Annotated in this window: 113 protein-coding genes, 1 tRNA gene and 6 pseudogenes; 82 read left to right on the top strand and 38 right to left on the bottom strand. The window is 35.0% G+C overall.

From position 1 onward, the window contains the following. Positions 1-148: 148 nt before the first annotated feature. The 3 genes and pseudogenes from ORL93_RS20085 (at position 149) to ORL93_RS20075 (ending at position 1,781) form a co-directional block, all read left to right on the top strand. On the top strand, positions 149-295 hold the full coding sequence (locus ORL93_RS20085) for a BC1881 family protein (protein WP_003199195.1): 147 nt from the start codon (positions 149-151) through the stop codon (positions 293-295). Positions 296-408: 113 nt separating this feature from the next. Next, positions 409-1,164, top strand: a complete 756-nt coding sequence (locus ORL93_RS20080; RefSeq protein ID WP_097793893.1) for a sulfite exporter TauE/SafE family protein — start codon at positions 409-411, stop codon at positions 1,162-1,164. A 26-nt stretch (positions 1,165-1,190) separates the two neighbouring features. Further along, positions 1,191-1,781, top strand: a pseudogene (locus tag ORL93_RS20075) (DUF2238 domain-containing protein). A 305-nt stretch (positions 1,782-2,086) separates the two neighbouring features. On the opposite strand, the gene ORL93_RS20070 reads toward ORL93_RS20075, so the two are convergent. Continuing rightward, positions 2,087-2,287: a DUF3903 domain-containing protein gene (locus ORL93_RS20070; RefSeq protein WP_097793891.1), complete on the bottom strand. Its 201-nt coding sequence runs from the start codon at positions 2,285-2,287 to the stop codon at positions 2,087-2,089. Positions 2,288-2,429: 142 nt separating this feature from the next. Here ORL93_RS20070 and ORL93_RS20065 point away from each other — a divergent pair. The 3 genes and pseudogenes from ORL93_RS20065 to ORL93_RS20055 all read left to right on the top strand — a co-directional run. Next, positions 2,430-2,588 (top strand): annotated as a pseudogene (locus ORL93_RS20065) (NUDIX hydrolase); the annotation flags it as partial. A gap of 113 nt (positions 2,589-2,701) precedes the next feature. Next, positions 2,702-3,448: an IclR family transcriptional regulator gene (locus ORL93_RS20060; protein ID WP_018765299.1), complete on the top strand. Its 747-nt coding sequence runs from the start codon at positions 2,702-2,704 to the stop codon at positions 3,446-3,448. Positions 3,449-3,529: 81 nt separating this feature from the next. Then, positions 3,530-5,170, top strand: a complete 1,641-nt coding sequence (locus ORL93_RS20055; protein WP_097793889.1) for a M20/M25/M40 family metallo-hydrolase — start codon at positions 3,530-3,532, stop codon at positions 5,168-5,170. Positions 5,171-5,315: 145 nt separating this feature from the next. Here the strand turns inward: ORL93_RS20055 and ORL93_RS20050 are convergent, their stop codons facing one another. Further along, positions 5,316-5,993, bottom strand: coding sequence for an LrgB family protein (locus ORL93_RS20050; protein WP_033796326.1), 678 nt, complete (start codon positions 5,991-5,993; stop codon positions 5,316-5,318). After that, the gene (locus tag ORL93_RS20045) at positions 5,990-6,355 is read right to left on the bottom strand and encodes a CidA/LrgA family holin-like protein (protein ID WP_006095612.1); all 366 of its coding nucleotides are present in this window, start codon (positions 6,353-6,355) and stop codon (positions 5,990-5,992) included. The genes ORL93_RS20050 and ORL93_RS20045 overlap by 4 nt, the downstream gene beginning before the upstream one ends. Before the next feature lie 145 nt (positions 6,356-6,500). Here ORL93_RS20045 and alsR point away from each other — a divergent pair, with 145 nt between their 5' ends. Continuing rightward, a complete protein-coding gene (gene alsR / locus ORL93_RS20040) occupies positions 6,501-7,403 on the top strand; it encodes an acetoin biosynthesis transcriptional regulator AlsR (RefSeq protein WP_006095613.1) in 903 nt (300 codons plus the stop codon). Positions 7,404-7,433: 30 nt separating this feature from the next. On the opposite strand, the gene ORL93_RS20035 is transcribed toward alsR, so the two are convergent. Next, on the bottom strand, positions 7,434-8,045 hold the full coding sequence (locus ORL93_RS20035; RefSeq protein WP_098160900.1) for a hypothetical protein: 612 nt from the start codon (positions 8,043-8,045) through the stop codon (positions 7,434-7,436). A 197-nt stretch (positions 8,046-8,242) separates the two neighbouring features. Between ORL93_RS20035 and ORL93_RS20030 the strand changes: the two genes are divergently transcribed. From ORL93_RS20030 to ORL93_RS20020, 3 genes are all read left to right on the top strand, one after another. Beyond that, the gene (locus ORL93_RS20030) at positions 8,243-8,818 is read left to right on the top strand and encodes an FtsX-like permease family protein (RefSeq protein ID WP_098149120.1); all 576 of its coding nucleotides are present in this window, start codon (positions 8,243-8,245) and stop codon (positions 8,816-8,818) included. A 93-nt stretch (positions 8,819-8,911) separates the two neighbouring features. Further along, entirely contained in the window at positions 8,912-9,823 is a 912-nt protein-coding gene (locus ORL93_RS20025; protein ID WP_141556362.1) for an ABC transporter ATP-binding protein, read from the top strand. After that, on the top strand, positions 9,816-10,760 hold the full coding sequence (locus ORL93_RS20020) for an ABC transporter permease (protein WP_098160899.1): 945 nt from the start codon (positions 9,816-9,818) through the stop codon (positions 10,758-10,760). Before ORL93_RS20025 ends, ORL93_RS20020 begins: the two co-directional genes overlap by 8 nt. A gap of 45 nt (positions 10,761-10,805) precedes the next feature. Here the strand turns inward: ORL93_RS20020 and ORL93_RS20015 are convergent, their stop codons facing one another. Together ORL93_RS20015 and ORL93_RS20010 are read right to left on the bottom strand one after the other, a co-directional pair. Next, positions 10,806-11,951 carry a M20 peptidase aminoacylase family protein gene (locus ORL93_RS20015; protein ID WP_006095617.1) on the bottom strand — a complete coding sequence of 382 codons (1,146 nt, stop codon included), beginning with the start codon at positions 11,949-11,951 and terminating at the stop codon, positions 10,806-10,808. A 231-nt stretch (positions 11,952-12,182) separates the two neighbouring features. Continuing rightward, complete coding sequence (locus ORL93_RS20010; protein ID WP_098160898.1) at positions 12,183-13,091, bottom strand: EamA family transporter; 909 nt, start codon at positions 13,089-13,091, stop codon at positions 12,183-12,185. A gap of 666 nt (positions 13,092-13,757) precedes the next feature. Between ORL93_RS20010 and ORL93_RS20005 the strand changes: the two genes are divergently transcribed. Both ORL93_RS20005 and ORL93_RS20000 read left to right on the top strand, forming a co-directional pair. Continuing rightward, positions 13,758-14,465: a cytochrome c biogenesis CcdA family protein gene (locus ORL93_RS20005; RefSeq protein WP_003199170.1), complete on the top strand. Its 708-nt coding sequence runs from the start codon at positions 13,758-13,760 to the stop codon at positions 14,463-14,465. 89 nt (positions 14,466-14,554) lie between these two features. Beyond that, complete coding sequence (locus ORL93_RS20000) at positions 14,555-15,061, top strand: CcdC family protein (protein WP_098160897.1); 507 nt, start codon at positions 14,555-14,557, stop codon at positions 15,059-15,061. 82 nt (positions 15,062-15,143) lie between these two features. Here the strand turns inward: ORL93_RS20000 and ORL93_RS19995 are convergent, their stop codons facing one another. Both ORL93_RS19995 and ORL93_RS19990 read right to left on the bottom strand, forming a co-directional pair. Further along, positions 15,144-15,575, bottom strand: coding sequence for a DUF2621 domain-containing protein (locus tag ORL93_RS19995; RefSeq protein ID WP_006095618.1), 432 nt, complete (start codon positions 15,573-15,575; stop codon positions 15,144-15,146). 103 nt (positions 15,576-15,678) lie between these two features. Then, positions 15,679-15,975 carry a hypothetical protein gene (locus tag ORL93_RS19990; RefSeq protein ID WP_003199164.1) on the bottom strand — a complete coding sequence of 99 codons (297 nt, stop codon included), beginning with the start codon at positions 15,973-15,975 and terminating at the stop codon, positions 15,679-15,681. Between the two features lie 260 nt (positions 15,976-16,235). Between ORL93_RS19990 and ORL93_RS19985 the strand changes: the two genes are divergently transcribed. Continuing rightward, on the top strand, positions 16,236-16,814 hold the full coding sequence (locus tag ORL93_RS19985) for an AAA family ATPase (RefSeq protein ID WP_098160896.1): 579 nt from the start codon (positions 16,236-16,238) through the stop codon (positions 16,812-16,814). A gap of 186 nt (positions 16,815-17,000) precedes the next feature. Here ORL93_RS19985 and ORL93_RS19980 read toward each other — a convergent pair whose 3' ends face one another. Both ORL93_RS19980 and ORL93_RS19975 read right to left on the bottom strand, forming a co-directional pair. Then, complete coding sequence (locus tag ORL93_RS19980) at positions 17,001-17,561, bottom strand: class I SAM-dependent methyltransferase (protein WP_097793884.1); 561 nt, start codon at positions 17,559-17,561, stop codon at positions 17,001-17,003. A 126-nt stretch (positions 17,562-17,687) separates the two neighbouring features. After that, positions 17,688-18,638 (bottom strand): class I SAM-dependent methyltransferase, encoded by a 951-nt coding sequence (locus ORL93_RS19975; RefSeq protein WP_265959395.1) that lies wholly within the window; start codon positions 18,636-18,638, stop codon positions 17,688-17,690. Positions 18,639-18,847: 209 nt separating this feature from the next. On the opposite strand from ORL93_RS19975, the gene hutP reads away from it, so the two are divergent. The 9 genes and pseudogenes from hutP to ORL93_RS19930 all read left to right on the top strand — a co-directional run. Beyond that, a complete protein-coding gene (gene hutP, locus ORL93_RS19970; RefSeq protein ID WP_018781470.1) occupies positions 18,848-19,288 on the top strand; it encodes a histidine utilization transcription antiterminator HutP in 441 nt (146 codons plus the stop codon). A 102-nt stretch (positions 19,289-19,390) separates the two neighbouring features. Next, entirely contained in the window at positions 19,391-20,908 is a 1,518-nt protein-coding gene (hutH, locus tag ORL93_RS19965; protein ID WP_098160895.1) for a histidine ammonia-lyase, read from the top strand. A gap of 23 nt (positions 20,909-20,931) precedes the next feature. Beyond that, complete coding sequence (gene hutU, locus ORL93_RS19960) at positions 20,932-22,590, top strand: urocanate hydratase (protein WP_097793881.1); 1,659 nt, start codon at positions 20,932-20,934, stop codon at positions 22,588-22,590. A 12-nt stretch (positions 22,591-22,602) separates the two neighbouring features. Continuing rightward, positions 22,603-23,874 carry an imidazolonepropionase gene (hutI, locus tag ORL93_RS19955; RefSeq protein WP_006095624.1) on the top strand — a complete coding sequence of 424 codons (1,272 nt, stop codon included), beginning with the start codon at positions 22,603-22,605 and terminating at the stop codon, positions 23,872-23,874. Next, a complete protein-coding gene (gene hutG / locus ORL93_RS19950; RefSeq protein WP_097793880.1) occupies positions 23,853-24,824 on the top strand; it encodes a formimidoylglutamase in 972 nt (323 codons plus the stop codon). Before hutI ends, hutG begins: the two co-directional genes overlap by 22 nt. Positions 24,825-25,489: 665 nt before the next feature. Beyond that, on the top strand, positions 25,490-25,951 hold the full coding sequence (locus tag ORL93_RS19945) for a CarD family transcriptional regulator (RefSeq protein WP_170957047.1): 462 nt from the start codon (positions 25,490-25,492) through the stop codon (positions 25,949-25,951). 682 nt (positions 25,952-26,633) lie between these two features. Then, a complete protein-coding gene (locus ORL93_RS19940; RefSeq protein ID WP_097793879.1) occupies positions 26,634-27,761 on the top strand; it encodes an alkene reductase in 1,128 nt (375 codons plus the stop codon). A gap of 90 nt (positions 27,762-27,851) precedes the next feature. Next, positions 27,852-29,426: an FMN-binding glutamate synthase family protein gene (locus ORL93_RS19935; protein WP_097793878.1), complete on the top strand. Its 1,575-nt coding sequence runs from the start codon at positions 27,852-27,854 to the stop codon at positions 29,424-29,426. Positions 29,427-29,448: 22 nt separating this feature from the next. Next, a pseudogene (locus ORL93_RS19930) lies at positions 29,449-29,616 on the top strand (sodium:proline symporter); the annotation flags it as partial. Positions 29,617-29,687: 71 nt separating this feature from the next. Here ORL93_RS19930 and ORL93_RS19925 read toward each other — a convergent pair. Continuing rightward, positions 29,688-31,229, bottom strand: a complete 1,542-nt coding sequence (locus ORL93_RS19925; RefSeq protein ID WP_003199139.1) for a BA3702 family sensor histidine kinase — start codon at positions 31,227-31,229, stop codon at positions 29,688-29,690. 277 nt (positions 31,230-31,506) lie between these two features. On the opposite strand from ORL93_RS19925, the gene ORL93_RS19920 reads away from it, so the two are divergent. Then, a complete protein-coding gene (locus tag ORL93_RS19920; RefSeq protein ID WP_098160892.1) occupies positions 31,507-31,875 on the top strand; it encodes a VOC family protein in 369 nt (122 codons plus the stop codon). A 28-nt stretch (positions 31,876-31,903) separates the two neighbouring features. Here the strand turns inward: ORL93_RS19920 and ORL93_RS19915 are convergent, their stop codons facing one another. After that, positions 31,904-32,713: a YitT family protein gene (locus tag ORL93_RS19915; RefSeq protein ID WP_098160891.1), complete on the bottom strand. Its 810-nt coding sequence runs from the start codon at positions 32,711-32,713 to the stop codon at positions 31,904-31,906. 149 nt (positions 32,714-32,862) lie between these two features. Here ORL93_RS19915 and ORL93_RS19910 point away from each other — a divergent pair, with 149 nt between their 5' ends. Genes ORL93_RS19910 through ORL93_RS19900 form a run of 3 tightly spaced genes read left to right on the top strand, consistent with a single transcriptional unit; the run spans position 32,863 to position 34,402 of the window. Continuing rightward, complete coding sequence (locus ORL93_RS19910) at positions 32,863-33,666, top strand: protein phosphatase 2C domain-containing protein (protein ID WP_018781477.1); 804 nt, start codon at positions 32,863-32,865, stop codon at positions 33,664-33,666. Positions 33,667-33,679: 13 nt separating this feature from the next. Next, positions 33,680-34,138, top strand: coding sequence for a peptidoglycan recognition protein family protein (locus ORL93_RS19905; protein ID WP_006095633.1), 459 nt, complete (start codon positions 33,680-33,682; stop codon positions 34,136-34,138). Positions 34,139-34,153: 15 nt separating this feature from the next. Beyond that, the gene (locus ORL93_RS19900) at positions 34,154-34,402 is read left to right on the top strand and encodes a DUF2164 domain-containing protein (RefSeq protein ID WP_018765320.1); all 249 of its coding nucleotides are present in this window, start codon (positions 34,154-34,156) and stop codon (positions 34,400-34,402) included. A 23-nt stretch (positions 34,403-34,425) separates the two neighbouring features. On the opposite strand, the gene ORL93_RS31560 is transcribed toward ORL93_RS19900, so the two are convergent. Then, positions 34,426-34,692: a CsbD family protein gene (locus ORL93_RS31560; protein ID WP_371389020.1), complete on the bottom strand. Its 267-nt coding sequence runs from the start codon at positions 34,690-34,692 to the stop codon at positions 34,426-34,428. Between the two features lie 219 nt (positions 34,693-34,911). Here ORL93_RS31560 and ORL93_RS19890 point away from each other — a divergent pair, with 219 nt between their 5' ends. From ORL93_RS19890 to ORL93_RS19875, 4 genes and pseudogenes are all read left to right on the top strand, one after another. Next, positions 34,912-35,115, top strand: coding sequence for a hypothetical protein (locus tag ORL93_RS19890; protein WP_003199126.1), 204 nt, complete (start codon positions 34,912-34,914; stop codon positions 35,113-35,115). Positions 35,116-35,476: 361 nt separating this feature from the next. Then, positions 35,477-37,096: a long-chain fatty acid--CoA ligase gene (locus ORL93_RS19885; protein ID WP_097793875.1), complete on the top strand. Its 1,620-nt coding sequence runs from the start codon at positions 35,477-35,479 to the stop codon at positions 37,094-37,096. A gap of 7 nt (positions 37,097-37,103) precedes the next feature. Then, a pseudogene (locus ORL93_RS19880) lies at positions 37,104-37,406 on the top strand (acetyl-CoA C-acyltransferase); the annotation flags it as partial. A 162-nt stretch (positions 37,407-37,568) separates the two neighbouring features. Then, a pseudogene (locus ORL93_RS19875) lies at positions 37,569-38,011 on the top strand (NUDIX hydrolase). 49 nt (positions 38,012-38,060) lie between these two features. Here ORL93_RS19875 and ORL93_RS19870 read toward each other — a convergent pair. Continuing rightward, positions 38,061-39,281 (bottom strand): alanyl-tRNA editing protein, encoded by a 1,221-nt coding sequence (locus ORL93_RS19870; protein WP_176524681.1) that lies wholly within the window; start codon positions 39,279-39,281, stop codon positions 38,061-38,063. Between the two features lie 119 nt (positions 39,282-39,400). On the opposite strand from ORL93_RS19870, the gene ORL93_RS19865 reads away from it, so the two are divergent. Continuing rightward, positions 39,401-39,793 carry a hypothetical protein gene (locus ORL93_RS19865; protein ID WP_018765327.1) on the top strand — a complete coding sequence of 131 codons (393 nt, stop codon included), beginning with the start codon at positions 39,401-39,403 and terminating at the stop codon, positions 39,791-39,793. 319 nt (positions 39,794-40,112) lie between these two features. Here the strand turns inward: ORL93_RS19865 and ORL93_RS19860 are convergent, their stop codons facing one another. Both ORL93_RS19860 and ORL93_RS19855 read right to left on the bottom strand, forming a co-directional pair. Next, on the bottom strand, positions 40,113-40,493 hold the full coding sequence (locus ORL93_RS19860; protein WP_003199106.1) for an Hsp20 family protein: 381 nt from the start codon (positions 40,491-40,493) through the stop codon (positions 40,113-40,115). 143 nt (positions 40,494-40,636) lie between these two features. Next, positions 40,637-40,780: a small acid-soluble spore protein P gene (locus ORL93_RS19855; RefSeq protein ID WP_000414451.1), complete on the bottom strand. Its 144-nt coding sequence runs from the start codon at positions 40,778-40,780 to the stop codon at positions 40,637-40,639. A gap of 120 nt (positions 40,781-40,900) precedes the next feature. Between ORL93_RS19855 and ORL93_RS19850 the strand changes: the two genes are divergently transcribed. Together ORL93_RS19850 and ORL93_RS19845 are read left to right on the top strand one after the other, a co-directional pair. Continuing rightward, positions 40,901-41,164 (top strand): hypothetical protein, encoded by a 264-nt coding sequence (locus ORL93_RS19850; protein ID WP_006095641.1) that lies wholly within the window; start codon positions 40,901-40,903, stop codon positions 41,162-41,164. A 44-nt stretch (positions 41,165-41,208) separates the two neighbouring features. Next, positions 41,209-41,934 carry a polysaccharide deacetylase family protein gene (locus tag ORL93_RS19845; protein WP_029427146.1) on the top strand — a complete coding sequence of 242 codons (726 nt, stop codon included), beginning with the start codon at positions 41,209-41,211 and terminating at the stop codon, positions 41,932-41,934. A 38-nt stretch (positions 41,935-41,972) separates the two neighbouring features. On the opposite strand, the gene sspO is transcribed toward ORL93_RS19845, so the two are convergent. Next, positions 41,973-42,122 (bottom strand): small acid-soluble spore protein O, encoded by a 150-nt coding sequence (sspO, locus tag ORL93_RS19840; protein WP_006095643.1) that lies wholly within the window; start codon positions 42,120-42,122, stop codon positions 41,973-41,975. A 283-nt stretch (positions 42,123-42,405) separates the two neighbouring features. Here sspO and acnA point away from each other — a divergent pair, with 283 nt between their 5' ends. Continuing rightward, entirely contained in the window at positions 42,406-45,129 is a 2,724-nt protein-coding gene (acnA, locus tag ORL93_RS19835) for an aconitate hydratase AcnA (protein WP_003199100.1), read from the top strand. 252 nt (positions 45,130-45,381) lie between these two features. Here the strand turns inward: acnA and ORL93_RS19830 are convergent, their stop codons facing one another. From ORL93_RS19830 to ORL93_RS19820, 3 genes are all read right to left on the bottom strand, one after another. Further along, on the bottom strand, positions 45,382-45,708 hold the full coding sequence (locus ORL93_RS19830) for a YmzC family protein (protein WP_097793873.1): 327 nt from the start codon (positions 45,706-45,708) through the stop codon (positions 45,382-45,384). 23 nt (positions 45,709-45,731) lie between these two features. Continuing rightward, positions 45,732-45,944 (bottom strand): hypothetical protein, encoded by a 213-nt coding sequence (locus ORL93_RS19825; RefSeq protein WP_097793872.1) that lies wholly within the window; start codon positions 45,942-45,944, stop codon positions 45,732-45,734. 333 nt (positions 45,945-46,277) lie between these two features. Next, positions 46,278-46,868: a YjdJ family protein gene (locus ORL93_RS19820; RefSeq protein WP_098160890.1), complete on the bottom strand. Its 591-nt coding sequence runs from the start codon at positions 46,866-46,868 to the stop codon at positions 46,278-46,280. Between the two features lie 199 nt (positions 46,869-47,067). Here ORL93_RS19820 and ORL93_RS19815 point away from each other — a divergent pair, with 199 nt between their 5' ends. The 5 genes from ORL93_RS19815 (at position 47,068) to tlp (ending at position 49,630) form a co-directional block, all read left to right on the top strand. Then, positions 47,068-47,643: a peroxiredoxin family protein gene (locus tag ORL93_RS19815; RefSeq protein ID WP_097793870.1), complete on the top strand. Its 576-nt coding sequence runs from the start codon at positions 47,068-47,070 to the stop codon at positions 47,641-47,643. Between the two features lie 116 nt (positions 47,644-47,759). Beyond that, positions 47,760-48,707, top strand: a complete 948-nt coding sequence (locus ORL93_RS19810) for a 3'-5' exonuclease (RefSeq protein ID WP_097793869.1) — start codon at positions 47,760-47,762, stop codon at positions 48,705-48,707. Between the two features lie 271 nt (positions 48,708-48,978). Next, a complete protein-coding gene (locus ORL93_RS19805) occupies positions 48,979-49,122 on the top strand; it encodes an FbpB family small basic protein (RefSeq protein WP_003199083.1) in 144 nt (47 codons plus the stop codon). 43 nt (positions 49,123-49,165) lie between these two features. Beyond that, complete coding sequence (gene sspN / locus ORL93_RS19800) at positions 49,166-49,300, top strand: acid-soluble spore protein SspN (protein ID WP_003199081.1); 135 nt, start codon at positions 49,166-49,168, stop codon at positions 49,298-49,300. Between the two features lie 105 nt (positions 49,301-49,405). Then, positions 49,406-49,630: a small acid-soluble spore protein Tlp gene (gene tlp, locus ORL93_RS19795; RefSeq protein ID WP_003199079.1), complete on the top strand. Its 225-nt coding sequence runs from the start codon at positions 49,406-49,408 to the stop codon at positions 49,628-49,630. Positions 49,631-49,646: 16 nt separating this feature from the next. Here tlp and ORL93_RS19790 read toward each other — a convergent pair whose 3' ends face one another. Then, positions 49,647-50,939 (bottom strand): glycoside hydrolase family 18 protein, encoded by a 1,293-nt coding sequence (locus ORL93_RS19790; protein WP_097793868.1) that lies wholly within the window; start codon positions 50,937-50,939, stop codon positions 49,647-49,649. 110 nt (positions 50,940-51,049) lie between these two features. On the opposite strand from ORL93_RS19790, the gene ORL93_RS19785 reads away from it, so the two are divergent. Further along, on the top strand, positions 51,050-51,469 hold the full coding sequence (locus tag ORL93_RS19785; RefSeq protein WP_003199074.1) for an acyl-CoA thioesterase: 420 nt from the start codon (positions 51,050-51,052) through the stop codon (positions 51,467-51,469). A gap of 26 nt (positions 51,470-51,495) precedes the next feature. Here ORL93_RS19785 and ORL93_RS19780 read toward each other — a convergent pair whose 3' ends face one another. Then, the gene (locus tag ORL93_RS19780; protein WP_003207946.1) at positions 51,496-51,786 is read right to left on the bottom strand and encodes a HesB/YadR/YfhF family protein; all 291 of its coding nucleotides are present in this window, start codon (positions 51,784-51,786) and stop codon (positions 51,496-51,498) included. A 108-nt stretch (positions 51,787-51,894) separates the two neighbouring features. Then, positions 51,895-52,491 (bottom strand): glycerol-3-phosphate 1-O-acyltransferase PlsY, encoded by a 597-nt coding sequence (gene plsY / locus ORL93_RS19775; protein ID WP_003199069.1) that lies wholly within the window; start codon positions 52,489-52,491, stop codon positions 51,895-51,897. A gap of 226 nt (positions 52,492-52,717) precedes the next feature. Between plsY and ORL93_RS19770 the strand changes: the two genes are divergently transcribed. The 7 genes from ORL93_RS19770 to parC all read left to right on the top strand — a co-directional run bounded on the left by ORL93_RS19770 (position 52,718) and on the right by parC (position 62,549). Further along, on the top strand, positions 52,718-54,574 hold the full coding sequence (locus ORL93_RS19770; protein ID WP_265959391.1) for an anaerobic ribonucleoside triphosphate reductase: 1,857 nt from the start codon (positions 52,718-52,720) through the stop codon (positions 54,572-54,574). Further along, on the top strand, positions 54,571-55,023 hold the full coding sequence (nrdG, locus tag ORL93_RS19765; protein ID WP_265959390.1) for an anaerobic ribonucleoside-triphosphate reductase activating protein: 453 nt from the start codon (positions 54,571-54,573) through the stop codon (positions 55,021-55,023). The genes ORL93_RS19770 and nrdG overlap by 4 nt, the downstream gene beginning before the upstream one ends. 18 nt (positions 55,024-55,041) lie before the next feature. After that, positions 55,042-55,719, top strand: coding sequence for a response regulator transcription factor (locus ORL93_RS19760; protein WP_098160889.1), 678 nt, complete (start codon positions 55,042-55,044; stop codon positions 55,717-55,719). Positions 55,720-56,072: 353 nt separating this feature from the next. Beyond that, on the top strand, positions 56,073-57,302 hold the full coding sequence (locus ORL93_RS19755) for a S1C family serine protease (RefSeq protein ID WP_006095653.1): 1,230 nt from the start codon (positions 56,073-56,075) through the stop codon (positions 57,300-57,302). Between the two features lie 72 nt (positions 57,303-57,374). Next, positions 57,375-57,788, top strand: coding sequence for a CoA-binding protein (locus ORL93_RS19750; RefSeq protein ID WP_003207948.1), 414 nt, complete (start codon positions 57,375-57,377; stop codon positions 57,786-57,788). Between the two features lie 374 nt (positions 57,789-58,162). Further along, the gene (parE, locus tag ORL93_RS19745; protein ID WP_003199055.1) at positions 58,163-60,127 is read left to right on the top strand and encodes a DNA topoisomerase IV subunit B; all 1,965 of its coding nucleotides are present in this window, start codon (positions 58,163-58,165) and stop codon (positions 60,125-60,127) included. 1 nt (position 60,128) lies between these two features. Beyond that, positions 60,129-62,549 (top strand): DNA topoisomerase IV subunit A, encoded by a 2,421-nt coding sequence (gene parC, locus ORL93_RS19740; protein ID WP_098160888.1) that lies wholly within the window; start codon positions 60,129-60,131, stop codon positions 62,547-62,549. 360 nt (positions 62,550-62,909) lie between these two features. Here the strand turns inward: parC and ORL93_RS19735 are convergent, their stop codons facing one another. From ORL93_RS19735 to ORL93_RS19725, 3 genes are all read right to left on the bottom strand, one after another. After that, the gene (locus ORL93_RS19735; protein ID WP_255262456.1) at positions 62,910-64,061 is read right to left on the bottom strand and encodes a cysteine desulfurase family protein; all 1,152 of its coding nucleotides are present in this window, start codon (positions 64,059-64,061) and stop codon (positions 62,910-62,912) included. An 18-nt stretch (positions 64,062-64,079) separates the two neighbouring features. Continuing rightward, positions 64,080-64,973: an LPD16 domain-containing protein gene (locus tag ORL93_RS19730; protein ID WP_018781490.1), complete on the bottom strand. Its 894-nt coding sequence runs from the start codon at positions 64,971-64,973 to the stop codon at positions 64,080-64,082. A 21-nt stretch (positions 64,974-64,994) separates the two neighbouring features. Then, positions 64,995-65,068, bottom strand: a tRNA-Cys gene (locus tag ORL93_RS19725). A gap of 550 nt (positions 65,069-65,618) precedes the next feature. Between ORL93_RS19725 and ORL93_RS19720 the strand changes: the two genes are divergently transcribed. Further along, positions 65,619-66,551: a DMT family transporter gene (locus ORL93_RS19720; RefSeq protein ID WP_097793865.1), complete on the top strand. Its 933-nt coding sequence runs from the start codon at positions 65,619-65,621 to the stop codon at positions 66,549-66,551. Positions 66,552-66,691: 140 nt separating this feature from the next. Next, complete coding sequence (locus tag ORL93_RS19715; protein ID WP_003199047.1) at positions 66,692-67,342, top strand: hypothetical protein; 651 nt, start codon at positions 66,692-66,694, stop codon at positions 67,340-67,342. Positions 67,343-67,385: 43 nt separating this feature from the next. Here the strand turns inward: ORL93_RS19715 and ORL93_RS19710 are convergent, their stop codons facing one another. The 3 genes from ORL93_RS19710 to ORL93_RS19700 all read right to left on the bottom strand — a co-directional run bounded on the left by ORL93_RS19710 (position 67,386) and on the right by ORL93_RS19700 (position 68,834). Next, entirely contained in the window at positions 67,386-67,736 is a 351-nt protein-coding gene (locus ORL93_RS19710; protein WP_006095571.1) for a hypothetical protein, read from the bottom strand. A gap of 235 nt (positions 67,737-67,971) precedes the next feature. Then, positions 67,972-68,397, bottom strand: coding sequence for a thioredoxin family protein (locus tag ORL93_RS19705; RefSeq protein ID WP_018781492.1), 426 nt, complete (start codon positions 68,395-68,397; stop codon positions 67,972-67,974). After that, on the bottom strand, positions 68,394-68,834 hold the full coding sequence (locus ORL93_RS19700) for a disulfide oxidoreductase (protein WP_033799030.1): 441 nt from the start codon (positions 68,832-68,834) through the stop codon (positions 68,394-68,396). Before ORL93_RS19700 ends, ORL93_RS19705 begins: the two co-directional genes overlap by 4 nt. 468 nt (positions 68,835-69,302) lie before the next feature. Here ORL93_RS19700 and ORL93_RS19695 point away from each other — a divergent pair, with 468 nt between their 5' ends. Further along, positions 69,303-70,331 carry an oxidoreductase gene (locus ORL93_RS19695; protein WP_098160887.1) on the top strand — a complete coding sequence of 343 codons (1,029 nt, stop codon included), beginning with the start codon at positions 69,303-69,305 and terminating at the stop codon, positions 70,329-70,331. 116 nt (positions 70,332-70,447) lie between these two features. On the opposite strand, the gene ORL93_RS19690 is transcribed toward ORL93_RS19695, so the two are convergent. Continuing rightward, on the bottom strand, positions 70,448-71,083 hold the full coding sequence (locus ORL93_RS19690; protein WP_080547229.1) for a TetR/AcrR family transcriptional regulator: 636 nt from the start codon (positions 71,081-71,083) through the stop codon (positions 70,448-70,450). A 137-nt stretch (positions 71,084-71,220) separates the two neighbouring features. On the opposite strand from ORL93_RS19690, the gene ORL93_RS19685 reads away from it, so the two are divergent. The 10 genes and pseudogenes from ORL93_RS19685 (at position 71,221) to ORL93_RS19635 (ending at position 83,642) form a co-directional block, all read left to right on the top strand. Further along, a complete protein-coding gene (locus tag ORL93_RS19685; RefSeq protein WP_265959389.1) occupies positions 71,221-72,114 on the top strand; it encodes an ABC transporter ATP-binding protein in 894 nt (297 codons plus the stop codon). Next, a complete protein-coding gene (locus ORL93_RS19680) occupies positions 72,107-72,913 on the top strand; it encodes an ABC transporter permease subunit (RefSeq protein WP_018765347.1) in 807 nt (268 codons plus the stop codon). The genes ORL93_RS19685 and ORL93_RS19680 overlap by 8 nt, the downstream gene beginning before the upstream one ends. A 278-nt stretch (positions 72,914-73,191) precedes the next feature. Beyond that, on the top strand, positions 73,192-73,725 hold the full coding sequence (locus ORL93_RS19675; protein WP_018765348.1) for an RNA polymerase sigma factor: 534 nt from the start codon (positions 73,192-73,194) through the stop codon (positions 73,723-73,725). 12 nt (positions 73,726-73,737) lie between these two features. Further along, complete coding sequence (locus tag ORL93_RS19670) at positions 73,738-74,736, top strand: hypothetical protein (RefSeq protein WP_018781496.1); 999 nt, start codon at positions 73,738-73,740, stop codon at positions 74,734-74,736. Positions 74,737-74,797: 61 nt separating this feature from the next. Next, positions 74,798-75,847 (top strand): LCP family protein, encoded by a 1,050-nt coding sequence (locus tag ORL93_RS19665; protein ID WP_006095579.1) that lies wholly within the window; start codon positions 74,798-74,800, stop codon positions 75,845-75,847. An 89-nt stretch (positions 75,848-75,936) separates the two neighbouring features. Continuing rightward, positions 75,937-76,357 (top strand): annotated as a pseudogene (locus ORL93_RS31555) (hypothetical protein); the annotation flags it as partial. A 353-nt stretch (positions 76,358-76,710) separates the two neighbouring features. Further along, positions 76,711-78,417: a peptide ABC transporter substrate-binding protein gene (locus ORL93_RS19650; protein ID WP_098060010.1), complete on the top strand. Its 1,707-nt coding sequence runs from the start codon at positions 76,711-76,713 to the stop codon at positions 78,415-78,417. 383 nt (positions 78,418-78,800) lie between these two features. Continuing rightward, complete coding sequence (locus ORL93_RS19645) at positions 78,801-80,513, top strand: peptide ABC transporter substrate-binding protein (RefSeq protein WP_142305769.1); 1,713 nt, start codon at positions 78,801-78,803, stop codon at positions 80,511-80,513. A 551-nt stretch (positions 80,514-81,064) separates the two neighbouring features. Continuing rightward, a complete protein-coding gene (locus ORL93_RS19640) occupies positions 81,065-82,771 on the top strand; it encodes a peptide ABC transporter substrate-binding protein (RefSeq protein WP_098160886.1) in 1,707 nt (568 codons plus the stop codon). Between the two features lie 151 nt (positions 82,772-82,922). Then, positions 82,923-83,642, top strand: coding sequence for a class I SAM-dependent methyltransferase (locus ORL93_RS19635; protein WP_097795908.1), 720 nt, complete (start codon positions 82,923-82,925; stop codon positions 83,640-83,642). A gap of 229 nt (positions 83,643-83,871) precedes the next feature. Here ORL93_RS19635 and ORL93_RS19630 read toward each other — a convergent pair whose 3' ends face one another. After that, positions 83,872-84,228 (bottom strand): hypothetical protein, encoded by a 357-nt coding sequence (locus ORL93_RS19630; RefSeq protein WP_098644748.1) that lies wholly within the window; start codon positions 84,226-84,228, stop codon positions 83,872-83,874. Between the two features lie 137 nt (positions 84,229-84,365). Here ORL93_RS19630 and ORL93_RS19625 point away from each other — a divergent pair, with 137 nt between their 5' ends. The 5 genes from ORL93_RS19625 to ORL93_RS19605 all read left to right on the top strand — a co-directional run bounded on the left by ORL93_RS19625 (position 84,366) and on the right by ORL93_RS19605 (position 90,926). Next, positions 84,366-84,701 (top strand): hypothetical protein, encoded by a 336-nt coding sequence (locus ORL93_RS19625; protein WP_029427152.1) that lies wholly within the window; start codon positions 84,366-84,368, stop codon positions 84,699-84,701. 31 nt (positions 84,702-84,732) lie between these two features. Beyond that, positions 84,733-84,918: a P1 family peptidase gene (locus ORL93_RS19620; RefSeq protein ID WP_141556400.1), complete on the top strand. Its 186-nt coding sequence runs from the start codon at positions 84,733-84,735 to the stop codon at positions 84,916-84,918. Positions 84,919-85,235: 317 nt separating this feature from the next. Then, positions 85,236-87,335, top strand: coding sequence for a vWA domain-containing protein (locus ORL93_RS19615; RefSeq protein ID WP_097795910.1), 2,100 nt, complete (start codon positions 85,236-85,238; stop codon positions 87,333-87,335). 29 nt (positions 87,336-87,364) lie between these two features. Next, on the top strand, positions 87,365-90,727 hold the full coding sequence (locus ORL93_RS19610; RefSeq protein ID WP_006095523.1) for a tubulin-like doman-containing protein: 3,363 nt from the start codon (positions 87,365-87,367) through the stop codon (positions 90,725-90,727). A 58-nt stretch (positions 90,728-90,785) separates the two neighbouring features. Continuing rightward, complete coding sequence (locus ORL93_RS19605) at positions 90,786-90,926, top strand: hypothetical protein (RefSeq protein ID WP_003199007.1); 141 nt, start codon at positions 90,786-90,788, stop codon at positions 90,924-90,926. Positions 90,927-90,960: 34 nt separating this feature from the next. Here the strand turns inward: ORL93_RS19605 and brnQ are convergent, their stop codons facing one another. Further along, positions 90,961-92,307 (bottom strand): branched-chain amino acid transport system II carrier protein, encoded by a 1,347-nt coding sequence (gene brnQ, locus ORL93_RS19600; RefSeq protein WP_097795911.1) that lies wholly within the window; start codon positions 92,305-92,307, stop codon positions 90,961-90,963. 629 nt (positions 92,308-92,936) lie between these two features. On the opposite strand from brnQ, the gene ORL93_RS19595 reads away from it, so the two are divergent. From ORL93_RS19595 to ORL93_RS19575, 5 genes are all read left to right on the top strand, one after another. After that, a complete protein-coding gene (locus ORL93_RS19595) occupies positions 92,937-94,319 on the top strand; it encodes an APC family permease (protein WP_006095525.1) in 1,383 nt (460 codons plus the stop codon). 223 nt (positions 94,320-94,542) lie between these two features. Then, entirely contained in the window at positions 94,543-94,782 is a 240-nt protein-coding gene (locus ORL93_RS19590; protein ID WP_098336599.1) for a DUF1294 domain-containing protein, read from the top strand. Positions 94,783-95,006: 224 nt separating this feature from the next. Beyond that, on the top strand, positions 95,007-95,948 hold the full coding sequence (gene rarD, locus ORL93_RS19585; RefSeq protein WP_097795913.1) for an EamA family transporter RarD: 942 nt from the start codon (positions 95,007-95,009) through the stop codon (positions 95,946-95,948). Between the two features lie 78 nt (positions 95,949-96,026). After that, positions 96,027-96,452, top strand: coding sequence for a divergent PAP2 family protein (locus ORL93_RS19580; protein WP_097795914.1), 426 nt, complete (start codon positions 96,027-96,029; stop codon positions 96,450-96,452). A gap of 101 nt (positions 96,453-96,553) precedes the next feature. Beyond that, positions 96,554-98,413 (top strand): terpene cyclase/mutase family protein, encoded by a 1,860-nt coding sequence (locus ORL93_RS19575; RefSeq protein WP_098160885.1) that lies wholly within the window; start codon positions 96,554-96,556, stop codon positions 98,411-98,413. Positions 98,414-98,496: 83 nt separating this feature from the next. Here ORL93_RS19575 and ORL93_RS19570 read toward each other — a convergent pair whose 3' ends face one another. Further along, positions 98,497-98,646 (bottom strand): YfhD family protein, encoded by a 150-nt coding sequence (locus ORL93_RS19570; protein WP_003198992.1) that lies wholly within the window; start codon positions 98,644-98,646, stop codon positions 98,497-98,499. Positions 98,647-98,778: 132 nt separating this feature from the next. Between ORL93_RS19570 and fabG the strand changes: the two genes are divergently transcribed. Further along, positions 98,779-99,519 (top strand): 3-oxoacyl-ACP reductase FabG, encoded by a 741-nt coding sequence (gene fabG / locus ORL93_RS19565; RefSeq protein ID WP_003198990.1) that lies wholly within the window; start codon positions 98,779-98,781, stop codon positions 99,517-99,519. Between the two features lie 109 nt (positions 99,520-99,628). Here the strand turns inward: fabG and ORL93_RS19560 are convergent, their stop codons facing one another. Next, the gene (locus ORL93_RS19560) at positions 99,629-101,113 is read right to left on the bottom strand and encodes an aldehyde dehydrogenase family protein (protein ID WP_097795916.1); all 1,485 of its coding nucleotides are present in this window, start codon (positions 101,111-101,113) and stop codon (positions 99,629-99,631) included. A 274-nt stretch (positions 101,114-101,387) separates the two neighbouring features. Between ORL93_RS19560 and ORL93_RS19555 the strand changes: the two genes are divergently transcribed. Then, complete coding sequence (locus tag ORL93_RS19555; RefSeq protein ID WP_003198986.1) at positions 101,388-101,666, top strand: YhdT family protein; 279 nt, start codon at positions 101,388-101,390, stop codon at positions 101,664-101,666. A gap of 3 nt (positions 101,667-101,669) precedes the next feature. After that, positions 101,670-103,103, top strand: a complete 1,434-nt coding sequence (panF, locus tag ORL93_RS19550) for a sodium/pantothenate symporter (protein ID WP_097795917.1) — start codon at positions 101,670-101,672, stop codon at positions 103,101-103,103. Positions 103,104-103,276: 173 nt separating this feature from the next. Here the strand turns inward: panF and ORL93_RS19545 are convergent, their stop codons facing one another. Beyond that, entirely contained in the window at positions 103,277-103,792 is a 516-nt protein-coding gene (locus tag ORL93_RS19545; RefSeq protein ID WP_097795918.1) for a DoxX family membrane protein, read from the bottom strand. Between the two features lie 251 nt (positions 103,793-104,043). Between ORL93_RS19545 and ORL93_RS19540 the strand changes: the two genes are divergently transcribed. The 4 genes from ORL93_RS19540 to ORL93_RS19525 all read left to right on the top strand — a co-directional run bounded on the left by ORL93_RS19540 (position 104,044) and on the right by ORL93_RS19525 (position 109,026). After that, the gene (locus ORL93_RS19540; RefSeq protein WP_026008530.1) at positions 104,044-104,976 is read left to right on the top strand and encodes a nucleoside hydrolase; all 933 of its coding nucleotides are present in this window, start codon (positions 104,044-104,046) and stop codon (positions 104,974-104,976) included. A gap of 119 nt (positions 104,977-105,095) precedes the next feature. After that, complete coding sequence (locus ORL93_RS19535) at positions 105,096-106,205, top strand: serine hydrolase (RefSeq protein WP_265959386.1); 1,110 nt, start codon at positions 105,096-105,098, stop codon at positions 106,203-106,205. Between the two features lie 228 nt (positions 106,206-106,433). Continuing rightward, a complete protein-coding gene (argH, locus tag ORL93_RS19530; protein WP_098160882.1) occupies positions 106,434-107,942 on the top strand; it encodes an argininosuccinate lyase in 1,509 nt (502 codons plus the stop codon). A 247-nt stretch (positions 107,943-108,189) separates the two neighbouring features. Next, positions 108,190-109,026, top strand: a complete 837-nt coding sequence (locus ORL93_RS19525; protein WP_018781512.1) for a GNAT family N-acetyltransferase — start codon at positions 108,190-108,192, stop codon at positions 109,024-109,026. Between the two features lie 35 nt (positions 109,027-109,061). On the opposite strand, the gene ORL93_RS19520 is transcribed toward ORL93_RS19525, so the two are convergent. Further along, the gene (locus tag ORL93_RS19520; protein WP_097795920.1) at positions 109,062-109,814 is read right to left on the bottom strand and encodes a (S)-benzoin forming benzil reductase; all 753 of its coding nucleotides are present in this window, start codon (positions 109,812-109,814) and stop codon (positions 109,062-109,064) included. A 124-nt stretch (positions 109,815-109,938) separates the two neighbouring features. Beyond that, positions 109,939-110,646, bottom strand: a complete 708-nt coding sequence (ric, locus tag ORL93_RS19515; protein WP_098160881.1) for an iron-sulfur cluster repair di-iron protein — start codon at positions 110,644-110,646, stop codon at positions 109,939-109,941. Between the two features lie 260 nt (positions 110,647-110,906). On the opposite strand from ric, the gene ORL93_RS19510 reads away from it, so the two are divergent. The 5 genes from ORL93_RS19510 to ORL93_RS19490 all read left to right on the top strand — a co-directional run bounded on the left by ORL93_RS19510 (position 110,907) and on the right by ORL93_RS19490 (position 114,127). Beyond that, on the top strand, positions 110,907-111,248 hold the full coding sequence (locus ORL93_RS19510; RefSeq protein ID WP_018765372.1) for an ASCH domain-containing protein: 342 nt from the start codon (positions 110,907-110,909) through the stop codon (positions 111,246-111,248). Beyond that, positions 111,245-111,661 (top strand): NUDIX hydrolase, encoded by a 417-nt coding sequence (locus ORL93_RS19505; protein WP_097795922.1) that lies wholly within the window; start codon positions 111,245-111,247, stop codon positions 111,659-111,661. The genes ORL93_RS19510 and ORL93_RS19505 overlap by 4 nt, the downstream gene beginning before the upstream one ends. Before the next feature lie 68 nt (positions 111,662-111,729). Continuing rightward, positions 111,730-112,347, top strand: a complete 618-nt coding sequence (locus tag ORL93_RS19500; protein WP_003198966.1) for an acetate uptake transporter — start codon at positions 111,730-111,732, stop codon at positions 112,345-112,347. 409 nt (positions 112,348-112,756) lie between these two features. Then, complete coding sequence (gene cspB, locus ORL93_RS19495; RefSeq protein WP_003198964.1) at positions 112,757-112,957, top strand: cold shock-like protein CspB; 201 nt, start codon at positions 112,757-112,759, stop codon at positions 112,955-112,957. A 324-nt stretch (positions 112,958-113,281) separates the two neighbouring features. Next, positions 113,282-114,127: an exonuclease gene (locus tag ORL93_RS19490; protein WP_097795923.1), complete on the top strand. Its 846-nt coding sequence runs from the start codon at positions 113,282-113,284 to the stop codon at positions 114,125-114,127. 930 nt (positions 114,128-115,057) lie between these two features. On the opposite strand, the gene ORL93_RS19485 is transcribed toward ORL93_RS19490, so the two are convergent. Continuing rightward, positions 115,058-115,343: RNA-guided endonuclease InsQ/TnpB family protein (locus ORL93_RS19485; RefSeq protein WP_265959385.1), on the bottom strand; the 286-nt coding region annotated here is incomplete at its 5' end.

Below are 115,343 nucleotides of genomic sequence, written 5' to 3'. Positions count from 1 at the left end.
AATCGTATATTCTTTATGGAATAAGGAATGAAAATGGCAGGGGGAGTGTATATATGGATGCATTGGAACAATTTCATAATCTTACATGCCAGATTCATGACAAGATATTACTGATATAAGGTAACAAGAATGAAAAGGAGGTAAGACGGTGAAAAAAATACCAACTGAAGCCTTGAGTAAGGAATTGATGGAAAGAGAAGGGGTTATATCTATTACAGTTAAAGAATTTGAAAAAATTGAAGTCGCTGGAGTGGTAGTATCTGGGCCAGCAGTCATTTTAATTAATCAAGATTAACAGAGTACATATAATGAATATAGAAAAATAGTGAAAAGCATCCTATGTGGATGCTTTTTTATTTGCTAAAAAAGAAATATATAAGATAATAGAGCCATTGGAGGGGAAAGAAAGTGGCTATTATTATTACAATGTTTCTAATGGGGATTTTATTAGGGTTTGTTGGAGCAGGTGGAGCTGGGTTTATTATTGCAGTGCTCACTCTCGTATTTCATGTGCCAATTCACATAGCGCTCGCGACATCATTAACAGCAATGGCATTTACAACACTTTCTGGAGTGATAAGTCATTATCGAGAAAGAAATGTTGTCATGAAAATTGGCTGTGTTGTAGGAGGATTTGGTGCGCTTGGATCATATGTTGGATCTAAAATTGGTGCTGGGATTCCTGCACAGCTCCTTCATTGGTTTACGGCTGGTATGTTATTTTTATCAGCGATATGCATGTTAGTTCGTTTGTTTTTTGTGCAAAATCAAAAAGAGTTGTCTGCTAGTTTATCAGATCAGTTATCTCCATATGTATTAGGAAAAGGAGCTATGTTAGGAATTGCAACTGGGATATTAGCAGGAGCATTTGGAATTGGTTCAGCACCTTTCATTCAACTAGGATTAATGGCATTACTAGGCTTATCAATTCATCAGTCAGTAGGGACTACAATGCTTGTTATTTTACCAATCGCAATTGGTGGAGGAGTTGGATATACTTCAGCAGGATATTTAGATTACATGTTATTAGTACAAGTTTTAATGGGAACAATGCTCGGGGCATATATAGGCGCGAAGTTTACAAATTATGCACCTCGTATTATTTTGAGGTTTTCGATGATCATGACACCTGTTTTAGCTGGATGTATGTTATTAATGGAATAAGAAATAAAGTACTGGGGGGAAGAGGTGTGTCTGCTCATTTTCATAAATTGTTATGTGTAGGTTTTTGGATTGCATTACTTATATCAGGAATATATCCAAAGGATTCTTTTACATGGGTTTTAGAGGTCGCACCTGCAGCTGTTTTAGTACTCATTTTAATGATTACATATCGACGTTTTCGATTTACAACGTTCACATACGTATGGACTTGGATTTATATGTTGATATTGCTCATTGGAGGCCATTATACATATGCAGAAGTACCATTATTCAATTGGCTACGCGATGCTTATGATTTAGAAAGAAATTACTATGATCGTGTTGGGCATTTTATGCAAGGATTTGTTCCAGCATTATTATCATGAGAAGTACTTATAAAGGTAGTTGAGATTCAAAAAAAAGGATGGCTAGAACTACTTGTAATATCAGTTTGTTTAGCATTTAGTGCATTATATGAGTTGTTAGAGTTTGCAGTTGCAAAATTAACGGGGACAGGAGCAGAAGCATTCCTTGGAACACAAGGAGATGTTTGGGACACACAGTGGGATATGACACTTGCATTAATTGGGGCGATGTTGGCAATGCTATTATTTCGTAATGTTAAAAATATAAAATGATGGATTAATATGTTTTACGTATGAATTATGTAAGTAATTCATATTTCCCATATAAAAGGATTTATTATAATATAATGAGTGTAGCGTCCGAGTATTCGACGCATTACTAGTATTATATCCCTATCCCTTTTCTAAAAATGCGAACAAGTTTTGCCCTATTCTATTCAATGTTTGATTGTATAGAAATATATTGTTCGATGCCCATTATGGAGCGTACATAATGGGGAAATCCCGATCCTTAAAGAGGATGCCCCTAATCTTCATGTGAAAATATGATCGGATGAAGAAAGCTGACCAATGTATGGTCAGCTTTCTTTTTTGTGTAAAAATAATTCTTCTGTAATTTCGGTTTGTAATAGCAGTGTTTTTCCAAAGCGGCGTTTGCATTCATCTCTTACTTTTTGAGTGGCAAGTGTATGAGAAGTGGCAGACACGGTGACAGTTGCTTGCCGAGATTTTCGGTTTTCTTCACAAAAAACACACTCCACAACATATTTAGAAATCATACTCTCATCCTTCCGCTTGAATTTCTAGGAATGAGTTGTCTTTGAAGTTGATATAATCTTTCGTTACAAATTCAGCATTTTCCTCTATTTTCAAGGAGAAGAACAGGGTAAGAAAGAATACTAGGTATGGGAGGAGAGACACATGAAAAGATGGAATGGAACAGCAGCTATATGTGTGAATGAAAAAAATGAAATTTTGATGGTATTACAGGGGAAGAAAGAGGAACCGAAAAGGTGGTCAGTACCAAGTGGTGGACAAGAAGAAGGAGAAACATTAGAAGAGTGTTGTATCCGAGAAGTTGTTGTTTTTATTTTTAGAAAATTCGATAATTAAATTGATTTCAGTTTGAATTTTTGTTAAATTGATAGTTAATTAAGGCTACTAACATATTACAAGTAAAGTTGAGGCGAGTTATGGTACAATCCATTGATCGAGCAATAAGTATTATTAAGTTATTGAATTCTATAAATGACAAAGAATATTGGGCTATTTCTGATATAGCTGATAGAACACATCTCCCAGTTAGTACAGTACATAGGTTACTTAACTCTCTAATGGAGCATGGATTAGTTACGCAAGTTTCAGAAACAAAACAGTATACAACTGGACCAATGTGGATGGAAATAGGGTTACGTCAATTAGAGAAGGTAGACTACAGATCTGTTGCAAGAGAAGTGATGAAGCGTTTGGCCTTTGAAGTTGAAGAAAGTGTTTACTTGAACATTCCAAATGGAACACATTCTATTATTATTGAAAGAATGGATAGCCCTTTAAAAATTCGAGTTATCGATAACTTAGGGGAACAGATTCCTCTTTCGATTGGCGCCGCAAATAAAACGATGCTTGCCAATATGAAAACAAATGAAATGGAATACATTGTAGAACAGTTACTTTCTTCTTTACCAGAACAAAAGCAAATGCTTTTTGATCAACTCGCAATGATAAGAAATGAAGGATATGCTGTGAGTTATGGTGAGAAAACAGAAGGAACAGCTTCAGTAGCTGCATCTATTATAGGATTTAATCATAAAGTAGTAGGAGCACTAAGTATTGGATTAATTAATCATCGTATTAACGATGATCGACTATCTTTTCTTATTAGTAAGGTCAAACAAGCGGCTAATGAAATATCAATAAAAATCGGCAGAACATCGGAATAATAATTTTGATAGTCTGTCGTCATTTTTTTTATTCATATAGTGGAAATGAATTTCATTATGTGGAAAAATAGGGGGATTTATATGTCAAAATGGCAATCAAAAGAACAATTGGTTCAATTATTAAGCGATCTTGTTGAAATTCCTAGTATTACTGGCTCGGAAGCTGAGATTATATTGCCAGATTTTGTTGTTGGCCAACTAACGGATCTAGATTATTTCAAACAAAATTCCAATCATGTGCAAAAAAATCCGACGGGGGATGGACGATATTTTGTTACTGCTCTAGTAAAGAAAAATAATAATACAAAAAATACAGTAATTCTTGTTAGTCACTTTGATGTTGTAGATGTGCAAGATTATGGGAGGTGGAAAGCGGATGCATTTAGCCCTAAAAAATTAACATCTATGTTTTATTCTCATAAAGATGAGCTACCGAATCATGTACGTGAAGATATAGAAAAAGGGGATTGGCTATTTGGTAGAGGAACAATGGATATGAAATGTGGTCTAGCTTTGCAAATGGCAATGGTTGAGCAAGCTTGTGAAGGGAAGTTTGACGGAAATGTCCTTTTATTAGCTGTTCCAGATGAAGAAGTGAACTCTGTAGGAATGAGAGCTGCTGTTCCAAGATTATTAGATTTAGCAAAAGAACATAACCTAGAATATAAAACGGTTTTAAATTCAGAGCCTATGTTTACGCGTCATCCTGGTGATCAAAATAAGTATATTTACACGGGTTCTATTGGTAAGGTGTTACCTGGTTTCCTTTGTTATGGAAAGGAAACACATGTAGGCGAACCTTTTGCGGGATTAAATGCTAATTATATGGCTTCATTATTAACAGCTGAATTAGAATTGAATACGGAACTTTGTGATATTGTAGAAGGCGAAGCGAGCCCTCCACCAACTAATTTGTTTCAAAGAGACTTAAAGGAGGATTATTCTGTACAAATTCCTCATCGTGCAGTCACATTGTTTAATTTATTTTTACTAGAAAAAACGATGACAGATGTAATTTCGTTGTTACATCAAAAAGTAACGAAAGTAGCAGAAAAAATCGAAGACTCGTATGAGAAGCGAGCATATCGTTTTTCTAAGTATAATCCGTTCATACCGCCTAATCTTAAAGTAAATGTATTAACGTATGAAGAGCTTATCGCTTATGCAATTGAACAACATGGGCAAGAAAAAATAGCTGATATTCAATCTACTGTTATAAAAAATAGTGAAGATAAAGATGATCGTGCGGTAACAATTGATTTAGTTGATAAATTAGCTATTTTATGTAAAGAAAAGGCACCAATGATTGTGCTTTTCTTTGCCCCACCGTACTATCCAGCTGTGAGTTCACGTCACAATCCTTTAATTAAAGAAGTAGTTAGGGAAATGGAAAGATATGCTCACTACAATCATGGAATTACATTTGAAAATCAAAATTATTTTGGAGGAATTTCAGATTTAAGCTATGTAGGCTTACAGTATCCAGTTGATTCAATGAGCTCACTTGTAGAAAATATGCCATTATGGGATAAAGGCTATTCAATTCCGCTCCAGGAGTTAGAAGAGTTTGATGTTCCAGTATTAAATATGGGACCAGTAGGAAAAGATGCACATCAATGGACAGAACGTCTGGACATAAATTACGCATTTGAAACGCTATTAGATATGTTGTCTATATGTATTGAAAAATTACTTGTTTCAAATAAAATTACACAGTCATAGTTATGTTTGTGTAGGAGAGAAGGGAATTAAGAAAAGGATAGAAATTGTAGCGTTATACTACAGTTCCTATTCTTTTTCTTGTAATGATTTATTTTTATTCAAAGCCCGATTGATCGGGATAAATAAAATAAGAGTATAGTGTTGTTTAATGTAACCAGGATAAGAAAAGTGGTACAATGACTAAACTTGCGCCAGCTGTTAGAAGCATGGATAAACTTGCAATTGTACCTTCCACTGGTCCGATTTCGAATGCTTTTGAAGTACCGGTACCGTTTGCACTAGTACCTAGCATAATACCTTTCGCGATGGCGGTTTTAATACGGCATATGCGAATAAGAGAAGGGCCTAAGAGTGCTCCAGTTAGTGCTGTAAGTACAACGAATACGGCTGTTAATTGTGACATACCACCAATCATTTCTGAGATTGCCATGGCAATTGGTGTTGTGACAATGTGCGGTGCTAAGCTATGTTCTAGTGATGAATCAATGTGAAAAGCATCTGCTAGAAGAGCTGAAGTAATAACAGATAATAATGAACCGACAATGACGTTAATTAAAATTGCACTCGCATGTTTTTTTAATAAATCAAAGTATTTATAGATGGGCCATGCAAAAGCTACGGTTGCTGGTTTTAATAGTTCAGTTAACCAATGGCCACCAGAATCGTATGTTTCATAAGATGTATCTAGTCCAAGTAATAACACGATTAAAACAATTGGACAAACGAGAAGCGGTGAAAGTATACTCCAATTCCAGCGCTGATATAGTTTCTTAGAAATCCAATATGTTAATAGTGTTAATAGTAAACAAAAAAAGCCGATCATTGTGCTGATCCTTTCCGCTTTAATAGCAGTTCTGTTAAGATTCCAGTGACGAGTGTTACACAAAGGGTACTAATCATGATAATCAAAATGAGATCGATACCATATTGTGATAATGTATCTTTGTAGCGGATAACAGCGACGGCAGAAGGAATAAAAAATAAAATAAGTTCTTTTAATAAAAAATCCGCTCCGTCTTGAATCCACTCTTTTTTCACCAAGTTAAATTTTAATGACATTAATAATAAAAAAATTCCGATAATACTTCCTGGAATTAGGAGGTGTGCCTGCTTTGTGATCCATTCACCTGTCCAAGCGAAACAAAATAATAGTAAGATTTGTCCGCTTAATTTCCACCATTTCATACAGTAACACCGCTTTCGATTTTTTTCATAAAAATTGTAAAAAGAATTAACAATTTCTACTATACGTCCTTTCAAAATATTTGTCTAATATATAAATTATATGTTATTAATTTATTATACATATTAATCGAAAAGGGGATCTCAAATGGAATTACGGCATTTGCAATATTTTGTTGTTGTAGCAGAAGAGCTACATTTTGGACGAGCAGCTGCTCGCTTACAAATGACACAGCCACCGCTAAGTCAACAAATTCAGCAATTAGAGAAAGAGATGGGAGTTACATTATTTTCAAGAACGAAGCGGAAAGTTGAGATGACAGAAGCAGGAGAGATGTTTTTAAAAGAAGTGAAAAAAGCATTTGATCAAATTGAGAAGGCAGTAGAAGTCGCGCAAAGTGCACAAAGGGGAGAAGTTGGATCACTTTCAATTGGATTTGTAGGGGCAGCGATATATGATATTTTACCGTCTATTGTTAGGGAGTATCGAAAGAAGTTTCCAAGAGTATCTGTTGCACTGCATGAATTATCGACACCGGATCAAGTTCATGCGCTCCATGATAATCGTATTGATGTTGGATTTTTACGTCCACCAATTAATACACAATTACTAGAATTAGAACCAATTCAAAAGCTTTCGTGTACACTATGTTTACCAAAAGCGCATCCATTAGCAGAGAAAGAAGAAATTCATATTGAAGATTTGCAAGATGAACCATTTGTATTTATAACAAGACCCGTTTGGCCTGCGTTATACGATACAATTTTATCGTTATGCAGGAATGCTGGATTTAGTCCACACATTGTGCAAGAGGCAACAGAGTATCAAACCGTTATGGGGCTTGTAGCTGCAGGAATTGGTATAACCGTTATTCCGGTATCGGCAAATAAGTTATATAAAACAGAAGTGGTGTACAAGGCAATATTTGATTCTAAATTTGTAGCTGAAATGTCAGTAGCATATCGGAAAACAAATAGTAATCCTGAGCTGTTAGAGTTTTTAAAAATTGCGAGAGAAAAAAAACGAATTGAAGTTGAAAATGATAAGTAAGGTGACAGAAATGTGATAAAAGAGGAGATGCTATTGTGATGCATCTCCTCTTTTTATTTCAATAATGAATAAGTAGACATGTTCATTTTCTTGAATTAATCGTTGGCGTGAGCTTTCATCTTCTATAGAGAGTGAAGATATATGATTTTTATTTGTTTTTATCCAAGCAGCAAGAACTGTTCTTTTATTATATTCTATTTTTTTAGAGCTGCTAATTTCTTCAAATGCAGACCCATTAATATTAGGTAAGCTATTTTCAGAAACAGTCATTGAACTATCGTCAATACCCATGAACCATTGCCAAGTCTCGTTGTTCGTATGTTGAAACATTTGTTGACCAACGGCTAATCTTATTTTTTTGTCTTTAAAGTCGGAAGAAGAAAACCCACCCATATCTTTTACCTTTTCTCCATTCTGGTAATATCCAATATTTGTAAATATTTCAACTTGTTTATGAGGAATGGTAACTTCATAAAAAGAGACATGTCCTTGTTGTAAGGGTAATAATTGCAAAAGCGCAGTTTCTTTTTCTGATAAATTATATGGTTTTACAGTTGTGTACGAGTTTATATTTTGTTGGACGCCGCAACTACTAAGAGAAGTAATCAATAAAATGATGCTGAGAAGTAGTGTTTTTTTCATTTAATCCCCCAATATTAATATATTAGATTTTTATGGGAATTCTTCTATTTCAATGTAACCTTAGACATAAAGTCATTTTTCTGCGACTTAAGACCTAGTAGAGACTCCGATTGTAGTTCGATGTTAAAAAAGTCATATTTTTATACACTAGTAGTATGGAATACTGGACGTTAAGAAGTAAGGTAGGGGAATCAATTATGTCTTTATTTCGGTTAGCAAAGAAAAATATACAAAACTATGCTGCCCAACGATTAAAGCAATTTATATGGATTGCAATGAGTACAATGCTATATTTTTTCATTATATCTATCCGATCTAATGAAGCGGTAATAGAAAAAATACAGCATATACCGTTTTTGTTAGCTACACTATATTATGGGGAAGTACTGTTGTTTTTTGTATGCACTGCTGTTGCATACAAAATGACAAAAAGATTTTTAAAAAATAGGAAACAAGAATTACTGTTGTATGAAACTGCCGGTATGAAAAAAAGAAAAATATTTTGTTTGTTATGTCAGGAGCAGTTTTTGATTTACGGTGGAGCGATTCTTTTTGGTTTTATTCATGGGATGCTGTTTTTGAAATTATTTACAGTGATTTTTATAAAGTTAATAGGAGTTCATGGAATAAATAGCGCACCGATTACGTTATACGCAGTATCAGTAACGACAGTGTTGATCGTTATAATCATCTTATTATCAATATGGCAATGTTATAAAATTATTCAAGAATTTAAATATGAACAATTAAATAAAGTCGAGGAAAAGGCATGAGGCATCATGTCTTTTTGTTCGTTTTACAGCAGAAAATAATCATGATACAGTGTAAAGAACTGAAAAAAGTGTTAGAGAGAAAGGTTGTATAAAATGGTAAATAAACAATCTATAGTGAGAGTAGAACAACTAACAAAGCGAATCGGCTCAAAGACATTAGTAGAAAATATAAGTTTTGAAGTAAAGAAAGGCGAAGTTGTTGGTTTATTAGGGCCAAACGGTGCCGGGAAAACAACATTAATGCGAATGATGGTTGGTATGATTCGCATGACGGAAGGTGAAGTCTGGATAGATGGTCAATCTGTAAAACAGCAATTTGAAAGTACAGCTGCAAAAATTGGTGCTGTAATCGAAAATCCAGAATTCTATCCTTTTTTAAGTGGTTATGAAAATTTGACATATTTTGGGCGTATGAATAGTAACGTTACAGAAGACCGTATTAATGAAGTTGTCCAATTACTAGGTATGGGACAGGTTATTGACCGAAAAGTAAAAGCATATTCACTTGGTATGAGGCAACGCTTAGGAATTGCACAAGCACTTATACATAACCCGGATGTACTTATTTTAGATGAACCAACAAACGGGTTAGATCCAAATGGTATCCATGAGATGCGTATGTATATAAAGAAAATTGCACATGAACAAGGAAAGGCCGTTCTTGTATCGAGTCATTTATTATCTGAAGTTGAATTAATGTGTGATCGCGTCATTATCATTCAACATGGAGAATATGTAACGACGCAAAGTATTCAACGAGATGGAAGTTTGGAAATGGAGACGATTCATATACGTGTTGATGATGTGAAGCGGGCAGCGGATCTTTTAACGTATGATGCTGTAATTCAAGATAATGAATTGATTCTTACTGTGGAAAATGAAGAAATTCCAAATGTGATTCGTACATTAACAGAAAAAAGTATTCGTATTTATCGTGTTTATGAAGAAAGAAAAACATTAGAAGAGAAGTTTTTAGAATTAACAGGAGGCAAGGATATTGTTTAATTTAGTTTATAACGAACTGTATAAAATCTTTAAGCGAAAGCGAACAATGATACCGTTTGTTGTTATTGCAATTTTAGTTATTGGTTTAGGATGGGTTTCTGTTAAATACTTTCCGTCTTTATCAGGAGATTGGAAAACAGAGTATACGGAGCGAACGGCAGAAATTGAAAAGAAACTTGGAAGTACGAAACAGGATATTATAAATCAAAAATCAGGAGATGAGCTCGTTAAAGAGTATCAGCTTAAAATCAAGCACTTAGATACGAATACACCACCTGCAGATGCTTCACCTCTAACTTTTATGAGAGATACCGGATTAATTGTTTTTCCGATTTTATTACCATTTATTCTTGTATATGCTAGTACAATTTTTGCAAATGAGTACAACTGGGGAACTTATAAATTCTTAATGATTCGCCCGGCGAATCGATTAAAAATTTTAACAGCGAAATATGTTGCGATTGTTATTTTTTCTGGATTACTATTTATATTTAATATGCTTTTCTCACTGTTATGTGGGTTTGTTATTTATAAGTTTCAACAGCCAGCATGGACGGAATTTATTGTACAAAATGGTAGTATTATTGAGCGGAATATCTTTGGTGATGTGAGCCAGTATTATCTATTAGAATGGCTACCAACTCTTGTGTATGCAGCGCTTGCTTTTATGATTTCTGTTCTAACAAGATCAAGTGGGGGTGCAATAGGTATTTCTTTATTTGTGGCATTATCTGGTGGAATCATTTTAATGCCAGCATCTAGATATGAATGGATGAAATTTTTATTACCGGCAAATACAGATTTATATGGAATATTACAACATGGAAGCGTAGTTTCAGGGATAACATTCCCATTTGCCTCTTGTATTCTGATGATTTATTTACTTGTTTTCCTAGGTATTTCCTATACTGTATTTTCAAAGCGCGATTTAACATAATAATAGATGGAAAAACCGTTAAGAAGAATGATCTTAACGGCTTTTTTATCGTAATTTGTTAATAGCTTCTTGAGCTAATAAAGCAAAATATTGTGCGCTTATAGGTAATGCTCCTTCATCTAATGTAAAAGCAGGGTGATGCCATTCTTGTGTCCCAGCCGTTCCCATAAAGACGAATGAACCAGGTATATTTTGTTGATAAAATGAAAAATCTTCTCCTGCCATAGAAGGTTTTGGTGAAATAATTTGGAGGCCCATTACTTGAGCAATATGGGTAGATAATTCTGTAAGTTTTATATCGTTATGAACGGCAGGAGGACCTGGATACCAATGCAATTTCGTTTCAACACCTAGTGCATCAGAAACCCCTTTAATAATACGTTCCATCAGTTCTGGTATTCTTTGGCGTGTTTCAGGTTGGAATGTACGAACGGTTCCTTCTAAAGTTGCTTTTTCAGGGATAACGTTCCATGTATTTCCTGAATGAATGTTTGTTACACTCACGACAGCGTTATGAAAAGAGCTTACATTTCGGCTTACAATTGTTTGTAGTGCCATAACAATTTGAGAAGAGGCAACAATTGGATCAACACCAGCATCAGGTACAGCTGCATGTGTTCCAACTCCTTGTATTTCAATCTCAAAACGATCAACGCCGGCCATAAGTGGTCCATCTTTTATACCAATTGTACCAACTGGTAAATCGGGCTTATTGTGCATACCAAAAATGGCTTGTACGTTTTCTAAATGACCAGCTTCTATTACTTTGCATGCTCCGTCTCCGCTTTCTTCAGCAGCTTGGAATATGAATCTAACAGTTCCATTAAGTGAAGATTCATTTTCTTTTAATAAGTAGGCAGCGCCGAGAATAGATGCTGTGTGAAAATCATGTCCACATGCATGCATTTTACCAGGATTTTTAGAAGCATAAGATAAATTAGTTTCTTCATGTATAGGAAGAGCATCAATATCAGCACGGAGCACAATAATTGGTCCATTCTTATCACCGGAAACTTCTGCGATTACGCCAGTTTTTAAATTAGAACTAATAATTGTGATGTTAGCTTCGTTTAACCAGTTCTGTATCGCTTTTGTTGTTTCTGTTTCTTCATAAGATAGTTCTGGATATTGATGTAAATGCCGGCGGATGGAGATTAACTTCTCTGTTAATTGATTTGTGATGGGTTTCATCTATTTTGCCTTCTTTCTCAGGATAAACTTCAATTTATATTTTAAGTATATTAAAATAAAAAATCTATTCATTAGTAATTATATAGGAGTTTAGTGTTTTTAATGAATCTGTAAGAGAAAAATAGCCCTTAAATTAATTTTGAAATTTTTCACATGTTATTATTTACAAGGAATTCATAAATACAAGATATACTAAAAAAGAGGTTTCTCAAATGAGAAGCCTCTTTTCGCCTATGCAGCAACTTTCTTATGTGTATGATGTTTTCGATATCGTCCGCGCATTGCATATGCAATTTGTGGAATTGCAATACCAACCAAGATAAGTGATACACCAAGCCATTGAGAAGAGAGTACCGCTTCTTTTAAAACGAATACAGACATAATTGTTGTAACAGGTAATTCGGCTGCACCAAGAATAGTGGCTAAGCCGGAACCGATTTTTGGAATTCCGATTGTAAAGGCGATTGATGGAATAACAATACTGAATGTTCCTAATCCTAAACCGTATTTCCAAAGTCCTTGTGAAATAGCCCCATTAAAAATAAATGTTGGTGGGAATACTACCATTACTAAAGTTAAAGCGCCAGCCATTAAGAGGACGCCTCTTGGTAATGAGGGCACTTCGACAGCGACCTTACCACTTACAAAAATGTAGGTTGCAAATGTAACAGCAGATAGTAAACCTAATATGATTCCAGTTGTATCGAAGTCACCTGCTGATTTTTCTAATAATCCGCTCGATAAGAATGTACCCGCAAGTAAAAAGAGAACAGAAATGATTTTTTCTCTTGACGGTAATGTTTTTGTTGCTACAGCTTCAATGATAATACCAACCCAAACGAATTGGAATAATAGTATAATGGCAATAGATGCCGGTACAGTTTTCAGTGAAGCATAATAAAAGATACCGGTAAAACTAGCTGATGTTCCAGCGACAAATAAAATAAGCATTTGTTTAAGTGGAACGCGGTGTCTAGAAAAAAGAAGAGTAATTCCAAGTAAAATAAACCAACCGAACAAATATTGACTACCAATTACTTCTCCAAGTGAAAAACCTTCTGCGTATGCAAGTTTAACAAAGATAGCTAAAATTCCATAGCTACATGCTCCTAATAAAACTAAAAGAGAATAACGAAGCATGAAAATTCCTCCCATCCTATATATTAAGTTGTTCCAAAACGGACATATATAACTAGATGGAAGTATACAAAATTAAAAATGAAGGGTCAAATGAAAGAAAAGTGTGATATTTTATAGCGTAATAATAAAAGTATGATATTTATGCATAATCTTGAAATTTATAATTATAGAAGTATTGTAAGATAGGGAACGAGTTGTATAAAGTTATCATTTAAAAAAAATATTTTTCACAGGAAATACCTAGCGTATAGGAGGAAAGTATACAAATGATTTGTTGTTTAGAAAAAGCTTTGATATGTTAATGAATGACAGAATATATTTATAATAGAAGGAAAATGAAACCGCTTCAGAAAGAATATATAAATCCATTTTGATTTTTCGACATATAAGCCATGGTTATGGATAACAAAAGGTGACTGCTACTTGTTTTCTCTTTTTGTTTTCACTTGGCATGGGGCAGGAAAAGGATCTGACCGCTTCTATGCATGGCGGGATGCTCTCTCCCACCTAAAAAGAAGGATTTTATTTCGGTTTTTTAATTTATATTTATATAGCAGTGTGCAGCTATTTTTTCTTATTAAAATGTTGTAAATAGTGAATTCATGAATTGTACATAGTATTTTCTTTCATTTTTGCTACAATATTGTAGAAGAGAGGAGTGAAACGATGCAAGATATTAATATTTTTTTAGCGTTTGGTGCGGGATTCTTATCATTTATTTCCCCTTGTTGCTTACCGCTTTATCCAGCATTTTTATCGTACATAACGGGAATGTCAGTTTCTGAATTAAAAGAAGAAAATGCGATGCTTCGTAAAAGAAGTATGATACATACGGCGTTTTTCTTACTTGGATTTTCAATTGTCTTTATCGCAATTGGTTTTGGTACGAGTTTTATCGGATCATTTTTCCAAGATTATAAAGATTTAATCAGACAGTTAGGGGCACTATTCATCATTGTATTTGGACTTGTAATTGTGGGGGTATTTAAACCGAAGTTTTTAATGCAAGATCGAAAATTTACATTTAAAAGTCGTCCTAGTGGTTATATTGGATCTATTTTAATTGGCTTGGCATTTGCTGCTGGCTGGACACCTTGTACAGGACCCATTTTAGTAGCTGTAATTGGACTGGCTACTACGAATCCAGAATCAGCAATGCTATATATGATTGCTTACATACTTGGATTTGCAATACCATTTTTTATACTTTCATTTTTTATTACGAAAATGTCTTGGATTAAACGACATAGTGGGACATTTGTGAAAGTAGGCGGATATATCATGATTGTTATGGGTATATTCTTATACTTTAATTGGATGACAAAAATTATAGCGTATTTCTCAAGTTTATTTGGTGGTTTCACCGGTTTTTAGTATTATCCTGTGAAAATGTTGGAAATACTAACAGAAAAGCATATAATGAAACTAGATTTTCATATTGCCACAAAAAAGGATGAGAAAGTATGAACATAGTTCTTTTGTCGAGTATTGTTGCCGTTTGTATGGCTGTTGGTGCGATGTTCATTCGTTTAAAAGCAGCGAAGAAACCTGCAACATTGAAAAAAATCATTCTCCCACCATTTTTTATGAGTACGGGAGCATTGATGTACATTTTTCCGGAATTTCGCCTAACGCCAGCAGAAGTGTTAGAAGCAATCGGTGTAGGTTTGTTTTTCTCAATTTTTCTTATTAAAACATCTAAATTTGAAGTGCGTGGACAAGAAATTTATTTAAAACGCTCCAAAGCTTTCGTATTTATTTTAATTGGTTTGCTCGTGGTACGTATTGTCTTTAAAACATATTTAAGTCAATCGCTTGATTTAGGGCAAATAAGTGGTATGTTCTTCTTACTTGCTTTTGCAATGATTGTATCTTGGAGAATCGCAATGTATCGCTCATTCACGAAATTGCAAAAGGAAATGGAAAAAGAAGATGGATTTTATAATGAGAAAGATATGAAATTAACGTAAAAAACCTCAAGATTCCTTGAGGTTTTTTATTATGTTAACCGAGAAGTTCCCCTCCTCTAAACGAAGTGAAGGTAGGGGTAGGTCAATTAGCCAGCAGTGATTGATAACGGGAATAGTCAATTTGCTTTTCTTGTAATTTTTTAATTAAAAACTTATGATCTCGTTTTGGAGTTGCTACAATATATCCTTTAATAATTAAATCTTCAGTTATTTTCGTGGCTTTTTCTTTTAACGCTAGCTCTCCGATTTTACCAGCAATTTTAGATCTTGCGACATCGCGGAAAAGTTCAGGGACTGGACTTACAAGTTCTTCTAATAATTGTTTTTGCTCATCATCCCATAAATGCCGTGTGTGATCGATATAGTGTTGTTCCCAATCTAAAATAGACATGCCGTCTTCTTTCGGTAGGCGTTTTAAGAATTTTCGGAACATGAAATATCCACCAATAGACATAAGGCCTAGTAAAATAACAGTCCAAGTAACAATAAACCAACTAAACCATCCTTCGAGCAAGTGTATCCCCCCTTTGCGATAGCAGTTTTCCTTTACTAGTATTATAATCGGTGAAATTGATAGAAAGCAAGAACGCTTGGCCATTTTGACCAAGCGTTCTGAATTAAACGAAGTATAGTTGTTCAACACGTAATAGGTCATTATCATCTTCTAAATATTCAATAATAAGTGTGCCGACTTTACGATCTTTATCTTCAGTTGTGAAAATAGAGTAAGAAGTAAAACGTTTTGTTGATAGGCCGCTAATATGTGTAGGCAGAGAAATGTAGTCGTTATCGCGGAAAAACTCCATGAGTTCAACATCTTCAAATTGTTTTCGATCTACTGCTTGATTTGTGTAGCGACGTTGTAGTTGTTTTAAAGATTCGTTCCAAGAAATTACTTTTGTATCGTATACCATTTGTTCTATCTCCTTACTATATGTAATTATTCAGAACGTATGTTCTAATCTAGTATACCCTGTTTCTAATAAAAGGGAAAGCAAAAAATAATGTAAGCTTGGATTTCCAAGCTTACATAAAAGGCGTCCATAATCATCTCTGTTTTTTATTATAAGCTAGATAGAAATAGGAAACAAGGTAGGGAGTATTTTGTTGATAGTTTATAAAATTCCGTTTATTGTAAAAAAGAGGTTTATTTTAGTGGGAAAGGGTAAAAGAAATGACGTATATAATTTCACTTCAAGGACCAATGGCAAGCGGAAAAACAACGTTAGCAAGAAGATTAGAAAAGCATGGATTCCCAATATTGTATGAAAACCCTTATGGAATTGTAGAAAAAAGAAAAAATTTAAATTTGGATATTTACACAAAAGAGGGATTTATTACAAATCAAAGGATGTTTATTGAAGCGAAAATAAAAGAAATTCAGAATGCGCGAGGGCGTATTGTGATATTTGATCGTGGTTCAGAAGATATTGAATTTTATACAATATATTTTCCGAAATTGATAGGGATGGATTGGGATATTGAAAACGAACTAAAAGATGAATTGTATAAATTAAGAAGATGCCGTTCAGATGCGATTTTTTATTTGGATGTTTCTAAAAAGATATTGCAAGAGAGAAAGAAGAATGATAATACGAGAAGACGCAGTACGTTTGAAAAACAGCTAGAATTAGTAGAAATAGAAAAACAATGGTATAAACAATTTCCGGTTACATATGTGAATACTGATGAAGTGACAGTAGAGGCAACAGAGGTATATTTCATGAAATGGGTGAAGGAGAAAAGCATATGAAGAAATTGCTCTTAAACAAGGGCTTTAATATAGAGTGAAAGGTCATATTAATTCAACGCTTCTAATGGTATTCTAGTAAATTCATGTGAGGAGATGAAGGCCATTATGATACTAAAAAAGTCAATCTCCTATTGGAGATCGACTTTAAAGCTTTTCTTCAAGAAAAGCATCTGTTTAGCTTAATAACTAAGACTTTATTGCATCTATAATTAACGATGGAAAAACAAGTTTATCCCCTTGATTTCGTGGATCATATTTTTTTGAACGAAAAATAACCCCATCGACTCCATCCCACTCATTGTAATGAAAACTCCCCTCTTCGTCACAATATTCAAGTAATTTCACTTCGAATCCAACAGTTTCAAAGATTTTCCTTAAAATTTCATAATTATGAACTATTTTATGACTAGCTGCGGGATGGTCTTTAGGTCCAGGTCCCCCAACTTGTACACCCTCTTGGTATTCTTCATCTGGGAAAAATGCATCAGGAACGGCGCATCGAATATAACCACCATGCTTTAAAAATTCATAACATACTTTCGCCGCTTCTATGCCTTCTTCATATGATAAATGTTCCCATACATGCTCCGCTAAAATTACCGCTAAAGAATTAGGATCAAACCTTTTTATCCAATCTCCTCTTTTTAATAAATTCAATTCTTCCTCATTTGTATGTAACCAGCCAGGATTATTATTATATTCCCCTGCACCAATTACCAGCTTAATTTCCTTTTGTTTTATAGCCAACAGTTTCACCTCTTGTATTTTTATCTATTGTTATATTTATAATGTGTAATTTTCTTCTTAGGGTATCGCCATATCAACATCAACCTAAGATAAATTTGAAGAATTTGTTATAAAGTAGATTCAAACTTATTTTGTACACCGATAAATAGCAAGTGTTTTTGGATCACGCCATACTCCACCATGAAGAGATAATTCATTTTCTATTTCAATGGTCAGCCATTCTTTCATTTCTGAATGAAGATGAATGTCATCAGGTATGTTTAAAGATGGAAACATACTAGAGATATAGTTAACGATAGGTGTAGCATGATGAAATAGAAGTGCATTATGAATAACTGTTTCCTCCACAGTTTGAAAAACAGATTGTAATAATTGTTTTCCGTTTTCTAAACAAAATGGAGAAGCTGATGGTGAATTTTCGGGTAAATCGAATGAGACTAACATTTTGTTACACATCTCATCCATACGGGGTAATGAGATTTTGGAATTTGTCGTGGCTAGGAACCTGCCTTTAGGAAAAATTACTTTATGGAATCTTTGAATTGTTTTTTCAACATCCGTCATGTGATACAGCATATGTCTTGCGATGATCCAATCATAAGAATCAGCTGGGAAAGGAAGTTTGGTAGCGTCTCCAAGTTTCCATTCAATATTTACATGTTGCTGTGCTGCATTCATAGCAGCTTCTCGCAGCATAGTTGTAGATTGATCCAGACCAGTGAGATGTCCCTTATGATCGTTTTTTTGTAGCAGTGCAAGGAATTTCCCGTTAGCGCATCCAACCTCTAATATCTTTTCTGTTCCTTGTAATTGTAAATGCTCAATTACAACTGCATCTAAGTCTACTCGTTTTTCTTCATATTTTTTATGGGTATCAATCCGTGTTTGAAGATGATTACTTACAGCGTATTGTCTTTTTACGTCATTCATTTTTTCTGATTCCACCTTTATGCAAAATTGCTGAATAGCATGTGTTAAAACATCTGTTTTATTTAGGCCTTCATAATGAAGTGTTGCTTCAAATCTTTCTAGTAATCTTTCGTCAATTCGAAAGTGAATATCTTTTCTCTTAACCAATTTTGGGTCCCCCTTACAGCTGTTAGTGAGACTATAGCACGCTTTAGAATTTTCTGTAAATAAAGTGTGTACACAATGGTAACAGAGTATTGAAAAAATTATTCAAATAATTATTCAAATAATCGTTTAAACTATTGACGATTAAACCGTTTTCATATATTCTTAAATTAAGTAATATTCAAACAATTCACAAGAAATGAGAGAGTCACATGCTTCTTCAAGGAACACATCGAATTGGTCGTATGGCTATGTTGTTGGCGCTTGCGGACGAGAATGAAAGCCTTGTATTATCCATTCCAAAAGGTTGGAAATATTGTACTGGGAAAGTTGGTTCTATGAATTCGCAAAAGGTTGTCGCAGCAATGGAAACAGCGGCTAAAAGCAACCAAGTTATTGAAACAGACGTTTACAGAGAAACGCATGCACTTTATCATGCAATCATGGAAGCTTTGTACGGAGTGACGAGAGGTCAAATTCAGTTAGCAGACGTTCTTCGTACGGTAGGTCTTCGGTTTGCAATTGTGCGCGGTACACCATACGACGGGAAAAAAGAAGGCGAATGGCTTGCTGTTGCACTTTATGGAACGATAGGTGCGCCTGTAAAAGGATCTGAGCATGAGGCGATTGGTTTAGGAATTAATCACATATGATTTGCCCATAGTCTATTAGTTAGAAGGGGGCCTTGCTTTTTGGGACAGAAGTCTGTCTTAAAAAGGTAAGGTCCCCTTTTGCTCTTTTAAGGAGGAAAAAGGATGATTACGTTAACAGGACATTCATTGACAGTAGAAGAAATGAAACGTTTGTTGTTTGAAGGGAAAGGGGTAACAGCTTGCCCAAACAGCATGAAAAAAGTGGCTGAGTGCCGTGAAGTTGTAGAAAAAATCGTAGAGGATGGAAAAGTTGTTTACGGTATTACAACTGGGTTTGGAAAGTTTAGTGATGTACTCATTCAGAAAGATGATGTAAAGGCACTTCAACATAACTTAATTCAATCACATGCATGCGGAATTGGCGATCCATTCCCTGAAGAAGTATCGCGAGGAATGTTGATTTTACGCGCTAATACGATGTTAAAAGGTGTATCTGGTGTTCGTCCACTTGTTGTAAATAGGCTGTTAGAGTTTGTAAATCGTAAAATTCATCCAGTTGTCCCGCAGCAAGGTTCATTAGGCGCGAGCGGTGATTTAGCTCCATTATCCCATCTTGCTCTTGTTCTATTGGGAGAAGGTGAAGTGTTCTATAAGGGGAAACGCGTTCATGCGATGGTAGCTCTGACAGAAGAAGGACTAGAGCCAATCGAATTAGAAGCGAAAGAAGGGCTTGCGTTAATCAATGGTACGCAAGCGATGACAGCGCAAGGAATCCTTTCTTATATCGAAGCTGAAGCGATTGCTTATCAATCAGAATTAATTGCTTCAATGACAATTGAAGGATTGCGCGGCATTATCGATGCATTTGATGAAAATGTGCATAAAGCACGTGGCTATAAAGAACAAGTGGAAGTTGCAAAGCGTATTCGCGATGTACTTCAAGATAGTAAACTTGTAACAAAGCAAGGGGAGCTTCGTGTACAAGATGCATACTCACTTCGCTGTATCCCGCAGGTACATGGTGCTTCTTGGCAAGTTTTAAATTATGTTAAAGAAAAATTAGAAATTGAAATGAACGCAGCAACAGATAATCCACTTATTTTTGATGGAGGAGAAAAAGTAATTTCTGGTGGGAACTTCCACGGACAACCAATTGCGTTTGCAATGGACTTTTTGAAGGTCGGGATGGCAGAACTTGCGAATATTTCTGAACGCCGTATTGAACGTCTTGTGAACCCGCAGTTAAATGATTTACCACCATTTTTAAGCCCGGAGCCAGGACTCCAGTCTGGTGCAATGATTATGCAATATGCGGCAGCTTCACTTGTTTCAGAAAATAAAACGCTAGCTCATCCAGCAAGTGTTGATTCGATTCCATCATCAGCTAACCAAGAAGATCATGTAAGTATGGGAACAATTGCTTCACGTCATGCACATCAAATCATTCAAAATGTAAGACGCGTTCTTGCAATTGAAATGATTTGTGCAATGCAAGCGGCGGAATATCGTGGTATTGAAGAGATGAGTACAGTAACGAAAGCGTTTTATCACCAAGGACGTCAGCAAGTACCGTCAATTACAAATGACCGTATTTTCTCAACAGATATTGAAAATATTGCACATTGGTTAAAAACAAGTCGCTTTACATTAGAACGATTGGATGTAAATGCAACACTATAAAAAGGGAAAAGGGAGAGATTAAAATGGAAAACGTAAAACAAACAATTCGCGCGCCAAGAGGAACAGAATTACAAACTAAGGGCTGGATTCAAGAAGCAGCCCTCCGTATGTTAATGAATAATTTAGATCCTGAAGTAGCTGAAAAGCCAGAAGAATTAGTTGTATATGGCGGCATTGGTCGTGCAGCTCGTAACTGGGATAGCTATCATGCAATTGTTGATTCGTTAAAAACATTAGAGAGTGATGAAACATTACTTGTTCAATCTGGTAAACCAGTTGCAATTTTTAAATCACATGAAGATGCACCACGCGTTCTTCTAGCAAATTCAAACTTAGTACCAAAGTGGGCAAATTGGGATCACTTCCGTGAACTTGAGAAAAAGGGTCTTATGATGTATGGACAAATGACAGCTGGTAGCTGGATTTATATTGGCACACAAGGAATTTTACAAGGAACATATGAAACGTTTGGAGAGGCAGCACGCCAACATTTTGGTGGCTCATTAAAAGGTACATTAACACTTACAGCTGGTTTAGGTGGTATGGGTGGTGCACAACCTCTTGCTGTTACGATGAACGGTGGGGTAGTCATTGCTATTGATGTAGATAAGCGCAGCATCGATCGCCGTATTGAAAAAAGGTATTGTGATATGTACACAGAATCTTTAGAAGAGGCACTAGCTGTTGCGAAAGAATATAAAGAGAAGAAAGAACCAATTTCAATTGGACTATTAGGAAATGCCGCAGAAATTTTACCAGAGCTTGTGAAACGTGATATTACGCCAGACTTAGTGACAGATCAAACGTCTGCACATGATCCATTAAATGGTTATGTTCCAGTAAGCTATTCATTAGATGAAGCGGCAAAACTTCGTGAAGAAGATCCAGAACGCTACGTACAATTATCAAAAGAAAGCATGAAAAAACATGTAGAAGCAATGCTTGCAATGCAACAAAAAGGTGCAATTACATTTGATTATGGTAATAACATTCGCCAAGTTGCTTTTGATGAAGGGTTAAAAAATGCATTTGATTTCCCAGGATTCGTTCCAGCATTTATTCGTCCATTATTCTGTGAAGGAAAAGGACCATTCCGCTGGGTAGCACTTTCTGGTGATCCAGAAGATATTTATAAAACAGATGAAGTAATTTTACGTGAATTTGCTGATAATGAGCATTTATGTAACTGGATTCGTATGGCACGTCAGCAAGTTGAGTTCCAAGGTCTTCCATCACGTATTTGTTGGCTTGGTTACGGAGAGCGTGCAAAATTCGGGCGTATTATCAATGAAATGGTTGCAAACGGTGAATTATCAGCACCAATCGTTATCGGTCGTGACCATTTAGATTGTGGATCTGTAGCTTCACCGAACCGTGAAACAGAAGCAATGAAAGATGGCAGTGATGCAGTAGCGGATTGGCCAATTTTAAATGCATTAATCAATAGTGTTAATGGTGCAAGCTGGGTATCTGTTCACCACGGTGGTGGCGTTGGTATGGGGTATTCACTTCACGCTGGAATGGTTATTGTTGCAGACGGAACAGAAGCAGCGGGAAAACGCATTGAACGCGTATTAACTTCTGATCCTGGAATGGGAGTTGTTCGCCACGTTGACGCAGGGTATGACTTAGCTGTTGAAACAGCAAAAGAAAAAGGCGTTAACATTCCAATGATGAAATAAGGAGGAAGAAACATGCTGGACATTTTACTAACGAATATCGGTCAATTGCTAACAATGGATCAAGAAGATGGCTTGTTAAGACAGGAAGCGATGAACACGCTTCCTGTTATCGAAAATGGTGCAGTGGGTATTGAAAATGGTATTGTTACTTTCATTGGCACAGCGGAAGAAGCAAAAGGGTTGCAAGCAAAAGAAACCATCGATTGCGAAGGGAAAATGGTTTCTCCAGGGCTTGTTGATCCGCATACGCACCTTGTATTTGGTGGATCTCGTGAAAATGAAATTGCTCTTAAATTACAGGGAGTGCCGTATTTAGAAATTTTAGAGCAAGGCGGCGGTATTCTGTCAACTGTGAATGCAACAAAACAAGCATCGAAAGAAGAGCTCGTACAAAAGGCGAAGTTTCATTTAGATCGCATGTTGTCATTTGGTGTTACGACAGTGGAAGCAAAGAGTGGCTATGGATTGGACGATGAAACAGAGTGGAAACAATTAGAAGCGACGGCACAATTGCAAAAAGAGCATCCAATTGATTTAGTTTCAACATTCTTAGGAGCACATGCAGTTCCAAAAGAGTATAAAGGAAAATCAAAAGAGTTTTTACAATGGATGTTAGAGTTATTACCAGAGATGAAAGAAAAACAATTAGCTGAGTTTGTTGATATTTTCTGTGAAACAGGGGTATTCTCTGTAGAAGAATCGAAAGACTTTTTATTAAAAGCAAAAGAACTTGGATTTGATGTGAAGATTCATGCAGATGAAATTGATCCACTTGGCGGTGCAGAAGCTGCAGCAGAAATTGGTGCGGCATCAGCGGACCATTTAGTTGGAGCATCAGATAAAGGGATTGAAATGCTAGCGAATTCCAATACAGTTGCAACGTTACTCCCAGGAACGACTTTCTACTTAAATAAAGAAAGCTTTGCACGTGGGCGTAAAATGATTGATGAAGGTGTAGCGGTTGCGTTAGCGACGGATTTTAATCCAGGTAGTTGCCCAACTGAAAATATTCAACTTATTATGAGCATTGCGATGTTGAAATTGAAAATGACACCAGAAGAAGTCTGGAATGCTGTAACAGTTAACTCAGCGTATGCGATCAATCGCGGCGATGTTGCTGGGAAAATTCGTGTTGGACGTAAGGCTGACCTAGTTTTATGGGATGCATATAATTATGCGTATGTACCATATCATTATGGTGTGAGTCATGTAAATACAGTATGGAAGAATGGTAATCTTGCATATACAAGAGGTGACAAAACGTGGAGCAAGGCCACTATTTAAAGAAAAATGCAAAGTTTATTGATCGTGAAGTAACGAAATGGAGTGATATGATTAAAGGCTGGGAAGAGGGAGAAGAAATCTTTGGTGCAGCATTAATTGGCGCACCGCTTTCTAAGCCGTCTATTAGTCATTCTGGTGCATGTTTTGCGCCGAAAACCATTCGCGCAATGCTAGATGCATATAGCACATATGCGATTACAGAAGAGCATGACATGAAAAAAAGTGTCTTGTATGATTGTGGTGATATTACCATGCATGTTACAGACATAAAAGAAAGTCATGCTCGTATTGCTAAAACGCTCGGCAGTTTGACGAAATTGAATCCACAAATGGTACCAATTATTCTTGGAGGAGATCATTCCATTAGTTTTCCTAGTATAAGTGGTTTTGCAAGTAGTAAAGGGAAAGTTGGCATTATTCAATTCGATGCGCATCATGATTTGCGTAATTTAGAAGACGGAGGACCGTCTAATGGAACACCATTTCGTAGCTTACTAGAGAATGATGTGATTGCAGGAAAACAGCTTGTTCAAATTGGTATTCGTAATTTTTCCAATGCTCGTACGTATCATGAGTATGCAAAAGAACATGGTGTCACAGTATATACAATGAAACATGTTCGCGAGGTAGCGATTAAAGATATCATTACAGAAAGCATTGAGATTTTACGTAGACAAGGAGTTACAGCTATTTATGTTTCTGTCGATATGGACGTATTAGATCAAGCATTTGCCCCAGGTTGTCCAGCAATTGGCCCAGGTGGTATGGATAGTACGACTTTACTCGATGCGATTACGACACTTGGTCAAGAACCACTTGTTCAGGGTATGGACATTGTAGAAATTGACCCAACACTTGATTTTCGGGATATGACGAGTCGTGTAGCTGCACAAGTTATTATGAGTTTCCTATTAGCAAGGGAAACGGTTAGTAAGCAGGTTAGTATATAGGAAAAAAAGTCTTTCCTAATCTGTAATATTAAAGATAAGTGATAGCATATGAAGGTTTTTAAAGCTAATATCTTGTCTATCCTGTTGCACATTATATTAAAATGGTACATCACTCTTATATGTAGTGGTGTACTTTTTGTTTTATAAGATTTCTAAATGACCTCATTTCCTATAATAGTAACACAAACTAGTTAAGTATTTATAAGAACTCTTGCAAGGATGGGAATAAAAGCATGTCAAAAAATAGGAGTACCATACAAGAAAAGATATAAGAGTAAACTGGTTTTGTATAAGGAAAAACGAATCTACGTTTTAACCGAGATTTCAGAATGCAAGTAGACAAAGAACAATAATCACCATATACATCCCTTGATTAATATAATGCATTATTTAGGTGGTGAATTAGAGTTTTGAACCCGAAATGCATAGAGGTTTCTGATGAAGGAATTGTAGAATAAAAAGGATAGTGTTTTTCGCAAATTGAACTTTGTTTTGCTAGTAATGGGAAGTTGTTTTTATTGAATTATTATTATTATTTCTCAATCTTATTTTTCAAGAGGAAATAAGTTGACGCGAAAAATAATTTTGTGATATTATAAAAATTTTGCTAAAAAAATAAATGTATGTTAAGCTTGAGAAGGTTACCATATATGGAGGTGGATTATTTGTTTCAAATTGGCGATAATATTGTTTATCCAATGCAAGGGGCAGGTATAATTAAAGCCATAGAAGAAAAGGAAATCTCAGGAGAAAAACAACAGTATTATGTCATAAAAATGTCGGCCAGTAATATGGAAGTAATGATTCCTACGGGAAAAATATTGAGTTCAAATATACGACCAGTTACGGATATAACGGCATTAACACACATCATAGATATTTTTCAGCATGGAGAATCAGATAGATTACTTACGTGGAAACAAAGGTATAAAGTGAACACAGATAAAATAAAAACGGGTAAAATACAAGAAGGTGCTGAAGTTGTACGTGATTTAATGCGTATGCAGAAAGAAAAAGCACTTAATGCAAGCGAAAAGAAAATGTTAGATAACGCACATGAATTTTTGATTAGTGAACTGGGATTGATTAAAGGTATCACAGAAAATCAAATGAAAAGCTTTTGTTAAGGTTCATTATAGATAATGTATTACATCCCAAAAAAAGATTTTGAATTTTTTGGGAATATAATTATAAAGAATCAATCATTTCAAAGACATTCAACTCTTTCAAACCACTTTTAGAGCATTAACCTCTTTTGTTATTTCTACAATCTAATCCATTTTTATTTTTTAATTTCTTTTACGAATGTTCGAAATTTTATTAAATGACTCGATAAAATAGTTACTTGATTTTTGTAATCCTGATTCACACTGGCACGGACAAGGAGCCGTAAGGATGAAAGAGAGGTAGGGCTTTCATTGTTTTAGGTATATATAAGTTATTATTTCTAGAAGAATAATTAATCAATCTCACTTCTATCGTTAAGAATTTTTCACATCTGAGGAGATAGTAATTATTTATCTTCTTTGCGTAAAAAAGATAAATAAATTGCTAGCGTCATATGGTCAACTATAAAAATGGTTTCCTAATTAGGAAACCATTTTTAATTTTATCTACATAACAATAATCAATTGAGAAGTAAAAAAGGAGTACAGCTATGGAGAAATGGGTATTATCGATGTTTAATATACGGATATTCTACAATAAGGGCGTGTAAATTGACGTTGTTATATAGGAGGAATTATGATGCGTGTATAGTTAGTTTTTTAATGATTTATTGAAATAATATTGAATTAAGGGGGAAACAGGATGGCAAGTTCAAATAGTAAAGCAGCAAGTATATATGGAGGCACGAATATAAACAATTGGGGATCTTTTCAAAATATTGAAGAGACAAAGCTGTTTAATCCAATTCAAATGGGTGCTTGGTCTCTTCGGAATCGCGTGGCAATGGCACCGATGACGCGTTGTTTTGCTAATGATGAAACAGGAGTAGTTGGAGCTGACGTAGTCCAGTATTACCGTAAACGTGCGGCAGATGGTGTTGGTCTAATTATTACGGAAGGAATTATAATTAGCCCAAGAGCGAAAGGGAATCCAGGTGTCCCAGGTATTTATACCGGGGAGCAAATTGATTCTTGGAAGTTAGTAACAGATGCAGTACATAAAGAAGGTGGAACAATTATTGCGCAAATATGGCATGTAGGACGTATGAGCCATCATGAACTAACGGGTGGATTCTTACCACAAGCACCTTCTGCGATTGCTGCTCAAGGAAATGTCCCACGTTTTCGGAAGCCTTTTGATAAGCCAGAAGCGATGACGATAGAAGAAATTCAAGAGACTATCGAACAGTATGCGCAAGCTGCTAGGAATGCGATAGAAGCAGGCTTCGATGGGGTAGAAATTCATGGGGCACATGGGTATTTAATTGATCAATTCGCTTATGAATTTGCGAATCATCGAAAGGATCAATATGGCGGAGACTTAAAACAAAGGTTAACGTTTATGAAAGAAGTATTACAAGCTGTTATAAGTGCAGTTGGTGCAGATAAAACACTTATTCGTTTTTCTGCATTTAAAGGTGATAATCCTAGCTATATGTGGGAAGATCCTGAAGAGGCAATTCAAACTTTCGTAGAGATGTTCCATGAAGTAGGACTAACGATGATCCACCCTTCCACAATGAATTATACGCAAGTTATAGCTGACGGAAAAAACTTACATCAATTAGTTCGTAAATATTGGAATGGTATAATTGTAGGAGTGGGGAATTTAAATCCAAAAGAGGCAGAAGAAGCACTACAAGAAGGAACAATTGATGTAGCAGCATTTGGTAGACCATTGATTTCTAATCCGGATTTTGTTCATCGTGTTAAACGCGGGGAAAGTTTAGAGGAATACGATGCAAAACAACATCTTGCTACATTGATATGAATAATAATAAAAGAAGAGCACATAAGGTGTTCTTCTTTTATTATGTAAGCAAAAAATATAAGAGAATGGCATGATAGGGGGGAAGCGAAAATGAATGAAACGCTACTCGTTATTATTAGTATATTATTATTGTTAATCTTGCTGTTCATTATCTTTTTTATGGCTACATTTTTTATTAAGAAACGAACACATCATTCTATATTGAAACTCCATCCGTATCTAGGAAGGATGCGTTTTTTACTGGAGAAGATAGGGCCTGAATTTCGGCAATATTGGTTTGATAATGATACAGATGGAAAACCTTTTTCACGTTATGATTTTCAAAGTGTAATGTTTTTAGCAAAATATCGATCTGAAGTTCTAGGTTTTGGCTCGAAACGGGATTTTGATGCATCTGGATATTATATTGCAAACACTCTATTTCCAGTTCTTACAGAAGAACTCAATGTGGACCTTTCTGAAGAGCGTGCTGCAAAAAAATATGTAATTCATAAAGAAGGTGTGTTTTCTAGAAAAGAAAAATTAACTGCAGATGAAACAAATCTTTGGCTATATGAAGAAGATGATGCAATTGTAGTTGGAGAGAATCGTAAATTTCCATGGAAAATATATGGAATGTTTGGGGCATCTGCTACTTCTTATGGTGCAATTGGTGAAAATTATATTTTATCTACAGGATATGGATCAAAAATGGCAGGGGGGTCATGGATTAATACAGGTGAGGGTGGTGTAATTCCAGAGCATATACAAACAGGTGCAAATATTATTGCTCAAATCGGTCCAGGTTTATTTGGATATCGTGATGAAGAGGGGAATTTTTCAATGGATGAGTTCGTAGTTAAAGCTAAAGAGCCGAATATTAAAGCATTCGAACTGAAATTTGGGCAAGGTGCAAAAATACGCGGTGGACATTTAGAGGGACAAAAAGTGAATCGGAAAATAGCTGCTGTTCGAAAAGTAAAAGAAGGGGAAACGATAAATTCGCCAAATCGTTTTGCGTTTTTACATCATGCTAAAGACGCCTTACGTTTTATTCATGACTTGCAAGAAAAAGGTGGTAAACCAGTTGGAATGAAAATAGTTATCGGGCAACAAAAACCGCTAGAAGAGTTATTACAAACGATGAAGGAATTGAATATTTATCCAGATTTTATTACAATTGATGGCTCGGAAGGAGGTTCTGGTGCCACTTATAAATCGATGGCAGATAGTATGGGGATACCACTTATACCAGCACTCATTACGTTTGTTGATACAGCCTGTCGTTTTGATGTTCGAGATAAGTTGAAAGTTTTTGCATCGGGAAAATTAGTAACACCCGATAAAGTAGCAATAGCCTTAGCAATTGGTGCCGATGCAGTAAATTCTGCGCGCGGATTTATGATGGCAAGTGGATGTATTATGGCACTTCAGTGTCATTCCGGACAATGTCCTTCGGGGGTTGCGACAACGAATCCACATTATCAAAAAGCATTAGACCACAATGAAAAAAAGTGGCGCGTGATGAATTATATTGTGAGCATGAGATATAGTTTGTTTGCGTTATCAGCAGCGGCAGGGGTGAAAAGTCCACGGCATTTAACAAGGGATCACATTGTATTTAAAGATGAAACAGGTAGAGTTATTCCGTTATCGAAATTATTTCCAGTAGTAGGTGAAAAGTGAGAGAAATAGCGCGAAACATTAGATCGTTGGTGTTGTGGCAGTCATTGCTTGGGTATGAATTCCAAGTCTAAAAGAAATGATGTATGAAATGGTACCAGGATTTTCGTCAAGTTTACTAGCTATGATAATAGTCAGCTTGCTAACAAATGAATTTGAAAAAGTTGTACATCACGAATTTGATGAGATGTAAACAATACTGGAGCAAGCGACAGAATAAAATATTAGTAAATTACTATAAAAAGAGTAAATAGAAAGATCTATTTACTCTTTTTCCATTTCGTTATTATTTGGTAGCGGTGAGATGGGTAATCGAATATCTACAGTTGTTCCTTTATTTAACTCACTTGAGATTTGAAGTTTACCGTAATGTTCTTCGATTATTTTGTAGCACATCATTAAGCCTAATCCAGTTCCTTTTTCTTTCAAACTATAAAAAGGTTCTCCTAAACGAGAAATACGATCTTCTGGAATGCCACACCCCTCATCTATAATACGGATTAAAATGAAATTCTCATCTACTTGCTTTGTTTGGATGAAAATATTTCCTCCGCGAGGCATGGCTTCAATCGCATTTTTAAGTACATTAATAAAGACTTGCTTTAGTTGATTACCATCACATTGAATTTCTGGCATAGTCGAAAGATGATCCATAATAATATGTGTACTATGCATGATGGCGGTAGGTAAAATAAAGGTTACTACTTCTTCAATTAATGATTGGATTTGGTGAGAATGAATAGATAACACTTGTGGCTTAGACATTGCCATAAATTGACTTGTAATGGATTCCATTTGTGAAATTTCGCTTAGCATAACATCTATATACCATTTGTTTTGTTCGCTAATATCGGGTTGCAATAATGTTAAGAATCCCTTTAAGGCCGTTAACGGGTTGCGGATTTCATGAGCGATTCCTGCTGTTAGTTGTCCGACTACTGCTAATTTTTCAGATTTTCGTAGTAATTTTTCTGTTTTCTTTAATTCAGTAACATCCCTGCCCATAACAATAAGGCCTTTTCGTGAGCCATCAGGATGGAAGAGTGGAACTTTTGAAAGATCCAAGATAAGGTTGGACGTACTTTTATGAATAATAAATTCTTCGCCATGAATAATTTTCTTTTGTTGCCATGCGAGTTCATCAATTTGTTCACAATGTAAAAATGCTTCGCGGTACGCTTCATTATATTGAACGAGTTCACTATCTTTTTTTCCGTGATAAGGAACATCATGAAAATCAAAGCAAGAAAGTGCGTAATCATTTGCTTCAAGCCAGCGCCCTTCATGATCTTTAAAGATGACAAAGGCAGGCATTGAGTCCATCAATGTGCGCAATCGTTTTTCGCTCTCTTTTAACATTTTTTCGATTCTTTCAGATTTCTCGAGTGGCTTCATAATTGCATATACACCTGAGAGATGCTTTTGAATAAAAATAGGGACTAATTTTGTAACTACATCTATTTGATATCCATCTTTATGGTGGATAGAAAGTATGTATTCCTCTTGATTATCAGCTGTAGTATTTTTTATAAATTGCAGTACTTGATCAGAAATATGTGCTTCTATAATAGAAGTAATTGTTTTTCTTTCTAATTCCTCTGAAGTATATCCCAATATTTTTTCCGCAGAGGGATTAATATGTAATATGATTCCTTGTAAGTTCAATGAAATAATACCATCAGGATTATGTTCAAAAAGAGATGCGTACATTTCTGTTAAAGTACAATTTTGAATATGATTTCGCAAACGGCGGGGTATAGCCGAATGACGACTTTTTTGAATAGATGAGAACTTTTTCCGACTCATAATTTTTCCTCCGTGCAACTAGCATCTAAAACAGATTCAATACCTATTATAAATATAATATATGAAAAACATTATATATTTCTATAAAAAACAAATTTACAGAATAATGTGCATTTTCATTCTTTTCGATTAAGTTGTTATTAAAACACCTTCTTCATTATAGAACAAATGATATGCCTGTGGCTGTTAAGTAAATCTTATGGAGTTTTATAAAATTTATATAAGTTATTTTTAAAGCAGTATACTATAAAATGAAAATATAAAGGAGGAGAGAGATATGGCAGGTTATATTCAAGGGATTGACCATGTACAAGTAGCAGCACCTGTAGGGTGTGAAGAAGAGGCAAGAGACTTTTATGGATATAAAATAGGTTTAGAAGAAATTCCGAAACCAGAAGAATTAAGAAAACGTGGTGGTTGTTGGTTTCGGTGTGGAAATCAAGAAATTCATATAGGAGTTGAACAAACTTTTTCTCCGGCTAAAAAAGCGCATCCAGCTTTTTATGTTCAGGGGATCGATGAATTTAAGGAAAAACTAATCGAGCAAGGGATTCAAGTCATAGATGATTATGCTCGTCCAGATATAATTAGATTTTATGTTTCAGATCCATTTGGGAATAGACTAGAATTTATGGAGAATAAATAAAAAACTAGGTGGAACTTCACCTAGTTTTTTAACCTCTCCTAAATAACCCTAATACTTCAACAGTCTCCGTAATATTAACGAATGCTTGTGGATCAATTTCAGAAATGGCTAGTTTCATACCAGCAAGCTCTTCACGTGAAACAACAGTCATAAGTACACGTTTTTTCTCACTTGAATACGCACCCTCACCATCAAGAAGTGTAATTCCTCGCACAACAGTTGAAAGGAGTTTCTTTTTCATTTCTTCAGCTTGATTTGTTACAATCATAAGTGTAACTTTACGATGTTTCGTATGAATAGCATCAATTACTTTACCTGTTACATAGATTGAAAGTAAACTCGTTAATGCTACATCCCAATCAAAGAAAAATCCAGCAATGACAACAACGACTGTATTTAAAATAATGAGGAGTCCACCAAGTTTAATATCTTTTTTGCGAGATAGTAGCATACCGATAATATCAAATCCACCTGTGGAACCATGACAATTAAAGACAAGGCCAATTCCTGTCCCTGCAATTACGCCGCCAAATATGGAAGAAAGAAGGGGATCTTTTGCGACGATTTGTACTGGAATCCAGTATAATGCTGCAGATAATACTACAACAGAGACAACTGTATTAAAAATTACTTTTTTTCCAAGACCTATGTACCCTAAAATAAGAATAGGTAAGTTTAATGCAAAGTTAATAATTCCTGTGTTTACAGGGGTTACAATTCCTAAGATAATAGCAATTCCACCAATTCCACTACTCAAAATCTTGTGGGGGATAAGGAAAAGATTAAAGGCAACTGCAATAATGATAGAACCAATGATAACTCCAAGAAATCTGACCATCTTTTTCCCGTCCTTCACTAAAAAATCATATTATTTCAAGATTATATATGAAATTGAAAGTATTAGGGGAAAACAGTTTATTTCGGGAAGTTAGACTGATTCGAAAAATCAAATTATTTTTACATATTTCATTAAAGGGGTGTAAAAATATGAAAATTCAAATGTATCAACAGAAAAGTCCTTTGAAGCAGGAGTGTGAGGATTCGTTTTTTTGTAATGAAGGATTGAAAATCTATGGTGTATGCGATGGTGCAACGCCACTTGTCCCGTTTCAAGATGAAGAGGGGCATAATGGAGCATATCTAGCTTCAAACGTGTTTGCAAGTCATTTTACATCGCTAAAAGAAGTGACAAGTTTGCAAAAAGCAATTGCAAGCGCAAACGAAGTGTTACAAGAAAAAATGATAGATTATGAGATTGATATAACAAAGAAAGATCATGTATGGTGTACATGTATTGCTGTAGTTCGTATAAAGGATAGAAGCATTCAATATGCTCAACTTGGTGACTGTATGATTGTTGTTACATTGCGTGATGAAACCATAAAGGTGTTAACAAAAGATACAGTGAAAGGAATTAGTGCACGAGCGAAAAGAAAGCGTGAAGAAGATAGGAAAAAGGGACTTCTTGTACCGGAAGAATATATATTTAATGACATTAGGCAGCAACTAAAATATAATCGTTATCTTGCCAATATGCCAAATGGGTATTCAGTAGCAAATGGGATGTCGGAAGCAATTACTTGGATCCAACAAGGAGAATTTCCACTTTCTGAAATGAAAGGAATATTTATTTGTTCGGATGGATTATTTCACCCAGACTGGTCACTTGAGCAAACAGTACAATATGTAAGCATGCATGGTATAAAAGAATATGTTTCTATAATAGAAGAATTAGAAGAACAAAAACGGATTCGACCAGATGATAAAACGATAATCATGATTGAGTTGTAAAGGAGGATCCTGAATGGAATTTAAGCAAGCAAAACTGACGTTTCAAGATGAATTGCAGCCTTTACAAAACGTAACAAAACTCATCATTCATCACACTGCTGAAGATGGATGGGATGTGTATAAAACACATGAATTCCATCAAAAGGTACGAGGATGGAGTGGCATCGGATATAATTATTTTATTGAAGAAGATGGGACGGTGTTTGAAGGTAGAGGATTATACATCGGAGCCCATGCAAAAGGATATAATAGCAAAACGATAGGGATTTGTATGACAGGTAATTTTGATAAATATGATCCGACTTTAGCGCAAATCGATTCTTTACATTCACTATGTAAGTGGTTTATGAAGAAGTTTTCTATATGTGAAGAACATATACTTGGTCATCGGGAATTAGAAGGTGTCACAAAAACTTGCCCAGGAACACGTTTTTCTATGGTAGAGTTAAGGAAAACATTATCTCAAATATAGAGGAGAAGAGGATTCATGATGAATGTAAAAATACCAAATGAAAAGAAAGATGAGCTTGTAGAACAAATTCAGAAGTTTTTTGAAGAGGAAGACTTAGATACAATCGGACGTTTTCAAGCAGAGCGTTTAATAGAAGAAATGATAAAATTACTTGGACCATATGCATATAACCAAGCGATTGGAGATGCGAGAAAGTTAATTACAGATAAGTTGTCGAACATAGAAGAGGATTTATACGTGCTAGAAAAACAGGATGGTAAATAAAACGGGCCTTAAATAGGCTCGTTTTATTTATGTGCATGTACTTTCTCTGTTACATTACCCGCAGTATGCTTCACGGTGCCTTTTATCTTGTCCCATTTACCTGTAGCTTGTAATTCCTTATTGTCAGTTACTTTCCCAACAACTTCTTTTACTTCACCTTTTACTGTATTAAAGGGAGGTCCGGAAATAATTTTTGATGAAAATGCAGTCGCATTTTCAAATTGCTTCATATTTACTTGCATTGGATTTTTTTCCATTGTTTGCAAAGCTAATAATCTAGTGGATAACATGTTGATTTCTGCTTGTTCGATTACTTTTGCTGAATGAAGTGTAATAGTATAGTTCAATATTTTACCTCCAAAAAATAATGTAATATGTATTTACAATGTATGAATACGACCCTAAGGTTATTTTTCCTTTTAAAATTTAGGAGAAGTAGGATTTTTTATGGAAGGAAATTGGAAGATTGCTGTCGAAGGGAGTAGAAACAGAACGAAGGTGGTGCTCTCATGCGAAAGAAAGAGATACATACATGCTCTTATTGTGGCTCTAGCAATATTGGGGAAGGTGAGTTTGTTGGATATGCGCAAATAAGAAAAAAAGAAACGATGTTTACGTCTTCTCCAGTAGATGCTTATATTTGTACGGATTGTGGAAGTATACTTTTGTTGAAAGTGCGAAATTATCAAAAGTTCAAGCAGAAACCAATATAAATAGAAGAAAAGCATTCATATCCAATGCCTTATACAAATCGATTAATATTATGTCTGATACATATACGAGATATTCTTGATATATTTGAATATAATTCAAAAAAATAATTAAAAATGATGTATTTGTAAAAAGAACATGTCGTGATATGAAGAGGTATGCGATTTTGTGTGATACATATGTTCAAAAAGACAGAGAGTGGTTTATAAAGGAGTCACTCTCTGTTTTCTATGAGAGGTGTGTGCTAGAAGAAATATTTCTTCGGAAATAATTCAGAAAATACAGAAAAATAAAACTTATAAGTGCGGAAGTTTGGTATAATATCTAATAATGAAAACGCTTTAATAGGAGGTTGGGAGAAATATGATGATGAATGTACCATTAACAATTAGTTCAATGATAGAAAGGGCAGAAAAGTTGTTTCCAAAAAAAGAAATTGTTTCGCGTACACATGATACTATAACAACTTTAACATACAAGCAATTAGGAGAAAGAACAAGGAGACTCTCTAGTGCGTTACAGAAATTAGGGATAAAAGAGGGAGAACGAGTTGGGACCTTAGCGTGGAATCATCATCGTCATGTGGAAGCCTATTTTGCTATTCCGAGTATTGGATCTGTCTTGCACACTATTAATATTCGTTTATCTGCACAGCATATTTCCTATATTATTGGACATGCGGAAGATCGTATTTTACTCGTTGATGAAGATCTCGTACCCCTCGTTGAAAAAATTCAAAGTGAATTATTGACTGTACAAGCATACATCATTATGACCGACAAAAAAGAACTTCCAGAAACTTCACTAGAGCCGGTCTATCACTATGAACAGCTTCTTGCAGAAGGGGATCCTGATTTCCAATTCTTAAAAGATATTGATGAAAACACACCGGCAGGTATGTGTTATACGTCAGCGACAACAGGTAACCCAAAAGGTGTTGTATATACACATCGTAGTACGGTACTTCATTGTATGACTCTAGGATTAGCAGATACAGCTGCATTATCTGAAAGTGATGCAGCAATGGCAATTGTTCCAATGTTTCATGTGAATGCTTGGGGATTACCTTTTGCAGCAACGTGGTTTGGATCAAAACAAGTTTTACCTGGTCCGATGTTTACACCGAAAATATTACTTGAAATGATCCAGGATGAAAAAGTGACGTTGGCTGCTGGTGTACCAACGATTTGGCTTGGTGTTTTACAAGAATTAGAAAATAATAACTATGATTTATCAAGTATGAAGCGGATTTTATGTGGGGGTGCTGCTGCACCTAAAAGTGTGATAGCTGCATTCGAACAAAAACATAGTGTTCCTTTTGTGCATGCATACGGTATGACGGAAACAAGTCCACTTGTGACACTTGCACGGTTAAAAAGCTATGAAACAGATTTATCCTATGAAGAGCAACTGGAAATTCGATCAAAGCAAGGATATCTTGTACCAGGCGTTGAAATGAAAGTAGTGGGAGTAAATGGGGAAGTGAAATGGGACGGAGCTGAAATGGGAGAATTATGTTTACGAGCACCATGGATAGCTGCAAGTTACTATAATGACGAACGCACTATAGAAGGTTTCCGTGATGGTTGGTTATATACAGGGGATGTTGTTACAGTTGATGAGGAGGGCTGCGTTAAAATTGTTGATCGCGCAAAAGATGTTATTAAAAGTGGGGGTGAGTGGATTTCATCTGTAGATTTAGAAAATGCTTTAATGGCACATGAGGCTGTATTTGAAGCTGCAGTTGTCGCAGTACCTCATCCTCAGTGGCAGGAGAGACCTGTTGCATGTGTTGTGCAAAAACAAAATAGTTCTGTAACGAAAGAAGAATTATATGAATTTTTACGACCGCAGTTTGCGAAGTGGTGGTTGCCGGATGATATCGTTTTTATGGAGGAGATCCCTAAAACATCAGTTGGTAAATTTTTGAAACAAGCGTTACGAAAAGAATTAGAGCATTTGCATAAAGATATCGAAAAGTAATTAAGAAAAGGCTCATAAACTTGGGAACAAACCAATTCTTCGGTTTGTTCATAGTGCTGTTATTGGTGTAAATCAGCATTTACCAGGGGGTGGATCTATATTTGCTGTGCAAAAGTTATTGCAAGATCAGAACTTATCAATAGACGATGTTGATTATATTGAAATGAATGAGGCCTTTGCTGCTAAGATCGTGGCCTGTGCGCAAGAATTACAAATTTCCTATGAAAAGTTAAATGTAAACGGTGGAGTAATTGCACTCGGTCATCCTTACGGTGCATCAGGAGCTATGCTTGTGACTCGTTTATTCCATTAGTATGTTTCTTGTTAAAGGCGGACGCATAGAAATCGCTTCTTTCTTCCATAATTTTCTTTAATTATAAAACATACGTTCCTTTTGTGGAAGGGGTTTAGCTAATAATCTAGAATTATATAGCTTGGAAGTCATATGTATAGAATGAAAAGAGGAGACTATATGAATCATTTATTACAAGTTCGAGTAACTGGAATTTTGATTGAGAAAGAAAACCTTTTAATTGTAAAACAAAAAGTTTCTGATCGAAATTGGTCTTTACCAGGCGGAAGAGTAGAGGGGGAGAAATGTTAGAAGAAGCTATGATTTGAGAAATGAGAGAAGAGACGGGATTGGAAACTAGAATTAAGGAATTACTATACATTTGTGATAAACCGGATGTTACGCTATCACTAGTACATATTACGTTTTTACTTGAAAGGGTGTCGGGAGAAATAAAGCTACCGTCTAATGAATTCGATCATAATCCAATCCATGATGTGAAGATGGTACCAATAACAGAATTACGAAATTATCATTTTTCTGAGACATTTATAGGACTTATTGAAAAAGGATTTCCTAATGCAGGAACTTATCAAGGATTGAAACAAAATATTGGCTTGTAAGTAGATAAAAATCTAAAGGATAGCAACAGGCTATCCTTTAGATTGTACTTTAAAATGTTTCTTGTGATAAATGAATAAGATGAGCTAGAAATTCTTCACCCGTAATAATTGCTTTTCCTCCGCCGCGAGCGCTTTTTTGATTACCGCCGCCTTTTCCTTCAATAGTAGGAAGAGCATTTTTCAAAATTGTATTCATGTTTGCTGTTACCGCTTTCCCGCATGCAAGAACGCATTGTAATTTTTCTTCATTTTCGGTAACTAGGTATGTAATAGAGTTTTCATTTTGTTCGGTAATGATAGCTGATAATTTCGTGATTTCCTGCATGGAACGATGTGTAAAGACTTTAGAAATGAGTGTTCCAGCATGTATGTCTATGGATTGTTGCAACAATTTATTTGCTTCTACGAAAAGTAGTTTTTCGTTCATAGTTTGTAGTGCTTTTTCGTTTTCTTCTTGAGAAGTAAGAAGTTGGGTTACTTTATTTGGAATATCATTTTCACTACTATTTAACTGTTTGGAAACGTCTTTAATAATTTGTTGATGACGCTTCATTAACTTGAGTACACGCCATCCTGCAACCAATGTTAAACGGATACCACCTTTATTCCGCTCCCACCCTATTATATGAATTGGCCCCACTTCACCTGTATATTTTGGATGTGTGCCACCACAACCGTTGTAATCGTAGTTTTCAATGATTACAACGCGAATATTTTCTGTAATTGTTGGTTCTTTTCGGAGAGGTAACTGTTTTGCTTCCTCTAAGTTCATCCATTTAATATGGATAGGATGATTTTCAAAGACAATCTGATTTGCAATTTGGAGTGCGCTAGTAGCTGTTTCTATCGAAAGTTCAGGTGTATCTAAATCAATTGTTATCGTTTCTTTTCCAAGATGAAAACCAATTGTGGGAATGTCAAAATGATCCCAAAATGCAGCGGATAGAATATGCTGAGCTGTATGTTGTTGCATATGATCAAAACGACGCTGCCAATTAATTTTACCCGTTACCTCTTTTGTATGTAATTCACTTGATATAAAATGACGGATTTCGCCCTCAACTTCCTCAACATTGACGACGGAAGCTTCATTTAATGTTCCTGTATCATGTGGTTGCCCACCGCCAGTTGGGTAAAATGCTGTTTCTGTCAAAGTAACATATAATTTTTCTTCTCTATCATAGGCCTGTTTAATAATTTGTGCTGTAAATGCTTGCTGATAGGCATCGATGTAATATAATTTTTGGTTCACTTTCGTACTCCTTTCTATCTCACTAGTTTCATTGTAAAACAATCGAAATAAGTTTCCTAATATTTCAGAAGAAAAAATCTCTTTTTTAGAATTTTCTTGCTATAATAAGAAAAAGGGAATATACGGGGGTGGATGAAATGCTGTATGAAAATGGCGTAGACAAATTGATTCGTCTCAATACAAATATTTCTGAACTATATCGAGAATTACATGGAATGACTCGGACTTTAATGGAGTGTAATCGAGAAAGTATAATATTCGATCGGTTATATGTGAAAGAGTTATTATGGAAAAAAGAAGATGTGTCCGCTATGTATGATCAGCTTCTCGTTCAGCTTTGTATCAATGAATGCTTTGATTTAAAAAGTGTCATCACTGGTGAATACAAATATACGTATGAGGAAGTGGAAAATGCGGTTCTTGAATTTAATGAAAAGTACGATGTGAACATCCTAATCAAGGACGTTTGCAAAGAGTTACAGTTTACATATGGTATTGACATGGAATTATCTAGGATAGCCAAGGTGTAATCATATTTACTATAAAAACAGGGAGAAGAAAGCTGTTAGTTTGCTTTCTTTTTCTATGCATATGCATGAAATAGGGTTAGAAGCTTAATTTTACCCCGCATTAACGGACAGTAATCCTCCCTATCTCAAGGTTCAGAGAGAAGAAAGGAAGATAGGTAGGGGATAACTGCTCGTAAAAGCTCGAGTGGTGAAGGCTTTCCATCAGTGGGAGATGAAGAAAACCCACACTGATGGAAGTTTCACTTTATATAAAATAAAGAAAAAACAGGGTAGGAAAAATTAGTAACAAACTTTTTCCACTCTGTTTTTATATAACGTTTTAATTAAAAAAAAGAACTTTTTTTTCATGTTCATTTGCAACTTCAGTTTTTGAAATGTGTATGGCAAGAAAGCCATTTTCTAAACAGGCTAGCATTTTTTTATAGATGATGTTAGCAGGTAAAGAAATTGTTCGTTGCAAGGACGAGTTCTTATGAAATATATGAATTGCTAGGCCTGTCTCCATCTTGTTTATAAGTACATCTTGTTCTGACACATTAGGGATATCAGTTTCTAAAATATACTCTTGCTCCGTTTCACAAAGATCAATGTGAATGTGATTAGGGAAACTGAAGTTGTCGTATGAATCAGAGCAAAACTGATCCATCCATTCTTCAAAACCATCAACATGAAAAAGACAGTTTTTCTTTTTCTTGCCCATGTAAGACACCCTCCGTAAAGTCTCAATTCATATTATAATATGCATTAAGAAATTAGAGGTGAAAAACAAACTAGAAAATATGTTGAGTGGTTTGTTGTAAATAGCTTAAGTGAGAAGGACAATACATGTGCATTGTCCTTCTTTTACATATCGTGATGCGCGTGATTTTTTTGTCTTGAATGATTTCGGTTTTTTACTTTATGTGACCCACTTAGCGGCTCAGGTTGCCCAGAAGGCTGTCCTTTTTTTGTGTTTTGACGAATAGACTTGCTATTGTTTTTTTCCATGTTGTGTTGCACCTCCTTCTTGTATTTAGAATGAGAGAACTTTGTAAATTTATACGAGAATGTTTTTATGAAAAAAGGTAAAGCTAAGTGAGACTAACTATAACAGAAAGGGGAAAGCGTATGCCGTATCATAAAGATAAACAGCAAGCTTTTCAAGCCGCACAACAAGGAGTCGTACAAGCGGAAAATTTATACAAAAATATTGTGAAAAATGACCCGAATTATGGTCAGGATTTAAAGCATTTACGCCAAGAAGTTCAAGAGGCATATGAACAAATTCAAAATGCATTGGAAGTAGCATCTGAAACACAACGTCCACAACTTGAGCAGTATGAAAGTAATTTGCAAAACATTATACGAGATGTGGATCTGCTAGGCGATTGAACAGGTTGTATGAGTTCAACAACCTGTTCAAATTTGGAGTCAATATGTTGAAAAGAAAAATTTCTGTAATAATCATTTGTTTGGTTTGTGTTGTACATATATTTCAAGTGGACAAAGTAGAAGCGAAAATGCTGATGAGAAAAGAATTAGAGCCTACGGGTTATGTAACGTGGGAGGTACCAAATAACGAGAAGATAATTGCAATTACATTTGATGATGGTCCGGATCCTACGTATACTCCGCAGGTGTTAAAGCTATTACACCAATATAAAGCTGAGGCAACTTTTTTTATGATTGGTTTTCGGATTCAGCGGAATCCGTATTTAGTTAAGCAGGTGCTAAAGGAAGGACATGAGATTGGAAATCATACGATGAATCATTTATATGCTAGAAGTGCATCTGATGAAAGATTAAAAGATGATATTTTAGCGGGGAAAAAGTATTTACAAAAGTGGGTAAAGGAGCCGCTACTTTTCCGTCCACCAGGTGGATATATTAACGACGCAGTTTTTACGACGGCAAAAGAAGCGGGTTATCAAACCGTTTTATGGTCTTGGCATCAAGATCCAAAAGATTGGGCAAATCCAGGAACTGAGTCCATTGTGAATCATGTTGTGAAAAATGCGAAGAGTGGAGATATAGTGTTATTACATGATGGTGGAAGTGATCGGAGTCAAACTGTAGCTGCATTAGAGAAAATTCTGCCGGCCCTTCAAAAAGAAGGGTATCGATTTGTAAAAGTTTCGGAATTGTTACGTTATAAACATTAAATAAAAATCCCAAAAGGAGTACCTTTTGGGATTTTTCATTACTGATTCTTCTTACGTTTTTTATTATTTTGACGCTGAGCTGGTGTTAGTGGTTCGTTTGCAAACTCCTCATTATAACCAGTTCCTTGTCCTTGTGCTGATGCAGCATTCATTCCTGGAATTACATGATTTGCCTTACGTTTACCCATTTAGTTTCACCCCTATAATGTTTTCTTTATAAACAAATAATGATACATGTATGAACGTAAAGTAATACTCAAAGAGAAAGCTTTACTTTATGGTAATAGTATTCATAAGGAGAGCGAAGACTATTCAAAATTCCAGAGATAAAGAAAACTTATGATAAACTATAAGTTTCTTATTATTTACTTATTTAGAAAGTTGTAATAAGATATTATCGTAAGGTATTGAAAAATTTGTCTACATTTTATATTCAGACAACTCAGTCACGTTTAACAGGGGGGAAACATAATGGTCAAACATAATCCATTTCAATCTCGTGAAACATTTGAAGTAGATGGAAAAACGTATCATTATTATCAATTGAAAGCGCTTGAAAATGCAGGGGTTGGCAACGTATCACAATTACCATATTCAATTAAAGTTTTGCTTGAATCTGTACTTCGTCAAGTTGATGGACGTGTCATTACAGAAGAGCATGTTACAAATTTAGCGAAGTGGGGAACGAAAGATGTTCAAGATATCGATGTTCCATTTAAACCATCTCGCGTAATTTTACAAGACTTCACAGGTGTTCCAGCTGTCGTTGATTTGGCTTCACTTCGAAAAGCAATGGCGGACATGGGTGGAGATCCTGATAAAATTAATCCGGAAATTACTGTAGATCTTGTAATCGATCACTCTGTACAGGTTGATAGAGCGGGTACAGCAGACGCGCTTGAATTCAACATGGACTTAGAGTTTAAACGTAATGAAGAACGTTATAAATTTTTAAGCTGGGCACAAAAATCGTTTGATAACTATCGTGCAGTACCACCAGCAACAGGTATTGTACACCAAGTAAACCTTGAGTATTTAGCACCAGTTGTTCATGCGGTGAAAAATGCTGAAGGTGAATTAGTTGCATACCCAGATTCATTAGTGGGAACAGACTCTCATACTACAATGATTAATGGTATCGGTGTCCTTGGATGGGGCGTTGGTGGTATTGAGGCAGAAGCAGGGATGCTTGGACAACCTTCATACTTCCCAGTACCAGAAGTAATCGGTGTTAAATTAACTGGTACACTTCCAAGTGGTACAACAGCAACAGACGTTGCGTTAAAAGTAACACAAGTGTTACGTCAGAAAGGTGTAGTTGGTAAATTTGTTGAGTTCTTCGGTAGCGGACTACAAAGCATGCCTTTAGCTGACCGTGCAACAATTTCAAACATGGCACCAGAATACGGTGCAACTTGTGGATTCTTCCCAATTGATGAAATTTCATTAGATTACTTACGTTTAACAGGAAGAGACGAAGAACAAATTCGCATTGTTGAAGAATACTGTAAAGCAAACGGTTTATTCTATACAGCAGACAGCAAAGATCCAATTTATACAGATCTTGTTGAGATTGATTTAAATACAATTGAATCTAACCTTTCAGGACCAAAACGTCCACAAGATTTAATCCCTCTTTCAAACATGAAAGATGAGTTCCATAAAGCGGTTGTGGCACCAGTTGGAACGCAAGGACTTGGGTTCAATGAACAAGAATTTGATAAAGAAGTGAAAGTTGCATTAAAAGATCAAGAAGTAACGATGAAAACAGGTGCAATTGCAATCGCTGCGATTACAAGCTGTACAAATACATCTAATCCATATGTATTAATTGGTGCAGGCTTAGTTGCGAAAAAAGCAATTGAAAAAGGACTTAAAGTACCTGGTTATGTAAAAACATCATTAGCACCAGGATCTAAAGTAGTAACGGAATACTTAGATAAATCAGGCCTAACAACTTATTTAGATCAATTAGGATTCCAAACAGTTGGTTACGGATGTACAACTTGTATCGGTAACTCTGGCCCATTAGAACCAGAATTAGAAGAAGCAATTGCGGCAAATGACCTATTAGTAACATCTGTTTTATCTGGTAACCGTAACTTTGAAGGTCGTATTCATCCGCTTGTAAAAGCGAACTACTTAGCATCACCACCACTTGTTGTGGCGTATGCACTTGCTGGTACAGTGGATATCGACTTGAAAAATGATGCAATCGGTAAAGATGCAAACGGTAACCCGATTTACTTTAACGACATTTGGCCATCAGCTAAAGAAATTGAAGAAGTGGTTCAAAGCGTCGTAACGTCTGAATTGTTCAAAAAAGAATATGCACAAGTATTTAACAGCAATGAACGCTGGAATGAAATTCAAACTTCAAATGAAGCGTTATATACTTGGGATAATGACTCAACATATATTCAAAATCCACCGTTCTTTGAAGGATTATCAAAAGAACCAGGTGAAGTAGAAACACTTTCAGGTTTACGCGTAGTTGGTAAATTTGGTGACTCTGTAACAACAGACCATATTTCACCAGCAGGTTCAATTGGTAAACATACACCAGCAGGCCGCTATTTATTAGAAAATGGTGTACAGCCAGTTGACTTTAACTCTTATGGTTCTCGCCGTGGTAATCATGAAGTTATGATGCGTGGTACATTCGCAAATATCCGTATCAAAAACCAAATCGCACCAGGAACAGAAGGTGGATATACAACTTACTGGCCAACTGGTGAAGTAACATCTATCTATGATGCTGCGATGAAATATAAAGAAGACGGCACTGGACTTCTTGTAGTTGCTGGTAAAGATTACGGTATGGGAAGTTCTCGTGACTGGGCTGCGAAAGGTACAAACCTTTTAGGTATTAAAGCAGTAATCGCAGAAAGCTTCGAGCGTATTCACCGCAGTAACCTTGTATTAATGGGCGTATTACCATTACAATTTAAAGAAGGCGAAAGTACTGAAACATTAGGTCTTGTTGGTAACGAATCATTTGAAATTCAAATTGATAAAACAGTTAAACCACGCGATCTTGTAAAAGTAGTTGCAATTGACCCAGAAGGAAACGAAAAACAATTTGAAGTAGTAGCACGTTTCGATAGTGAAGTAGAAATTGACTACTACCGTCACGGTGGTATCTTACAAATGGTGCTTCGTGAAAAAATTGAAGAGTCTAAGGTGTCAAACTAAGTAAAATGTTGTAGTAAACGAGAAAAGTAAATAGTTTCAATCAAAATTAGGAAGCTGACTGATGTTAGCTTCTTAATTTTATGTAAAAAGAAAGGAAAGAGATGCAATCATATGGTTGCATCTCTTTCCTTTTCTTATATAAAGAACTGGAGGTATAACAATGAAAGAATATAAAAGAAATGTTGATGAAATAGGTTTATTTTTTTACAAACAGGGATTAGAGTAATACCCCTGTTTGTACATACGCAGTTTTCATTCTGCTTTATTTAGTTGATATTCATATGTAGAAGAGTTTTTAGTATTAAATTCTTTCACTAATGTGACTGTATTTGTTTCTGGATTATATTTAAATATTTTAATGGTATGCTTATCGCCACTTTCAGGATCATTTTCCTGTAAAGCAAATGTATTTCCTGCAATTTGCGTCATATTACTAGTTGGTATATTAACTGGAGAAGAGTCGTGGTTGGTAGAAACTTCAACAATCTTTCCTCTGTCAAAAAATATAAGGACTAAAATTAAGATGACAAAACATATGCGCATATAGCGTAGTTCTTTACTAATTGGATGCTCTCCCATAGCATTTATCCTTCCTATGATTATTATGAACTAGAGATTGTTGTAATTGAGTAGAAGCTAATAATGCCAAGTGTAGTGAATAAAATAAACGATATCAAAGCTGTATAAATGCAAACACGGCTGATTTTTCTTCTTTCAGGATCTTTACTAAATAGGGATATAATCCATCCGATAATACCAATAGGATAAAATATGAAACTAAAAATATAGAGAACAGCTTTTTCAAATGAGTGCATAAGAAGCCTCCTTTTTAAAAGGAAGGTATTTGCACAAAACAGTACAAACATCTTCTTTATTGTAATTTTTTTCGTCTTATAATTATTACTGTGATATAGGAAAGAATGGAGTAGAAAGTGCCGTACAGTATCCAAGCATCGAAGTTGAGGGAAACGACACGTAAATCCTATCCAGATACGATAATGAAAAAAATAGGTGGAATAAGAAAAGAAATAAGAACAGGAATCCATTTGAATTTATAGAGTAAGGCTCCAAAAGCAATAGATAACAATGATAAAATAACAAAAATAAAAGTAATGGGATAGGTGAGTAATTGTAGAATGAATATCACCTCATATGTTTATATTTTTGCGTAAACGTATTTGATGAGAGAGCTTAGATACAACTAGTCCTGTCATATAAAGAAAAGTTAGAATGAGAACTGTACTAATGATAGGAGACTTTTGAAATGCGTATAACAACCTATCAATATAATAAATTTGATTTACATCTGTAATTGATTTTGGTGAAAAGACTAAATATTTCTCCCAATTCTTTTCCACAGCAATTATCGCACCTGTAGAATGTGTGACAAGTAATGTGTAAAGAAAAATAGGAAGAACAATCATGAGTTGTAAACCGATTAATCCTGTTTTATGTTTTCTCCAGTATAACCAGCGAGTTATCGTAATTCCTATTAAATAGACAATTGATAATACAAAAATTGTAGTAAAAACTGGATTATACTTAAAGGCATACAACAGTTTGTCAATTTCATAAATTTGATTGGAGTCTTCTGCTGTTTGGGGAGTGAAGACGATATGTTGTTTCCAGTCCTCTGAAATACTTAAGTAGCTAGCAGTCCAGCTTGTAATAAACAATGAGAAAAATAAGATGGGGAGAATGATAACATATTGTAACCAATGTAAAACGGTTTTATTCATAAATAATGACACCCTTTCCAAATTATAACTATTATAATTATATGATAAAAAGAAACGGTTTTCATTGTTATTAAGAATATTCTATTTATTTATCAGGAGAATATTTCCAAGGTTGTCCGTATAAGCTAAAATAAAGTATAAATACTATTGTTATTTTTAAGTGATATATAAAATGAGATAAGCGATAAGGATGATGTATATGTGGCGAAAGCTTACCATTGTTGTAGTGTTGCTTTGTTTAGCGAGCTATGCAGTTTATGAACAGCTCGGAAAGAATGAGAAACAAGTAAGGGAAGAACCAGTGAAAAGCGAAACGGCGATGAAAGAAGTCATTGCAAAAAATGGGATTGAGGTAGGCAAGATTGCACCGGATTTTGAGTTATCAAAATTAGATGGCACAAAAGTAAAATTATCGGATTTTAAGGGGAAGAAAGTTATTTTAAATTTCTGGGCAACGTGGTGTGGACCTTGTCAGCAAGAAATGCCGGATATGGAAGCTTTCTATAAGAAGCATAAAGATGATGTAGAAATCCTTGCTGTAAATTATACGGTTTCTGAACGTGCTAACGGAGAAGAAAAAGTGAAAAAGTTTGCAGAAGAGAAGGGATTGACATTCCCTATTTTACTTGATAAAGATATAAATGTTACAACAATGTATAAAGTAATTACCATTCCAACTTCTTATTTCGTGGATACAAAAGGTGTGATTCAAGATAAATTTATCGGACCGATGACACAAAAAGAAATGGAGAAGAGAATTGCGAAAATAAAATAATGAAAGAGGACAGAATTGGCTATTTGTCATTTCTGTCTTTTCTTTTTCATTAAGCAGCTTGTTCGTGATATGATGAAAGAAATTTCATCGAAAATAATGATTGGGGAGCGTATATTGTGGGGAATTTACCATTGACAGGAGACTATGTTGTTATTGATTTTGAAACGACAGGATTTAATCCTTATAATGATCGAATAATTCAAGTGGCAGCGGTTCGGTATCGTAATCATGAGCTGGCAGATCAATTTGTTTCTTTTGTAAATCCAGAGCGATTTATTTCTAATCGAATTACGAGTTTAACAGGGATTACAAATTATCGCGTTTCGGATGCTCCAACGATTCAGGAAGTTTTGCCGTTATTTTTAGCGTTTTTAGGAGAAGATACCATTGTTGCTCATAATGCTTCGTTTGATATGCGTTTTTTAAAGAGTAATGCAAATATGCTTAGATTGCCAGAACCTAAAAATATAGTAATTGATACCGTCTTTTTAGCGAAAAGATATATGAAGCATGCCCCGAACCATAAGTTAGAAACTTTAAAAAGAATGCTCGGAATTCGTTTAAGTTCTCATAATGCACTTGACGACTGTATCACATGTGCAGCTGTGTATCAAAAATGTGCTGCTATTCAAGAAGAAGGACAAAAGAAAACAAAAAAAGAAACGGTTGAAGAAGACGAAGTGTACACACTAATAAAAGAAATGCTTGTAAAGCATAATCGCGATATAGAATGGATTCGCAATGTGAGTGTTGGAAGTTATCTAGATATAAAGGCTTTTTATCCGATTATAAGGGTGAAGGTAAAAGGGCGAAAAAAATATGTTTTAACTGAAAAGACAGAACAAGAAATATTAGGGATATATCCTACTTTAAAATGTGAGCCGGCTTTAAAAAGTGAAATAGGGACAACTAGAATTATGATTGAAAGCATAGAGGACTTTACAAAATTAGAAAATTATATTTTAGAGAGTTATGATGCAGTCATGCAAGCGCTGAATGAGTACAAAGAAATGAAAGATAATGCGGATGAAGAAATTAAAAAATATTTAAGTATAACGAAATGATAAAGTGAAACTTTAATCAGTGGGGGAATTCTTCATCTCCTACTTAAGTTGTTTCATTTTACTGAATTTTGAGAGGATATTACTTGTTTGTGAATAGCAGGATAAAATGCTTGGAAATCCATTAGTTGTTTAAGAACAGCTAATGGACTTTTTTGTTAACAAAAGACTTTTCTTTGACAAAACATAAAATTTTCTTACAAATCTGATTAAAGAGTTTTTCATTTGCTCATACTAACTATAGTAAGAAAGAGAAGGAGAAAGGATGAGCAGCATGAGAAGAAATCGTCGAAGAACGTTTGAAGAACTTGTGAAGGAAAATAAGCGGCAACTACTAAACGATCGTGATGCAATTGAACGGATTGAGGAACGAATCGAGAAGCGTTATGAAATGCAATTTTTTAAGCAGGCTGAATAATTCTTATCACTAGTATGATACTAGTGATAAGGAGGCGATAAGAATGGGAAATCCAAAGAAGAATTCCAAAGATTTTACACCAGATCATATTGGAACACAGTCGAAAAAAGCCGGTGGAAACAAAGGGAAGCAAATGCAAGACCAAACAGGGAAACAACCGATTGTTGATAACGGTTAAAAAAAGGAGAATGTTTTCATTCTCCTTTTTTTATGTGCATACATAATCTAATTCGTTTTTGGAAAACTAACATGGTATGTATATTTCAACTAGGAGGGAAATCGTATGACAGAGCAATATAAAGCGAATCCAGATGATAGAAGTGATAATGTAGAAAAACTACAAGAAATGGTACAAAATACGATTGATAACTTTAATGAGGCAAAAGAAACTGCAGAGGTTTCGAATGAAAAAGATCGCGCTGCAATTGAAGCGAAAAATCAACGCCGTTTAGAAAGTATTGATTCATTGAAAAGTGAAATAAAAGATGAATCTGAATATGATGCGTAAAAAAGGCTGACAGTTGTCAGCCTTTTTTTGTAATCGAGAAATTTTCCACAAGTAAACGCCAATTTTGCGGGAAAGGAAGCCCGATTTTCCAATAGCTAATCCCGCGAATGCCTTGTTCTTTTACTAAATTAAACTTACTCTGAACAGACCTGGCATCTTCAAACCATACTTCATGCTGTACACCATTTTCATCAAAGTAATTAAAGTGTGGTGCTTGAGCTGTAAAATCATAACGAATTGGAACATTATATTTACGAGCAAGTGCAACGGCTGCGACAGAGCTAATTGCTTTTGCTGGTGGATTTCCTTCTTTAAAGGGAAGCTTCCAGTCGAATCCATATAAATTTTGTCCCATCATAATTTTTCGCGGGGGCATTTGAGATTTTGCATATTGGATTACCTGTTTTACAGGGCCAATAGGAGAAACTGCCATGGGTGGTCCACCTTGCCATCCCCAGTCATATGTCATAATCACGACAAAATCAACAATTTCCCCCTGGGCTTTGTAATCGTGTGCTTCGAAAAATTTTCCTTTTTGCTTCGAACTTGTTTTTGGAACAAGTGTTGTGCTTAACGTATATCCTTCAGGTAGTCGTGTTTTTACATTTCGTAAAAATCGGTTATATGCTTCGCGATCTTCGGGTGCAACATTTTCAAAGTCAAAATGAATATCACGCATATTATATTTTTTAGCTGTTTGGAGGATATTTGTAATGAATTTATTTTGAATAGTAGGGTTTCTTAGAAGAACAGAGGCTAATTCAGCGCTAAAATTTCCGTTTTCAATATTTGTAATAACGAGCATTGGGATTGTTTGACCTTGCACTGCAATTTGAGCAATTCTTGCGGTTTCAGTCGGCTCTTTTAACGTTCCATCACGCAATGCTTCAAAGCTAAAGTAAGCTAAATATGTGAGATAAGGATTGATGGCCCGCGTAGCATTCACTAAACTTTCTTTAATTGGAATGGTAGAAGGTTGTAAGTAGGCAATAGATTCTATCGTTCGTTTAGAGCCCTTTGGTACATATAGTTGTTGACCAACATGAAGAATGGATTTTAATGATAGATTGTTAACTTTTGCTAAGCTAGCAAGAGGAACGTTATATGTTTGAGAAATTCGATAAAGACTGTCTCCGGGTTGTACATAATAATTATTACCTCTCGTATTTACAATCAGTGCCTGACCGACAACAAGTGTCTCAGCTGGATTAAGTCCGTTGTCTTTTACAATTTCTTCGGGCGTAGTGCCATATTTTGACGCTAAGCTATATACGCTATCACCACTACGAACGGTTACGATTTGAATCATATATTCGCTCCTTTCAGTTAAAAAGATCCACCGTTTCTATTTTATTTTTGATTTCCCTGTATTATGATTAAATGTATGTGAGGAAACAGAAGTGAGAAGGAGATAAAGATATGTTTGTAGCAGAACACGAAATTGAGATCCGCTATGCGGAAACAGATCAAATGGGCGTTGTTTACCATTCAAATTATTTAGTATGGCTTGAATTAGGGCGTACAAAATTGATACAAGAATTAGGATTTTCATATATTGAAATGGAGAAAGAAGGGGTTATTTCTCCCGTATTAGATTTGCAAATTTCATATCGGAAAGCAATGCGTTATGGAGAGAAAGCAATTGTGAAAACATGGATTGATTCAGTTAGTCCCCTTCGCGTTATATATGGATATGAAATTTATAACGGTGATGGAGATCTTTGTATTACAGCTACAACAACAAATATTTGTGCGAAAAAAGAAGGTTTTCGTCCTGTGTCCTTTAAGAAACTATATCCAGAGTGGTATGCGAAATATGAGGAAATTAAGAAAAAATAAAAAAGCGTGGCAAAAGCCACGCTTTTTTATTTTTCGTAATTAAATTGAGGGAAGTCATCACCGTCGTTAAAGGTAACGGATAAGTCATGTCCATCAAAGAACCATTCATCATCACCTTCAACGAAGAAAGTAATGCCGTCTTCTTGAATTTGAACAGCAGGATGTGCAGGATCGTCTTTACGGATTCCTAAAGAAAGTCCTTTTTGAACAGTACTGCAACCGCCATATTGTACGAAAAAGCGAAGTGTATCGCCAGATTGTAAGTTTAATTCATCTTTATACCAATTTACTGCTTCTTTTGTTACGGAAAGATTCATGTATAGTTCCTCCAAGTTATGTTGCCTTTTCTTTAGTATAAAAAATAACGCAAAAAGACGCTATTAATATGCTTTGCGTTTTCTTTTTGCGTTATGTGGGTCACAACCTTACTTTTGTTTCTTTGTCAAATTTGCTTTTGGTTCAGTTTTATTTATAATTCGTCCAATATTTGCACGGTGTCTATAAATAACCATACCAGCTAATAAACACATCGCAACAATGAAGATTTTATCCCCGTCAATAATTGATGCAATAACAGCTACGATAGCTGTTACCATAGAAGAAAGCGATACGTATCTCGTTGTAAATAGAAGGGTGAAAAAGATAACAGCTAATATTGCAAAAATAACTGGCGCATAGCATAAGAGTACTCCAGCAGAAGTTGCAACTGCTTTTCCGCCGCGGAATTTTGCAAAGATTGGGTATACATGTCCAAGAACTGCAGCTAATCCAAACCAAAGGGGATGGATATCTAAGGCGAAAATTAACGGCAGAGCTGTCGCTAACGTTCCCTTTAAAATGTCAGCAATTGTAACGATAAAACCTGCTTTTTTCCCTAGCGTCCGAAATGTATTCGTTCCTCCTAAATTACCGCTACCATGCTCGCGAATGTCGATTCCATAACCAATTTTTCCAACAACAAGTGCAAATGGAATCGAGCCAAGTAAATAGGCAACGATAAATAAAAGATATGTAATAAGCATAAGTTCAGTCTCCTTTATTCAAATGTGTTGATAAAGGGTAAAAAGAGTTTTTCCCATATATTGTACCATACATTTGTAAAGAGCACATTTCTTTTTTGTAAATGAAAAATTCAAAGTTTCTTAAAAAAACTTTCACAAGAATGTTACATTTCTCACAGATCTACTATAACTATATGTTGTATCATTTTGTTAGTGAATTAACAAGATGTTGTTGGAGGTTTGAAAAATGATGAAACAAAGTGCATGTGGAGAAGAGTTAATGAAGATTTTTGAAACAATTGTCCACGGGAATGAGCAAGATTTAATGCAAGAAAATGCAAATGTTGATGGGCGGTCTCCTATGGGGATGATGGGAACATTTGCATCTGAGAGTGCAAAATATTATGCAATGGAACACTTACTTTCTGAACAAGTAAAAAAAGCAATAGATCAAAATATATTATACCCACATGATTTAGATTTTTATGCGACAGGTACAACAACATGTTCGCAGATTCCTTTAGCACAAATGCTTGAAAAAGGATTTCATACCGGGCATGGGCATATGAGGCAACCACAAGATATTAAAAGTGCATTGGCACTTTCTTCGATTATTTTCCAAGCGAATCAAAACATGCAGCACGGTGGTCAATCAGCTGCGTTATTTGACATTGATTTAGCACCGTATGTGAGAAAAACATTCGAGAAAAATAAGAAAAGATTAGAAACGTATCCGTTAACAAAAGAGCAAGTAGAAGAGTTTGCGTGGAAAGAAACAGAGAATGATACGTATCAAGCTTGTGAAGCTTTTATTCATAATTCCAATAGTATGCATAGCAGAGGTGGTGGGCAAGTTCCGTTTATTTCTATTAACTACGGAACGGACACGTCGAAAGAAGGAAGATTGTTAATTAGACAATTATTACGGGCGACGCAAGCTGGATTAGGAAAAGGTGAAACACCCATTTTCCCTATTCAAATCTTTAAACTAAAAAAAGGTGTGAATTTTGAAGAAAGTGATCCGAACTATGATTTATTTGAATTGGCGTTAGAGACGACAGCAGAACGATTATTCCCGAACTTTTCATTTTTAGATGCGCCATTTAATGCAGTTCATTATGATGGTCGCCCAGAAAGCGAAGTATGTTATATGGGCTGTCGTACGCGTGTTATGTCTAATATTCATGGGGAAGAGACCGCGATTGGAAGAGGGAATTTATCGTTTACTTCTATTAACTTAGTAAAATTAGCATTGATTAGCGGTTCAAAAGAAGCGTTTTTTGAAGCTTTAAATTATTATATAGATCTTGGTATTCGTCAACTATTAGAAAGATTTGCTTACCAATGTACGAAAAAGGCAAGAGATTTTCACTTTTTATATTCGCAAGGAGTATGGCGGGGCGGAGAAAAACTGCATCCTGAAGATTCTGTTGCTGAGATTTTAAAACAAGGAACATTAAGTATTGGTTTTATTGGCCTTGCAGAATGTTTAGTTGTTTTAACAGGAAAACATCATGGAGAAGATAAAGAATCATGGAATCTTGGATATGAGATTGTTACCTTTATGAGACAGAAAATGGATGCAGCAACGGAAGAACATCAATTGAATTTCTCTTTAATTGCAACGCCTGCAGAAGGACTATCAGGTAAGTTTGTTAAAAAAGATCGAGAAGAATTTGGAATGATTAGCGGTGTAACAAATCATAATTATTATATAAATTCATTTCATATTCCGGTGTATTATAACATCCAAGCGATAGATAAAATACGTTTAGAAGGGCCATTTCATACGCTTTGTAATGGCGGACATATAACGTATATTGAATTAGATGGAGCGGCGGTTCATAACCAAAAAGCATTAAAACAAATTGTGCAGGCAATGGCAGAGTATGGAGTCGGATATGGCTCCATTAATCACCCTGTGGATCGTTGTAAATGTTGTGGCTATCATGGTGTCATCAAAAATGAATGTCCAAGTTGTGGAAACGAGGATGAGAATGATATCGAAAGAATTCGCCGTATAACAGGATATCTTGTAGGTGATATGTCTAAATGGAATAGTGCAAAGCGCAGTGAAGAAGCGGATCGGGTGAAACATAAATGAGAGTAATGAATATTATTCATGATAGTGTAGTAGATGGTGACGGATTGCGGACAGTCGTGTTTTTTGCGGGCTGTCCGCATCGTTGTTTAGGATGTCATAATCCTAAGTCATGGAATATTTGTAATGGAACTGAAATGACCGTAGAAGAAATTGTGAAAGAGATTGTCAAAAACCCGCTTACTGATGTAACATTTTCAGGTGGAGATCCATTTTTTCAAGCTGCTGAAGTGAAGAAGGTAGCAAATGCGGTGAAGGCTTTGAAAAAAAACTTATGGATTTACACAGGTTATACATTAGAAGAGATACAGAGTTCTCAAAATAATGATATGATAGAGTTGTTACACTATGGGGATGTTCTGGTCGATGGAAGGTTTGAACTTCAAAAAAGAGACTTGACACTTCCGTTTCGCGGAAGCTCCAATCAACGTATTATTCGATTGAAAGAGTAAAAAGGCGGGATAGGTCAGATGAACAAAACAGTATTACTTGTTGAAGACGAAAGAAGGCTACGCGAAATTGTTAGTGATTATTTTCGCAATGAAGGTTTTGAAGTGATAGAAGCTGAAGATGGAAAACAAGCGTTAGAATTATTTGCTGAACATGCAATTGATTTAATTATGTTAGATATCATGTTGCCAGAGATAGATGGTTGGTCTGTTTGTCGTCGTATTAGAAAAGAGTCAGCGGTACCAATTATTATGCTTACAGCTCGTTCTGACGAAGATGATACATTGTTAGGTTTTGAACTTGGGGCTGATGAATATGTAACAAAGCCTTTTAGTCCTAAAGTACTAGTAGCTAGGGCGAAAACTTTATTAAAGCGTGCTGATGGGGCAGTAGGCGTTGCAGAAGAGAATGCACTTTCTATGGCTGGAATCGATGTGAATCGTCTTTCGCGTACGGTATCGGTAAACGGAGAAGAAATTATATTAACGCATAAAGAATTTGAACTTCTTGTTTATTTAATGGAGAATAAAGGAATCGTATTATCACGCCAGCATTTATTAGATCAACTTTGGGGATATGATTATTATGGTGATGATCGTACTGTAGATACACATATAAAAAAATTGCGAAATAAGTTAGGGGATAAAGCAAAACATATCGGAACTGTTATTCGAGTTGGATATAAGTTTGAGGAATAGTTTTTAAATACTATGTAATAGAAAAAACGATAGAAAAGCTTTCCTTTTGGTTGGAAGAGAGAATCCGCCCATGGATAGAAGCGGTCAGTACCTTTTTTTGCCCCATGCCGAGTGAAAACAGAGGGAGAAAACGAGTGGAGATCTCTTTTTGTTTTCGTAGCAGCAACTTATAGGTTGAAAATATAGTACATTTACACTCTCTTTTGTAGATGAAAATGTACAAATTACAGATTTTTTGTCTACAATAATGAATAAAAGTATTTTTTTAATTGGATTTCACGATGAGTTCACAAGAAGGACACAAAATGTGACTATACTGAAAATACGAATTCAGCAGAGAGGGGATATCAATTATGGGATATTATGACGGACCAAATATGAATGAAGAGCATAGTGAAACGAGAGAAGTAAAAAAATCAGGTAGTAAAAAAGGTTACTTTTTTACAGGTTTAGTTGGAGCAGTTATCGGAGCTGTTTCCATTAGTTTTGCAGCACCGTATATGCCATGGACAAATGGGAATGGGACGGCGTTAACTTCTAATTCAAAAGTAGAGGGAACTGTGGTTCCTGTTGCAAATAAAGTAAAGGGTGAAACAGATTTACCTGGTATGATTGAAGGGGCGAAAGAAGTAGTTGTAGGTGTTATCAATATGCAACAGAACATAGATCCATTTGCAATGGAGCAAGCAGGGCAGGAACAAACAGCTGGAACAGGATCTGGTGTAATTTATAAAAAAGCTGGGAATAAAGCTCTCATTGTAACAAATAATCACGTAGTAGACGGAGCAAACAAACTGGCAGTGAAACTAAGTAATGGTAAAACAGTAGATGCAAAATTAGTTGGGAAAGATCCATGGTTAGATTTAGCTGTTGTAGAGATTGATGGATCTAATATTAATAAAGTAGCCACACTTGGTGATTCCAGTAAAATTCGCGCTGGTGAATCGGCTATTGCAATTGGGAATCCATTAGGTTTTGATGGTAGTGTAACAGAAGGGATTATTAGTAGTAAAGAACGCGAAATTCCAGTGGATATTAATGGTGACAAACAGCCGGATTGGCAAGCACAAGTGATTCAAACAGATGCAGCAATTAACCCAGGGAACAGTGGTGGCGCATTATTCAATCAAAATGGTCAAGTCATCGGCATTAACTCTAGTAAGATTGCACAGCAAGAAGTAGAGGGTATTGGCTTTGCTATCCCAATTAATGTGGCAAAACCAGTCATTGAATCTCTTGAAAAAGATGGAACAGTAAAACGTCCAGCGATGGGAGTAGGAGTTGCATCTCTTGAGGATTACCCACCGTATGCATTAGGACAATTAAAATTACCAAAAGATGTTACAAAGGGTGTTCTCTTAAGCAAAATTTATCCCGTCTCACCAGCTGAAAAAGCAGGACTTCAGCAGTATGACGTTGTTGTAGCATTAGATGGCCAAACAGTAGAAAACTCACTTCAATTCCGTAAATATTTATATGAAAAGAAAAAAGTTGGCGATAAGATTGAAGTAACATTCTATCGAAATGGTGAAAAAATGACGAAAACAGCTACTTTAGCAGATAACTCTTCTGCTAAGAATTAATAAAGAAAGTCTCTTTCGTATTGAAAGAGACTTTCTTTATCGGCTATACTAAAAGAATAGGAGGGATTTAATATGACAATTGAAAACCCAACTCGTACGGAAATTGGTGAAGTATTGAAAAATAGCAAAACAATTGCGGTTGTTGGATTATCTAACAAACCAGAACGCACATCCTATATGGTTTCAAAAGCAATGCAGGATGCAGGGTATCGTATTATCCCAGTAAACCCAGTCGTAGATGAGGTACTGGGAGAAAAAGCTGTTCCGTCATTAAAAGACATTAAGGAGCATGTCGATATCGTAAATGTATTCCGTCGTTCTGAATTTTTAATGGACGTCGCAAAGGAATTTGTGGAGATTGATGCGGATGTTTTTTGGGCACAATTAGGAGTACAAGATGAAGATACATATAAATTTTTAAAGGAAAAGGGATATACTGTTATTATGGATCGTTGTATAAAAGTAGAACATGCAATGACGAGGTAGTATAGACATTGTAAACGAAAGATCGATTCAGCTCGGGGGAATACTTGAAGACTGGGTAGATGAACGAGGTGTTCATCATGAGATTTTTTAAAGGCTGTTTTTGGGGATTGCTACTTGTTATCCCATTTTGGATAATTGTCATTTGGTTAATTGCCAAATGGTGGAGTGTGTAATTGGAATACATATCCATTTTTCGTTGACAAACGATTATTTTTCTGAAATAGTAGCCTAGAGGAATCCTTGTGAAAAAACAAGGATTTTTCTATTGAAAATAGTATATAAAAGACATAACATAACTTGCCAAAAGGATGGTTAAGGCGTTATTCTATAATAGAAACGTATGTTCTGATTTGATTAGGAAAGGGGCAAGGAGTTTGGCAAAGCATCAGTTTCAATATAATGAAGATGCCATTCAAGTGCTTGAAGGTCTTGAAGCCGTTCGAAAACGCCCGGGTATGTATATCGGGAGCACGGACAGCCGTGGATTGCATCATTTAGTATACGAAATAGTAGATAACTCAGTTGATGAAGCATTAGCGGGGTTTGGCGACGAAATTTCTGTCGTAATACATAAGGATAATAGTATTAGTGTTATTGATAAAGGGCGCGGGATGCCTACGGGAATGCATAAACTTGGAAAACCTACACCTGAAGTGATTTTAACTGTACTTCATGCAGGGGGGAAGTTTGGACAAGGAGGTTATAAAACGAGTGGCGGTTTACACGGTGTTGGTGCATCTGTTGTAAATGCATTATCAGAATGGCTCGTTGTAACCATTAAACGCGATGGGTATATATATGAACAACGTTTTGAAAATGGTGGTGTTCCTGCAACGACACTAGAGAAAATTGGAAAAACAAAACAATCTGGAACAACGATGCATTTTAAACCAGATCCATCAATTTTCAGTACAACAAATTATAATTATGAAACGTTATGTGAGAGATTACGTGAATCTGCATTTCTGTTAAAAGGTATGAAAATCACTATAAGAGATGAACGAAATGATTTAGAAGATGTTTTTCATTATGAAACAGGAATTGAAGCATTTGTTTCTTACTTAAACGAAGAAAAGGACTCTATACATCCAGTTGTTTACTTCACTGGTGAACAAAATGGGATTGAAGCAGAACTTGCATTTCAATTTAACGATGGCTATTCAGAAAATATTCTTTCATTCGTAAACAATGTACGTACGAAAGATGGGGGGACACATGAGGCAGGATTTAAAACAGCGATGACACGTGTCTTTAATGAATATGCTCGTAAAGTCTCTTTGCTAAAAGAAAAAGATAAAAACCTAGAAGGTACAGATATTCGCGAAGGGTTAGCGGCGATTGTTTCTGTACGTGTACCGGAGGATTTATTGCAATTTGAAGGTCAAACAAAAGGTAAGCTTGGTACAAGTGAAGGACGTTCATCTGTCGATGCAATTGTTTCGGAACATTTAGCATACTTTTTAGAAGAAAATCCAGATGTAGCAACACTTCTTGTGAGAAAAGCAATTAAAGCAGCACAAGCACGTGAAGCAGCGCGTAAGGCTAGAGAAGAAGCTCGTACTGGTAAGAAGAAAAAACGTTCAGAAGGAACATTGAGCGGGAAGTTAACACCTGCGCAATCACGTAATCCACAGAAGAACGAACTATATTTAGTAGAGGGTGACTCTGCTGGTGGCTCTGCAAAACAAGGGCGTGATCGCCGTTTCCAAGCTGTCTTGCCACTGCGAGGTAAAGTCATTAACACGGAAAAAGCAAAGCTTGCTGATATTTTCAAAAATGAAGAAATCAATACAATTATTTATGCAATTGGTGGCGGCGTTGGAAATGAATTTACTGTCGAAGATATCAACTATGATAAAGTCGTAATTATGACCGATGCTGATACGGATGGCGCACATATTCAAGTGTTACTACTTACGTTTTTCTACCGCTATATGAAGCCGTTAATTGAAGCTGGTAAAGTATTTATTGCTCTTCCACCTTTATATAAAGTAAGTAAAGGAAAAGGGAAAAGCGAAGTCATTGAATATGCATGGTCAGATGAAGAATTAGATGGCGTAACGAAAAAGGTCGGTAAAGGATATATGTTGCAGCGCTATAAAGGTCTTGGCGAAATGAACGCGGATCAATTATGGGAAACAACAATGAATCCAGAAACGCGTACGCTAATTCGCGTAAAAATTGATGATGCAGCAAGAGCAGAACGCCGCGTGACGACATTGATGGGTGATAAAGTAGAACCACGTCGGAAATGGATTGAGCGTAATGTACAGTTTGGTATGCAAGAAGAAGGTAATATTTTAGAGAATGAAATGATTATGGAGACGGAGGTGGAATAACATGCAGGCAGAGAAGTTTCATGACCTCCCGCTTGAAGACGTGTTAGGTGACCGCTTTGCACGTTATAGTAAATATATTATTCAAGATCGCGCGCTACCAGATGCTCGTGATGGTTTAAAGCCAGTACAACGTCGGATTTTATATTCAATGTATGTAGAAGGAAACGTACATGATAAACCATTTCGTAAATCAGCTAAAACAGTTGGTAATGTTATTGGTAACTATCATCCACACGGTGATTCTTCTGTATATGAAGCGATGGTACGTTTAAGCCAAGATTGGAAAGTACGTAACGTATTAGTTGAAATGCACGGAAATAATGGTAGTGTTGACGGTGATCCAGCGGCAGCAATGCGTTATACAGAAGCTCGTTTATCGCCAATTGCATCTGAGTTACTCCGTGATATTGATAAAGAGACAGTAGAATTTGTATCAAACTTTGACGATACAAGTGAAGAACCTGTTGTATTACCAGCAATGTTCCCGAATTTATTGGTAAACGGTTCAACAGGGATTTCAGCTGGATATGCAACAGAAATTCCACCGCATCACCTTGGAGAAGTAATTGATGCAACAATGATGCGTATCGATAAGCCAAATAGTTCCGTAGATGATTTATTAACAGTTATAAAAGGACCTGATTTCCCAACAGGTGGCATTATTCAAGGGCTTGATGGAATTAAAAAAGCATATGAAACAGGAAAAGGGAAAATCATCATTCGTGGAAAAGCGGAAGTTGAAACGATTCGCGGTGGCAAACAGCAAATTGTCATTACAGAAATTCCATACGAAGTCAATAAAGCAAACCTTGTAAAGAAAATGGATGAACTACGTCTAGATAAAAAGCTAGATGGAATTGCGGAAGTACGTGATGAGACAGATCGTACAGGTCTTCGTATTGTTGTGGAACTAAAAAAAGAAGCAAACGCAGAAGGTATTTTAAATTACTTATATAAAAATACTGATTTACAAGTTCCATATAACTTCAATATGGTGGCTATAAATAATCGTCGTCCAACATTAATGACGTTACCAAAGATTTTAGATGCGTACATTGGGCATCAAAAAGAAGTTGTTACACGTCGTTCGGAATATGAGCTGCGAAAAGCTGAAAATCGTCAACATATTGTGGCAGGTTTAATGAAAGCATTATCGATTTTAGATGAGGTAATTGAAACAATTCGAGCATCTAAAGATAAGCGTAATGCAAAAGATAATTTAAGTGCAAAATTTGGATTCACAGAAGCGCAGGCAGAAGCAATTGTATCCTTGCAACTGTATCGTTTAACAAATACAGATATTACAGCACTAGAAAAAGAAGCGGAAGAACTAGAGAAGAAAATTACAGAATTACAAGCGATTTTACAAAGTGAGAAAAAGCTCCTTCAGGTCATTAAAGCAGATCTAAAGAGAGTAAAGAAAACGTATAGCGATAATCGCCGTGCTGTTATTGAAGAGGAAATTGAAGAAATTAAAATTGATGTGGAAGTTATGATTCCACAGGAGGATGTCATCGTTACTATAACGAAAGAAGGTTATGTGAAGCGAACTGGTTGGCGCTCACATAATGCATCGAACGGGAAAGACTTCGGTATGAAAGAGGGCGACATCTTACTCGAGCGTTTCGATACAAATACAACAGAAATAGTTCTCTTATTTACGAATAAAGGAAATTATATTTATCTTCCAGTATACGAAATGCCGGACATTCGTTGGAAAGATTTAGGTCAGCATGTGGCAAATATCGTTTCACTTGATAGGGACGAGACATTAATTTGGGCAACCGTTGTACCGAATTTCGAGGAAGAAAAGCGATTTATTGTGTTTATTACACGAAATGGTATGATTAAGAAAACGGAATTAAATCAGTATAAAGTTCAGCGCTATTCAAGAGCGTTTGTAGCCGTAAACTTGAAAAAAGATGATGAAGTTGTCGATATCTTCGCAACAGATGGAACAAGTGATATTGTTCTTGCAACACATGGTGCATATGCACTTATTTTTAATGAAGAAGAAGTAAGCCCAGTTGGTGTAAGAGCAGCTGGGGTAAAAGGGATTAATTTAAAAGAAGATGATTATGTTGCTTCTGGTAGACCGTTAAATAGTGAAAAAGATCAATTGATTCTCGTAACGCAGCGCGGTGCAGTTAAGCGATTAAAAGCTTCCGAAATTGAGAAATCAACAAGGGCGAAGCGAGGCCTGGTTATCTTCAAAGAGTTAAAACGTAATCCGTACCGTATTGTCGGTATTGAAATTGTTCGTGATGATGAACTTGTTTATATGAAAACAGAAAAACAGATTGTAGAAGAAATAGATCCAAAAGCATTTCGTAATAAAGACCGGTATAGTAACGGTAGTTTAGTACTAGATGTTACTGATACGGGTGAAGTGGTTGAGACGTGGACGAAGAAACGGATATAGTGAATAAACGATAGTAAGTATTTCAATTAAATATACTTATCTTATTAATGAAACCCATGTTCTATATAGAACATGGGTTTTTTGGAGTAGTAGGGCTTTAAATTCACCACTATTCTAATTTTTTTAGTTTTTTCATGAAAGTAAATCAAAAAGAATTAGGATGAAAAATAAGGGGGATTATGTATTGATAGAAACGGGGGACAGTACGTCATCATCATATTAAGACGATAAGAAACTCTCGAAAATATATTGTTTTAAGTTATAATCCTTTGTTAAAATCTTATACTGTTGCGAAGCACAAAAAAGCACTATTCTTTCTGTGAAAATATACAGAAAGAATAGTGCTTTTTTATATTATTTTTAAAATCCCTGTTGCACGCAATAAATATCTTTAATTTTAGCTATAATCTCATCAACAGCGTATAAAATTTCTTCTTCACTTAAATATGGACTAATGGATATACGAATAGAACTATTGGCTTCTTCTTTGGATAATCCAATCTTTTGTAATACATATGACGGTTCTAAACTGTTTGAATTACAAGCAGATCCTGAAGAAATAGAAACAGTTCTCATACCTGCTATAAGTGTTTCTGAACTAATATTTGGGATCATTATATTTATGATATGAGGTATGCTATTTTCCATACATACATTTATGCGAGAAAGGGGTATTTCTTGTTGAATTTGATTTATAACAATTGTTCTTAATTTCAGTGCTTTTTCATAATTCTCTTTTAGTTCTAATATAGCTATATCACTAGCTACGCCCATGCCAGCTATTAGTGAAGTGGGTAATGTTCCACTCCGTAAATATGTTTGTTCACCACCAAACAATAAAGGACGAAAATATTCCTGTTTGTACTGGTTTACATATAAAATGCCTATACCTTTTGGTCCGTAAATTTTATGTCCAGATAAAGATAAAGCATCTATGTCCAATTTTTTCACATCTATTGGTATTTTTCCAAAAGCTTGAACAGCATCTACATGTATCAATGTTTTATATTTTCTGCATAAAGCAGAAATCTCATTGATTGGTTGAATTGTTCCCACCTCAGAATTAACATATGCAAAACTAACAACTCTTGTATCATCATCTAATAAGCGACTCAATGAATCTAAGCAAATGGTTCCATCACGTTTAATGTCCATATATTTTACGATAATACCTCTTCTTTGTAACTCTTTTCCAACCTCTAAAATCGATTTATGGTCTATAGGTGAGAGAATTACATTTACGGGTTCTTTTTCATGATAATCAATTGCTCCTAACAACGCCAAGTTGTTACTTTCTGTTGCACCCGAAGTAAATATTATTTCTTCTTTATGAGCACCAATAGAAATTGCAATCTTACTTTTCGCTTGATACACCGCATACTGTGCTTTTTTTCCCATCACATGCTGAGATGAAGGGTTTGCAAATTCTGTTTTCATGTACTTTTCTACAACTTCGATCACTTTATTATGACATGGAGTAGTAGCAGCATAATCTAAGTACACCTGTCTCATAAGCATTGCCCTCCTTTATCACGAAGAAAACACAGAGAAATTAACGGTTTTTTCATAGATGTCTTCTTTTGACATTTCGCCACTTCCACCAGGATCCGCAACAATCACTTTCATCCCTGTTAAATTATATAGATTAAGAGCGATTTCAATACCTGTACGTACAGGTTGGTAACACTCTCCAGGTGCGAATAATAACAATGCTCTATAACCTGCCTTATGTACCTCAGCTATCATTTCTGTAATTTCTCCTGCACATCCAGTTACACCACAACTAATTAATGTTTTATAATTTCCATCCTCATCTACAAATGATACTTCGGATTGATTTTCTCGATCGTTTAACATTCTCTTTTCTAATTTTCCTTCTTTTACTAGCTTACTAGCGCTTTTTTGAAATCTATATTTAAGCCAAGTTTCAGGGAAAAAAATCGGATTTTTTCGGTTAGACAAGATACTCTGTTGATTAAAGTATTTACTCTTTTCTAAACTTGTAACGTAAGCTTCTGGAATTTCTGTATATCTCTCATAAAACTCTTTGCGAAGATCACTAACACTTGCATTTGTAGATGGAACGTATTGCCAATCATTAATTAACAATAGGTATTTAATGTCTTTAAATTGCTCATAAAATTGCTCGCCTAATTGAATTCCGATATTCCAAGTGTATAAAGGGAATATACCTACCCTACGTGAAATCCTCTCTTTCATCACATCTGTTTTCTGTTCTTCGATAATTCCAGGAGTTAAGCTATTTGTTTCTTCATTAAAAAAGAGCATAAAATGCCCTGACATAATTACTAATTCTTCTTGAGTAGTATTTTTTAATTCTTCACTGATTAACTTGATCATTTCTTCTTCTGATGCAACTAATTGATGAATTCCTTTCTTTTTTACATTCATTGAATTCGACATAAGTTACCTCCTTAAAATGTATGGAGGCAGTGCTTGGATTTGAACCAAGGAATTAGGTTTTGCAGACCTATGCCTTACCACTTGGCTACACTGCCATCATATAAAGTTTAGATACTAATTTGAAACTTGTTTATCATGTTGTTCATAGTATCATCCTTAAAAAATAACCGTCAATAATATTCTGAATATAATTATTTTTCTCAACATCAAAATGAATCCCTAGAAAATTTATTGAAAATATAAGCATTCAAATAAAATAAAGAGATATACAAGATATTTTAAAATAATAGTGTTTTTGAAGGATAAGAAACATAGCCATAAAAAACTTTTTTTTAGTCTATGGTTGATTATTCGGTATAAATTTCTCAAAAGATAATCAATTTTTTATTTTGCAAATATAAGATGCTACATGCTATTGTTAGTTATGATTTTTAGAAATTCTTGTTTTCTAAAAGAGCTGATTCATTATAAACGAGTTTTCAGCCAAAGGGTAATTAACCATGAAATCATCATACATACAAGATCTTTCAACTCATAAAGGCTTAAGAGCTTATGCTATGTAACCAGTTGAATATCAAAATAATAACAAGCAACATGCTAAATAAAGCTATTAATACTAACAATTTAGTGAGAAAGGAATCCAATATGTCCAAACAAACAATTGCTTATATTCAAATGTCATTTGCAATGGTTGCAATTGGAAGCTTCGTTATTGTTAATAAGTACATTATTAAAGAACTTCCTATATTTATTGCTTCTGAGCTTAGATTACTGATTGCTTGCTTAATATTACTTCCTTTATTTTTATATAAAGGTGAAAAAATGCCTAAACTAGTAAAAAAGGATTACATCATATTTTTTCTTCAAAGTTTTATAGGGGTGTTTTTATTTAGTGTTTGCACATTATATGGTTTAAGACAAACAACAGCTTTAGATAGCGGCATTATTATGAGTTGTACGCCTGCAATAATGGCTTTAATCTCTTATTATTTTCTAAAAGAAAGATTAGGAATGAATAAAATAGGAGGGATTCTTTTAACTATTTTAGGTACATTGTCTATCAATGTTTTTGGTCAGGTATTAAATTTTAATGTAGGCTCGCACTCATTAATAGGAAATATGTTAATCTTCTGTGCTGTTATTGGAGAAGCGATTTTCTTTTCCTTTGGAAAATTAATTTCTACACCTTTAAGACCTTTAACGATGACAACAATTATGAGTTTGACAGGTGCGGTATTATTTTTGCCTTCTGCAATATATCAATCTTTACATTTTAACTTTTTAACTGTATCTCCATTGGCGTGGCTACTCGTATTATATACAGGAGTTGTAATTACTGTATTAGCTGTTCTATTAATGAATCAAGGGTTAGAAGTGGTATCAGCGGGGACAGCGGCAGTATTTACTGCTTTAATGCCTATAAGCACAGTAATTTTATCAGCCTTTATATTACATGAATCTCTCTTCTGGTATCATATTTTTGGAATGACATTGGTTATTTTGGGTATTTTTGTTATTACTAACTCTTCGAGTGAAAGTAAAGAAATGTTTGAAAGAAGCAGGCAAGAAAATATGTAACAATAAATTTTCTCAATATAAGATTGCATATATTGTTGATTTCAATATTCAAAAAAACACATTGTTAATTTACAATAATTTAAGAACTATAGAACAGTAATAAATGTGTTAACTATATTCTGTAATAAAGGAGTCCATAAATGAAAAAAGTATATCCCTTTTTAATGACTGTATCTGTATGTATATTTATATCTGCTTGTTCCAATCAAACAAATTCTGAAAAAGAGGTAGAATCTGATAATAAAAAAGCTCCAATAGCTGAAACTAATGTAAAAGCTAAGCCTTATACAGAACCATTAACACAAGTAGGACAAAAAGCAAAGCATCCACTTGGAACAGTGATTCTAAAGCAATTAAGTGAGCCTAATACAATGATAGAAGCAGGGCCTCTTCATATTCAAGTAGAAAGAATTAAGGTAATTCAGAGTACAGAAGTAAGTGAAATTGGGAAATACAACTTAAAAGAACGAGGACTAGGTACAGAGCAAATGAATGCAATACAATTTACAACCACTTTAGAAAATACTTCAGATCAAGTACTTGATTTGGAACAAGGGCCTTTTAAAACACTTGTTTTAAGTAATGGTGAACAAGTAGATGTATATAAAATGAATGCGGATCCAAAAAGTCGAAGCTTAAATGCGAAGGAAAAAATGAAGTTTACACTTATCTGTTTCTTATCTCAAGCTCCAAATGATGTTAAATTCGTAAAAGTAATTACTGATGCGGTACGAGATCAGCAAACAAAAAATGAAGTGAGCACAGTAACTACTACTGAGATTACTATGTAAAAAAGAAAACAGCCTGATGAGGCTGTTTTCTTGTGTTTTCCAATTAAAAAGCGCAGTATCCAACAACTGGTTTAGAAGAACCAGTTTTAATGAAATAGTCAGGAGCAAAGCCTTGATCTAACTCACCACCATAGCCATTATCATCTACAAAATCCCAAACATTACTTCCCATATAAGATTCGCCATTCACATAGCAAAATAACCAAAGTTGAGTGCCATCTGGAATGTTTGATTCGGTCCGTGTGCCATTTATTGTTGGAGTTGTGCGAAGATCTAGCCCAGAACCTGTTTTTTGTACCGGATAAAAAGCAGCTTCCGTTACCGATTGACTTGCAAATAAAACCGAACCTGCTACCGCTACTGAAGCAATTGATAATGCAACTTTTTTAAACATACGTGTTACCTCCTAATAAATTATATTTTATTGCAGATGGGGAATCCCCCTCATACCTATCAAATAAAAATCATCCTTTATTCAAGATTGGTAAGCATGAGGGAGAGCCCCTTTACTCCCCTATAAATTAATAGAATGTATGGTTAAAAATAAAAAATAAAGCTAATGTTTGTTTCTTTATCAATACTCTAGTTATGAGTTTGAAAAAATAGCGTTTTTGGTAAAATAAAAACTCTTATTTGTTGTTTTCAAACCATGTTTGAAACGTTTGTAAAGACTGTTCGCCTAATATACGATTCATTTCCTTTCCATCTTTGTAAGAAATAATTGTAGGTGTTCCTTTTATTTGAAACATATCCCAACCTTGTTTATATTCTTCTAGATTCAAAACTTGCATATCAATATTCATATTTTTTGTCATAGGAACTACAATTGGTGAAATCCTTTGGCAATGCGGACAGGTTGTTTTGTAGAAATAAACTATTTTTGTTTTGTGATTTGATAGATCTTGTTGCAATTGTTCAGGGGTAATTTGATTTTTATAATAATTTACCTCCTCAGTACTTATGGTTTTTTCACTTTTTGTTCCTTTATTGGTTAGAACAAAAATAAGTGTAAATATTGATAAAATAGTAATAATGAAAAAAAGCATTTTTTTCATATACTGTTTCTCTCCTTGCTTATTTTCATAAGAATAAAGCCACAAATAATAATAAGAAGAAAGGCTAATAGAGCGAGAAATGGGATTGTAATAAATCCGAACCAATCTAAATAATCCCCTGTGCAAGGTATTCTCCCACATGATGTTCCGTTTTCAGATAAAAATGGGATTTTTTGAAGGGAATAGTGATAGGCAGCTATACATGCGCCAATGATAGCGAGAATCAAACTATAAATCCCAATTCTATAATCTTTTCGTATAATAGCTGTTCCTAGTAAAAGAACTAGTGGATACATGAGAATACGTTGATACCAGCATAATGTACAGGGCTCATATTTCATTATTTCAGACAGGTACAAACTCCCAAGGGTTGCAATAAAGGAAACCGACCAGCTACTAAACAATATGTATTCTAGTTTTTTTTCTGTATTGTTCATGACTTCACCCTTCCTTTTTTAGAGATGGAAATAATGAAATAAATCCTCTAAGAAAATAGAAGATAAAAAATAAATTTTAAAAATAGTTAGCTCAAGAGTTATTATAAATTATGTTTTTGTTTTGTATATTGAGAAAATTTTGATTTTATAAAATCTTATAGAAGAATAAAGTAAATAAGGTGAGAAGAATTGAAAGTAGGCATATGCTTTTTGGGGAATGCCTATGCCTATCAAGCAAATGTTTTATAGTACTCTCAAAACGAAAATTTCTTCTCTACAGTCATTTATAAGAATTCAGTTTGTCTTGTTATTTAAGTAACGGCTAATAATCAGTGGGGTATGAAGAAATCCCCACTGATTAAAGCTTTACTTTATTTTTACCGATCTAAGAATGAGCAAATGGTTATGTAAATAAAATAAAACTTGATATAATAACTATGAAATCGTTCTCAAATATGGAGGGAATATATGAAAAAAATAGGAGTAGGGATTGTAGGATTTGGATTTTCAAGTACAACATTTCACATCCCTTTATTACAAACGATTGATGAATATGATATTCGCGCTATTGTATCTTCGAAAGAAGAAGTAGTAAAGCAGGCATTACCAACTGTGCAAGTTGTTAACACAATTGAAGAATTGGTAGAACGAGAAGATATTGATCTTGTTGTTATTACGTCACCAAACACAACGCATTTTCCATTTGTAAAAGAAGCTATTGTACATGGAAAACATGTCGTTGTAGAAAAGCCATTTGTTGTTTCAGTTGAAGAGGGTGAAGAACTTATTAGATTGGCGAAAGAGCATAATGTCTTTGTTAGTGTTTATCATAATCGCCGCTTTGATAATGATTTTTTAACAATAAAGAAATTAATTGAGGAAAAACAAATTGGAAATGTGTATACATATGAAGCGCATTTTGATCGCTTCCGTCCTCATGTACGTGAGCGCTGGCGTGAAAAGAACTTACCAGGATCGGGGATTTTATACGATCTAGGATCGCATTTAATTGACCAGGCATTACATTTATTCGGAAAACCAGATGCTGTTAGTTCGGATATAGTAAAGCAACGACCTGGGGCAGAAACGGATGATTATTTCCATATTATACTTTACTATGGAATCAAGCGTGTCATTTTACATAGTAGTAGTTATGTGAAACATGCAGGCCCTCATTTTAGTGTTCATGGGGATAAAGGCTCAATTGTTAAATATGGTATGGATTCACAAGAAGACCAATTAAAAGCTGGTATGAAGCCAGGTGATATAGGATATGGAGAAGATAGTGAAAGCAATTTTGCTGTTTTAGAAACAGAAGAAGAAGTGAAGCGTATTCCAACAGAAGTGGGATGCTATGAAATGTATTATAAAGGAATTCGAGATAGTATAGTAAATGGTATGCAACCTCCTGTAACAGCTGAAGAGGGTTTACAGGTGATTCAACTTATTCAATTGGCAATTGAAAGTAGTGAAACAGGTAGAGTTATCTCACTATAAGTTAAAAAGACACGATTTCGTGTCTTTTTTTTGGATTTTAGGATTGGAATATATGTGTTTGTTGTGGGATATAATTTTTCTCTTCGAATGAAATATAAACAATTCAAATTACTAATCTAATTTTCCCGAGTGACATTTTCAGGGTTGGAAAGCCCATAAAAAAACATCGTAATGATATCTTTTATATGTTTTTCACGATCATCCTCCAAGAGTTGTACACCGTAATCTTCGCCGAACTTACTGAACATTTGAATGTATAGTAATATCATTTCTTTTGAAAGATTGGGATTAATTTCATTTTGGCGTTGTGCATTTTCTAATATCTCTAAAAACCAAGGCAGGACTGTTTCATTTTGGTAACGATATATAAATTCGCGAAGCTCTGGATCTTTTTGGATTACTTGCAACAGCATGTCAGGGTGAAATAAACTACCACTTTCCATTTTACGTCGCATCATCTTATGAAACATCTCTTGAAATGTCATATTTTCAGCTGCTATCTCTTGATAGAATTGAAACTCAGTCGTCGCAAATTCGTGAATAAGCTCTCGGAAAAGCGCATCTTTACTACCAAAATGATTATAAATGGTAACTTGAGATACTTTTGCTTTTTTTGCGATGTCCTCTATTTTTACTTCATTAAATCCACGCTCTGAAAATAATGATAACGCAGCGTCTTTAATGGCGCGTTTTTTCTTTTCTTTTACTTTTTCAAAACCGTTCAATACAATCACCTCATTTAAAATATACAAGAAAATAGAGATGAAAACAATATTTTTGAAATATGAACATAAAAATATTTCAAAAAATTGTTGCCAATTTAAATAGAGAGGAGTACAATAATTTTGAAATATAAAACACGAAATATTTCAAAAAATGAGGTGGAATAATGATTTCAGTCCAAAATGTCACAAAAAAATTTTCAAATGGAAAAGGATTATTTGATATTACTTTTCAAGTAAAAGAAGGTGAAGTTTTCGGTTACCTAGGGCCAAATGGTGCAGGGAAATCAACAACGATTCGTAATTTAATGGGATTTATAAAGCCAACTGCTGGTCATGCAGAAATTTTCGGTCTAGACTGCTGGAACGAAGCTGCAAAAATTCAAAGGGAAGTTGGTTATTTACCAGGGGAAATTTCCTTTATAGAAGGAATGAATGGATTAGAATTTTTAAAACTTATGCAAGGTATACGCGGATTGAAAGATGTAAAGAGACGTGATGAGCTTATTGAAAGATTACAATTTGATGTGAAAACACCAATTCGGAAAATGTCTAAAGGGATGAAACAAAAAGTAGGAATTGTAGCTGCATTTATGCATGATCCAGAAGTGTTAATTTTGGATGAACCAACGTCAGGATTAGATCCACTCATGCAGCAAACTTTTATTGATTTAATACTAGAGGAAAAACAAAAAGGAAAGACAATCCTTATGTCATCCCATATTTTCACAGAAATTGAGCGGACATGTGACCGGGTAGCTATTATTAAGGATGGTCGCCTTGTAACGGTGGAAAATATTCATGATTTACAAGGCATGAGAAGACAGGTAATGGATGTAACGGTTTCATCTCAAGTGGAAATGCGTTCTTTACAAAAGGAAAATTTACACTTTGAAGCGGTGAAGGAGAATACAGCGTCCATTATTGTACAGGGGAATTATCAGGAAGTATTACAAACGCTTGCTAGGTATAATGTGAAAGCACTTCAAACGAGGGCGATGGATTTAGAACATTTATTTATGCATTATTATGATGCGAAGGAGGGTGTGAAACATGAATAAACAGCTGTTTTTAGCTAGCTTTAAAGAAAATCAAAAAAGCATATGGAGTTATTCAATTGGTGCGGCTCTTTATTTGTGGTTATTAATTTGGATATTTCCATCGCTCGTATCTGCGAAAGGATTAAATGAAATGATAGATGCTATGCCAGATAGTGTGAAAAAGATTGTTGGCATGGAAAATTCGATTCAAAATGTAAGTGATTTTTTAGCAGGTGAATACTATGGCATGTTGTTTCTAATTATATTGACAATTTTTAGTGTAACGGTTGCTACACATGTAATGGCTTGTTATGTAGATAAAGGGGCGATGGCTTATTTGTTGGCAACACCGGTATCTAGAGTGAAAATTGCAATAACACAAGGGGTAGTTCTTATTCTAGGATTGCTGATTATTATACTTGCGACGTATGGAGCTGGTGTATTAGGAGCAGAGTGGCTCTTGAAAGATAACAATTTAAATCAAGAAGTATTCTTCAAAATGAATTTAGTTGGGGGGCTGTTGTTTTTCGTAGTCAGTGCCTATTCATTTTTATTCTCTTGTATATGTAACGATGAAAGAAAAGCTCTTAGTCTTTCTGCCAGTGTTACAATTTTGTTTTATTTACTAGATATGGTAGGGAAATTAAGTGATAAGCTAGAATGGATGAGGAATATATCATTATTTACGTTGTTCCGTCCAAAAGAAATTGTGGCAGGGACATATAACATATGGCCGGTAAGTATTGGATTAATTTTTGGTGCGATTTGTATCTTTGTAGTAGCGATTGTATTGTTCAAAAAGAGAGATTTACCGCTATAGATAAATAGAGTTGAAAAGATAGTTAGTTCCTTTATGAACTAACTATCTTTTTTTATTTCTGGAAAATTATAAAAAAAGTGAACCTTTTTCCCCACTAAACCATCTAATAAGTGTAAAGTTTTATTGGAAGATATAAAGTGAAACTTTAATTAGTAGGGGGTTTCTTCATCCCCAATTGATTATTAGCCCGCCCCACCTAACTTCTTTGCTTTCGCTGAATTTTGAGGTGGTGGGTCTTACTGCCCCACAAATAGCGGGATAAAACGGGAGGATAGACAGTGAAAGTAATACCTGTATATAAAATAATGGTAAAAGAAGAGAGTAATGTTTCTTTAGCTAAAAACGGTGATCATGAAGCATTTGTCTCTTTAATACATACACATAAAGTTCAGCTCTATCGTATAGCCAAAGCAATGCTATATGATGAGAATGACGTAGAAGATGCGATACAAACAACAATTCTAAAGGCTTATGAAAATATAAAAAAGCTTAAAAATGAAGAGTTTTTCCAAACATGGTGCATTCGAATCCTGATGAATCAGTGTAATGAAATGATACGATCACGAAAAAAGGTAATTGCGATAGAAGGAAATAATGATTATATGATAGCATTTGATTCCTATGAAGATATAGATCTTCATAATGCAATTCAGTCTTTAAATGAAGAATTAAAAGCTGTAACAGTACTCTACTATTATGAAGACATGAATCAAGAAAATATTGCGGCATTATTAGAAATACCAAAAGGAACTGTTAAATCAAGGTTGTCACGGGCAAGAGAACAATTGCAGAAGCAATTACGAATGGAATAGGAGGTGTATGTGTTGGATAAGGATGAATTATTTGATGAAAAACTGAAAAAGCGAATAGACCGAGAGAAAACAATGTTACCGGAGCATTTGAATCGGAAAATTAATGATACATTACATAATCTCCCGGTTAAGAAGAAGTCTTATAGAGTTCAAGCTATGGCTGTTAGTGTGGCAATAATGGCATTGTCAATCGTTTCTATGTTTGAATTTTCTGTGCAAAGTTTTGCGCAAAAAGGTGGAGTATTTGAATATGTAACGAAAAAGGCATTTTCAGATTATGAAAATGAGGAAGAAACAAAATCTAATGTAAATTATCCTGAAAAAGAAAAAATTCACAAAAAAATGCTGGATTCAATCGATCATTTTAAAAATGTTAAGGGGCAATTTGAAGAGTACTCTAGTTCATCTCGCCTAATTACTACTTATAAGTACGCAATTGATACAAGGAATCAGAGAGGGATTTCTTCTAAAGAGGATCGTCAGTCAAAAAAAATGACAGTTTTATATAACCAAGGGAAAAAACAAGAATTTAATGATAAAGATTATACATATAAAGAAGTGAGATGGAAGTCAGAACCTAAAAATATAGAGTTACTAAAACTAACACCTACTGAAAGAGCATTTAATAAAGTGGGGGAGAAAAAGCGGTATGATGATGAATATGTCGGACTAGCAAAATATAGTATTCAATCGGAGTTTGCAAATTTGTTAATTCGATATAAAGATTGGAATTTTAAAGAAACAAAGTATCTTGGATTAGACTGTTATAAAATAGAGGGCGTTATAAACATAGAGATGCCTTTAAGTACATCTGAAGACTTAAGAGGAAAATTCGAAATGATTGTAGAAAAAAATACGGGGATTATGTTGAATTTTCTTAGTTTTCATAATGGAATGATCCAGTATTCTATTACTACGGAAAAGATACAAATAAACAAAGGGATTGATGAGAACGTATTTCAAAAAGATGTTTCTTCATACGAAAAATTGAAAAATGTATTGAATAAATAATGATCTTGTTATTTTGATAGTTTTTAATTCGTATAGAATAATAAATATCGGGGGAGCTAATATGGAGAAGAATTTATCTTCACGTGAAAAAAAGAATAAGAAAAAATATAAAAAAGGAAAAGTGATAGGGATATTTGTAGGGGTGTTGTTAGCTGTTGGAATAGGATATGGTGCGTATCTGTATAATAAAACTTCAAATGCGGTACAAAAAGCTTCTCTCAGTCTAGCACGTGGTGAGAAATCTGATTTGCGTGAGGAAGTTGTAAAGCCAATAACAAATAATGTTTCTCTTTTAATTATGGGCATTGATGAAAATCAAGAGCGTCAAAAAGAATATAATGGTGCATTTCATACAGATGCATTATTACTAGCTACTTTTAATAAGGATGATAAGACAGTCAAGTTAATAAGCATACCACGTGATACGTATACATATGTTCCAATCGAAAAGAAAAAGGATAAAATAACACATGCATATGGTAGGGGCTTTGTAAAGAACGGAAAGGATGGAGGACCGCAAGCGTCTGTTGAAGCGGTAGAAAAATTATTACATGTACCAGTTGATTATTTTGTGAAATTCAATTTTAATTCATTTATAAAAATTGTTGATGATTTGGGTGGTATTGAAATAGATGTTCCAATTGAGTTTTCTGAACAAAATAGTAAAGATGAACCGGAGGCTATTCATTTAAAAAAAGGAATGCAAACATTAACTGGTGAACAAGCACTTGCTCTTGCAAGAACACGTCATATCGATAGTGATGCTATGAGAGGACAGCGTCAGCAGCTTGTCATTGAAGCGATCTTAACAAAATTAAAAAGTGCAGGATCTGTTACGAAAATAGGAAAGATGATTGATGCTGTAGATGGTGAGTTTAAGACAAACTTAGCTTTGGCTGATATGCTGTCGTTTTATAAATATGGATTAAATGCTTCAATTGAGAAAATTCAATTAGCTGGAGATGATTTGTATTTACCGAATGGGCCGAAAGGTGAACGAGTCTATTATTATAATCCAGATACAAAGAGTTTGAGAGAACTTAGTAATATACTTCGAATACACCTTGGATTAAGTGAACAGCAAATTAAAAAAGAAGATGGGGAGAGTTAAAGTATATGAAAAACATAATATAAAATATTTTTTAGTAAAGCAGATCATTATAAATATCTGCTTTTTTGTTTGAATGATACAGTGAAGGTTTTTACCTCGATCTTTCGCTTGGTCAACAATTAACAATAATAGCTATTTTGTTAGTTACTTTAAAAGGGGAAGGTGCTGTAACTGGCGAGGGCTTTATGTATTGGCATCAACTTTATCAGCGATGCATGTTATTCCGTTAGAAGGATTAGCTCGTCTATTAGGGAGGAGATCGTTTTATCCCGCATTAACGGGCAGTAAGACCCACACCTCAAAATTTGGCAAAAGCAAAGAAGTTAGGTGGGGGATGAAGAAAACCCCCACTGATTAAAGTTTCACTTTATGTCAGAAACGCGCGCTATCATAAATTTAATTGGTAATGGTATTGCAACTGTAGTTGTTGCGAAAAGCGAAAATGAATTTAATGAGGGGAAAGATAAACAGATGCTAATAGGTATGCAAAAAGAAAAAATAGCCGGATAAAAAAGTCAGTAAAGCTGACTTTTTTTATTTTGTTAAGAAAGGATTTACTAGAATTATACATTATTTATTAACAATAATTCAGAAGAGTTTTCTTTACAATTGGAATAAATAGAAGAAAAATCAAATGCATATAGTAATACAAGAAAATTCTATATCAACGTAATAGAATGTTTATGAATATTACTGTAATAAAATAATTTTTACAAAATTTTTAATAATAATACTTTACAAAAAACAAAAAATTAGTAGAATAATAGTTAATAGGAATCTTTTGATAAGAATATAAAGAAAAACAGAATTATCAGAAATTTCTTAATCTAGAAACGTACAGGAAATTAGGGAGGGTACAAAAAATGAAAAAGAAAAAGATGAAGAAATTAACAGCAGTCGTAGCACCAGTTTTAGCAATGAGTATGGCATTAACAGCATGTTCTACAGGTGGAGACAAAAAAACAAGTACGAATTCAAGCGGAAGTGATAGCAAATCGGATGTTAAATTAGCAGCAAAGCAAGTGCTGAATCGTACAGAAACAAACGAAATTCCAACAATGGATACTTCGAAATCAACAGATACTCTTGGATCACAAATTCTAGGGAATACGATGGAAGGGTTATATCGCCTTGATAAAGATAATAAGCCAATCCCAGCTGCAGCTGAATCAAGTACGAAAAGTGAGGATGGCAAAAAATATACATTTAAACTTCGTAAAGACGCAAAATGGTCAAACGGTGACCCAGTAACAGCAAAAGATTTCGTGTTTGCATGGCAACGTTTGTTAGATCCAAAGACAGCTGCAGAGTACTCATTTATTGCTTATTATATTAAAAATGCAGAAGCAATTAATAAAGGAAAAGCGGAAGTGTCTACACTAGGTGCAAAAGCGATAGATGATTACACACTCGAAGTTGAACTAGAAAGCGCAGTTCCATACTTCTTAAACTTAACGGCATTCCCATCGTACTATCCACTAAATGAAAAGTTTGTAAAAGAAAAAGGGGATAAATTCGGTTTAGAATCGGACACTGTAGTTTATAATGGACCGTTTGTTCTAACTGATTGGAAGCATGAAGAGGGCTGGAAGCTGAAGAAAAATGATAATTATTGGGACAAAAAGAGTGTGAAGTTAGACGAAGTTAACTATAGTGTTGTAAAAGATATGGCAACTCGTGTAAATCTATATGATAGTGGCCAAATTGACTTTACTATATTAGCTGGAGAGTTTGTTGACAAATATAGAAATAAAAAAGAAGAATATGGAGTATATTCAGAACCAAGTACGTTCTACTTACGTTTAAATCAAAAACGTGCTGGCCAAGATACACCACTAAAGAGCAAAAAATTACGTGAAGCAATTGCGTTGTCAATTAATAAAAAAGATTTAACGAATGTAATCTTAAATGATGGTTCTAAACCTGCTGATTACTTAGTGCCAAAAGGATTAGCGAATGGACCAGACGGTAAAGATTTCCAAGAGACGTTTAAAACTGGCCTGAAAAATGACACTAAAAAAGCAGCGGCAGCTTGGGAAGAAGCGAAAAAAGAGCTTGGTAAAGATCAAGTGACACTTGAGTTCTTGAACTATGATACAAGTAATGCGAAAAAAGTTGGAGAATATGTAAAAGACCAAATTGAGAAAAACTTAAAAGGTGTAACAGTTAATATTAAAATGCAGCCGTTCAAACAAAAGCTGAAATTAGAATCTGAACAAGATTATGATTTCTCATATGGTGGCTGGAACCCAGACTATGCGGATCCAATGACATATTTAGATATGTTCGAATCAACAAATTCTCAAAACCAAATGAGCTACTCAAATCCAAAATATGATGAAATCATCAAAAAAGGAAAAACAGAGTTAATGGCAGATGCGAAGAAACGTTGGGAAGAGTTAGGAAAGGCAGAAAAACTGTTGCTTGAAGAAGATGTAGCGCTTGTACCGTTATACCAAAGTGCTAAATCGTATGTAATGAAACCAAACGTAAAAGGTGTTGTAAAACATAACATCAGTCCAGAATACAGCTTCAAGTGGGCTTACGTAACAGAAGAAAATAGTAAGTAATAGAAAGATAGAAAAGCATTTCTAAAGGTAGGTTGTCTACTTTTGGAGGTGCTTTTTTCTATGTAATGAATCTTGTTTAAAGAGACTTTAGATATTAGAAGTGGTGTTTGATATAAAATTTATATATGAATAATTTTATATTCATTTAAATGAATGATAAGAAGGGTATTGCTGTCATATAGTGAATGGAGAGATTTTGTAAAGTAGTGTGACTAAAATATACTATCATTATAGTAGAAAATATTTTCGAGATTAAAAAAAATAACTTTACAAAACATAAAAAAATAGTAGAATATTAACTAATAAGAATTTTCTGATAATACAAATATATCAGAAATCTAACAAGGTTATCATCGTACATATAATTTAGGGAGGGTACACAAATGAAAAAGAAAAAGATTAAGAAGTTAACAGCGGTTGTAGCACCAGTTTTAGCAATGAGTATGGCATTATCGGCATGCTCGGGATCAGGTGGGGATAAGAAGACAAGTACAACGTCTAATAGTGGTGAAGAGAAAAAATCTGATATTAAATATGCAGCAAAACAAGTATTAAATCGTACAGAAAATCAGGAAATTCCAACAATGGATACTTCTAAAAATACAGATACTCTTGGGTCGCAAATTTTAGGGAATACGATGGAAGGGCTATATCGCCTTGATAAAGATAATAAACCAATCCCAGCTGCAGCTGAATCTAGCACGAAAAGTGAGGATGGTAAAAAATATACATTTAAGCTTCGTAAAGATGCAAAATGGTCAAATGGTGATCCAGTAACAGCGAAAGATTTCGTGTTTGCATGGCAGCGCTTACTTGATAAAAACACAGCTTCTGAATATGCGTTTATTGCTTACTATATTAAAAATGCAGAAGCAATTAATAAAGGAGAAGCAGACATATCTACATTAGGTGCTAAAGCGGTTGATGATTATACCCTTGAAGTGGAATTAGAAAAGCCTGTTCCGTATTTCTTAAATTTAACGGCATTCCCATCATACTATCCATTAAATGAAAAGTTTGTAAAAGAAAAAGGGAATAAATTCGGTTTAGAGGCGGATACAGTTTTATATAATGGACCATTTGTAATGTCTGAGTGGAAGCATGAGCAAGGTTGGAAGTTGAAGAAAAACGATAATTATTGGGATAAAAAGAGTGTGAAACTAGAGGAAATTAACTATAGTGTTGTAAAAGACGTAGCTACAAAAGTGAACTTATATGATACTGACGCAATTGACTTTACATTATTATCAGGAGAGTTTGTTGATAAATATAAACCGAAGAAAGATGAATATGGTGAGTATGCAGAATCAAGCACTTTCTTCTTACGTTTGAATGAAAAACGTGGTGGCCAAGATACGCCGCTGAAAAATAAAAAGTTACGTGAAGCAATTGCATTGTCAATTGATAAAAAAGGTTTAGCAAATGTTATCTTAAACAACGGTTCTAAAGCAACGGATCAATTAGTACCAAAAGGACTAGCAACTGGTTCAGACGGTAAAGATTTCACAGAAACATTTAAAAATGGTTTAAAGCAAGATACGAAAAAAGCAGCTGCAGCATGGGAAGAAGCGAAAAAAGAACTTGGTAAAGACCAAGTGGCAATTGAATTGTTAAGTTATGATGATGGAACAGCGAAAAAGGTTGCTGATTATGTAAAAGACCAAATTGAGAAAAATTTAAAAGGTGTAACAATTAATACGAAAATCCAGCCGTTTAAACAAAAGTTAAAACTAGAGACAGCGCAAGACTATGAAATCTCTTACGCAGGTTGGAGCCCAGACTATGCAGATCCAATGACATTTATCGATATGTTTGAAACAAAGAGCCCTTATAACCAAATGAGCTACTCAAATCCAAAATATGATGAAATGGTTAAAAAAGCAGGAAATGAATTAATGTCTGATCCGAAGAAACGTTGGGAAGAGTTAGGAAAAGCAGAAAAATTATTGCTTGAAGAAGATGTAGCAATGGTGCCACTATATCAAACAGGTAGAGCATATGTAATGAAACCAAATGTAAAAGGAATTGTAAAACATAATATTAGTCCAGAATACAGCTTTAAGTGGGCGTATGTAGAGGAAAAAGGCGGAAAATAATATGAAATTAGAAAAGAGCCTCCGGAAGTAGGTCAACTACTTTTGGAGGTGCTTTTTCATGGAAAGAATCTTGTTTATAATTTGTTTTATTGCTAAAAGAATAAAAATTCATAAATACTACAATAAAAGTAGTATTTATGAATTTTTAAGATAATATAATCTCATCTCATATTGATTAAGAATGGCAGTGAGGGATTAAAAGGCAATAAGACTCCTACCACAAAAGTTAGTGAAGGTGGGGGATGAAGAAAACCCACACTGATTAAAGTTTCACTTTATAGAGAGAAAGGAGGTTATATATAATTCGAAAAAATAGAGATGAATAAGAAAGCTTTAGTGCTCATATAGTAGATGGGGAGAATCTTGTAATTGTGCTATTAAAAAGCGAATCATTATTATAGAAAAACTATTTTCAGAATTTTGAAAAATAACTTTACAAACTTGAAAAAAATAGTAGAATATTAATTAATAAGAATTTTCTGATAATATCATAAGTATTAGAAAATCTCTCAAATGTATCATCGTACATATAATTTAGGGAGGGTACACAAATGAAAAAGATCAAGAAACTAACAGCGGTTGTGGCACCGGTTTTAGCAGTAAGTATGGCGTTATCGGCATGCTCGGGGTCAGGTGGGGATAAGAAGACAAATACAACGTCTAATAGTGGTGAAGAGAAGAAATCTGATATTAAATATGCAGCAAAACAAGTACTAAATCGTACAGAAACAAACGAAATTCCAACGATGGATACTTCTAAAAATACAGATACTCTTGGGTCACAAATTTTAGGGAATACAATGGAAGGGTTATATCGCCTTGATAAAGATAATAAGCCAATCCCAGCTGTGGCAGAATCAAGTACGAAAAGTGAGGATGGAAAAAAGTATACATTTAAACTTCGTAAAGATGCAAAATGGTCTAATGGAGATCCTGTAACAGCAAAAGATTTCGTATTTGCATGGCAACGGTTAGTAGATCCAAAGACAGCTGCTGAATACGCATTTATTGCTTATTATATTAAAAATGCAGAAGCAATTAACAAAGGAAAAGCAGAAGTATCTACTTTAGGTGCAAAAGCAGTAGATGATTATACACTTGAAGTTGAGCTGGAAAGCGCAGTTCCATATTTCTTGAACTTAACGGCATTTGTATCGTATTACCCACTAAATGAAAAGTTCGTAAAAGAAAAAGGAGATAAATACGGTTTAGAATCTGATACGGTAGTTTACAATGGGCCGTTTGCTCTAACTGACTGGAAGCATGAAGAGGGTTGGAAGTTAAAGAAAAACGATAATTATTGGGATAAAAAGAATGTGAAACTAGAAGAAATTAACTATAGTGTTGTAAAAGACGCAGCTACTCGTGTGAATCTATATGATAGTGGTCAAATTGACTTTTCTTTATTAACTGGGGAGTTTGTTGATAAATATAAATCGAAGAAAGATGAATTTGGAACATATCTGGAACCAAGTACATTCTACTTACGCTTGAATCAAAAACGTGCTGGTCAAGATACACCACTAAAGAGCCAAAAATTACGTGAAGCAATTGCGTTGTCAATTAACAAAAAGGATTTAGCAAATGTAATTTTAAATGATGGTTCCAAACCTGCCGATTTCTTAGTTCCAAAAGGATTAGCGAATGGACCGGACGGTAAAGATTTTCAAGAAACGTTTAAAAACGGTTTAAAACAAGATTCTAAAAAAGCAGCGGCGGCTTGGGAAGCAGCGAAGAAAGAGCTTGGTAAAGATCAAGTGACACTTGAATTCTTAAACTATGATACGAGTAATGCAAAAAAAGTTGGTGAGTATGTAAAAGATCAAATTGAGAAAAATTTAAAAGGTGTAACAGTTAACATTAAAATGCAGCCATTTAAACAAAAATTAAAATTAGAATCTGAGCAAGATTATGATTTCTCATATGGTGGTTGGAACCCAGACTATGCAGATCCAATGACATATTTAGACATGTTTGAATCAACAAATTCTCAAAACCAAATGAGCTACTCAAATCCAAAATATGATGAAATCATCAAAAAAGGAAAAACAGAGTTAATGGCAGATGCGAAGAAACGCTGGGAAGAATTAGGGAAGGCTGAAAAACTGTTGCTTGAAGAAGATGTAGCGCTAGTACCGTTATTCCAATCAGGTAGATCTTATGTATTACAACCAAATGTAAAAGGAATTGTAAAACACAATATCAGCCCAGAGTATAGCTTTAAGTGGGCATATGTAACAGAGAAAGATAGCAAGTAATTAAAAAAGCATTTCCAATGGTAATTACTTTACCTTGGAAATGCTTTTTTATGAGTAATGTGGGAGCTACTTTGAGAAAATAGTACGTTATTTTTGCACAGTACATTACGTTTATGCATATAGGTATTCTAGAAAAAAGAAGGAGAATCTTATGAAACGGAATGTATACATTGACTTTTTAGCTTATTACGGAATTGGAAGCGCACATCCTGGTGGTTTTACATTAACGAAACAGTTATTGGCACAGTTGCCATTATACCGTGAAGCAAATGTGCTTGAAATAGGATGCGGAACAGGGCGTACAGCAGCTTATATGAAAAAACAATATGGTTATAACGTCACAGCAGTTGAAAATAATGAAATTATGATTCAAAAAGCAAAAAATAGATGGACACAAGAACAATTATCGATTGAACTGATTAAAGGAACTGCTGAACAGTTGCCGTTTTTAAATGAGAAGTTTGATCTTGTATTAGGTGAATCTGTACTTGCTTTTACAAACAAAGAACAGGTGATTCCTGAATGTTATCGTGTCTTGCAAAAGAACGGGAAACTTGTTGTCATTGAAATGATAATTGAGAAGCACTTAACAAAAGAAGAAGAGGAGAAAATACTGCAATTTTACGGAATAAAGGAGTTACACACAGAAAAGGAATGGATTGATTTATTTCAAACGACAAACTTCAAAAGGATAACGATTGTAGGTGGAGGAACGATTGCCGAAACGATTGCAGGACAAATGGAACAGCCAGAATGGAACCTGTCACATTTTATTCCGGCTGAACTGTACGATGCATGGGTGCAGCACGAGCAAGTATTGCAAATGTATCAACATATTTTAGGGCATCGTGTATTTATTTGTGAAAAATAAAAAGCAGATTAAAAAATCTGCTTCATTTATCCTACTATTTGTGGGCAGTAATATTCTGACCTCAAAATTTAGCAAAAGCATAGAAGTTAGGTGAGAGATAACCTACCCGTAAAGGCCCGATTGAGGAGGGGTGATTAAAGTTTCACTTTATTCGTGTATGATATGATAACTGTATTTCATTATTTTTGAAAAGGAGTTGACTAAAAAATATAGTCGGCTTCTTTGTATATTAGATGAAAAATAATGCAGCTAAAGCAATACCAAAAATAAATCCGAAAGCTAATTCAACGGCACCACTTCCACAAAATCCTCCTCCACAGCCTCCATCAAAACCAAAGCCTCCATCAAAACCAAAGCCACAATGGTTACATTGACCTAAACCACCACAAAAATCACAGCCGCCACCTGCATATGCATCATTGTAACCAAATCCTGTATCAAAAGAGGATCTATAGGGTTCAATCCAAACAGAATCATTTGTCACATCAACAATCTTACCGATATGAACATAACCATCTACATCTTCAATACGTACAACTTTACCAAAATAACGATGACAAGTATTGTAACATTTTTGACAATGCATGTTCTTGCCTCCTTTCATATACAGTAATACGATATGTTATCGGGACAAGTGCGGCTTGTACGATTGACCTAAGTTTCATAATTGTTACGAGAAAGGGGGAATATATGGTGAAAGTGTATGAAAAAGGAGTGGGAAATATGGAATCTAAAGATCAATTCCAAACATATGAAGTTCCTTGGAATGAATTTACGAATGCCCTTCGTAGTGAAATGGAAAAACAAGTAGGAGCAGATATCATTGACCAGGTTGTTTGTGATTTAAAGGATGGGTTTGAAGTGTATACATATATACAAGGAGATTTGGATTTTGAATATAAAGAAGAACTTGAACGAAAATTTGGGAGTGATGGAAAAATTCCTAATTTATTAACTGTTATGTTATTAGCGAGTATTTATCATACAAGCGAAGAGAATATTCGTCTGCATGCGGATCGTAAAGACAATCCTATTGTTGAAGTATATGTGAAACAATAAAACACGCTGTTATAGGCGTGTTTTTATTTGTATGGAAAAATGTAAGGAAATTCACACTTTAAGGAGAGGGGATATTGTGGTTGCTTTTTCAACAGCGCATCGTATTCCTCATATCATTGCTACAGAAACTTTACAATATTCTTTTTTACGTGAAGATGGTAAGGAAGTTTCATATCTGTTTACGATGACTGTAGAAGTGATAGAAGAGGCTATTTAGAAAGCTTTATGCATAGCAGAAATGACAAGTGGAAGTAGGGAATATTTAAAAAAACACCGTATTTAAAGGTGGAAAGTTATTTTTAATAGAAGAGAAAATCAAACTTTTTTATAGGGATTTTTTGTATGAAGAGTCTGTTTTGATTAATTCTCTTTCAAAACAAAATCGTTACTGAAAAGGAGGTTATCATTCCAGCAATTTAGTTTACATAATGACATTGTAATAATCTACATATCCCAAAATACAAGTCATATATCTTGTTTCTTTTCATAAATTTAAACATAGGAATTTGTCTACAAAGGTGGCGAAGCCTCATCATGAAGATTCGAATTTGTGCCACATTCATCTTTTTTCTATTATTGTGTTTGAATCCTTTTTCAACTTTTGCAAAAGGAGAGGAGGCAAAAGAAAGGGTCGTTTCACTTGTATATGATGATTCTGGCAGCATGAGAAATAACGATCGCTGGAAATATGCCAACTATGCTTTGCAAAGTTTAGTTGCATTATTAGATGAAAGAGATAGATTTTCATATGTTCCAATGAGCCGTCCTACTGAAGCGTTAAATGTCACGCTAACAAATGAGAAAAGACAAATAGAAATTGATCAAATTGGAGCGTGGAAGAATTATTTAAATACGCCGTTTAACGCAGTAGAGACCGCGATGCAATCTATTAAAAAGGAAGCAGACATAAATGGAAAACGTGAATTTTGGCTTATTGTATTAACTGACGGGGCATTTAACGAATTAGAAAAAGAAAAGAATGGCGGTAAAGAACAAATCACGCAGAAACTGGAACAGTTTAAAAAAGAAATGGAAGCGAAAAAAATATCATTGCATCCGGTTTTAATAACAATGGAAGAAAACTTAGGACAGCAAGAGCAACAACAGATGAATACGTTTAAAGAAATTTGGAAGCAAGAGATAAATGGTATCGTCATGCCAACGAGTGGAGAAGATGGAGTTATTCAAAGTGTAAATCAAGCTGCAGCCTTGGTTGCGAATCGAGATCCATTTTCTTCTGTTGAATCTGTCGTGAAAACGACTATATCGGGTAACAAATTAGAGATTACTACACCGTTCCCATTAAAACGAATGACACTGGTACAACAATCTTCTACTGCATCGCAATATCGGATAGAACGACTTTCTAAACCGTTAGCAGTGCAATCTTCCTTTTCAATTCACGCACCAGGAGAATCAAAATTATATGGTGGTATTACCCATATCGGCGCTACGAATCATGAAATAATTAAATCAGGGACATACACGTTAGAAATTGATAGTGGTATTGTGAAAGAAGGATTGAAAGTACTTGTTGAACCAGCGCTTGACTATACCGTTTCTACTTATGATAAAGAGGATAAAGCGAAAAAAAACGTTGAGAAAATGAATGAGGGAACGAAAGCAGTGATTGAAGCGAAACCGACGGATTTACCAATACAATCTTCGTATTTCCAAGCAGAAGTAGAACTAGATGGAAAGCTGTATCCGATGAAATGGGATGATAAAGCACATATGTTTTACTATGAATTACAAATTAAAAACCAATTTGTACGTGGGAAAGTTCATATGAATATAAAAGGGTTTTACAGGCAAACGAGAGAATTCCGAATTGATCCGATACCAAAGGCAAAATTATCTTTGCAAGTCATTACGAAAGATTATAAAGAAAAGGTGACGAATTTAGACAAGAGTAAACCATTTGTCCTGCAGCCATTACTGAATGGTGAACCAATGACAGAAGTGGAGGTAAAAAAGCTACTGCAATCTACTGGTGTCACATCTCATCAATCGATTAACTACGAATTGCGGCAACATGACAATCAAATTTATGTGTATCCTCGTCCTTACTACTCCGATACATTCAATTTTACAGATACTGGCACCATAGAAGCTACCATCACTATAAACGATTCAAAGTTACAAGAAGTGAAGAAAACGATTTCGTTTCATATTCAAAATGCACCATTTTGGGAACGGTATACGCTAATTTTTCAATTTGTAATCCCGGTTGCCTTACTGCTTTTGCTTGTTGCGATTCTTATTTTAGGGTGGATTGTCCGGCCAAGGTTTCATCGTAAAGCAATGTTATATTACGAATGGGATCAAGAAGTAGCAAAAGATTGGCTCTATCAATCTGAACCAGAATTATTAAGAAACAAGTGGTGGAAACATTATTTTGGTATTCCATTTCGAGCAGAACGAAAGACGGTACAATCAGTAACTTTTATAGCAAAAAAAGGTTCGAAGTCTATATTTGTAGCAAAGGAATCACAAGTGATTGGTATGATTATTGACGGTATGTTTATAACAGAGGAAGAGGCCGGAAATGAGCATAAGACATTATATCCGAACGAGATTTTACTAATTGATCGTGGGTATGGAAAAGAAATTTATCGATATGAATGTGAATAATAGGAAGTTCAAATAGGAAGGTGGTTCACATGACATTACAAGTTCCAACAATTTTAATTGGCTTAGGTGGAATCGGGAGTACCGTTACACACCAAATATATGAGAAATTGCCAGAGGAACGACGTAAAAAGGTAGCGATGCATGTCTTTGATACAGATGTGAATACATTAAGTAAATTTGAGCATATTCGTAAGTTCAAGACACAAACGAGCTCTAGTAAAACGCCGCGAGAATATATTGCAGGGGATCCAACGATTCCGGAATGGTTTCCAATGGACCCTACTATTCTAGATAAGCCGTTAACTGAAGGAGCTGGTCAACTGCGTGTGATTTCACGCTTAGCTCTTCGGGCAGCGATGAAAGAAGATAAATTGACTGCTTTTTGGCAAGAAATAGAAAAGATTTTTCCTGTCACAAGTGATCAAACAGAGTATGGTGTTCGAGTTATTATCGTTACATCGTTAGCTGGTGGTACCGGTTCGGGTATGTTCTTACAAATTGCGTTGTACCTACGTGAAATGCTTCGGAAAAAACTGCAGCATCATAACATTTTAATACGTGGTGCGTTTTTAATGCCGGATGCACTTGTTAAGACACGTACCATTAGTGCGAAAGAATTTGAAACTGTTCAGGCAAATGGTTATGCGTCATTAAAAGAACTTCATGCGATTACACTTGGCTCAACGGGTGAATTATCAAAGCGGGGCGGTGTAACAATTGAACTAGAGTATCGTCCAGATCAAGTGGATGAAGACGGAAGAACGAATCATACAATTAAAGAGCATCATTTACCATATAATTATTGTTTCTTATATGATTATGAAAATTTACACGGTCATCATTTACACAATCTGTCAGATTACATGGAACAAATGACAAACACGATTTATTTACAGCTATTTAGTCCGATGTCCACAAGTCATTTTGCACAAGAAGATAATCAGATTCAGCAATTGGCAGAATCGAATGGAAAAGCACGTTATTGTGGTGCTGGAACTGCAAAGCTTATTTATCCATATGAGCATGTGCTAAAATACTGTGCCTTGAAATGGGCTGTGCAAGGATTAGATGAATCCTGGCTACATTTAGATCAATTGTTTCAAGAGAAAAAACAGCGGTATGAACAAGATGTTCGTCGTGGTATGCAGCGTGAGAAGCCAGAGCGGGGAAAGAGTTATTTAGAAGATTTAGAGCATCTTGCCACTCGCCCAGAGCAAGCACATATTTTCTATAGACAAATGTACAATGAAACACGCGAAGGTGCAGAAGGTGGTAAGGTAGGCGTTGCGAAATCTAAGTTATTTTTAGAAGCGGTTGAAAGTTATGTACAGCGTACTGTACAAAAAGATGAAGAATTAAATAGGTTGCAGCATGAGTGTAAAATATCTGCCGCAAAGCTTAAAATGATGGAGCAAATGAAGGGTGAAGTGGCGAGAGTTGATCATGCTGTTAGGTTGTATGCCTATGCGATACCAAGCCGTGTGCATGAGCACGTGACGACACTTTTATATGACATGATAGAATCAGATCGATATACACCGAGTGGATCAGAGGGACAGTCATACCAACTAAATACATGGTTTTTAAAGAAAACAGAAGCTGTTCATCCAGTGGCTGCTCGTTTTATGCTATATGAGATTCGAAAGCAATTAGTAGAGAAAATGAATCGATTACATGAGAACAATGAACAGAAGCGTAATTTAATTCAAAACTATGATAAGAAATTTAATGTAAGCAATATTGATGGTACAGTTACAGCAGTGCGACGTGTTGAGCTGGCGCAACAACAAGGCTGGTTTGGAAAAATGTTCTATAATCAGCAGCGTACGTTCCGAAAAGAATTTGAAGATATAGTCACGCAATATGTGCATAAGTTGAATGAATATCGTAAAGAAATGTTACTGGAACTCGTTTATCAATCGCTATATCAGGCAGTAAATAAAATGATCCAACATTGGGAAAGATTCTTTGATAATTTACAAGAAACACGTGAAAATTTGCTGTTTGAAATTCAAAAACGCAGCAAAGAATTTGAAGGGAAAACAAATCCGACGAATGTATATGTATTAGCAGATGAAAAACTACAAGAAAAAATATGGAAAGATATGCAGCAACATTTAAACTTAGGTGTGCTTCCAAAGGATATATCAGCAGAGATGTATATGAGCTTGTATGCGGAATATTGCCGCGATGCACAAGCAGAGGAAAGTCAATCGAAGAAAGTAGAGGATTTTTATCGAGAGCATATTTTAACGTATTGTTATAACGAGCTCCAAGTCCGATATCGTGACAAATTAGAACTCAATATTATTGAAGCATTGCGAAAAGAAGCTGATTTTAAAAAGCGTGATCGTAATGAATATGTGAGAGAAAAAATTGAAGATCTCTTCCATCTAGCAAGCCCATTTATCCCGAAGGTAGCCCATCATCGAGAGTTACAATATTGGGGTATACATCCATCACTAAAACAGGAACTACAGGAAGAACTATTGCAAGAAATGTTTCAAGAAAAAGATACAGTGAATGAAGCATTTTCACCATTTGAAGTAATTTGTTACCGAGCTCATTATGGATTATCATTACAAGATTTTCCTAAGCTTTCATCTGGACATCTTGCAAATGGTTTTATGAATGATAAAGGAGATTATTTTCAGTCTTATTATCGCCGTGTAAATAAATTAAATATCAAAAAATCGAATTTGACACCGCATTTAGATAAATATTGGCACTTACCGGCTTTTATGCCGGACTTAAATGCAACCCAGACGAAGTTAGATTATGATAAATGTAATCGTGCTCTTCTTTATGCATATATGTACCGGTGGATTAGTCTTGTCGCTGTCGATGGTCAGTTTGTCTATCAATATAATGGTGTAGGACGCAGCTTTTTAATTCAGTCCATGGGGAAAAATATTTCAAGTGAAAGTTATAAGTTACATCGGGCATTGCTTCATAATCCGTTTATTTATGAAAATATTTTGTCCCGTTTTGAAGAAGAACAGGAAAAAGCAATGCTTCAAGGTGGACATTTGTATACACAGGCCTTTGTATTAGGGGCTCAAGATGTAAGATGGCTTAGAAAAGAGCACGTTCATAATATTTTAGACATTATTTTAATGTACGACCGGGAGGCAAAATACGATCCAACGTTAGAAGAAACATCAGATGAATTATTGCGATTACTTCTTGATGAAATCGAGTTGTATTTCCAAAATTATTATGGAACAGGTGCAGATATGGTTGCAAAGAAAGAGAAAGAAATGTTTGTAAAACAACTATGGGACCGTTCGTATGCGAAAGGGTATGTTGATCCAAATAGTGCGCCTTATAAAAAATGGCAGCACTTATTACATGTTCAAGATGAAGAACAAGATACAAAAACGAATGTGTAGGGGAAAGATAGGGAACCCTTAAGTATGGAAATACTATTTATGAAAAGAGGGGTTCTAGGTGCCATTTTTAGGAAGTGTGTATCAAATATTTGGATTATATCCGGAGATTTATCATGCGATGATTTCTGTGGAAATGCAGGAAGAAGAATTACGTAATGAGCATGTGGAAAAGAGAAATGAAATAGAAATGGAAGATTAAGAAAAAACCATGCAGATTTTTATCTGCATGGTTTTTAATGATTCGTTTTCGGAGTACTAGTAATGAATTTCATTCGGAATACAAAAATAAAGTAACCAATACACCCTCCAATAAATGCAGGACAGATCCAGCCTAAACCTGCATCGTATAAAGGAAGAATTTTAGAAAAAGTAACATTGATTGCTTGAATAGGTATATTTGCTGCATTTAGTCCATCAAACAAACTAACGACAAAAGTTAGGAGTAAGCTCCATTGATATACCTCTGTTCTACCTTTAAATATAGGGTGTAGAAATGTTAAAACAATTAGCATAATTGCTAGTGGATATATCGCTGTAAGTACCGGAACAGAAACTGCAATTAATTCTGTCAAACCAAGATTTGCAATCAATGCGCTAAAAATAGAAAGCATAACAGCAAATGTTTTATAAGATATTTTCGGGAATACTTTATGAAAGTATGAAGAGCATGCTGTTACAAGTCCAACGCTTGTTGTTAAACATGCAACAGTAATCATTAAGCCTAACAATAAATTTCCTAAAGAACTAAAATAATAATTAGCTACTTTAGCTAATACTTCTCCTCCATTTGTTAAGTGCCCTAGTTTAGATACGCTAGCGGCTCCCATATAAGAAAGGGAAGTATAGACAATTGTTAATACAATTGCTGCAATACCAGCAGCCTTTGCACAAACGCTCACTATTTCTTTTTTATCATAAGTACCCTTCTCTTTTATAGCATTGATAATAATAATACCGAATACAAAAGATGCAAGTGTATCCATTGTTAAGTAGCCTTCTTGGAAACCTTTAAAAAAAGAATTGTTCACGAATTCTTTTGTAGGTGCCTGAATAGGGCCGATTGGTTGGACAAACGCTGCAACTACTAAAATCCCGATGAATGTAAGTTTGATAGGTGTTAAAAGTTTCCCAACAACATCTACAATTTTCGTTGGATTAAATGAGAACCAACATGTAATACTAAAGAAAATGATTGTGAAAATAAGTAATGCAACCGTTTCTGTTCCGTCAGATAAAAATGGTTTTACACCTATTTCAAAAGAAACACTTCCAGCTCTAGGGAGTGCAAATAACGGACCAATTGCTAAATAAAGAATAAATGTGTACACAGCACTGAACCAAGGATGAACACGATTCGCTAATGTTTGTAAATCATCACTATCAGAAATGCCAAATGCTAGAACGCCTAACAAGGGAAGACCTACTCCTGTAATTAAAAATCCAGCAGTAGCAATCCACACATTATGCCCAGCTGCTTGTCCTAACATAGCTGGGAAAATTAAATTTCCAGCACCAAAAAACAGTGCAAATAACATAAGGCCGATTACAAGGATACGAGAAAAGGGTACTTTATTTGCCAACTTAAAACCTCCATTGAAATAATTCTTTAAAATACCATAATGCCACATAGAAAATTCTGAATTTTAAAATTGTTATATTCACAACGTTTTTTATTATACTCATATGAAATTTATATAGCAACCAAAAAAAAATTTTTTGAATTAATAATAAAAAGTAAATTTATGATATGAAATTTATATCATGCAAATAATAGAGTTAAGATACAATCAAGTGACTATGGTTTTTATTTCACAAAAATAATTTCAATTATGAAATAGTTGAGCGTACATGTGTCTTGTAGGGGATAATGAATAAAACATTAATATTAGAAAAATGAATCAAGGGATATTCCTGGTAATAATTGAAATTTAATAATTTGGATTTGTAAAATAACACTCTTTATTACATAATTATCCATTCTAGAGCGATTGATCTTATTATTGACAATTGAATTAATTATATGATAAATTCAATCCTGTTTCTTAGTGATGCATCATTTGAAAGAATATCGTATAGATAATTTCAAATGCAAAGTTTAGAAATAAGTAAAAATTATAGCTATTGAAAAATAATAATTATAAAAACTTTAAAAAGGAAAAGAAGAAGTTGTACTTAGTAAGGGATTATATTGAAAACGAGGTTTCTATTAATGAGTCTACTAATTAAAAAGGAAATGAATGAAGAAAAGAAAAGGGTATTGAACCAAACGTTAGGAGCATTTGATTTAACTCTTTTAGGAATCGGGGCAATTATTGGAACTGGTATTTTTGTATTAACAGGTATTGTGGCAGCGAAACATGCTGGCCCGGCAATTGTTCTATCTTTTGTATTGGCTGCAATTGTTTGTGCATGTGTGGCATTTTGTTATGCTGAATTTGCTTCTACTGTTCCAGTATCCGGTAGTGTATATTCTTATACATATATTACATTAGGAGAAATTTTTGCTTTTATAGTTGGTTGGTGTGTCATGTTAGAGTATTTATTAGCGACCTCTGCGGTAGCAGCTGGGTGGTCCGCTTATTTTCAATCATTACTTCTAGGATTTCATATTAAAATTCCTACTCTTTTTGCCTCGGCACCGGGCATGGGGAAAGGTGGAATCATTGATTTACCTGCAGTTTTTATTGTTTTAGTTGTTACATTTTTATTAAGTCGTGGTGCGAAAGAAAGTGCGCGTATTAACAATATAATGGTTATTATTAAACTTGCTGTTATTTTAGGATTTATTATTGTAGGTGGACAATATGTGAAACCAGAGAATTGGCAACCATTTCTTCCGTTTGGATTTCACGGTGTTATTGGAGGAGCGGCTACTGTATTTTTTGCCTTTTTAGGTTTTGATGCAGTTGCTACAGCAGCTGAAGAAGTGAAACGCCCACAACGCAATGTTCCAATTGGTCTTCTTGTATCGTTATGTATTTGTACAATTCTTTATATTGGTGTTTCATTTATTTTAACAGGAATGGTACCATTTACTGAATTGAATGTAGCTGATCCAGTTGCATATGCATTGCGTGTTGTAGGAGAGGATAAAATTGCAGGTTTGTTATCAGTAGGAGCTATTGCTGGTTTAACTACAGTTCTTTTGGTAGCCATGTTTGCTTTTGTACGGGTATCTTACTCAATGAGTCGAGATGGATTACTTCCAAAGAAGCTTTCAAGTGTGCATAAACGTTTTCAAACACCATTCCTTAATACGTGGATTACAGGAATGCTCGCAGCACTTTTAGCGGGGCTTGTAGATTTGAATTTATTGGCGAATTTAGTGAATGTGGGAACGATAACAGCTTTTATATTTGTATGTATTGCGGTAATTGTACTGCGTAAAACAAACCCAAATATTGAAAGACCATTTCGTGCACCGTTGGTTCCTTTTTTACCGATAATGTCAATAATAAGTTGTATGTATTTAGCTTTAAATCTTTCTAAAGTAACTTTAATCAGTTTTATGGTTTGGGTTATGATAGGTATTTTGGTTTATTTTGTGTATGCTAAAAAGCATAGTAATGTAAGAAAAAGAAATGGCGCATAAAGTGTGTGGGGTGTTAGCCCTTATCAATTTAGCTTTACTGCCTGCGAATAGCGGGTAAATAATTGGAATAACAGCTGTAGGCTGAAAAGATAGCTTGTTTACAAGTAATTCTTTACTGTCTACAGCGATTTTTATTTGTATATAAATAAAAACCCCATTATTGTAGAAAGAATTATATTAAAAAAAGAAAGTGATGTGAGAATTAATAATGTTCGTAAAATGTATGTATATATTGTGTATTAGTGTCATTGCTTTTTCGATGATGGGACTTGATAAACGTAAAGCAGTGAAAAAACAATGGCGTACTCCTGAGAGTACATTGTTTTTAGTGTCTGCAGCAGGAGGAGCAATCGGAACGTGGATTGGAATGTATGTTTTTCACCATAAAACTCATAAAAATAAATTTAAAATTGGTATACCGCTTCTTGTTGCTATAACTTCATATGTTTTATGGGTAATTTAGGTTTACTTGGTTAGTTAGAGTTCGTACAACAAATTAGGTTCCTATGAGGAGTCTAAAAGGAATTTAGCTGTTTTCTGCTAGGTTCTGAAGTATGTCATATTAAAAATAAGTAAGTTTTTTGAAAAAGGAATTTCATTGTCGAAAAAGATAGGGAGAGAATATTTGTAAAGGTTTAAAGATACACCTTATAATGAAGGGAAAAAGAGAAGAGGAGAAAAGGGAAGATGGAGAGTCAAAAAGCACTGCAAAAGCAAGGGATTTTATACGCAGCTGGTGCTTATATGATGTGGGGAATTCTTCCTGTTTACTGGAAATGGGTGGGGGAAGTTCCTGCAGAAGAAATATTAGCACATCGTATTGTTTGGGCATTTGTTTTTATGTTACTAATTTTGGGAGTATCGAGACGGTTGGGGCAATTTCAGAGTGAACTTGTGAGTCTTTTTAAACGACCTAAATTATTAATTTCATTAACGATCGCTTCCGTTTTAATTAGTGGGAATTGGTTTGTGTACATATGGGCTGTGAATCAGAATCATATCATTGAAGCGAGTCTTGGTTATTATATTAATCCTCTTGTAAGTATTTTACTGGGTACAGTTGTTTTGAAAGAAAAACTTAACTTTTGGCAATATGTTGCAGTTGGTTTAGCAGGAATAGGTGTTATTATTTTAGCGTTTCGATACGGTTCAATTCCATGGATTGCTCTTTCACTGGCATTTACATTTGGGTTATATGGGTTAACCAAGAAATTGCTGAATTATGATGCAATGATAGGACTTACGATGGAAACAATGATTGTGACGCCTCTTGCATTCATTTATTTAGTTATGATTGGTGAGCATGGTTTTGGTTCGTTTGGCTCTATTTCGTTTACTTCAACGCTAATTTTAATGGGAGCAGGGATTGTTACTGCATTACCACTTTTTTATTTTGCAAAAGGAGCACAACTTATTCCGCTATATATGATTGGATTTTTACAATATATTTCTCCGACCATTAATCTTATTTTAGGTGTTTTTGTGTTCCATGAGCATTTTACGTCGGCTCATATGACAGCCTTTTTCTTTATTTGGGTTGCATTATTGATATTTTCGATAGCAAAAACAAAGTTTTTGCTTCGGAAGCAACCAAAGTTTCTTAAAAATAAATCAGCAAAAGTATCATAAAGCGTAGTATTTTCTACGCTTTTTTCTTTATACTTATAAATATAGAATTTCCATTACTGCAAGTAGGGAGCTGGAAATATGGAAACAATTTTACATAATGATCCACTTATGGCAGCTATACTCGCTTGGTTTTTGGCGCAACTAACGAAAGTTGTATTTAAATTAATCAAGGCGGGAGAATTTGATTTCGCACAATTTTTTGCTTCTGGAGGAATGCCGAGCTCTCATTCTTCAACGGTAACTGCATTAGCGACAGGTGTTGGAATGGTGGAAGGAATAACGAGTGCGGTGTTTGCAGTGGCAGCTATTTTTGCAATTATTGTCATGTACGATGCTTCAGGAGTAAGGCTCGCGGTAAGCAAGCAGGCGAAGATTTTAAATGAGTTTTTTCATGGTAGACAAACAGAATATAAGAAATTAAATGAGCTTGTCGGACATACACCGTATCAAGTGGTTGTCGGAGCTATTTTAGGAATTGTTGTTGGAATTGGATATTGTTTATGAGCAGAATGTGTATTTACACATTCTGTTTTTTATTTGTTTCGTACATATTTGTGTGCTAAGCGGAATATCGTATACGGATTTAGAAAGGGTAGGTGAAAAGGGTGTTATTATATGAAAAAGTGCGTCAAGAAGTCGAGCGGAAAGTTACTGCACTTCGAACGATGCAATATCAAGATGGGGCTTGGCGTTTTTGTTTTGAAGGTTCTCCATTAACGGATTGTCATATGATTTTTTTACTAAGATTATTAGGACAAAATGGTGAGATGGAGCCATTTGTTACTCGAGTTGCATCTCTTCAAACAAATGAAGGGACCTGGAAGCTATATGAAGATGAATCTGTTGGCAATTTGTCTACTACAATTAATGCATATGTTGCTTTACTTGCTTCTGGAAGGTATACGAAAGAAGATATAAATATGAAGCGTGCAGAAGCGTTTATTCGGAGGCAGGGTGGGATTACAAAGGCTCACTTTATGACGAAGTTTTTATTAGCGCTCCATGGAGGATATGAATATCCTTCTTTATTTCACTTCCCAACACCCATGTTATTTTTACCTGAAGATTCCCCGCTTAGTATATTTGAGCTAAGTAGTTCCGCGCGTATTCACCTCATTCCGATGATGATTTGTATGAATAAACGATTTACTGTGTCCAAAACGATTCTTCCTAATTTAGATTATATTTCAGGTGGGAGTAAAAAGCAGTGGTTCCGTGAAGAACGTTCCCCATTGTTTCAAACGCTTCTTGGTGACGTGAAAAAGTTTTTATCTTATCCGTTATCTTTACAACATAAGGGATATAAAGAAGCAGAGCGTTTTATGATTAAGCGGATTGAAACAAATGGAACACTATACAGTTATGCGAGTGCTACATTTTATATGATTTATGCATTGCTTGCACTTGGGCATTCGATTCAGTCACAGCTTATTTCCAATGCAGTATTAGGGTTGAAATCTTATATATGGAATATGAACAAGGGGACACATCTTCAAAATTCACCATCTACAGTGTGGGATACAGCTTTACTAAGTTATTCGTTGCAAGAAGCGCGTGTACCGCATGACAACAAAATGATTCACAAAGCGACAGATTATTTACTACAAAAACAGCATAAAGAGAGAAAGGATTGGAGTGTGCATGCTCCAATACTTGACGCTGGAGGTTGGGGCTTTTCAGATATTAATACGACAATTCCTGATATTGATGATACGACAGCTACACTTAGAGCGTTAGCGCGAAGTAGGAAAGGGAATCAAAAAGTAGAAGAAGCTTGGAAAAAAGGAATTGAATGGGTGAGGGGATTACAAAATATTGATGGGGGCTGGGCTGCTTTTGAAAGAGGTGTAACGAATCGTTTACTGGCCGATTTACCTCTTGATAACGCAGGAGACATGACTACGGACCCATCTACGTCAGATATTACAGGTAGGGTGTTGGAGTTTTTTGGAACATATGCTCCGCACCAGCTAAAAGATGACCAAAAGGATCGAGCAATTAAATGGTTAATGCAAGCACAGGAGAAGAATGGATCATGGTATGGAAAATGGGGGGTGTGTTACATATACGGTACTTGGGCAGCTCTCACAGGTTTACGTGCTGTAGGAGTTCCATCTAATCATACAGCTTTACAAAAAGCAGTTACATGGTTAGAGGGTATTCAACATAACGATGGAGGTTGGGGAGAGTCTTGCAGAAGTAGCATAGAAAAGCATTTTATTTCGTTACCGTTTAGTACACCATCACAAACGGCATGGGCACTCGATGCACTTATTACTTTTTATGATACGGAAACACCTGTCATTCGAAAAGGGATTTCTTATTTACTTGCACATCTAAATCAGAATCAGGATTATCCTACAGGCATAGGGCTACCAGATGGTTTTTATATTCGCTACCATAGCTACCATCACATATTTCCAATCCTTACTTTTGCGCATTATATCAAAAAATATATGAAATAAACCGAGAAATTATCTCGGTTTATTTCATTTTGTATGGGTAGTAGTAGGTCCCAATTGCAAAAGGATAAGGGCGAGATAGCGCCTTATTTTTGTTTAGACTGTCGTTTTTGACGTGCATCGGCGGCGTCAGCACGTGCATTTGCTTCTAAGTCATCATGATCAGCAAGTTCACGAGAGAACTCTACATCGATGCCATCAGAAGTTTTGCTATACCCTAGGTTCTTTTTGTTCATTCGACACAATCTCCTTGTGTTTATGCTATGTTGCAAGTTTAGTTTGACACAAATAGACTTTTTTATACAAAAAGGATTTGGAAAGCATAAAGCCGAAATATACAGTATAAGTAATAGAAATGGGGGATAGGGATGGATTTTTTACATGGGAAAACAGCTGTTGTAACAGGAGCAGCGCAAGGGATTGGGAAAGAAATTGCTTGTACTTTTGCAAAGTTAGGTGCAAAGGTGTTAATCAGTGATGTAAATGAGAAGAAATTAAAAGAAACAGCAAGAGAATTTTTAGACCAAGGATATGAAGTAAGTTTATACGCATGTGATGTGAGTAATCAAAGTGAAGCGAAATCGTTAGTCGAATACGCAGTTCAAACATTTGGAGAATTACATGTTTTAGTGAATAATGCAGGGATTACAAGAGATGCGATGTTACATAAAATGGAGAAATCAGCTTGGGAGCAAGTAATGCAAGTAAATTTAACAGGTGTGTTTTATTGTATGCAACCGGCACTTCTTTACATGAGGCAGCAACAATTTGGACGTATCATCAATATTTCTTCGATTAGTAGGGAAGGTAATATTGGGCAAGCAAATTATGCTGCAACGAAAGCGGGCGTCATTGGATTAACAAAAACGGCAGCAAAAGAAGTGGGCGGATTTGGTATTACTTGTAATGCCATTTGTCCCGGTTTTATGGATACAGATATGACAAAAACAATACCAGATAAAGTGAAAGAGAAGATGGTTGGTGCAATCCCAGTTGGAAGAATTGGAATGCCACAAGATATCGCGAATGCAGCGGCCTTTTTCGCTTCAGAGTATGCTTCTTATATTACAGGCGAGGTATTAAATGTGAGTGGTGGCTTGCAAGTGTAAGAGATAGTTCCATATTTTCAAATATGTTACGGAATAAAATAATTGGATTTTCTAAAAAATTTGTTACATAATAAGTAGAGCCTGACCAACTTTGGTCAGGCCCTTTCATTTAGTTTAGGTTCACCCAAACACTCTTCACTTCTGTATAGTTATTTAATGCATAAGAACCCATTTCACGGCCAAGGCCAGATTGCTTAAATCCACCAAATGGAGAAGCTGCATCAAATACGTTGTAACAGTTTACCCATACTGTACCAGCACGAACTTTGCTGGCAATGTAATGTGCATTCTTTACATTTTCTGTCCATACACCAGCGGCTAAGCCAAATGATGACTTATTTGCACGTTCAATTACTTCGTCAATATCATTAAACGGCAATGCAGAGATGACAGGACCAAAAATTTCTTCTTTTGCAATTGTCATTTCATCATTTACGTCCGCAAATACAGTTGGAGCGACGAAATAACCTTGCTCGTATGGTTTGTTTCCACCAACAAGTACTTCTGCGCCTTCTTCGATCCCTTTTTCAATGTATCCCATAACGCGTTTTTGTTGTTCTTCAGAAACAAGAGGTCCAATTGTAGTTTGTGGATCTAGACCTGCACCTTGTGTTAATTTTTTTGAATATAGAACAAGGTCAGCCATAACATTATCATACATTTTCTTTGGAATAAATAAACGTGACCCTGCACAGCATACTTGACCTTGGTTAAACATAACACCGGAAAGTGCTGCTGGGATTGCTCGAGATAAATCAGCATCTGGTAAAATAATATTCGGTGATTTACCTCCAAGTTCTAATGTAACTCGTTTTAATGTTTCAGATGCTTGTCTCATAATTTGTTTACCAACCGGAGTAGAACCCGTAAATGCAATTTTATCAACGAGAGGATGATTGACAAGAGCTTGTCCAGCTGTCTCGCCAAATCCTGGTACGATGTTGACAACGCCTTTTGGGAATCCAGCCTCTTCAAATAATTCAGCTAAGTATAGAGCGGAAAGAGGTGTTTGTTCTGCTGGCTTCAATACGATTGTACAACCAGTTGCAAGAGCAGCCCCCATTTTCCACATTGCCATAAGGAGTGGGAAATTCCACGGAATAATTTGCCCAACAACACCAACAGCTTCATGGCGTGTATAGTTAAAATATTCACCAGAGACTGGGATTGTTTGACCGACAATTTTTGTAGCCCAGCCAGCGTAATAACGCATATGTTCAATTGCAAGCGGAATATCTGCTGCTAATGTTTCACGGATTGGTTTACCGTTATCTAATGTTTCAAGTTGTGCCAGTTCTTCTTTATGTTCTTCCATTAAATCAGCAAGCTTGTACATAAGACGGCTTCGTTCAGCGCTACTCATACGTGACCAAGGACCTTCATCGAAGGCCTGTCTTGCAGCCATTACGGCTTTATGAATGTCTTCGCGACCAGCTTCTGAAACAATCGCAAGTGTTTCACCAGTTGCTGGGTTTGGAGTTTTAAATGTCTTTCCGGAAGCGCTTTCAACAAAAGCTCCATTCACATATAATTTTTTTGTTCCTTGAAGAAATTTCTCTACTTTTTCATGAAGATTTACAGCTAGTTGACTCATTGTATAACCCCCTTGAAAATATAATGTAAACGCAGTACGAGACGGCGTTTATTCCTGTAACAAAGTTGTAAAGAAACTAGATGGAAGACCTCTAATTTTAATCATAAATAATAAAGACTGAAAATTCAAATTTCATTTACATTACAATTGTAAAAATTATGTAATACGGAGTTGGATTCTATATATTTGCAAAAAATCCTTCTAGTTTTTCTTTTCTAGTAGGAAAAACTAGAAAAACAATGTTACAATTATACATCGTGAGAGGAGGGAGAAAATGAAGGATTATCATGATGATCCACGCTTTCGAATTGCCCATAGAGAGGCGTTAATTGGTCTTGGACTTGCTTTTATCAATTTTATAATATGGTATGGATTTGCCTATGGGCTTGGGAGTAAAGATCCAAGTGAATATACATATGTATTAGGTTTTCCGGCATGGTTTTTTTATAGTTGTATAGTCGGTTTTGGTGTAGTAGTTATACTTCTTATTTTAATCGTGCGTTTTGCATTTCAAGATATTTCGCTTGATGAGGAAGAAAAAAGTGAGGAATGATAAATGAATTGGTACGTAATAATCCCAATGATAATTTCTTTTATCGTTGTATTTTTAATTGGTGTATATGCATCAAGACGTGTACAAGCAACTGCTCATAATAAATTTTTACAAGAATATTTTCTTGGAGGACGTGAGCTTGGCGGTCTATTATTAGCTATGACAATGATTGCTACGTACGGTAGTGCGAGTAGTTTTATCGGTGGACCTGGAATTGCATACAATATGGGGCTTGGATGGGTATTATTATCAGCAATCCAGGTTGTAACGGGTTACATTGTCTTGACGGTAATTGGTAAAAAGTTTGCAATCATTGCAAGAAAGATGGAAGCAATTACGCTTATTGATTATTTAAAAGGAAGATATAATCATAAAGCAGTGGTCATTCTTTCAGCAGTATGTATTATTATCTTTTTATTTTCAGCAACAGTTGCTCAGTGGGTTGGAGGCGGAAGGTTAATTGAATCGTTAACAGGCCTTTCGTATACAACGGCTTTATTTCTTTTTACATTCTCTGTACTTGTATACGTTTTAATTGGTGGATTCCGCGCAGTTGCTTTATCTGATACATTGCTCGGCATTATTATGTTAGCAGGTACGACAATTATTTTAATTGCAACAGTGATTGCTGGTGGCGGGATTGAAAAGATTATGCAAGAACTGGTTCGAATTAATCCCAATTTAATTACACCATTTGGTGCAGATGGCAGTTTAACGAAAACGTATGTGACATCATTTTGGATATTAATTGGTGTTGGTGTTGTTGGATTACCGCAAATTAGCGTGCGTGCGATGTCTTATAAAAATTCAAAAGCGATGCATCAAGCTTTAATTATCGGGACAATTGTTGTTGGTACAATTATGATTGGTATGCACTTAACAGGTGTATTTGCACGCGTGGTGCTTCCAGGCGTAACTGTACCAGACAAAGTAATGCCACTTCTTGCGATGGAAGTATTGCCACCTTGGCTTGCTGGAATCTTTTTGGCTGCCCCAATGGCGGCAATTATGTCAACGGTAAACTCACTTTTACTACTGGTGAGTTCATCCATTATTAAAGATATATATGTGAACTATATAAATGAAAATGCGGCGGATACAACAATAAAAAAAGGAAGTCTATGGATTACGGGTATCATTGGTTTACTTGTATATGCCGCAGCTATTAAACCGCCAGATTTCTTAATATGGTTAAACTTATTTTCCTTTGGTGGCTTAGAAGCAGCATTTATTTGGCCTATTGTTTTAGGGCTATATTGGAAGAGAGGGAATGCAGTTGGCGCGCTTGCATCCATTCTGGTTGGTGTGAGTTCTTATATGCTATTTCACCTTTGTTTTCCAAATCCGTTTGGTATACATACAGTTGTGTTTCCGATTTGTTTTGCTTTCATTGCGTATGTAATAGGTAGTATGCTAACGTCAAATAAAACGGCATGAAGATATATGTGTGAATGGCATATATAAAATGGGTATGTTCTACAGTTTTTAATCAAAAAATAGAAAAGATGTTTGGATTTGAAGAGTTTATAATCTAATTAAATAAATTTGTTATAAAAATAGAGCTCGTATTGCATTTATAAGAGCTCTACTTTTTATAATTAAAAACTTAATTATGATGCAAATTTATGTGTAGGATAGGTTGGATAGTTATTTTTATGTTTATGGAAAAGTTTTCGAAAAACAAATCCGTCTAGACCAACACGTCCAGCGTTATGTCCTGCAACTAAAATCAGTATAGACAATAGTATCATATTTGGATTTGTACTTATAGTTCCACTTAAAAGAAAAGCAGTGTTCATGATTAATCCGAAAAATGCTGCGGTTTTCGTAAGCCCTCCTAAAAGAAGACCAAGCCCAACTAAAATTTCTCCCCATTGTACGAGAAAGCTAAATAAATCAGCATGTGGAAGAGCAAAGTGTTGTAGAAAATCAGCCCACCAACCTTGTACAGCTGGATGATCTCCACTCGCTTTGGCAATTGCATCTTTTAAAAAACCGCTTGCGTCAAATGATTGACCGAAAAACTTCCCTAATCCAGCAGATAACCAAGCGTATCCTAAATATAAACGAAGGGGTAATAGAATACATAAAGCTTTTTTGTTATTACGTAAAAAATCAATAAACATAATAAATTCCTCCGATACATAATAAAATGTATTTACAAGTTTATTATGTATTTTTGTGAATCGAATCACAATGAACGAAATTTGAACAAATGGTTCAATCCAGTGGTTGTTTGAATAATTCATCGTTTGTTCAAAAAGCAGTGTGTGAATACAGTGTGATTTTAATTTATGGCGTATATGGTTTAAAAAATAGTTAACATGTATTTTGGTTTATACCATAATAAGAGGTGCAGGGATGGGGGGGAAGTGCCATGAAAAAGGTGCTTTTTTTAGGAGATCCAGGTATTGATGATTCTTTAGCCATTATGTATGGGCTATTACATCCTGAGATTGAAATCGTTGGGATTGTAACTGGATATGGAAATGTAACACAAGAGCAAGCAACGAGCAATGCTGCGTATTTAATGCAACTAGCAGGCAGAGAGGATATACCAATTATAAATGGAGCAAAAATGCCATTGTCAGGTGAATTTACAACATATTATCCGGAAATTCATGGAGCGGAAGGATTAGGGCCAATTCGCCCTCCAAAAACGATTCAACCAAATATTAAATCGTTTTGTGCAATCTTTGACATAATACAGCGTTATAAAAAAGAAATTATTATTGTTGATACAGGAAGATCAACAAGTTTAGCAACGGCGTTTATATTAGGAAAAGATATAATGAAAGATGTAAAAGAATATTACTGTATGGGTGGAGCATTTCTTGTTCCAGGGAATGTTACCCCTGTAGCAGAGGCGAATTTTCATGGAGATGCACTTGCTGCAAATTTAGTCATGCAGTATGCAAAAAACGTAACATTAATCCCTCTAAATGTTACAAGTGAATCAATTGTTACACCTGAAACTGTGCATTATATAAAAAAACATTCACAAACTGCATTTAACAAATTAATTGAACCTATATTTCAATATTATTATAAGGCATATAAGAAAATAAATCCGAAAATTACCGGAAGCCCCATTCATGATGTGCTTACGATGATGGCAGTTGTAAATCCTTCTATGATTGAATATGTATATCGGAAAGTAGAAGTTGATTTAGAAGGTAGTGCAAAGGGGGAAAGTATCGCTGATTTTCGGCCACAACCCGATGCGAAAGCTCTTAAAAATTGGGTGCGAATTGGGTGGAAATTAAATTATAAGAAATTTGTTGAAAATTTTGTTCGAATTATGACATAGACATAATAGGAGATGACAAGTTAAAATAATAGAGACGATTATTTAGACAATCGTCTCTATTGTTTTGTTTATAACTATATATAACAGATAAAAGATGTAAATTAGGAGAGGGAATTCACTTGAGAAAAGTTATAATATGTGCGGGAATCATTGGTGTATTCGTAGTACTTATATCCGGTAACTTTTTAGTAAAAAAAGTTTGGAGCTCTAATAATGATGATGCTCAATTTATTGCCTCATTTGTTGAAGAACATAAAGATGAAAAAAATAGTGCCCTACTTATAAAGCGAAATGATAAAGTTGTTTATTCTGTGAATCCAGATGTCGTGTTACCAGTTGCGAGCACGATGAAGTTAATTGTTGCACTTGAATTTACGAAACAAGTTGTAGATGGGAGAATTGACCCAAATAGTTATGTGTCAATTGATGATGTAAATCGTTACTATATTCCAAATACAGATGGTGGTGCGCAGGATCGTTGGCAAAAGTATTTAATGAAAACTGGTAAAATGGATGGAAATGCAATTTCTTTAGAAGAAGTTGCGAAAGGGATGATGAAATTTAGTTCAAATGCAAATACAGAATATTTAATGGATCGACTTGGACTAGATTATATTAACCAAAATTTACAAAACCTATCACTTCCTTCACATCAACCGTTATTTCCTATTGTTTCTTCTCTATACATTCCGGGATATTTGCATAAGGAACTGCATATTCCAAAATCTAAATTAGAGAAAAAGTTAAAAGAAATGTCTTCAGAAGAATATCGTCGTTATGCTATGTTAATACATGAACGGTTAAAAGAGAAAGGACCGTTATTACAAAAAGAAATTCCGCTCTATTTAGAAGGAAAATATGAAAAAATATGGTCAGATAAGTTGCCAGCTGCATCCGCAAATGATTATATGGTGCTTCTGGAAAAAGCGAATCATAAAAAAGGATTTACAAAGGCTGGAGAAAGTGAGTGGGCAAACCTTGTTGAAACGGACATGAAAGCAAAGAAGTATCGTAAGTCATTCCGGCATGCTGGACAAAAAAATGGGTATACCCCATGGACATTAGCAAAAGCAGCTTATGCCACTGATAAACTTGGGAATTGTACAGAAATTGTATTTTTAGCAAATCAATTGGATGAAGATGATAGTACAGAGCTTCGTAAGCACTTACTGAATTTACAGTTCCAGGTGTTAAAAAGTGAAAAATATGATGCCACTGTTATTAAATAAACCCGATGCGTGAAGCATCGGGTTTATTTTTATCCCGCTATTTGTGGGCAGTAAGACCTCGCTGATGGAAGTTTCACTTTATCCTGTAAAGACCCGATTGGTGAGGGCTAATAATTAATGGGGAGATGAAGGGATTTCCCACTAATTATAGTTTTACTTTATACAAGCACCTTTTCAAAAGCTCAGGGTATGATGATTAGTAATAACTGGGCGAAAGGGGAAAAGGTGATGAAACAAAATAAGGAGGAATTTATAAAGGGTGAGGGCGCTGATTTCCCTGGGGAAACCTATGCAAATTGTGTGCTACAGCATGTATTTCAATTTCAGCGAGATTACTTGTTGCAAGAGATGTTTATGATTCATCGTGCTCATATTATCATGCTTATTGAGCAAAAATTAATGAAACAAAAAGATGCAAAAGTTATTTTAACAGCGTTAGAAAAAGTGGCACAAATTCCAAAGAGTCAATTACTGTATGAGAAGGAGCATGAAGATCTCTTTTTTTTAGTGGAGCATTTAATTGGGCAAGAAGCAAATCATAATTTTGTAAGTAATATGCATATTGGCAGGAGCCGGAATGATATGGGGGTCGCGATGTATCGGATGAGTTTGCGTCGCTATTTACTCCGTTATATAGAGCATTTTCTTCTTTTACAAGAAAGTATGTTAGAAGTTGCGAATGAACATATGGAAACAATCATGCCTGCTTATACGCACACACAACCTGCCCAGCCGACAACATTCGGTCATTATATGTTAGCAATATATGATACAATGCATCGGGATTTAGAGCGTGTTTGGAAGGTATATCATCTTGTCAATCAATCTCCTTTGGGTGCAGCTGCTCTATCTACTACAAGCTTTCCTATAAATAGACAGCAGGTTGCAAAGTTGCTCGGTTTTTCAAGTGTTATTGAAAATTCATATGACGCTATTGCAAGCGCAGACTATTTATTAGAAACAAGCGCGACACTTATGGTAGCGATGACAAATAGCAGTAGATGGCTCCATGATTTCTTACTACTAGCAACAAAAGAATACAATGGGATTACTGTTGCTAACCCATACGTACAAATCAGCAGTATAATGCCGCAAAAACGGAACCCTGTTTCCATTGAACATGCTCGTGCTCTCGCTAGCAGTGCACTTGGAGAAACTTTCACTGTATTTCAAATGATTCATAATACACCGTTTGGAGATATTGTTGATACAGAAGATGATTTGCAACCTTATTTGTATGAAGGAATCGAAAAGGCAATTCGTGTGTTTTGTATGATGAATGCAGTAATTCGAACGATGAAGGTGGAAGATGAAGTTTTAAGAACTCGCTCGTTTCAACATGCGATTACAATAACCGATTTTGCAGACGCATTAACAAAAAATTATAAGATTCCTTTTCGGCGTGCTCATCGTGCTGCAAGTGATATTGCAACAATGTCTATACAGCAGAGAAAAGAGTTACATGAACTGAATTTCACAGAAGTAAACATATATTTACAAGAAAACTTTCATGTAATACTTTCAGAAAAAGAATGGGATGATATTATATCACCAGAATCATTTGTTGAAAAACGGACTGTATATGGTGGGCCGAGCAAAAAAGAAATGGTACGTATGATTCAAAAGAGGAGAGAGTGTTTTAAGAACGAAGAAATTACATTCGAAAGGGAAAAACAACGTATCTCACAAGCTGAAAAAGAAGTAATGACGATAGTCTGGAATATTATTGAATCGTAAAAGCAGGATTTAATGAATGAATCGCCAATATTCTATTTAAATATAAAAATATAAATCCAAATAAACCCCTTCTTTTTAGGTGGGAGAGAGCATACGGCCATGCATAGAAACGGTCAGATCCTTTTCCTGCCTCATGCCAAGGTAAAACAGAGAGAGAAAATGAGTGTAAGTCACCTTTTCTTCTTCGTATCAACGACTTATATGTCGAAAAATCAAAAGGGATTTATATAGAAAGAAGAGATTGTCGATGATTCAATTACAGGTATATAAAGATGTTTCTTACTTTAGGAAGGAAGTCACCTCCATTTTGGAAATGAATGAGCAAGAAAATAATTTATTATTAGGGGTGTTACAGTCTACGGAGAATCCGTTGTTTATGGCAATAGCAAAGCAAAATGAAAAAATTGCTCTCATACTTCTTCAAACTGAGAAAAAGAAAATGATTGTTGCTAAATCCGAGATTTCGCAAGAGGCTATAGAGGGAATAGCGAAACAATTAACAAAGGTGTATCCAGATATACCGGGATTGATTGGTGAAAAGCGAGTGGTGAAACAATTAGCTGAAGAGATTGCAAAATTAGAACAAAAGAAGCTTTCTATTCGTATGAATCAAGGGGTGTATGAATTAAAAAAAGTAAAGAAGAAATGGGGTGAATATGGAGCTTTCCGGCGAGTAAACAGCGTTGAACTACCATTAATTGAAAAGTGGGTGCACCAATTTTGTGAAGATGTTCATTTGCCCACTACGGAAGAAAAAGCAAAACAAACTGCAAACACATTAGTAAGTACAAATCGGTTGTTTGGATGGGAAGTAGATGGGAGATTAGTTTCAGTAGCTGCAATTACAAGGCCCACTAAGAGTAATATTACAATCAATTTTGTATATACACCGAAAGAAGAACGTAAACAAGGGTACGCTTCTAATTGTGTAGCTGCCCTTAGCCAGCTCATGTTAGACCGAGGTTATAAAACAACTACTTTATATACAGACTTAGCAAATCCAACGTCGAATAAGATTTACCAAGAGATAGGATATGAACCAATAATGGAATCTGTATTAATATTTTTAGAACCGATAAGATAAAAGGCTCGCTTATATGCGAGCCTTTTGCTATGAAACTATTTTTCATCAATGCGAATTACGCCGCCAGATTCGAAATGGGGTGTATCTAAAAGATGGATAACCGCTTTAGCGACATATTCAGGAGAGAGTAATTTTCCTTCTTCTTTTAAAGCGATAAATCGATCTAAGTTAGTAAAATCTTCTTTTTCTGTTTGCCGAATTTGTTGCTGCATGTTTGTGTCAACAACACCTGGGGCAAAAGCAATTGTTTTTACTGGATATTCTTTTTCAGCTTCCTCTATAGCGACACATTGTGTAAACATGTTCACGCCAGCTTTCGTTGTACAATATGCTCCCCATCCAAAGTATGGTTTTTGACCGGCTCCTGAAGAAATGTTAATAATACGTTTGTCCACGTTCCAATTTTTCGTATGTTTCATAAACGAAGAAGTAAGGATCATCGGTGCAATTAAATTAATTTGTACATTTGCAATCAAAAGTTCACTTTCTGATTTTTCAATCGGTTTCATTGGTGCGAGGGTACCGGCATTATTAATCAAATGGATAGACGATACGTTTTCTTTTTCAATGGATGAAAAGATTGTTTCAAAATGAGTTTCTAGATTATGTACATCTTGGAGATCGATTGAGTGAAATGTTAAAGGAATATCTTTTTGTTTTGCTTTTTCAATAAGCTTTTCATTTTGTCTTCTAGAAATACAAATGAGTCGTGTATTTTCCTCTAATAATTGTGTAGCGATTGCCTCGCCTAATCCTTGTGAAGTACCTGTTACAATGACGTAGCGCATTTCTTTAAAACTCCTCCCATATTAAATGTAATAAGTGGTGTCGATAAGGTGTCTTATCTACATGTTATAGTATAGAGCATCTTATATAAAGAAATAAATCTCCTCATATGAGGAGATTTATTGTTTATTTTAAGGAAAGTAATCTTTTGAATAAAATGTTGTTTTCAAGATGTACATGCTGGAATAAATCAGATTCAAAATCTTCTAGACGATTATAAACCATACGATATGTGCGGCATGCATGCTCGGGAGGAGTAAAATCATTTGTAATGATTCGTAATTCTTTTATAAGATCGCCAGCTCCATCATGCTCTTGTTCTAATTCTTCAAGCCTTTCAATTGCTAAAATTAAATTTTCTTGAGTTGAATTTTGTTCGTATTTTTTGATAAGCGGGAATACAAGAGTTTCTTCTTTTATTATATGTTGTTCAAGTTCTAATTTTAATTCATGAAAAAGTCGGTGAACGGTACTTAAATGCGACTCTGTTTGACCATGTACGCGAAATACTTTTGTTATATATGGGCTCAGCTGTGGCAATTCTTCTTGAATATATCGATGATGTTTTTGGATAATATGGTCAATTAGTATAGAAAAATTAGCCTCACTCCAGTTTGTAGATTCATTATTTTTTGATTTATATAAAATATATTGTTCATTTAATAGTTTTAAAAGTTCATCAGGAGAAAATTTTTTTGTTTGTGTCGCTATTTCAATTGTTTTGTCCCCGCCACAACAAAAATCAATACGATGTTTTTTAAACAAATCACTTGCTTGTGGAAAAGTGGTAACTATTTCACCAACAATAGATGTTTTAGTAAAAGGTGTAGCCATATGAATCACTCCTCTGTTCATTTGTATGCTTTTAGCATAATGGATAAGAAAAGAGATCGAAGTGATTATAATCACAAATATAATGTAGAATTCATGAATGTTTTGTACATGCGGGAAGGAGTTGTTCAATCTGTTTGAAAAAGTAATGGTGATGATTCTTCTTTTGAAAATGATATCGAATAAGCCTTGCTGAATTTTTTGCAACAAATGAAAAAAGAGTTGGAAATGCTCATGTTATAATAAACTAAGGTGGTGAGGAAATGAAACATAAAATGGGATTATATAATGGGCCATTTCAATCTATTCAATCTGGAAAAAAGGTATTTGAAGTACGCTTATATGATAAAAAGCGTCAGAATATACAAAAAGACGATAAAATCGAATTTACAAATCTAACAACAAAAGAAACAATTTGTGTAAAAGTAACTGAGTTAAAATGTTATCAAACATTTCAACAGATGTATGAAGACATTGATAAAGAGTTGCTGGACTGTGCAAACTGGAGTGTAGAAGAAATGCTAGCAAGTACATATGAAATATATACGAAAGAACAAGAGAAAAGGTGGGGAACAATTGCTATTGGGGTTGAAGTAATAGCATGATTCGAAATCGTAGCTCACTCATTTTGATACAAGAAAACAAGGTTGCTCTTATAAAACGTGTTCGAAAGAATGAAGTGTATTTTGTCTTTCCGGGTGGAGGGATTGAAGAGTATGAAACACCGAAAGAAGCGACAATACGTGAGGCTTATGAAGAATTAGGCGTGCATGTTGAAGTTCAAAAACTTGTTACGAAGTATGAGTATAAAGGCACTCAGTATTTTTATGAAGCTCGTATCATTGGTGGTGTTTTTGGTACAGGAAAAGGTGAAGAATTTACAAAGAGTGATAGGGGACAATACATTCCAGTTTGGATTCCTGTAAAAGAGCTATTAAATTTAAATATCAAGCCATATGAAGTAGCGAAAATGATATTTCATTGTTACAAAAACGTGAAGTCTGACGACATACAATAAAAACCATTGACATACATACCTGAATTCAGTATTGTATTCAGGTATGTGTTCAAAATCAGGAGGTTTTTATGAGTAATCAAACTACACATCATGTGAAAATGACAACAGCGGATCCATCTGGAATTGGTCTATTTGGATTAGCAATGGTAACACTTGTAGCATCATCACAAAAGCTAGGATTAACTGATGGCGTTTCATTTGTATTACCATGGGCAATCTTTTTAGGAGGATTTGCACAACTTTTTGCTTGCATTCACGATGCAAAGCATAATAATACGTTCGGTACAACTGCTTTTGGTGCGTATGGTCTATTTTGGTTAGGTGTTGGGACATCATGGTTAATTCAACTTGGTGTATTTGGCGAAAAACTGGCACAAGCTGTAGATCCAAAGCAACTTGGTGTTGCATTTATTGGGTACCTAATTTTTACAATTTTTATGACTATTGGAGCAATGGAAACACATAAAGTATTATTTATGATTTTTGTACTTATTGATTTCTTATTTATCGGTCTTTCATTTAGTACTTTAGGTGTTATGCCACATGCTATGCATAATTTAGCAGCGTATTCTGAACTATGTATTTCATTACTATCTTTCTATGGTTCAGCAGCTGCTGTATTAAATACACATTTCGGAAAAGTTGTATTACCAGTAGGAAAGCCATTTGGCATTTTTAAAAAATAAGAGTAGAGGAGCACGAATGACAAGAAGAGTCATTCGTGCTTTTTTTATAGCGTGCCCAGTTTAAGCTAAGTATTGCTTACTGGTGAAAGTCTAGGTAAGAACCAACTCGCCTAGTAGCTGATAGGCAACTAGTGGAGAAATTCTAAAGTTGAAGCCCTGTGAGAAAAATGTTGTGTAAAATGTACAAAAAATAGAGAATTCAGCTTTACTTTTATTATATCGATATGATATAGTGATTATAAACCATTTTACTTTTAATAATATAGAGATTTAAATGAGCTGTAACTTCAGAAGAGGATAGCAATGTTAAATCTCCTCTGCGGTTGCAGTTTTTTAATGTCGTTATTATTGTTGTAAAGTGGTCGAAAATGAATATGTACATATAGGTACATTGTAGGAGGATTTTTTCATGCAAAACGGTAAAGTAAAATGGTTTAACTCAGAAAAAGGTTTCGGATTCATCGAAGTTGAAGGCGGAGAAGACGTATTCGTTCATTTCTCAGCTATCCAAGGCGAAGGATTCAAAACTTTAGAAGAAGGTCAAGAAGTTACTTTCGAAGTAGAACAAGGTAACCGTGGACCACAAGCTACTAACGTAGTTAAGAAGTAATTGAATTGAAAAGAGAAGGGCTTGCCCTTCTCTTTTTTTTATTGTGCTTGATTCATTTCATTCTTTCGAATGTATGTTTATCCCGCTATTCGCGTGCAATAATACTCTCACCGCAACATTCGACGAAAACAAAGAAGCTAGACGAGAGATAAAGCAAACCTCGCTGAGTAAAGCTTTGCTCTATATACAAAAAAATTTAGTTATTGTTGTCTAAATATTCAAAAAAGTAATCTCGGAATCTTTTTTATAAATTTTGTTTTGTGTATTTGTACAGTGGGGAATATATAATTAAAAATATAATCAGATAAGGAAGAGGGATATGACTTGAATGAACCTAAATATTATATTGTCTTTGATGTTGAACGGAATTTTCGACCTTATAAATCGCAAGATCCCTTGGAAGTGGTTGATATTGGGGCAATCAAGGTAGAAGCAAGTACAGTGCGTATAATAGGACAATTTTCTTCACTTGTTAAACCAACCGCACCTCTAACCCGCCATACAACAAAATTAACAGGCATTACAAAGCAAGATTTAAAAGAGGTAGAAGTGTTTCCAGAGGTAATGGAGCGATTTCTTCAATTTGCTGGGGATGATTATATGTTTATAACATGGGGGAAGGAAGACTATAAATTTCTTGCGCAAGATTGTAAGCTACATCATATAGAATGCCCTAATATAGAGAATGAGAGAAAATTTGATTTGCAAAAATTTGTATTTCAAGCATATGATCAATTATTTATACATACACCAAGTTTAAAATTTGCGGTGGAACAATTTTCTTTAGAATGGGAAGGAAAGCAGCACCGTGCCTTTGCAGACGCTAAGAACACCTTGAATATCTTTCTTAAAGTATTCAAAGAAAAGGATATTTATAAGCGGTATAAACGAAATGAAGAACTCGTACTTGTAAAGAATGGTTTATTAACTGAAAAAGCAAAAAAGAAAATGAAAAGATGGGTATTTAAAGAATTAAAGAAAAAAGAACACAGTCCATTTACTTGGGATGATTTTCAAAATAGCAAGACATGGGGGAATATAACGGAACGATATTATATTGATAATAACACAATACGACTTTTACAAAATTACTTTACTATGGCTGTAAAGAAAAGTGAGCAGCAGTTGCGAGTGTTAGAAGAGATAAATAACAAAATAAATGATGCATAGTCAAAAGTTAAAAGTGTTCGTGTAAATGAATATATAAAGGATTGTTTTTTTGTTAGGCTTCTTTAATTAGAATAACAATGATTATATACACGTATTTTTTGAGGTGAATAGATGGAAAAATTGTACTTAGTAATAAGTGTGCTTCTAAATTTTATTTTTGGTTTTCTTTTTAGGTATGCTCTTTTAGGGGGGGAATAACTGTTTATTCAATCAATTGTCTATTTAATGGTTGCTCAGATATGGTAAAAGAATGGGTGGGTATTGTTATGGGTTTAGTTATTACTTTGATAATAGGTGGTATTCTTTTTCCGATGATTATATTTACGAACAGAAAGTTTTTACATGCTGTGAAGATGAGAAAAAAACATTATTTTCTTGTCATTTCCCTTTTTTTTATTCTAGGTACTTTTTTTAGTTTTTCTTTAAGATCGAACCATATCGGTCCATTTTAAAGAAAGTGCGGTATTTTCCGTGATTATTCCCCTCTCATCAGTTGTTTCTTACGGACAATTCTCCTTGAGCTGTCTCCCTTAAATTCTGATATATTTTATTTAACTGCTTTTCTTCAGTTCTAGTAGTTATACAAACAATAGCCTGATAGGATATATTGAAGAAATGTCATCTTTTTGAATTCTAATAGTAGGTTTTCGTGTCCGGATATGTATAGTAACCAAGGTAGAGGCAAAGGGATGTGAGTAAAAATAAAAGAGTGCTACAGAATAGCGCTCAATAAAAACCATAATATGGAATAGAGGGTGTAATTGTAAAATAAAACTGGTCTGTGAATGACCCCTCCTTAACACTCTTACGAGTTGTTTGAAGAAGAAGCTTCCTGTTTCATAGAGCGTTGCTGCTTGGGAATCTAAGCAGTCTTACATACTCTCCACAGGCGTCGTTTATACTGTTTGGACACAACCTTGCCCTACAGTTTCATTCTTCGGTCGTTCTCATAAGTAATCGCTCTAGTCCTTTTCGAAAAATGTTGAGACTTGCATTATAATCTCTGTCTAACACCGTTCCACACTTTGTACAAATATGTGTCCGAATCGAAAGTGATTTTTTCACACGATTCCCACAGCTAGAACAATATTGTGATGTGTACGCTGGGTCTACTCTCACAAGTAAACCGCCAAATTTCTCACACTTATACAAAAGCATCTTACGAAAAGCGCCCCAGCCTGCATCAGAGATCGACTTCGAAACTTTTCGATTCCGA

The sequence above is a fragment of the Bacillus sp. DHT2 genome (genome assembly GCF_026241455.1).
GTDB classification, from domain to species: domain Bacteria; phylum Bacillota; class Bacilli; order Bacillales; family Bacillaceae_G; genus Bacillus_A; species Bacillus_A pseudomycoides.
Note: the sequence above shows the minus strand (reverse complement) of the source record. Positions and strands in the feature narration are given on the sequence as shown.

Coding starts and splice junctions, on each gene's coding strand:
- ORL93_RS20070 (WP_097793891.1), bottom strand. CDS start 2,287: ATGATTTCTAAATATGTTGTGGAGTGTGTTTTTTGTGAAGAAAACCGA.
- ORL93_RS20060 (WP_018765299.1), top strand. CDS start 2,702: ATGGTACAATCCATTGATCGAGCAATAAGTATTATTAAGTTATTGAAT.
- ORL93_RS20055 (WP_097793889.1), top strand. CDS start 3,530: ATGTCAAAATGGCAATCAAAAGAACAATTGGTTCAATTATTAAGCGAT.
- ORL93_RS20050 (WP_033796326.1), bottom strand. CDS start 5,993: ATGATCGGCTTTTTTTGTTTACTATTAACACTATTAACATATTGGATT.
- ORL93_RS20045 (WP_006095612.1), bottom strand. CDS start 6,355: ATGAAATGGTGGAAATTAAGCGGACAAATCTTACTATTATTTTGTTTC.
- alsR (WP_006095613.1), top strand. CDS start 6,501: ATGGAATTACGGCATTTGCAATATTTTGTTGTTGTAGCAGAAGAGCTA.
- ORL93_RS20035 (WP_098160900.1), bottom strand. CDS start 8,045: ATGAAAAAAACACTACTTCTCAGCATCATTTTATTGATTACTTCTCTT.
- ORL93_RS20030 (WP_098149120.1), top strand. CDS start 8,243: ATGTCTTTATTTCGGTTAGCAAAGAAAAATATACAAAACTATGCTGCC.
- ORL93_RS20025 (WP_141556362.1), top strand. CDS start 8,912: ATGGTAAATAAACAATCTATAGTGAGAGTAGAACAACTAACAAAGCGA.
- ORL93_RS20015 (WP_006095617.1), bottom strand. CDS start 11,951: ATGAAACCCATCACAAATCAATTAACAGAGAAGTTAATCTCCATCCGC.
- ORL93_RS20010 (WP_098160898.1), bottom strand. CDS start 13,091: ATGCTTCGTTATTCTCTTTTAGTTTTATTAGGAGCATGTAGCTATGGA.
- ORL93_RS20005 (WP_003199170.1), top strand. CDS start 13,758: ATGCAAGATATTAATATTTTTTTAGCGTTTGGTGCGGGATTCTTATCA.
- ORL93_RS20000 (WP_098160897.1), top strand. CDS start 14,555: ATGAACATAGTTCTTTTGTCGAGTATTGTTGCCGTTTGTATGGCTGTT.
- ORL93_RS19990 (WP_003199164.1), bottom strand. CDS start 15,975: ATGGTATACGATACAAAAGTAATTTCTTGGAACGAATCTTTAAAACAA.
- ORL93_RS19985 (WP_098160896.1), top strand. CDS start 16,236: ATGACGTATATAATTTCACTTCAAGGACCAATGGCAAGCGGAAAAACA.
- hutP (WP_018781470.1), top strand. CDS start 18,848: ATGCTTCTTCAAGGAACACATCGAATTGGTCGTATGGCTATGTTGTTG.
- hutH (WP_098160895.1), top strand. CDS start 19,391: ATGATTACGTTAACAGGACATTCATTGACAGTAGAAGAAATGAAACGT.
- hutU (WP_097793881.1), top strand. CDS start 20,932: ATGGAAAACGTAAAACAAACAATTCGCGCGCCAAGAGGAACAGAATTA.
- hutI (WP_006095624.1), top strand. CDS start 22,603: ATGCTGGACATTTTACTAACGAATATCGGTCAATTGCTAACAATGGAT.
- ORL93_RS19940 (WP_097793879.1), top strand. CDS start 26,634: ATGGCAAGTTCAAATAGTAAAGCAGCAAGTATATATGGAGGCACGAAT.
- ORL93_RS19935 (WP_097793878.1), top strand. CDS start 27,852: ATGAATGAAACGCTACTCGTTATTATTAGTATATTATTATTGTTAATC.
- ORL93_RS19925 (WP_003199139.1), bottom strand. CDS start 31,229: ATGAGTCGGAAAAAGTTCTCATCTATTCAAAAAAGTCGTCATTCGGCT.
- ORL93_RS19920 (WP_098160892.1), top strand. CDS start 31,507: ATGGCAGGTTATATTCAAGGGATTGACCATGTACAAGTAGCAGCACCT.
- ORL93_RS19915 (WP_098160891.1), bottom strand. CDS start 32,713: ATGGTCAGATTTCTTGGAGTTATCATTGGTTCTATCATTATTGCAGTT.
- ORL93_RS19910 (WP_018781477.1), top strand. CDS start 32,863: ATGAAAATTCAAATGTATCAACAGAAAAGTCCTTTGAAGCAGGAGTGT.
- ORL93_RS19905 (WP_006095633.1), top strand. CDS start 33,680: ATGGAATTTAAGCAAGCAAAACTGACGTTTCAAGATGAATTGCAGCCT.
- ORL93_RS19900 (WP_018765320.1), top strand. CDS start 34,154: ATGATGAATGTAAAAATACCAAATGAAAAGAAAGATGAGCTTGTAGAA.
- ORL93_RS31560 (WP_371389020.1), bottom strand. CDS start 34,692: ATGTTATCCACTAGATTATTAGCTTTGCAAACAATGGAAAAAAATCCA.
- ORL93_RS19890 (WP_003199126.1), top strand. CDS start 34,912: ATGCGAAAGAAAGAGATACATACATGCTCTTATTGTGGCTCTAGCAAT.
- ORL93_RS19885 (WP_097793875.1), top strand. CDS start 35,477: ATGATGATGAATGTACCATTAACAATTAGTTCAATGATAGAAAGGGCA.
- ORL93_RS19865 (WP_018765327.1), top strand. CDS start 39,401: ATGCTGTATGAAAATGGCGTAGACAAATTGATTCGTCTCAATACAAAT.
- ORL93_RS19860 (WP_003199106.1), bottom strand. CDS start 40,493: ATGGGCAAGAAAAAGAAAAACTGTCTTTTTCATGTTGATGGTTTTGAA.
- ORL93_RS19855 (WP_000414451.1), bottom strand. CDS start 40,780: ATGGAAAAAAACAATAGCAAGTCTATTCGTCAAAACACAAAAAAAGGA.
- ORL93_RS19850 (WP_006095641.1), top strand. CDS start 40,901: ATGCCGTATCATAAAGATAAACAGCAAGCTTTTCAAGCCGCACAACAA.
- ORL93_RS19845 (WP_029427146.1), top strand. CDS start 41,209: ATGTTGAAAAGAAAAATTTCTGTAATAATCATTTGTTTGGTTTGTGTT.
- sspO (WP_006095643.1), bottom strand. CDS start 42,122: ATGGGTAAACGTAAGGCAAATCATGTAATTCCAGGAATGAATGCTGCA.
- acnA (WP_003199100.1), top strand. CDS start 42,406: ATGGTCAAACATAATCCATTTCAATCTCGTGAAACATTTGAAGTAGAT.
- ORL93_RS19830 (WP_097793873.1), bottom strand. CDS start 45,708: ATGGGAGAGCATCCAATTAGTAAAGAACTACGCTATATGCGCATATGT.
- ORL93_RS19825 (WP_097793872.1), bottom strand. CDS start 45,944: ATGCACTCATTTGAAAAAGCTGTTCTCTATATTTTTAGTTTCATATTT.
- ORL93_RS19820 (WP_098160890.1), bottom strand. CDS start 46,868: ATGAATAAAACCGTTTTACATTGGTTACAATATGTTATCATTCTCCCC.
- ORL93_RS19815 (WP_097793870.1), top strand. CDS start 47,068: ATGTGGCGAAAGCTTACCATTGTTGTAGTGTTGCTTTGTTTAGCGAGC.
- ORL93_RS19805 (WP_003199083.1), top strand. CDS start 48,979: ATGAGAAGAAATCGTCGAAGAACGTTTGAAGAACTTGTGAAGGAAAAT.
- sspN (WP_003199081.1), top strand. CDS start 49,166: ATGGGAAATCCAAAGAAGAATTCCAAAGATTTTACACCAGATCATATT.
- tlp (WP_003199079.1), top strand. CDS start 49,406: ATGACAGAGCAATATAAAGCGAATCCAGATGATAGAAGTGATAATGTA.
- ORL93_RS19790 (WP_097793868.1), bottom strand. CDS start 50,939: ATGATTCAAATCGTAACCGTTCGTAGTGGTGATAGCGTATATAGCTTA.
- ORL93_RS19785 (WP_003199074.1), top strand. CDS start 51,050: ATGTTTGTAGCAGAACACGAAATTGAGATCCGCTATGCGGAAACAGAT.
- ORL93_RS19780 (WP_003207946.1), bottom strand. CDS start 51,786: ATGAATCTTTCCGTAACAAAAGAAGCAGTAAATTGGTATAAAGATGAA.
- plsY (WP_003199069.1), bottom strand. CDS start 52,491: ATGCTTATTACATATCTTTTATTTATCGTTGCCTATTTACTTGGCTCG.
- ORL93_RS19770 (WP_265959391.1), top strand. CDS start 52,718: ATGATGAAACAAAGTGCATGTGGAGAAGAGTTAATGAAGATTTTTGAA.
- nrdG (WP_265959390.1), top strand. CDS start 54,571: ATGAGAGTAATGAATATTATTCATGATAGTGTAGTAGATGGTGACGGA.
- ORL93_RS19760 (WP_098160889.1), top strand. CDS start 55,042: ATGAACAAAACAGTATTACTTGTTGAAGACGAAAGAAGGCTACGCGAA.
- ORL93_RS19755 (WP_006095653.1), top strand. CDS start 56,073: ATGGGATATTATGACGGACCAAATATGAATGAAGAGCATAGTGAAACG.
- ORL93_RS19750 (WP_003207948.1), top strand. CDS start 57,375: ATGACAATTGAAAACCCAACTCGTACGGAAATTGGTGAAGTATTGAAA.
- parC (WP_098160888.1), top strand. CDS start 60,129: ATGCAGGCAGAGAAGTTTCATGACCTCCCGCTTGAAGACGTGTTAGGT.
- ORL93_RS19735 (WP_255262456.1), bottom strand. CDS start 64,061: ATGAGACAGGTGTACTTAGATTATGCTGCTACTACTCCATGTCATAAT.
- ORL93_RS19730 (WP_018781490.1), bottom strand. CDS start 64,973: ATGTCGAATTCAATGAATGTAAAAAAGAAAGGAATTCATCAATTAGTT.
- ORL93_RS19720 (WP_097793865.1), top strand. CDS start 65,619: ATGTCCAAACAAACAATTGCTTATATTCAAATGTCATTTGCAATGGTT.
- ORL93_RS19715 (WP_003199047.1), top strand. CDS start 66,692: ATGAAAAAAGTATATCCCTTTTTAATGACTGTATCTGTATGTATATTT.
- ORL93_RS19710 (WP_006095571.1), bottom strand. CDS start 67,736: ATGTTTAAAAAAGTTGCATTATCAATTGCTTCAGTAGCGGTAGCAGGT.
- ORL93_RS19705 (WP_018781492.1), bottom strand. CDS start 68,397: ATGAAAAAAATGCTTTTTTTCATTATTACTATTTTATCAATATTTACA.
- ORL93_RS19700 (WP_033799030.1), bottom strand. CDS start 68,834: ATGAACAATACAGAAAAAAAACTAGAATACATATTGTTTAGTAGCTGG.
- ORL93_RS19695 (WP_098160887.1), top strand. CDS start 69,303: ATGAAAAAAATAGGAGTAGGGATTGTAGGATTTGGATTTTCAAGTACA.
- ORL93_RS19685 (WP_265959389.1), top strand. CDS start 71,221: ATGATTTCAGTCCAAAATGTCACAAAAAAATTTTCAAATGGAAAAGGA.
- ORL93_RS19680 (WP_018765347.1), top strand. CDS start 72,107: ATGAATAAACAGCTGTTTTTAGCTAGCTTTAAAGAAAATCAAAAAAGC.
- ORL93_RS19665 (WP_006095579.1), top strand. CDS start 74,798: ATGGAGAAGAATTTATCTTCACGTGAAAAAAAGAATAAGAAAAAATAT.
- ORL93_RS19650 (WP_098060010.1), top strand. CDS start 76,711: ATGAAAAAGAAAAAGATGAAGAAATTAACAGCAGTCGTAGCACCAGTT.
- ORL93_RS19645 (WP_142305769.1), top strand. CDS start 78,801: ATGAAAAAGAAAAAGATTAAGAAGTTAACAGCGGTTGTAGCACCAGTT.
- ORL93_RS19640 (WP_098160886.1), top strand. CDS start 81,065: ATGAAAAAGATCAAGAAACTAACAGCGGTTGTGGCACCGGTTTTAGCA.
- ORL93_RS19635 (WP_097795908.1), top strand. CDS start 82,923: ATGAAACGGAATGTATACATTGACTTTTTAGCTTATTACGGAATTGGA.
- ORL93_RS19630 (WP_098644748.1), bottom strand. CDS start 84,228: ATGCATTGTCAAAAATGTTACAATACTTGTCATCGTTATTTTGGTAAA.
- ORL93_RS19625 (WP_029427152.1), top strand. CDS start 84,366: ATGGAATCTAAAGATCAATTCCAAACATATGAAGTTCCTTGGAATGAA.
- ORL93_RS19620 (WP_141556400.1), top strand. CDS start 84,733: ATGGAAAAATGTAAGGAAATTCACACTTTAAGGAGAGGGGATATTGTG.
- ORL93_RS19615 (WP_097795910.1), top strand. CDS start 85,236: ATGAAGATTCGAATTTGTGCCACATTCATCTTTTTTCTATTATTGTGT.
- ORL93_RS19610 (WP_006095523.1), top strand. CDS start 87,365: ATGACATTACAAGTTCCAACAATTTTAATTGGCTTAGGTGGAATCGGG.
- ORL93_RS19595 (WP_006095525.1), top strand. CDS start 92,937: ATGAGTCTACTAATTAAAAAGGAAATGAATGAAGAAAAGAAAAGGGTA.
- ORL93_RS19590 (WP_098336599.1), top strand. CDS start 94,543: ATGTATATATTGTGTATTAGTGTCATTGCTTTTTCGATGATGGGACTT.
- rarD (WP_097795913.1), top strand. CDS start 95,007: ATGGAGAGTCAAAAAGCACTGCAAAAGCAAGGGATTTTATACGCAGCT.
- ORL93_RS19580 (WP_097795914.1), top strand. CDS start 96,027: ATGGAAACAATTTTACATAATGATCCACTTATGGCAGCTATACTCGCT.
- ORL93_RS19570 (WP_003198992.1), bottom strand. CDS start 98,646: ATGAACAAAAAGAACCTAGGGTATAGCAAAACTTCTGATGGCATCGAT.
- fabG (WP_003198990.1), top strand. CDS start 98,779: ATGGATTTTTTACATGGGAAAACAGCTGTTGTAACAGGAGCAGCGCAA.
- ORL93_RS19560 (WP_097795916.1), bottom strand. CDS start 101,113: ATGAGTCAACTAGCTGTAAATCTTCATGAAAAAGTAGAGAAATTTCTT.
- ORL93_RS19555 (WP_003198986.1), top strand. CDS start 101,388: ATGAAGGATTATCATGATGATCCACGCTTTCGAATTGCCCATAGAGAG.
- panF (WP_097795917.1), top strand. CDS start 101,670: ATGAATTGGTACGTAATAATCCCAATGATAATTTCTTTTATCGTTGTA.
- ORL93_RS19545 (WP_097795918.1), bottom strand. CDS start 103,792: ATGTTTATTGATTTTTTACGTAATAACAAAAAAGCTTTATGTATTCTA.
- ORL93_RS19540 (WP_026008530.1), top strand. CDS start 104,044: ATGAAAAAGGTGCTTTTTTTAGGAGATCCAGGTATTGATGATTCTTTA.
- argH (WP_098160882.1), top strand. CDS start 106,434: ATGAAACAAAATAAGGAGGAATTTATAAAGGGTGAGGGCGCTGATTTC.
- ORL93_RS19525 (WP_018781512.1), top strand. CDS start 108,190: ATGATTCAATTACAGGTATATAAAGATGTTTCTTACTTTAGGAAGGAA.
- ORL93_RS19520 (WP_097795920.1), bottom strand. CDS start 109,814: ATGCGCTACGTCATTGTAACAGGTACTTCACAAGGATTAGGCGAGGCA.
- ric (WP_098160881.1), bottom strand. CDS start 110,646: ATGGCTACACCTTTTACTAAAACATCTATTGTTGGTGAAATAGTTACC.
- ORL93_RS19510 (WP_018765372.1), top strand. CDS start 110,907: ATGAAACATAAAATGGGATTATATAATGGGCCATTTCAATCTATTCAA.
- ORL93_RS19505 (WP_097795922.1), top strand. CDS start 111,245: ATGATTCGAAATCGTAGCTCACTCATTTTGATACAAGAAAACAAGGTT.
- ORL93_RS19500 (WP_003198966.1), top strand. CDS start 111,730: ATGAGTAATCAAACTACACATCATGTGAAAATGACAACAGCGGATCCA.
- cspB (WP_003198964.1), top strand. CDS start 112,757: ATGCAAAACGGTAAAGTAAAATGGTTTAACTCAGAAAAAGGTTTCGGA.